This window comes from Streptomyces sp. Ag109_O5-1 (assembly GCF_003814875.1).
Lineage (GTDB): Bacteria > Actinomycetota > Actinomycetes > Streptomycetales > Streptomycetaceae > Streptomyces > Streptomyces sasae.
Genome location: NZ_RKQF01000001.1, coordinates 2624149 through 2738344 on the forward strand (window position 1 = coordinate 2624149; position 114196 = coordinate 2738344).

Here is a 114196-nt window from a genome sequence, read left to right on the forward strand (position 1 = left end):
CGCCTTGCCGCGCCATCCCCGGCCGCGTTCCAGCCGCCAGTGTCTGACCATGCCGACCTGGGCGATGGTGAAGCCGACGAAGACGCCGATCGCGAAGAGCGGCACCAGGGTGTTGGTGTCGCCGCCGGAGAACACCAGGAGCGCGGCCGAGACCGCGGCCAGGGCGAGCACGCCGTGCCGGTGCACCTGACGGTCGGCCTTCAGGGCGAAGACGTGCGGTGCGTAGTTGTCGCGGGCGAGCAGTTTCAGCAGTACGGGCAGACCACCGAAGGAGGTGTTCGCGGACAGCGCGAGCAGGATCATGGTCGCGAACTGGATGACGTAGAAAGCCCAGTTGTGGCCGAGGGAGGCGTCCGCGAGCTGGGCGAGGACGGTGACGCCCTCGACCGGCTGGAGGTGGAATCGGCCGATGAGCACCGACAGGCCGATGAGCATCAGACCGAGTACGGCGCCGAGCGCCACCTCCGCCCGCTGGGCCCGCCTGACTCGGGAGCGGCGGAAGGAGGGCACCGCGTTGGCTATGGCCTCCACGCCCGTGAGCGCGGCACAACCAGAGGCGAAAGCTTTCAGCAGGAGCAGGGCGCCCACGGTGGAGGCGTTGTCCGCGACGACCGAGGCATGCCCGGCCGCGGTCGCCGTGCTCACCGGGTGGGAGCGGAACAGACCGACGACGATGAGCACGAAGATCGATCCGACGAACACGACGGTCGGCACGATGAACGCCTTCGCCGACTCCACGATCCCGCGCAGATTGACGCCCGTGATCAGCGCCAGCACCACCAGACACAGCCACAGCCGGTCGTCGTACAACGCCGGGAAGGCGGACGTCAGCGCGGCCACGCCGGCGGTGACGGCGACGGCCACGTTGAGGACGTAGTCCAGCACCAGCGAGGCCGCCGCGACCAGACTGGTCCGTGCACCCAGGTGCGTCCGCGCGACGGCGTACGAACCGCCGCCGTCCGGGAAGGCCGCGATGACCTGCCGGTACGAGGCGACCAGTACGGCCAGCAGGGCCGCGATGGCCAGGGTGACGGGCAGCGTGAAGCCGAGGCCGTGCGCACCGGCGGCGGCCAGCACCAGCACGATCGCCTCCGGCCCGTACGCCACGGACGCCATCGCGTCCAGCGACAGCGCGGCGAGGCCGGTGACGGCGGTCAGGCGGTGGCGCTCGCCGGTATCGGGCGGCTCCGCATCGGCGGGGACGGCGCCCGGCGCGGTGGTCAGGACGGTCATGGGTGCGCGCTCCTTCGTGGTTCGGCCGCGCACCAGGGCCCAGGGGTGCACGGTTGCCCCCAGGTTCTGTCCCTTTCCCGCGCCGTCCGGCTTTTCCTGGCGGCTTCTTCGCGCCCGAGCGGCCGAATCTGACGGGATCTTGACGGTCCGGGCTGCGGGCGGCCTGACTCGGCCGTCATCCGGGCGACGCACACACAGAACCGCTCGATGGGCGAGCGGACGGGCCGGACGGTGCCGGGGAGGGAGCAGGAGACCGCCCGCGCCCTGTTCAAGGCTTCCGGTCTGGAATGAGCCCCGGGCCGGCTCGCTCAGGTGGCCGGTCCCGACGTGTCCAGGGCGGCGCCCGTCTGGTCGGCCAGGGTGGCCGCGACCAGCCGGGCCTGGAGCGGGGGTACGGGGCCCGGCCCCGGGGTGAGCATGAAGCGGCCGAGGTAGCGGGTGTTGCCGTGGACGCGCAGCTCGATCCGGCCCTCGGGCCAGCCTTCGGCGTCCACGTCCCAGGTGCGCCTGCCGACCGTCACGCTGCCGTCGTCCCGCAGCCGAGGCGGCTGTCCCAGCAGGGTGCCGTACTCGAAGCGGCAGGCGTCCAGGCCGAGCAGTTCGGTGAGTTCGCGGCGGACCTCGTCGACCACGGTGTCCGCGTCGAGGGCCGCGACGCGGTGGATACGCGCGAGGTGTGCGGCGTCCGTGACTGTGATCACCTCCAGGCGGCGGGCCCGGGCGGCCAGTTGGGACACGATCAGGCCGACGGCCAGCAGCAGGACCGCCGTCGCGATGTCCGTCGAGGAGGTGATGCCGAAGGTCTCGTACGGCCGTGTGAGGAAGAAGTCGAACCAGGCTCCCGTCGACAACGCGGCCACCACACCTGCCGTACGACTGCCCAGCGCGGCCACCGCGACGACGACCACCACGAGGACCAGTGCGGCATTGGTGTGCGACACGCTCGCGCGGAAGGGGACCAGCGCGAGGCTCGCCAGGAAGGGGGCGAACAGTCCCGCCGCCAGGGCGAGCCGGTCCCGCAGGGGCCAGGTCCACGGCGTGGCCGGGGTTCCTCCCCCACGGTGCAGTTTCCAGGTACCGGTACCGGTCACTGTGCTCATCACGCACCTCCTGCGCTCTGCTCGGTCGGTACGGCGCTCAGGGCCCGGGGAGCGAACGGCAGCGACACCACCATCGTGAGGCCGCCGCCGGGTGTGTCCTCGGGGCCGAGGGTGCCGTTCATGGCTTCGGTCAGGCCGCGGGCGAGGGCGAGTCCGAGGCCGAGGCCGGTCGTGTTGTCGGTGTCACCGAGTCGCTGGAAGGGCTCGAAGAGACGATCCCGGCCCACTGCCGGCAGGCCGGGCCCCCGGTCCACGATCCGCAGCTCCACCCGGCCGGCCAGGGCGCTGGCGGTCACCAGCACCTTCTTGCCCGCCGGTGTGTGGCGGGCGGCGTTGCCGACCAGGTTGGCGATCACCCGTTCCAGCAGCGGCGGGTCGGCCAGCACCGCCGGGATCGCCTCCAGGTCCGCCACGTGCACGTCGGGGACGTCCGTGAGTGCCATCGGGAGGACCTCTTCCAGTGAGGTGGCCCGGAGGTTCAGGGGCAGGACCCCCGCCTCCAGGCGGCTGAGGTCGAGGAGGTTCTCCACCAGCCGGTTGAGCTTGGCCATGGACTCGTCGGCGGTGGCGAGGAGTTCGTCCCGGTCCTCCGCGGAGAACTCGACGTCACGGCTGCGCAGCGAGGTGACCGCCGCCCAGCCCGCGGCGAGCGGGGTGCGCAGGTCGTGGCCGACGGCCCGCAGCAGTGCCGTACGCAGCCGGTCGGCGGCCTTGACCGGCTCCACCTCGGCGGCGGCCGCGGCGAGCCGGGCCCGTTCGACCGCGGAACCGACGTGCGCGGCGAACGCGGCCAGCACCCGCCGCTCGGACGACGAGAGTGTGCGGCCCCGCAGCGCCAGCCAGGCGCCGGGACCGGCGGGAACGGCCGTCACGCCCGTGTCCTCGGGCGGCTCGTCCACCAGCTCCACCGATTCCATGCCGAACGTCTCGCGGGTGCGCTCCAGCAGGGCGGGGATGGTCGCTTCCCCGCGCACGATGCTGCCGGCCAGGGACGACATGGTCTCCGCCTCGGCCGTCGCGCGGGCGGAGCGGCGTGACAGGCGGAGCGACCGGTCCACCACGGCGGCCACTATGGCGGCCACCACCGCGAACACCGCGAGGGCGAGCAGGGCGTTCGGATCGTCGAGGGTGAAGGCGCCGATGGGCGGGATGAACCAGTAGTTGAGCAGCAGGGACGCCGTCACGGAGGCGATCACCGCCGAGGTGACCCCGCCTATGCAGGCCACGCCCACCACGGCGAGCAGGAACAGCAGGGCCTCGCTGGTCAGGTTCAGGGTCCCCCGCAGCTGGGCGAGGACGACCGTGAGCAGCACGGGCAGCACCAGGCCGGTCACCGGACCGGCGATCAGCCGGGCCGTGGACAGGGTGCGCCGCCGCGAGGGCAGGAGCGTGCCTCGGCCGGCGCGTTCATGGGTGACCCGGTGGACGTCGATGTCGCCGGACAGCTCGGTGACGGTCTCCCCCGTGCCGGGCCCGGTCAGGAACCGGGCCAGCCGACCGCGGCGGCTGGTGCCGAGGACGAGCTGGGTGGCGTTCTCGGCGCGCGCGAACTCCACCAGGGCGGTGGCCACGTCGTCGCCGACCACCGAGTGGTAGCTGCCCCCGAGGTCCTCGACGAGCCGGCGCTGCCGGGCCAGCGAGGCGTGCGAGACGCCCGCCGCGAGCCCGTCGCTCCGGGCCACGTGCACGGCGAGCAGGTCACCGCCCGCCGACCGATCGGCGATGCGCGCGGCCCGTCGTACGAGTGTGCCGCCCTCCGGACCGCCGGTCAGGGCGACCACGACCCGCTCCCGGGTCTCCCACACCCTGCCGATGCCGTGCTGCGAGCGGTACTCCTGCAGTGCCTCGTCGACCCGGTCGGCCGTCCACAGCAGTGCCAACTGCCGCAGAGCGGTGAGGTTTCCGGGCCGGAAGTAGTTGGCCAGGGCCGCGTCGATCTTCTCGGGGGTGTAGATGTTGCCGTGCGCCATCCGGCGGCGCAGCCCGTCGGGGGGCATGTCCACCAGCTCGATCTGCTCGGCGCGCCGGACGACGTCGTCGGGCACCGTCTCGTGCTGCGGTACCCCGGTGATCTTCTCGACCACGTCGTTGAGGGACTCCAGGTGCTGGATGTTCAGCGCGGTGACGACGTCGATGCCGGCGTCGAGGAGCGCCTCGATGTCCTGCCAGCGTTTGGGGTTGCGGCCCTCTCCCGGGACGTTGCTGTGCGCGAACTCGTCGACGATCGCCACCTGGGGGCACCGGGCGAGCAGCGCGGCGAGGTCCATCTCCTCGAACCGTCCGCCGCGGTAGGTGCAGGACGTGCGGGAGACGGTCTCCAGGCCGTCGAGCATCGCCTCCGTGCGCGGCCGCCCGTGGCACTCCGCGAACCCCACCACCACGTCCGCCCCGCGAGCGGCGCGGCGCCGCCCCTCGTCGAGCATGCGGTAGGTCTTGCCGACTCCCGGGGCCGCCCCGAGGTAGACCTTCAGTCGTCCGGGCCGTACGTCACTCATCGCCGCCGACGCGCTCCGCTCACTGGATCAACTCCCCTGACCACAGGGGTCTCTCCCTCCCAAGGAAGCCCCCTAGCGGGCCGGTCGGCGCGGTTGTTAGCGCTTCCTTGGCGGCGTTCCCGGGGACCTTGACACTGTCTTGACGTGAGCCGGCCCGATAGGGTGGGAACAGGTGTGCCGGGAAGTCTGGTCGGCCGGGAGCCATGGTGGCTCCTGTTGGGCCCCAGGGGGACGGCATGCGCAGCGTCGGAACGGTTCTCGCCCTCGTGGTACTGGCCACGGTGGTCGCCACTTTCGCCCGCCGTTGGCGCATCCCGGCCCCCTCCCTGCTGGTCGTCGCCGGTCTCGCGGTGGCCCTGCTGCCGGGCACCCCGCAGATCGAGATCAGCCCCGAGATCATCGGTCTGGTCGTGCTGCCGCCGCTGCTGTACGCGAGCGCGGAGGACATGCCCTGGCGCGAGCTGCGCGCGGTGTGGAAGCCGGTCGGGATCCTCGCCATAGGGCTGGTGCTCGCCTCGGCCGCCGCCGTGAGCGCGGTCGCGGTGTGGGTGACGCCCCTGTCCTGGCGGATGGCGTTCGTGCTGGGGGCGGTCCTGGCCAGCACCGACCCGGTGGCGGTCACCGCGCTGGGGCGGCGGCTCTCGCTGCCGCCGAGGGTGCAGGTGCTCGTCCAGGCGGAGAGCCTGTTCAACGACGCGACCTCCCTGGTGCTGGTCCGGGTGGCGGCCGGGATCGCGGTGGCCTCCGCGGCAGCCGACTGGGGTGCGGCGGGCGGCCAGTTCCTCGTGCTGGCCGGTGGCGGCACCCTGATCGGCGCCGCGGTGGCCGGAGTGATCACCCTGATCCGGCGGCGCACCGAGGACCCGGTGCTGGAGACGGTGATCGCCCTGGTCACCCCGTACGCCGCCTATCTCCTGGCCGAGGCGGCGCACACCTCCGGCGTGACCTCGTGCGTGGTCGCGGGCGTGGTCCTCGGCGGCCGCGGCGACCGCCTCACCAACGCCCGCATAAGACTCCAGCTGCACGCGGTCTACGGCACGGTGGTGTTCCTGCTGGAGAGCGTGGTGTTCTCCCTCATCGGCCTGGCACTGCCCGCGGAGGTGCGGGCCCTGGCCGACGGCGACCGGGCGTGGCCCCTGTACGCCCTCGCGGTGGCCGGCACGCTCATCGCCGTACGGCTGCTGTGGATCGCTCCGCTGTCGGCGGTCGTGCAGCGCAGGGGCGCGCTGGGCCGTATGAACTGGCGGGTGCCGATGGTGCTGACCTGGGCGGGCACCCGGGGCGTGATGCCGCTGGCCGCCGCCCTGTCCATCCCGGAGATCGCGAAGGACGGGACCGCCCTGGCGGACCGGCCGCTCGTCCTCGTGCTGACCACCTCGGTCGTGGTCGTCACCCTGGTCGTGCAGGGCTTCACCCTGGCCCCGGTCGTCCGCCGCTCCGGCATCGCGCTGGAGCCCGCCCACACCGAGCGCGAGGAGGTCGAGGCCCGCTCCCGTCTCGCCCACGCCGGTCTGGGCCGCCTGGAGGAGCTCGCGGAGCTGGAGGCAGTACCCGAGATCGTCCTCGACCGGCTCCGCCGGGGCCTGACCGCCCGCCTCGAAGACGCCCGCGACCGCCTCGCCGACACCGACGGCACCGCCACGCCGACCGAGTCGGCCGACCTGGTCTACCGCCAGCTGCGCCGCGACCTGATAGCCGTGGAGACGACGGAACTGCAGCGCCTGTACGACACCCACCGCATCAGCGACACCACCCGCCGCCGGCTGCAACGCTCCCTGGACCTCGAAGAGACCCGGCTGACGGACGCCTGACGGAACTCGGCCAGCCTGGGCCGCAGGCCGAGGACGGCGAGGGCGGCGGCAACCGCCGGCAGCCCACCCGCCCACGGGAGCAGACCGGTGACCGGTGACCGCCGAGCGGCCCGCGGCGGCCGAGGCCGTGATGCGTATGCGCACGTCAGAAGGGCATCAGAGAACGGCAGCCGCGCTTGCCCCCGCTCTGCGGCAGGCTTCCACGGACGACGTGAACAGCGCCTGGCTCCTTCAGGAGACCGCCCGGCAGCTCGCCGAGCGCGGCGCCACCGTGCTGCTGCACGGCCGTACGGCCGACGAGGCCCGCGCCGCCGCGGACCGCCTCATCGCCACCGCGGGCATCGAGGCGGACCAACTGTGCACATACGCAGCCGACTTCGCGCGCCTCGACGAGGTCGAGGCCCTCGCCGGCAAGGTCGTCACCGAACACCCGCACCAGCGGGAATTCCATAATGCGGCATCAGCGCGGAATATCACTGGTTATCGCGAAGTAAGAGATTTCTTATCAATGGAACCCGGCCTCCGACCGCTCCCTCCTGCAGGGCAGAGAAGGAGGCCGAAATGGGCGACAGCCCGACGAAGACGAGCAACGCGCTCACGCAGCGGTTCACACCGAGACCCGCTTCACCGCCTCAGCGGCGGCCGTGGCGTTTCAAGCTGAGGAAGGCGCTGCCTGCACTGACGTTGTTCGCCTCCGTGCGGCTGACCGGCGTGATCATGGCGACCTTGTGGTCGCTGCACCTCGGCAAGCACCCGCGAACCGTGCTCGGCCTGGAATGGGACGGCCACTGGTACTGGCACGTCTCCCAGTACGGCTACGGCCTGGTCATCCGCCCGAAATGGGGCCACAGCGTCTTCAACGACCTGGCGTTCTTCCCCCTCTTCCCGGGCCTGATCCGCGCGGTGGACACGGTGCTGCCGATCGGCCCGGTCAATGTGGCGCTGCTCATCGCATGGAGTGCCGCCCTGGTGGCGGCCTGGGGCGTGTACGCGGTCGGGGAACTGTTGCACGGACGTCGCGTCGGGTTCCTCCTCGTGGCGCTGTGGGCGCTGATGCCGCACGCGATCATCCTGACGATGGCGTACACCGAGCCCCTCATGACCGCCTTCGCCGCCTGGTCGCTCTACGCCGTGCTGACCCGCCGCTGGCTGGCCGCGGCGACGCTGGCGGTGCTGGCCGGGCTGTGCCGTCCCAACGGCCTCGCCGTGGCGGCCGCCGTCGTCACCGGCGCCCTCGCTCACCTCTGGCAGCTGCGCCGCGCCGGTGCTCCCACCGCTCCGCGCGCCTGGGCGGCCGCCGCCACGGCTCCCCTCGGCTGGCTGGGCTACGTCGGCTGGGTGGGGCTCAGAACGCACAATCCCGTCGGCTACTTCCACGTACAGAGCCTCTGGGGCTCGCGGTTCGACTTCGGCCGCTACACCGCCCACATGTTCAAGCACCTGGTCGTCGGGCACGACACCCTCGTCGTCTATCTGACGGCCGCGATCATCCTCGGCTCCGTGCTGCTGTTCGTCTTCTGCGTCCTGAACAGGATGCCCTTGCCCCTGCTCGCATACTGCGCGGTCCTCATCGTGATCGCCGTCGGCGGCACCCACTTCTTCACCAGCAAGCCGAGGTTCCTGCTGCCGGCCTTCCCTCTGCTGATCCCGCTCGCCCGGCATCTGGCGCGGAGCCGCCTGCGCACCATTGTCGTCCTGCTCACCGCCCTGGCAGTCGTCTCGCTCTTCTACGGCACCTACCTCCTCACCGTCTCCCCTCGGGCCCTGTGACGGGAGGGCCGGCCGTGACGGGTATGACCACGACTGCCGACGCCGACCCTCAACTGCGGGCGGGCTCGGGGCCGTTCACCATGTCCAGCCATGGCCGCCGCCGTTGTTGAACAGGGCCAGGACGCCGGTGGTGATGACGAGGTACCGGGTGAGGGGCCCCTGACGGCCCAGGGCCGCCAGAGCCCAGGCGAGGGCCGTGTACCAGGGCATCGACCACGGCGCGGTGAGAATCCAGGCGAAGACGAGCACGAAGGGCACGGCGACCACGGCGGGGCGCCCGGCCGGGACCCGGCGGTGGAGCAGCCGGGCAAAGGCGAGCATCAGGACGGGCCAGAGGAGTCCGGGGGCGGTGGCGGCCGCTTGGGGGCCCAGGTACCTGGTGCCGAAGTATTCGAGCACCGCCCACGGGGAGGGTGAGGAGACCTGGTGCGAGGCACCTGAAAGCGGGGCGAGGGCATGGACGCCGTAGACGCCGTAGAGGACGGCCAGAATCAGCACGGCGGCACCTGCCTGCCGGGCGGCCGGTCGCCAGGCGCCGGAACGCAGCAGGGGCCAGGCCAGACCGACGCCGAGCAGGGCGGCACTGATCTTGACGGCACACGCCAGGCCCACCAGCCCTCCGACGACCAGATCGTGGTGCCGTCCCACGGCTCTGCGGCCGACATGGACCGCGCACACGGCCAGGCAGGCGACGAGGGTGTCCAGATGCCCGCCCGCGACCAGCACCCCGACCAGCAGCGGGTTGGCGCTCCACAGCAGGGCGGCGCGCACCGGGTCGTCGGCGGTGCGGATCAGCAGGCAGCCGGTGCCCAGGAAGACGGCCGCGTTCGCCAGCATCAGCGCCCAGATCGTCAGCCACGGCAGGTTCCCGCCGACGACCGCGGCGCCGGCCTGCCACCACGTCGCCACCGGCCCGTACACGGATGGCGTGTGCCGCCACGCGTCGCTCACCAGATGTGCATAGGCGCCTCCCAGCCGGGCGGGCGTCGTCACGTACGGGTCGCCGCCGAGCGCGGCGATCCGGCCGTACGCGGCGTAGCTGGCCGTGTCGGAGGAGCCGACGGGGGTGAGGTTGGCGACGACGAGCGCGGCGACCGCGCCGGCTCCGAACAGGACTTGCGGTTTCGGTCTCCAGCCCTGTTCGTGGGCGCGCAGCAGGGCGAGTGCGCCCAGGCAGGACAGCACGATGGCGGCGTAGGTGACGGCCGCGGAGGCAGTGCCCGGCATGGCGGGCAGCCGAAGCCGGCTGATCGGCGCACGCAGGGTGTTGTGATTGGGTGCGCTCGCGCCGACCAGCGCGAACAGCGCGACGCCGGCCACGGATGTCCAGATGGCCGCGGCGGGCCGTCGCCGGGCGGCGGCCCCCGGTGGCGACGGGCGGACCGAGCGGATACGCACCGCGAAGCGCGCAGCCCACTGATTGCTGTCGGTCGTCACACGTCACTCACCGGGTCGCCGTCGAGTCCTGTCCACTGTGTCAGCTCGCTGCGAGGAGCGCGGTGCCGATCTTGTTCGCGACGTTACGGCCTCCGCCGCTGCCGTGCACCTCGGCGGTACCCCTCTTCACCCCCTCTTCACGCCGACGACTCGGGCTGGTGCGTCGTCGGCGTGGCGGGGCGTTGGACGAAGCCGCGAAGGCCGCACCGAACCTAGCGCGGCCGATCTTCAGCTGTCCATGTCACGGAAGGTGAGACGACCGTAGGAACGGCGGGCGGCTCCGTCAGCGCATATCGGTGAGGAGGGTGTTGAGTTCAGCCTCCTGCCGGGCCGGCGCCATCGGCGGGTTCGAGTGGTCGATGCCGAAGGTCTTCAGGACCTGGTCCATCTGGGCGTCGATGAACGTCCAGCCGGTGTTGTCCAACGGCTGCAACGAGGCCTGGTCGGCATCCCAGAGGTCGCGCAGCGACTGGGCAGCCGCATGGGCCCCGGTCGCGTTCCCCGACCGTGCGTCCCTGAGCGAGGTCGTCGCGAGTGCCTTCAGTGCGTCGACCTTCGTGGCCGGGAACTTCTTCACGGCCTGGCCAGGGGCGAGCTGGACGGTGGAGGTGGTGTCCTCCTCCGCCGCCGGGCCGACGTGCGGCTGGCCGTGCGCCCAGACCAGCAGGCCCACGGTGGCGGCGGCGAGGAGGCCGAAGCCCGCCAGCGCGACGCGCTCCCTTTGCGGGTCGGCGGTGGTCTGCGGGGTGTGCGTGGCGTCGTAGGTCTCGGTCACGTCGGAGCGTGTCACCGTCAGGTAGACGACGGTCGCCAGGATCAGGCCGAGGAAGATCAGGCTGGTGGTGAAGGTGCCCAACGCGAGACCGGTCGGCTCGCCCGGCTGGGCGACCTTCGGGGAGGCGAGCCAGTCGCCGATGTTGGCGCCCAGCGGGCGGGTCAGGACGTAGGCGAGCCAGAAGGACAGCACCGGGTTCGCGCCGAACCTCCACAGCAGCGTGATCGCCGCGATGAGGCCGAGCGGCAGCAGGACCGAGACTCCCGGGCTCCAGCCGGTGAGTTCCAGGGTCCAGTCGCCGGTCGCGGTGCCGAGCGCGAAGGTGACGAGAACGGTGAGCCAGTAGAACGACTCACGCGGCAGCGTGTTGACCGAGTGGATCGAGAGGGTGCGCTCGCGCAGCCACCACGTGCCGAAGACCACGGCGAGCAGGACCGAGAACACCGTGGTGCTGATCCACAACGGCACGTTGAGCTGGTCGGTCAGGATGTCGGTGTACAGCGTGCCCGTGACGCTGACAACGACCACGGTCAGCCAGTACGGGAACGGGACGTACCGCTTCAGCCGCAGCTGGGCGCCCAGGACCACCACGAACACCGCGGTGAAGATCCAGGCCGTGTTCACCAGGCCGACGCCCAGCTTCATGTTGATCCAGTCGGCGAAGCTCTCACCGACGGTCGTGCACAGGATCTTGATCACCCAGAACCAGATGGTGACCTCGGGAACCTTGTTCAGCATCAGCCGCCCACTGCGGCGCGTGCGGGCTTCGCTTGTCGTTGTCATGCAATGAGGTTGGTGTGGCCAACCTGCACACAACCTGACTACGCGATCGCCTCTACCGTGGGAAAGGTCACCTCGACGCGGCCGTGACCATCCGCGATCGCACGGACTGCCACTCCCGCGGACACGGCGAGCCGTTTTACCACCGCCAGCCCCAACCCGTGCCCGTCGCCGCTGGTCACGCCCGCTTCGAAGACCCGGTCAACCTCCGCGGGGTCGAATCCGGGGCCGTCGTCGAGGACATCGATCACGACCCCCTGGGGCTGGACGCGCGCCGTGACCCAGACGCGCGTACTCGCATGCCGCAGGCCGTTCTCCAGCAGGGGTGACAACACAGCCACCACGAGTTCGGTCGCCACGGCGACATCGACGTTGGCCGGGATGGCGAGTTCGATGGAGCGACCGGCGATCGCCTGTCGCGCCGCCGCCCTGAGATCGCAGCGGGTACCGCCGGGGATCCGTGTCCGGGCGGCACCAAGAATCGTGGTGATCGCCGTGTTCAGGCGGTCGACCTCGGTCAGAACGGCCTCCGGTGCCACATGCTGACCGGAGAACTGCGCCAACTGTGCCTCGCCCCGCAGGGCCGTCAGGGGGGTCCGCAACTCGTGGGCGATCTCGTCGGTGAGCCGGCGCTCGTCCGCGAGCGCGTTGTCCACGCGGTCGAGCAGGCGATCGAGAGTTCGCCCGAGCTCCCCGAACTCGTCGCGAGGAACGCCGAGGTCGAATCGGCGCCCGGGTTCGTGATCGCCCCATTCGTCGGCGAGAGCCGCCATTTCGTGGACCACCCGCAACGCGCGACCCACCACGAGGTGCGCGACGACGCCTGCGAGCACGATCGAGATGCCTCCCAGAATCAGCGACATCGTCAGGCTGTGCTGCTCCGACGTCTCGTACGGCGTGAGATCCACCTTCACGACCACCATGACGTGGTGGCCTTCCAGCCGGATCGGCTGAGCATAAAGAAGATGACTGCCGACCGTGGTGGTCTGGGACCGCCCGGAGCCGACGAGAGCGTCGACACGTTCAAGGACGCTGCCCGGCACGATGCCGTCAATGAGGTGCCCGTCGGCGTACACCCACGAGACCGTGTCCAGCGCTTCGTTGCCGCCCTCGATCAGCACGACGTGGCCACCGCGTACGGCCACGTTCGCCGCCACCGCCTCCGCACGTGTATGCGCCAGAGCGTTCGCGTCGGCGTCGGTCACCTGGCTCAGCAACACGTGCGAGACCACCACCAGCACGGCGACCACCGCAGTCGCGATCAGAACCGCAAGGGCGACGACCCTCCCGCGGAAGCCTGTCACTCCCATCGATAGCCCACCCCGCGGACCGTCGCCAGGCGATCGGCCACGCCCAGCGCACCGAGCTTGGTCCGTAGCCGGCGAACATAGGAGTCAAGGGTGTTGTCGCTGACGTGCGCGCCATGCGGCCAGCCCGCGGCAACCAGGGCATGGCGGCGTACCGCGTCGCCCTGTGAGGCGATGAGCCTGCCCAGCAACCGGAACTCGGTCGGCGTCAGGCTCTCACTCGTCGAACCGTGGATCACGACATGCTTCGCCGGATCGAGAACGACGCCCGTCGGTGGGGTCGTAGCGGTTGTTCGGCGTAGCAGGGCACGGACCCTCACCAGCAACTCCGGGATGTCGAACGGTTTCGTCATGTAGTCGTCGGCTCCCGCCTCGAAGCCGCCCACCTTGTGATGCATGCCGTCCAGAGCGGTGAGCATCAGCACCGGGGCATCGACGCCACGGGCCCGCAGCGCCAGGCAGACATCGCGGCCATCGGCGTCCGGGAGCCCCAGATCCAGGACGACCAGATGAGGGACCGGCTCAAGGTTCCGCAGCAGGCTGTCCGCCGTAGCGGCGACCGCGATCGTATGGCCGTCGTGCTCAAGTGCGCGCTTGAGCACGTCGCGAACCGCCGCATCGTCTTCGCATACCATAATAAAAGCCACGCACTGACCCTAGGTATTCCGCCGGGAGTTCTCCATTTTCCCTGGCCAGCGCCCTGACAGTCCGAGGATGACCGCCAGGGACAGGGCGCTGATCACGACCGCGCCCATGCCCAGACCGCCGTCGCCGGTGGGCAGGGAGAGGTAGTCACTGATGGAGGCGCCGAGGGGGCGGGTGAGGATGTAAGCGATCCAGAAGCTCCACACCGCGTCCAGATCCAATGCGAAGTGCGCGATGGCCACCGCGGCGATGACCGCCGCGAGCAGCACGGCGGACAGCCAGTACCCGAGGTCCAGGCGCTCGGACACCAGGTCACCGGCCGCGGTGCCCAGGGCAAACGCGAACAGCACCGCGAGCCAGTAGAAGGACTCGCGGCCGGCGGTGTCGATGTGGCGGACGGACAGCGTCCGCTCGCGCCGGTACCAGACCACGAACACGACCGCGAGGACGACCGCGAAGACGGTGGTGGCGGTCTCCAGCGGGACCCCCATGTTGTCGGTGAGGTTGTCGCTGATCAGCGTGGAGACGACGCTGATCAGCGCCACCGCGGGCCAGTACACGCCCGGCCGGTAGGCACTCGTGCGGAACTGGACCACCAGCACGACGGCCAGCAGGACACTCATCAGCACCGAGACACCGGTCGGCCCCAGCCCCGCCTTCTCGTCGAGCAGGTCGGCCGCGGTCTTGCCGACCGTCGTACAAAGGATCTTGATGATCCAGAAGTAGACGGTGAGTTCGGGCACCTTGTTCCGGCGCGGGCGATGACCCAGAGGGGCTGTCCGGGCAGCCTCCGGAACCACCTGGCTCTCGGACGATTCATAGGTCATGCTGCCCGACCATGGCACCGCAATCCTGAACATATCCTGACTGCCGCCGCGCATCGCCCTCCATGCGGGTGCCGCACTAGCAGCATGGCGCCATACATACGCACGCACCCCGTCTGCTCATAGCGGCCTTCCGTCCCGCCCCTGCCCCCGCGACGGAAGAAGACCGCCTTGCACGCCACGACCATCGCCTCCGCGCCGGCTGACCGCGCGACCGTCCGGCTGCGGCGCCGCCTGGGCCGAGCCGTCGTCCTCTCCTACGCCGGCGCCCTGCTCCTGCCGGCCCCCGGCCTGTGGTTGCGCCACACCCACACCCTGCCGCTCGGGCCACTGCTCCGCCTGCCCCTGTCCACCGCGCCGTGCCTGCTGTGGCTGGTGCTGTTCTCGGCCGGGCTCCAGGTGCGCGTCCGTGAGCTGGGCCGCGTGCCGTGCCGCCCGAGCGCACTGCTCGCGGGGCTCGCTCTGCACCTGGCGATCCCGCTGCTGGTCATCCCGCTGGTCGCTTACCTGCTGCACGCCTCGCCCGACTCCGACGACGGCAGGGCGTAGCCGAAAACCTCCAGGTCAGATGTGCCACGCACGGCAGTGACCGGCGAGGAGCCTCGGATCATGTGCCGACGGTGGAAGTCGGGGCCTGGATGCGGGCGGAGGTGATCGTCATCGGCGTGCCGGTGACGGCGATGAGATAGCTCCCCGGACCGCGGCCGCCCGGCATCACGCGGAAGCCTCCCGCGGGTTCCACTCGATAGTCGGCGGAGGCGTGCGGGGGCAGGACGGCGGGACCCGAGGCGATCGTCCACCAGTCGGAGGCGCCCTGCCCGGTACGGCTCGCGAAGTGCGGCTCAAGCGCCGTACCTGTGGTGTTGACGGCCCGGACGTCGATGGTGGTGACACCGATACCTGACCCGTGCTTGGCGAAGTGCGGTGTGAGGCTCATGCGCAGAGGCGGCGGGCTCGCGGCGGCGATGACGACGCACACGAGGGCGGGGGCGAGCAGACCGGCCGCGACGGCTGCCTTGGCGCGGCGGCCGGTGAGGCGGGCCGGCCGGGGCTGCCAGGCGGTGGCGAAAGCGGCGGCCGGGACGGTGGCCGCGGCCGCCAGCCACAGCGGGGTCATCATCAGGAAGTAGCCGTCCTGGGAGCGCGTGGCCAGGTAGAACGCGATCCAGGGCACGACGGTGAGGGTCGGGCCCAGCCGCCGGACGAACAGCAGCGTGGCCACGAGCAGGCCGAACAGGAGCAACTGGCTGCCGTAGGAGTAGTAGTCGAGGCGGCTGCTGCCGTCGGTGAAGTAGTAGGAGATACCCATCACGCCCTGACCGTGCAGAATCGCCTTCTGCTCCATGGGCAGCAGGATTCCGTTCAGCCAGGCCGGGAAGTCCTGTACGGCGAAGTACGCGTTGACCGCGGACCAGGTGAGAGCCGCTGTGGCCGTGTAGCGGGCGGTGACCGCCAGGGCCCGCCGGGGGCCGAGTTCACCGCGCCGGACGGCGTACAGGCCGATCAGCAGGAACGGGGCGAGGAACCAGGCGAGCTGCTGGGCGGCGCAGGCAGCGCCCAGACAGGCCGCCCGCAGTACGCCCCCTGGCCCGAGGTGGCCGCCCTCGCCCGTGCTGGGCCAGCGGACCACCACCGGGATGAGCAGAGCGAGTGCCGTGATGGCCGGATAGCCGGAGTAGGCGTAGTGGGGCAGGAAGCCGAAACCGAGGCAGACGGCCGTGGCCGCGGACCGCCACGGCGCCGGCAGCAGGAACCACAGCAGGAGCGAGGAGGCCAGGAGCGCGACGGTGGGGACCAGGGTGGCGGCTGCCGTCGAGTGGACGACGGCATGCACCGGTGCGGCGAGCAGCGCGGTCAGCGGCGGGTAGCCGTATGTGTAGTCGGCGCCGCCGGACATGGTCTTGGTGACCAGGACGCCGTGCTCGGCGAACAACCAGGGCCACGACTGACCGTAGACCGGGCGCCCGTGCAATATCTCGTTCGCGGCCTGGGCGGTCAGCACGCCTTCGTCGCTGCCGGCGTGGTCGAGGAGATAGCCGCAGATCACCAGGGCGACGGCGGTGACCAGTACGGCCGCGTCGACCCGGATCAGCGCCCTGCGGGTGCGTACGAGAAGGCTGAGAACCGCACAGCCGAGGATCGCGGCGTAGCAGGCGGAGATGACGGCGGCGACCGGGGGGCTCGACGCCATCGCGGTGGTCCAGGCGGCGCGGGTGCCGATGAACAGGCTGATCGTGGCCACCAGGGTCATGCCCCGATGCCACTGCTGGGGCTCGGCGTCCGGGACGCCGAGAGCAGGGGTCGGGGGTGGTGCCGCCGGATGCGTCGCGGTGGGACGACGGTACTGGACGCCCATTCCGGCACGATGGGTGTCAGTCAAGAACTGCCTCCTCTGTCTCACCTCCACCGGGCGGCAACCACCTGTGGGCGGCCGCCCGAGAGTCATCTACTACATCACGTAGAGGCAGATGGGGGCGGCGGGGTTCCGCCGAGCCGGAGGTTCGTCCGACCGCCCCGGCACGGGCGACGTACATCCACCGTTCAGGGCAGGGACGAATCGACGCCCCTTTCAGATCATCTACACTTCACCAGACGTCTACAAGGCTGTAGCCGGTAAGCGGTTTGCATGAAATCGCCGGCCGCACAGGCGCCCGTCGTCCGGTCAGTGCACGGCGCGGTAACGGTGCTCCGGGCGTCCAGTGGCCCCGTAGCGCAGTTCGAGCCGGACCATGCCCTCCTTGACCAGGTAGGAGAGATAGCGCTGGGCCGTGGCACGGGAGACGCCGGTGCGTTCGGCGGTCTCCGCGGCCGACAGGGCGTCCTGTGCGGTGCGCAGAGTCTGGTGCAGCAGGGCGAGCGTGGGCGCGGAGTGGCCCTTGGCGGGGACGCGGGGCACGGCCGGCGGGCGGGCGGCGCTGAACAGGGCGTCCACATCGGCCTGTTCGGTCTCGGGGACCGTGCCCAGGGCGTCCATGCGGTGCTGGAGTTCGCGGTAGGCGGTGAGTCGCTCGGCGAGGTCGGGTGCGCCGAAGGGCTTGACCAGGTAGCCGACGGCGCCGAGTTTCATCGCGATCCGCACCGAGGTGATGTCCCGGTCCGCGGTGATCATGATGGCGTCGGGCCGGTCGCCGCCCTCGTCCCCGCTCAGCCGGCGCAGCACGTCGAGTCCGCTGCCGTCCGGCAGGAAGATGTCGAGCAACAGCAGGTCCGGGTGGAGGGCGCGCACCGCGTCGAGCGCCGCGTCCACGGTCGCCGCCTGGCCGACCACCTCGAAGCCTTTGACGCGGGACGCGTAGTCGCAGTGGATGCGGCTGACCCGGAAGTCGTCGTCCACCACCAGGGTCCGGATCACCAGCGGTCACCTCCTGCGATGCCGTCCGGCGCGCCGACCGGCACCGGCGGAGCCGTCGTGAACAGGGCGCCCTGCGGGGCAGGGACGGTGTCGGGCACGGGCAACGTCAGAGCGAACACCGCACCTGGCCCCTCGCTGACCGTGATCGTGCCACCGTGCCGCTGCACCAGCCGGTGGACGAGAGCGAGTCCGAGGCCGCGCCGTGCGGTGCCCCGGTCCGGACGGGTCGACCAGCCGTCCTCGAAGATCGACTCGGCGGTGCCCGGCGGAATGCCCGGCCCGGTGTCGGCCACCTCCACCCTCACCACGTCGACGGCCTCGATCAACGACAGCCGTACCTCGGGACCGCCCGGCGGCGCCGGCCAGGTCGCGGACGCGGACGCGTCGATCGCGTTGTCCAGCAGGTTGCCGACGATGGTCAGCAGCCGGCGCAGATGAGGCGGGTCCCCGCCGAGCGCGGAGTCGTCGCTGAGGACGATCCGCACCCCGCGTTCGGCGCCCACCGTGATCTTGGCGACGATCAGTCCCACGAGCAGCGGGTTGCCGATCCGCTCCCGTACGGATTCGGTCAGCGCCTGCTCGGCGCCGGCCGTCTCGACGGCGAACTCGTACGCGGCGTCGTGATCGCCGATGTCGAGCAGCCCGGCCATCGTGTGCATACGGTTGGTGAACTCGTGCTGCTGGGCGCGCAACGCGTCGGTGAGCCCGCGCACCGAGTCCAGTTCGCGCAGCAGCCCGATGAGCTCGGTGCGGTCGCGCACGGTGACCACCGCACCCAGTTCACGGCCGTGCAGGGCCACCGGCATCCGGTTGACGACCAGGCAGTGGTCGTCGGTGAGCACGCTGATGTCGCTGCCCGTCAGGGTGCCGTCCAGGGCGCGGCGCAGCCGCCCGTCCGGCAGCACCTCCGCCAGCGTGCGGCCTAGCGCGGTGCCGAGGCCGAGCAGGTCGCGGGCCTCGTCGTTGACCACCGTGATCCTGCCGTCGGGGTCGAAGGCGACGACTCCCTCACGGATGCCGTGCAGCATCGCCTCCCGGTCCTGCAGCAACCCTGCGATCTCCTCCAGTTCCAGCCCGAACGTCGTCCGCTTGAGCCGCCTGGCCAGCAGGAACGCGGCCGTCGAGCCGAGCGCGACGGCGATGGCGCTGTACAGGGCGAAGGTGGGCAGTTCGCGCCACAGTTCGCCCAGCACATCGCGCTCGGGAATGCCCGCGGACACCTCGCCGACCAGCTTGCCGGTGGGCCCGAGCAACGGAGCCTTGCCGTTGGCGGAACGCCCGGTCGCGCCCTGGTCGGTACCGACCTGGGGCCTGCCGTCCAGCACCACGATCGGATCGCCCGTCGGTTCGCCGATCAGCGCGGGGTCGGGGTGGGAGTGGCGGATGCCACGCAGGTCGAGTACGACCACGTACGACGCCCCGGACGCCTTGCGGATCCGTTCGGCCACGGTCTGCACGACGTGGCCGCCGCCCCCGTACTGCATGGCCTGCCGGATCTGCGGGTCGGCGGCCGTGGTCTGCGCGATGTCGAGCGCCCGCTGCTCGTAGGCGCGGTCGATCTCGCCCCGCTGCGCGAAGGCGAACAGCACGAAACCGATCAGCCCGGTCAGCGCCAGGATGACCAGCTGGTTGGCCAGGATCCGCGCGGAGAGCCTCCCCTTCCCGCCACGGCCGGGGATCGGGATGCGGATGGGTTTCACGGGTGTCTCTCGCCTGCCGTACGGGCCGGGCTCGGCCCCTGTGCCGTACCCGTGGTGGCGTGATTGTGCCCCTGCCATCGGCCTTCTGCCCACCCCCGGCTCACTGAGCAGAACGAGCAGAACCCCGGCTAACACGGCTAACGCGGGATACGGATGAAACAGCGACGTAACACCCGGTGGCCTCTAGCGTCTGCCTTCCTCGACCTCCGAGGTCAGGAAGGAGACAGCCTCAGATGGCTTCACGAAACGATGCCGCGGTGAGCCCGGCCGCCGAGAAGGACGGCCAGGACAGCGCGCGAGTCGAGATTTCCGGGCTCACCAAACGATTTCTGACTCCTGCGGGTGAGGTGTTCACGGCGCTGCAGGACGTTTCGTTCACCGTGGAGCCCGGCCAGTTCTGCGCGGTGGTGGGCCCGACCGGCTGCGGCAAGTCGACGACGCTGGGCATGGTGTCCGGGCTCGACCGGCCCAGCGAGGGCTCGGTCCGGGTCGGCGGCCGCGAGGTGGACGGCGTCACCGACGGCGTCAGCTTCATGTTCCAGGCCGACGCGCTGCTGCCCTGGAAGACCGTGCTCGGCAATGTGCTGATGGGCCCCGTCTTCCGCGGAGTGCCCAAACAGCGGGCCCAGGTCTCGGCGCGCGACTGGCTGCGCCGGGTGGGCCTCGCGGGGTTCGAGGACCGCTACCCGCACCAGCTCTCCGGCGGTATGCGCAAACGCGTGGCGATGGCCGCGGCGCTGATCAACGAACCCCGGATCCTGATCATGGATGAGCCGTTCGGCGCCCTCGACGTGCAGACCAAGGCGATCATGTCGACCGAACTGCTGGGTCTGTGGGAGCAGATCCGCCCGTCGGTCATCTTCATCACCCACGACCTCGACGAGGCCGTGGCGCTCGCCGACCGGGTCGTCGTCATGACGTCCAGCCCCGGGTCGGTCAAGGCGGTCTTCGACATCGACCTGCCGCGGCCGCGCGGCTCGGTCCAGGAGATCCGCTTCCAGCCCCGCTTCATCGAACTTCAGCACCAGATCTGGGACTCGCTGCGCGAGGAGGTGGAGCGCGCCTACGCACGCACCGCAGGAGGTACGGCATGAGCACGGCGTCCGCAGTTTCCCCCGCTCCCGTCGAGAGCAGCGCACAGCTTTCGGCCGGGGCCGCCAAACGCGCTCGCCGGCGCCGCGTCGCCCTGGTGTGGGCGGGCCGCATCGGCCTCGCGGTCCTCGTCATCGGCGGCTGGCAGGCCTTCACCACCTGGGGGATAGTCGACCCGTTCTTCTTCGGGCAGCCCTCCGGCATCGCCAAGCGGCTGGTCGACCTCTTCCGGCACGGCACCGAGTTCGGGTCCTTCTACGCGAACATCTGGACGACGATCCAGGAGGCACTGGTCGGCTTCGCCCTCGGGGCCGTCACCGGCGTGGTCTTCGGTGTCGCACTGGGCCAGAGCCGCTTCCTCGCCGACGTCCTCGGCCCCTACATCAAGATGGTCAACGCGATCCCGCGGATCGTCCTCGGCTCGATCTTCATCGTTGCGTTCGGCATCGGCGTGCTGCCGAAGATCCTGCTCGCCGCGGTGCTGGTGTTCTTCATCGTCTTCTTCAACGCCTTCCAGGGCGTGCGCGAGGTCGACCGCAACATCCTCGCCAACGCCAGGGTGCTCGGCGCCTCCCAGCTGCAGATCATCCGGCACGTCACCGTGCCCTCAGCACTCACCTGGATCATCGCCAGCCTGCACAGCGCCTTCGGCTTCGCGATCGTCGGCGCGCTGGTCGGCGAGGTGCTCGGCGCGCAGAGCGGCCTCGGCCTGGTCATCAAGACCGCGCAGAACAACTTCGACCCCAACGGCGTGTTCGCCACGATGCTCGTCATCTCGGTCATCGTGCTCGGCGCCGAGTGGGTGATCGGCAAGCTCGAGCACCGGCTGCTGTCCTGGCGACCGCCGGCCCCCTCCGAGGCGTCCAACGCCCTCTGACCCGGCTCCTCGCCTCCCCCTCCCCCGTTCTTCCCTGTTCGACCTCACCAAAGGAATGTGGCCAGCCATGTCCAGACGACCCGTCACCGTTGCCGCGTCTCTCCTCGCCGTTCTCACCCTCGGCGCGACCGCCGCCTGTTCCGGCAACTCCGGCAGCACCACCGCGAGCAGCGGCTCCGGCTCCACACCGACCGTCAAGCTCATGGTCGGCGGCATCGACAAGCAGATCTACCTGCCCTACCAGCTCGCCCAGAACCTCGGCTTCTACAAGAAGTACGGCGTCGACGTCCAGCTCAGCACCGAGCAGGACGGCGGTGTCGGCGCCGAGGAGGCCATGGCGTCGGGGCAGGTGGACATGGCGGGCGCCTGGTACAACCACACGATCGAGTTCCAGGCGAAGGGCAAGGCGGTCGAGGACGTCGTCCAGCTGTCCGGCGCACCGGGCGAGCGGGAGATGTGCACCAAGAAGTCGGGCGTCACCTCGGGCGCCGACTTCAAGGGCAAGACCCTCGGCGTCACCGACCTCGGCTCGGGCACCGACACGCTCACCCAGTTCCTGGCCGCCAAGAAGGGCGTCAAGACCAGCCAGTTCCACCGCATCGGGGTCGGCGCGGGCTCCACCGCCATCGCCGCCATGCAGAACGGCAAGGTCGACTGCGTGATGACGACGCAGCCGACGGTCGCCGCGATCCAGAAGAAGGGTGTCGGCAGCTCCGCGATCGACCTGGCCACCACGCAGGGCGCCACGGCAGCCATGGGCGGCGCCTACCCCGCGGCCAGTGTGCTCGCCCGCACCGACTGGGTGAACTCGCACAAGGACACGGTGCAGAAGGTGGTCGACGCACTCGTCGCCACCATGCACTGGATCAACACGCACAGCGCGGCCGACATCGCGAACAAGCTGCCGGCGTCGTTCGTGTCGAACCAGCTGGTGACCAAGGCCGACTACATCACCGCCCTGACCGAGGACAAGGGCCAGTTCCTCCCGGACGGCATCATGCCGGCCGGCGGCCCGAAGACCTCCCTGGCCACGGAGCATCTGGTCGGCAACGTGCAGGGCTCGGTGGACCTCAGCAAGACGTTCACCAACGACTTCGCCCTCCAGGCCAACAAGTCCGAAGGCTTCAAGACCACCACGACCCCGGCAGGACCGACCGGCTGAACCCCGCGGGCCCAGGGCCGCTCGGGTGCCAGCCACCCGGGCGGCCCCGCGGCATGCTCACCCACCTGTCCATGCCCCTTGTGTCTCGTCCTGGCCGACAGGAAGGAGCAGGGTGAACGTGGCCGGATGCCCGCTGGTCAGGGAGAGCCTGCCGCCGAGTGAGACGGCGAGGTCGCGGGCGAGGGCCAGGCCGATGCCCGTTCCGTGCACGTCCCCGGTACGGCCGCGGTCGAAGAGCCGGGACGGTTCGCCCGTCACGGCGCCCTCGTCGCTCACGTCGAGGGCGAGGGCGTCCTCCAGGTCGCGCACCGCCACCCGGACCGTGCCGCGCCCGTGCACCCGGGCGTTGTCCAGCAGGATGCCGAGCACCTCCGACACGGACCCGCCCGGAACGAGAACTGGTTCGGCTCCACCAAGACCCTCGACGTGACCTTGGCGGGTCTGCGCCGCAGACTGACCGAGGCAGCACAGACGGACGGGCGGCAGGCCCGGCTGCCCCGGATCACCACGTTGCGGGGGCACGGGTACCGGCTGGAACGGCAGTCGGATCCGCCGCATTGACCGGATCGAGAAGGTGCGCAGGACGCCCCCGGTACGGCGAGCACCTTGCCGGTTCACAATGCCGAACGGCGGGCCAGCAGCGCCAGGACCAACAACCCGGGGGCCATCGGCAGCCACCCGGTCAGCAGGCGGTAGCCGAGGACCGTCGAGACCGCCGCCGGTCCCGGCGCGCCGGCCGCCGTGAGCGCGAGGGCGAGCGCGGCGTCCAGAGACCCGAGCCCGCCCGGCGTCGGCAGCAGCGCTGCCGCGCCGCTGGCGACCAGGTAGGCCATGACCACGCGACTCGCGGGAAGGCCGAGGCCGATCGCATGGACCATGGCGACGACCACACCGGCATGCAGCAGAGCGAACGCGACCGACCCGCCCCACAGCGCGCAGGCCCGCGCCCGGCACCGGTGCACGTCCCGCACGTCGGCGAAGGCTCGGCTCACCTCTCGTCTGAGGCGGCCGCTGATCGCGACCGCCAGGACTACAGCTCCGGCCGCCACCGGTAGCAGGACCAGCACATGCGGGACCCGCGCGGAGAGATGGACCGTGCCGGGCGAGGCGACCAGGAGGGCCACGCCCAGCGCGCACCGGACGATCCCGCCGACGGCCGCCTTCACCGCCAGCGCGGTCGCCGAGCGCCGAGCGGACAGCCCGCAGCGCGCCAGGAACCGCAGGTTGACCACCGTCGCTCCGGCCCCGGCCGGAAGGAGGTGGTTGGCGGCGCCGGCCGCGAACTGCGCCGCCACCAGCCGCCCTCTGGGCAGCCGTTCGATCACCGCGCCCTGCTGCGCCACGGCCGCGCACACCCATGTGGCCACGGCGGCGACGCAGGCGAGCACCAGCCACTCCCCGTCGGCGGCGGCCAGCCGATCGGTGCCGCTGTCGAGCGTGGCCCGGTGCGCGGCGAGCATCCAGCCGGCGGCGGCGAGCACGATCAGGGTGATTCCCAGCTGGAAGTACAGGCGCCTGCCCACGGTGATCGGCAGGGTCTCGGTCGCGGTCACGACGGTCACCTCCCCTGCCGTACATCGAATGCCACGTACGCCCGGAGAACGCCGGCCTGCTCCTCGGTCCAGGCGCGCGCGTACGCGGGCGGACGGCTGCCCGGCGAAACGAGGACGGCGAAGGACGTGCGGTGAGCGGCGCGCGCCAGTTCGGCCACGGTGGTGCTGGCGTCATGCCCCGTCGTCTGGGCGGAGCCGCAGCCGATATGGAAGGCGACGGGGACGGCGTCGTAGCCGCTGAGCAGGCACGGCGTCCGTACCCCGAGTCTGTGCAGGGCGGCGCCGGTGCGGGCCCAGTCGGCGCGGGAGGCGGCGGAGCTGCGCACGGTGTGCTCCAGAACGACGTACTGCACGGCCAGGTGACCCGCCAGACCGACCGCCACCAGGCTGACGGCGACGGTGCGCGCGATCCGGCCGGCCGGGGCCGTGACCAGGTGGACGAGGCCGTGGGCCACGGGGAGGGCGAGCAGGGCGTAGGCGGGCAGCAGGAAGCGGGGGGCCGCGTAGCCGATGAGGAACAGATAGGGAACTGCGGCCGTGGCAGCGCAGGCCAACGGCAGCAGGATGGGCAGCGCGCGCCGGGCTCGGACGGCGACCACAGCGCCCAGGACGGCGAGGAGCGGCAGCGCGAACCACCACAGGGTCACCACCGGGCTGGGGGACGATCCGGTGCAGGGTCGGCACAGGGTACGTCCGCCGAGACTGCGCAACTGGTCGAGTACAGCGAGGTGCCAGCCGAGGCCGCCCTGAATGGCGGAGGCGGCGGACAGGCGCTGCGCGAGGCCGCCGTAACTCGCATACGCCTCGATCACCCACTCGCCGGCACCCGCCACCAGCCCCGCGACCAGCACGGCTAGAAGACGCGGGCGGCGCACGGAGAGCGCGAGCAGGGGCAGCACGACGTAGACCGCGTCCATGGGGCGCATCCAGGCCATCAGCGCCGCGCCCGCGAACACACCCCACCAGGCCGCCCGGTCGCGTGCGTTCGCGCGGGCGCGCAGGAAGCAGCCGACGCAGGCCAGCGCGCCGATGGCGACCCAGTAGTTGGGCATGGCCTGAGGGCCGTAGAACAGCGTCACCCACAGGGAGGCGAACAGGGCGCCGGCCAAGGCCAGGACGTGGGCCCTGAGGTGGCCTCGCCAGACTCGCAGGATGCAGTAGAGGGCCAGGCCGGAGAGGATGGCCAGGTAGATCCGGAGCAGGACGGTGGAGTCGGACCACGAGGCGATCGGGGCGGTGAGGAGTGAGATGCCGCGGGAGCGGGGCGCACTGAAGTAGGCGGCGGGAACGTGACCGCTGACCTGGCTGACGTAGACGGTCTCGTCCCAGCCGAGACCGAGATCGGGCCGTACGAGGACGAGTTGGGCGAGCGTAAAGGCGGCCGCGACCGCCCCGAGCCATGGCTCACCCCGCAGACGCCGAGGCCGGACGGCCTGTGATCGGGGGCCGGTGCGAGGGACACCGGTCGTCGTGGCGTTCGAGCCGTCGGCCATCTTGCACCTCTCGTCGTCGCACGCCACTGAGCCGGATCCTCTACAAGTCGTAGGAGGACACCCCACACTACGTTTTGCAGGGTTAAAGGCGGGTGAGAAGGCGCCTCCACGCTTCTCCGCTCCTCCGTAAAGCGCCGGGCATGGCGGGCAGCGGCCGACGTGCGCCTTCACGGTGGACTCGGTCACGATGAAGCGGGTGACGATCTCGCCATCGGTCCAGCCCTTGCCGACGGCCACGAGGGTCTCGCGCTCGCGTTCGGGGCGCGCATCCTTGAGCAGGAAGCCACCGGCTCCGGCCCGCAGGGCGGCATGCGCATACCCGTCGACGTCGAAGGCGGTCGGCACGAGGATGCGGGAGCGCCCCCGGGCCTCAGCAATCCGGCGGGTCGCCTCGATGCCGTCCATGCCGAGCATCCGCACGTCCATCAGCACGACGTCGGGACGCAGTTCGGCGGCCGACCACTTCCGTCTCCGGTATCGAGTCGAACAGTACCCGGAAGCCGTAGCACTGCAGCCGCTGGCCGTCGACGACGAGTACCGCCGTCATCGGGTGCCTGCCTGAGGTGTCAGGTCGTGGGCGGCCTCCACGGCCCATCCCGCGTCGGCCGCGGGTCCGGCGCTCACGGCCCCTGCGTACAGCGCAGCTCGTTCACGCATGCCCACCGGCCCGCGCCCTTGCGGGAGCAACGCTACGACGTGCCGATCAAGCAGGCTGCGGAGAAGACCCTGCCCCTCTCCTGCCCCCTCGTCCTGCTGGTGCCAGGTGCCTCGGGCCCGCAGCACCCAGGTTGGACCAGAACCAGAATGCACGATTCCGTGACATACATCACAGCGGATCCGGGACCTAGGCGTGCCGGATAGTAGACGCCGCTCTGCCGACATATGGGATTTGTCTGACTTGGGGCAGGGATGTATCGCACACGGATTCCCGGCTTTGCGACCGCAAGCCATTTTCATCCGTTCCGCGCGCACGTAGGGATTCTGACGGGGCGACAGGATTCCGCAGAGACCCCGGAAACCGGACCACCGCACCCCACTTCCATGGCAAGGGCCGCCCGAGCCTACGAAGCGAGCTAGTACCAAGGCCCTTTGCGCTCCGCGTGAAGGCTTCCTAAGAATGACGAGCCGCAGGACGCCGCCGCAGCTCAGGAGCGGGTTACTCATGGGTAAACATCGTAAGAACACGCAGTACCGGCGGATAGTCGTCGCTGCCGTCGCCGTGGGCACCGTGGGCATACCGTCCGCTGCCATGGCCTGTACCAACTGGCCCGACAGCGGCGGACACCGGTCCGACAGCGCCGAGAACAGCGCAGCGAGGGCCTCGTGGAACAAGAAGAACTGGTGGAACGACGCGAGCTGGGGCCGCCCCTGGGTCGCCGACCAGACCGGCGAGCCCACGCGGACGGCATCGGCGGCGCCTAGCGCCACGAAGACTCCGAGCGCCACGAAGACTCCGAGCGCCTCCGCAAGCGCCACGAAGACCGCTCACGCCCCTGCGAGCGCCGGAAAGACCACCGCGTCGCCCAGCACCCGGAACACCGCCGCCGCCACCGCTTCCGCGGCCCCCAAGCCGTCGAGCACCCCTAAGGCCACCGGCACCGCGTCCGGAGTCGTCGCCCGCATCGTGGAACTCGTCAACGCCGAACGCAGCAAGGTCGGCTGTCCGGCCCTGACCCTGAACACGACCCTCACCAAGGTCGCGCAGGCGCACAGTGAGGACATGGCGCTCCACCAGAACATGTCGCACACCGGGTCCGACGGCTCCTCCCCCGGAGACCGGATCACCAGCGCCGGGTACACCTGGAGCGCCTACGGCGAGAACGTGGCCTACGGCTACGCCACTCCCGAGCAGGTCATGGCGGGCTGGATGGCCAGCCCCGGCCACAAGGCCAACATCCTCAACTGCTCGTTCAAGGAGATCGGCGTCGGTCTTGCACAGCCCGACAGCTACTGGACCCAGGACTTCGCCACCGCCCGCTGAGCGGGCGCCGCCTGTCACGTTGAGGTGTGTGGGGGGGGAAGGGCGACTGCAAGGGAAGCGGACGCCGTCACGGGTGGGTGTAGTCGACCGCCGCGGGCTCGGCGTACTCGTCGAGTTCGGGCAGGTTGACGACGATCGGGTCGACGCCGGAGCGCACGACGGCCCAGACCGTCTCGACCTCCGGGGAGGCGTTGATCTCCTGATGGACGACGTGAGCGGGGATGAACACGAAGTCGCCGGGGCCCGCTTCCGCGACGTTCTCCAGTCTTGTCGCCCCAGCGGTAGCGGGCGGTGCCGCTGATGACGTACAGGACGGTCTCCTGGTCGCCGTGGTGGTGGGCGCCGGTGGCCGCGCCGGGCCGTACGGTGCTGCGGAAGGCGGACAGGTGGGCCGCGCCGGGGCTGCGGCCGTCGAGGGCGACCTCGCGGATCAGGCCGGGGGCCTGGGGGGGTGTCGCCGTCGAGCTGGTCGTGGTGCACGACGCGGATCCGGGGGTCGGGGTGGGTGTCGCTACATGCCCCGCTCCCGCCTCCGCGGGGCTTGGTCGGCCGCTCACATCACTTCGCGAGCGCGCCGGTGAAGTGGCACGTCGTCTGCCCGGCCGTCGGCCTGTGTCGCCCCCCCGAGCGCCGGATTGCCGATGAGGCGCTTGTCTTCGGCAGGATGGGCGCATGACCGAGATCCGCACACCCCGTCTCCTCCTCCGCAGCTGGCACGACGACGACCTCGCACCGATGGCGGACATCAACGCGGACCCACGGGTCATGCGCTGGGTCGACGACGGCTCCGTGCACGACCTGGACCGTACGGCCGAGGACATCGAGCGCTGGGAGGAGGAGTGGGACGAGGAGGGCTTCGGGCTCTTCGCCGTCGAACTGCTGGCCTCGGGCGAACTGATCGGCTTCACGGGGCTGTCCGTGCCCGAGTTCCTGCCGGAGGTGATGCCCGCCGTGGCGATCTGCTGGCGGCTCGGCGCACAGTTCTGGGGCCAGGGGTACGGGTCCGAAGCCGCTCACGCCACACTGGAGTTCGCGCTCCAGGATCGTGGCCTGGAGCGCGTCATCAGTATCAACCGGGTGGGGGACGACGCCTCCGAGAACGTCATCCGGAAGCTCGGCATGGCGCCCGAGCGGGAGACGGCACATCCGGTGTACGGCTACCCCCTGCGCGTTCACACCATCGATCTCACCGAGTTCCAGGCGTGAACCGGACGAACGTCTGCCTCACCAGGTGTGGGCCACGTCCACCACGAGATGGTTGGCCGTCTGGAAGACCCGGAACGGCAGCCGGGCGCGGACACCCAGTCCGGCCTGGGTGTATCCCTCGGAGCCACCCGTGACCTTGAACTCCCGGAACGTGCGGTACCCGGTGACGTCGACGGACGGAAGCGGCGGGTAGGGCTGTCCCGTTGCCGGGTCGTAGCGCGGGGAGAACAGCGAGATCTCCAGAATGGCTCCGCCCTTGATCGGGACCACGACGTCGGACGGGTCCTGGTGCAGTACGTCGACGTACCGGACGGTGTAGCCGATCGGGTCGGCCGCCGCGCCCTGGGCGTCGAAGACCAGACGGTCGAAGCACTCGTGCTGTCCGGTCCGCACGTCGGTCAGTCGCCTGGAGGCGACAGAGTCACCGGTCTTGTCCAGGCTCCCCCACGTCACGGCGCAGTCCACGGCCGTCGGCACGGCCGCCACCGCCGGAACCGTGCCGGCCAACAGGCCGCCGCCCGCCAGCATCATCGCGGCCAGTGCAGTACCTATACGTCGCATGACTACCCCCCAGTAGTAGTTCGCGTAGGTGTGTGTCTGTTTAGACCGTCGACCTTCCGGAAGGTTGTACGTGGCGGAGCAGTCCATCGCAGCGCAAAAGGCCCCCAGCACGGAGCCGCTCACCTTGGCGGGAGCCGAGCCGAGGGGCGTGTGCGAAGGGCTCAACGAACTGATCGAGCAACACGAGGCGCTCATCGACGACTCCGCCGACCGGGACGGCCGCGTCCTTGCGGAAGCGTGCACTGTCCCGTGGGAGCCCTTTCAGCCGGGAGTCGTGCACCCCGGACGAGCTGAATGCCGTGATGCGGCCATCGCCCGGCGGAAGCAGGGCAGCTGGACGAGCCGGTCATGCGGCACACTCCAGCACGACGCCTCCTTTCGTCGCGTTTTTTCGACGGGTCTTTTCGGCGTGCTTCGCTGCCGTCGCCCGGACTCTTTCCGCGCCTCGGAATATTCGAAGCAGAAGGGGTACCCGCAAAGACATCGCCTCGTCGGAAAGGAGGTCGATCCGATATCCACCGGCACACTTCCGGCGACGCAGGGCCCTGCGCGAGCGGTTCGGCCCGGAGAAGGGGCTCGAAGACCGCTCGTTCTTCAACCGCCTGCGGGCCACCGTCATCTCACCACCAGCGGCCGACACTGCGGCCGGAGAGAGAGGAGAAGGCAATGATCGCCCTGGGCATCATCCTCCTCATCCTCGGAATCGTCTTCAACATCGGCCTCCTGTGGACGATCGGGGTCATCCTGCTCGTGATCGGGCTCGTCCTGTTCCTGCTCGGCTCGCTCGGCCACGCCGTCGCCGGCCGACGCCACTACTGGTAGCCCGGACCGACCGGCGCCGGACGCCCGGTGGACCGGCTGGTCCACCGGGCACGGCAACGTTTGCGCATGCCGAGCCGGGCAACCCGGTGAACAGGCAACGCGCAGAGAGAAGATGAAGCGCCGTGACCGCGCACGCGAGCGGCCGAGCGGAACGCCGAGCGGAACATCGTCAGGGGCGAGGGCCGAGGTGGCGCCTATGCACGCTCCCGCCCCGAGCACACCGTCTGTCGCGGCGGCCGCCTCATCGGGTCACCGTCGGTGTTCCGGGCCCGGGCGACGGCCATGGTGAGCTGCCGCTGGACCTGACCGGGCAGCGACGCCCCCTGCACCACGGTGGCGACCACGTCCCGGGCCAGACGGTGCAGCTTGGTGTTGGTGTTCTGGGAGGCCGTGACCAGCGCCTCCCATGCCTCGTCGGGGTTCAGGCCGAAGGACGCCATGAGTATGCCGCGGGCGAGGTCTATGTCCGGCCTGGTCCGCATCGCACGCCGCAGCTGTACGAGCTCGACCTGCAGCAGCCCGTCGTCATCGTGTTCAGGCAGGAAGAGGTCGTAGGTGTCCGTGACGGTCAGCAGGCGTTCGACGACCGGGCTTGCGGTGGTGACGGTGACCGTCTTGCCGTCCTGCACCGCCTGGCGGCGAACGGCCAGCAGGACGTTGAGCGCGGAGCAGTCCGCGAACGTCGTGCCCCCCAGGTCCAGGTCGATTCCCTCGGCCGACCTGGTGAGGGCGTGGGTCAAGGAGTGTCGCAGTTTCTGGCTGTCGTCGAGACAGAGCTCCCCGCTCAGCGTGACCGACACCCGGGCGTCGTCCGGTCCCGCCCGCACCAGCAGGACGGTGGCCGGGGGGAGCGACGCAGCGCGTACGACCGCGCCTTCACCCGCACCCGGTGCGTCGTAGGACGGTTCGGTCATCATCGCCTCCTCCACGTCTCCTTCACCAGCCTCTTACGTCCCGCCTAATGCGTCAAGGCATACGTGAATAGAATTTCCTGTTTTTGTCTGCGTGAACAAACAGCCGTAGGATTTGGTCATGCTGGGAGTCGATGGAGTGCCCGAGCCGCATACGGGATGGACGTTCGTCACCAATCACGCGCGCGTCCTGGCGAGCATCGCCGACAACCACAGCGCGCGGATCCGGGACATCGCGGCCCGCTGCCGGCTCACCGAACGCGCCGTCCAGAAGATCATCGCGGACCTCGAACAGGACGGCTATCTCTCCCACACCCGCAGCGGCCGCACCAACCACTACCGGATCGACCCGAGCAAGGTCCTGCGCCATCCGGCCGAGGCCGGGCTCACCGTGGCCTCTCTGCTGTCGATGCTGGTCAGGGACGAGGTCGAACGCCAGGGCATGGTCGAGCAGGCCCGAACCGACTCCTGAGCCCGGGCAGACCCTCTACGTCGTCGACGGCATCGCCCTGATCCAGTCCCGCGGCGGAGAGATCCTCGAAGCGCGTCCGGGTGACGTGGTCTGGACTCCGCCGGGCGAGGAGCACTGGCACGGCGCCGCACCCGACCACTTCATGACCCATATCGCCCTGTGGGAGACGGACGACGTCGACTGGCTGGAGCACGTCACCGACGTCGAGTACGGCGGCGCGCGCCATAGCACGCACTCCTGACACGCTCGATCCGAGTTCCTTCTTCCCCTCCGCGTTTGACATCGTCGCCGGGCTTCCACCATGCTTCCATTAATTCATTAACACAAGCATGGTGGAGCCGAGGAAGGCGACGTGATCGACTACCGGATCGACCGCGGCAGCGGCGTACCGGCCTATGTGCAGATCGTCGAGCAGACCGAACGGGCGCTCCGGATGGGCACCCTGCGGGTCGGGGACAAGCTCCCCACGGCGAGGGAGGTGGTGGCGGCGACCGCCATCAACCCCAACACCGTGCTGCGGGCCTATCGAGACATGGAGCAGACCGGTCTGGTCGAACTGCGCCGTGGCCTCGGGACCTTCGTCACGCGGTCGCTCGCCCGGCCCGGCTCGGAGGACGACTCCCCGTTGCGCCGGGAGATCACCGACTGGGTGGCCCGCGCCCGGGCCGCGGGCCTGGAGCGGGCCGATGTCCTCGCCCTGGTCACCGCGGCCCTGGACGCCCACGGCGACGAGCACGACAGCGGAACCCCGGGCGACCGGGACCGGAAGAAGGAGGATGCATGACCGGGCCTGACGCGTCGGCCGCGCTGTGCGCCACGGGACTGGGCTTCCAGTACCGCAGGCGGGGCGGCCGGGCCCTGCGGGACTGCGGGTTCACCGTGCCCAGCGGTCGTATCACCGCCCTCGTCGGACGCAACGGCGCCGGCAAGAGCACCCTGTTGCACCTGGCCGGCGGCCTGCTGCGGCCCGGCTCCGGGGAACTCCGGGTGCTGGGCACCGTACCCGGCACGCCCGAGGCCCGCGCCCGGGTCGCGCTGCTCACCCAGGACAAGCCGCTCTACCCCCGCTTCACCGTGGCAGACACCCTGCTGATGGGCGAGAAGCTGAACTCCTCCTGGGACAGGACGACCGCCGAGCGGATCGTCCGCGAGGGCGGCATCCCACTCCACGTCCGCGTCGGCGAACTGTCCCCCGGCCGGCGCACCCGCGTCGCGCTCGCCCTGGCGCTGGGCAAGCGGCCCGAACTCCTACTTCTCGACGAGCCGTTGGCCGACCTCGACCCCGTGGCACGAAGCGAGATCATGGCGGAACTGATGGCCGAGGCCGCCGAGCGCGCCATGAACATCGTGCTGTCCTCGCACGTCCTGCCCGAACTCGAGGAGACCTGCGACTGGGTGCTGGTGCTGCGCGACGGCCGCGTCGAACTGAGCGAGGACGCCGAGGTGTTGCGCGAAAGCCATGCCCTGCTGACCGGCCCCGCCGACCAGGCCGACACCCTGGCCGGACAGCACACGGTCGTACGGAGCCGTACCAGCGGCAGACAGCTGACCGCCCTCATACGGCAGCGCGGACCGCTGCGCGGCGACTGGCACGTCGAACGGCCCGGTCTGGAAGACGTCCTGATCGGCTACCTCCAGGCCGGTGAGCCGGGGCAGCCCGCCACCACCCGCGTCGAGCGGACGGAGGCGGCGGCGTGAAGGGCTCCCTCTGGCTCGCATGGCGGCAGCAACGCGCGTCGGCCGGCATCGCCGTGGCCGTCCTCGTCGTCGCCGCGGCGATCGCCGCGTACTACCGCTCGGGCATGCTGGACGCCCTGCACAGCGGACTGTTCGACCACTGCGCCACCGGGCCGCTGTACTGCACACGGCCCTACACCGGCCTGCCCCTGCTGCTTGAGATCGCACCGCTGAAATACCTCGGGGCGCTGAACATCGCCCTGCCCGTCGTCATCGGCGTCTTCTGGGGCGCGCCGCTGCTGGGCCGCGACCGGGAACTGGGCACGCACCGTATGGTTCTCGCCCAGGGCGTGAGCCGCGGTCAGTGGTTCGCGACCCGGTTCGCCCTGGCCGCGGCGGTCACGACCGCCCTCTCCGGCCTGCTGGCGGGGGTGTTCGCCTGGTGGTGGAGACCGGCCGCCGACCGGAGCTACGGCCTGTTCTGGTACGACGACACGGCCCTGAGCGGCTCGGGCCCCCGCGTCGTTGCGGCCGCCCTGTTCGGCCTGGCGGCCGGCACCCTGCTGGGCCTGCTGGCCCGCCGGGTGCTGGCGGCGATGGGCCTGACCCTGCTGGTGACGGGGGTGATGACACTCCTGCTGGAGTGGACGCACCGGGCCCGGCTGCTGGTCCCGCCGCACGTCTACGTCAGCGCCGGCAGCATTCCCAAATCGCCGATGGGCGAGAAGTGGTCGACCGGCACCTACGGTCTGATCACCGCCTCCGGCCGCCACGACTCCGTATTCAACTGCGCCTACCCGTCCGGCACCCAGCTCAAGGAGTGCATGGCGGCGCACGGGTACGTGGCCCGCTTCTACGAGGCCAACCCGGCGAGTGACTACTGGACCTTCCAGTGGACCGACACCGCCGTCCTCGGCGGCCTCGCCGCACTGCTCACGGTCGTCACCGTGCTGCTCCTGCGCCGCCGCGTCTGACCGCGGCAGCCGCAACGGGCCATCGGCCCCCTCCTCGTTGTTTTCCCCTCACCGGGATCCCCCGGCTACCACTGCTGCACGGAGGTCGCTCCGCCATGCCCGCCGACGCCACGTCACCGAAGAAACCACGCACCCACCACGGCATCGACATCCCACCCGGCACCCCCGCCGACCGCGCCGAAGGCCGGGAGAAGGGCCCGCACGGCCGGTCGGGGATACGTGTCCGCCGTTCCCCTCTGCCCACCGCCTGAGACGGGCCACGACATGCCGTCTCGCCGACCGCGGACCGGGCCGGAGCGCCTGGTCGCGATGGACGGGCTCCGCCTGGTGGCAGCGGTCATGGTGGCCGCCTACCACTTCCTCGGGACGCCCACCCCGCACTTCTGGGGCCGGACCGAGCTCCGGGACCTCGCCCCGTTCCTGCACGAGATCAGCCGCTACGGCTGGCTCGGCGTGGAGTTCTTCTTCGCCATCAGCGGCTTCGTCATCTGCATGAGCTGCTGGGGGCGGACTCCCGCACAGTTCACCGTCTCCCGTATCGCACGGCTCTTCCCCGCCTACTGGTGCGCCGTCCTTCTCGTCGTCGCGCTCGTCCTGGTCTCACGGATCGGCCAGTGGCCGGCCGCCACCCGCATCGACCCCCGTACCGTCCTGGGAAACCTCACGATGGCCCCGGGCCCGCTGGGAGTCGAACTGGTCGACCGAGTCGGCTGGACGCTCTGGGTGGAGGCCCGGTTCTACCTGCTGATGGCCGTGCTGCTGGTCTTCGGGCTGTCGTACCGGCGGGTGGTGATCTTCTGCGGAGGCTGGCTGCTGGCCGGCGTCATCGCACTCGAACTGCACTCGCCCCTGCTCGACGAACTCGTACTGCCCCGGTACACCGGCCTGTTCGTCGCCGGAATCGTCCTCTACCTCATGCGCAGATTCGGACAGAGCCTGCTGCTGTGGCTGCTGCTGGGTTTCGCCTGGTGCTACGAACTCACCGCGCTCGGACGCCGGGTGGCCGACCACGCCGCCGTACCCCCCGGCGAGAGCCCGCCCTCCTGGGCCGTGTGCGCGGCCGTACTCACGGTCTGTCTCGGGCTGCTGGCGCTGGCCGGTGCCGGGGGACCGCTGACGAGGCTGCGCTGGCGCTGGCCGGTCATCGCGGGGGAACTCACCTACCCCTTCTACCTCGTCCACCAAAGCATCGGAATTCCCTTGGCCAAGGGCTTGATCCGGGCCTTTCCCGGACCGGGGCCGCTGCCTTGGATGGCGGTGTCCGTCGTCTGCATGCTGGGGCTGTCCCTGGTCATCCACAGAACGGTGGAACGTCGGCTCGGACACCTGCTGAGGCATCGCCTGACGCTCGACATGCGGGTGCGGGACGTGGCGGCGCAGCCGGCTCTCACCCGCACCCGATAGCCCTCGAAACTCCGTCCGGAGAAAGGTCGCACGTGCCCTTCACCATGCGCACAAGACGCTCCCGCATACTCATCGCCGCCGCGACAGCGGTGGCCGCGGCCCTGGCCGTCGCGCTCACGCTGGCCCTGACGGTCACGACCTACGACCACACCTCGCCGCGCGCCGCCCGTGCCGCGGCGTCGGGATCGGTGGCCGGCAGCGTCGACTGCCGCAAGGCGAAGTGCGTCGCCCTCAGCTTCGACGGGGGCCCGAGTCCGACGACCCCCAAGCTGCTGGACATCCTCAAGCAGGACGGTCTGCACGCCACGTTCTTCGTGCAGGGCAGAGGCCATATCTCGAAGTACCCCGACATCCTGCGCCGCATCGCGGCCGAGGGGCAGGAGATCGGCAACCACACCTGGACTCACCCCAGGTTGACGGATCTCGACGAGGCCGACGCCCGTGCGGAACTGACCCGGACGCAGGACGCCATCGAGCGGATCACCGGCACCAGGCCCGTCCTGATGCGTCCCCCGGAGGGCCGCACCAACCGCAAAGTGGCCAAGGTGTGCAAGGAGTTGGGGCTGGCTCAGGTGCTGTGGAGCGTCACGGCCAAGGACTACGAGACGACCGACTCGGCTCTGATCACCCAGCGGGTGCTCGACCAGACCCACCGCGACGGCATCATCCTGCTGCACGACCTGCACAAGGGGACCGTGCCCGCCGTCCCGGGAATCATCACGGCCCTCGAACAGCGCGGCTACACCATCGTCACGGTGTCACAGCTGCTCGCCCCCGCCACACCACAGCCGGGCATGGTCTACCGGCCCTGAGGGGGCAGCGGCGGCTTGGACCGCGCAGGGCGTCCCTGGCCCCGGCCCTCGGCCTCCGGTAGCGGGCGTTGTCATCGGTGGGCGGAAGGCCGGGGTGACACCATGCGCCGCGTGCCGGGCGAACGGGTCTCCCCCCGCCAGACCCTGAACCCGTTCAACGCGCTCAAGGGCAAGGGCGTCGACGCCAGGCGCGTGGTGGTCACCGGCGCCGGCCACGGTGATCTGAGCGTCTCAGCCCTTTCCGACGCCTCCGCGGGCGCCGGCGGCTCCGCTGCCGGTGCCGCGGAGCCCTGGTCCACCGGGGAGACGACGAGCTGCTTCACGGACTTCCTGGCCGGCCAGACCGATCAGCCCCCACGGACCCGTGTCTCAGAGCGACGTCATGACGTGCTTGATCCGGGTGTAGTCCTCGAAGCCGTACGCGGAGAGGTCCTTGCCGTAGCCGGACTGCTTGAACCCGCCGTGCGGCATCTCGGCGACGAGTGCCATGTGGGTGTTGATCCACACACAGCCGAAGTCGAGGTTCTTCGACATCCGCATCGCCCGCGCGTGGTCCCTGGTCCACACCGAGGAGGCCAGCGCGTAGTCGACGCCGTTGGCGTACCGCACGGCCTCGGCCTCGTCCGTGAAGGACTGGACGGTGACGACCGGACCGAAGACCTCGTTCTGGACGATCTCGTCGTCCTGGCGGAGGCCGGAGATGACGGTCGGGGCGTAGAAGTAGCCCTTCTCGCCGACCCGGTGGCCGCCCGCCCGGACCGTGGCGTGCTCGGGGAGGCGCTCGACGAAGCCGCTGACCTGGGCGAGCTGGCCCGCGTTGTTCAGGGGGCCGTACAGCACGTCCTCGTCGTCCGGCTGCCCGGTCCTGGTGTCGGCCGCGGCCTTGGCGAAGGCGGCGACGAACTCGTCGTGGACCGACTCGTGGACCAGGACGCGGGTCGCGGCCGTGCAGTCCTGGCCGGCGTTGAAGAAGCCGCCGACGATCAGGTCCTGGACCGCCTTCTCCAGGTCGGCGTCCTCGAAGATCACCGCCGGGGCCTTGCCGCCGAGCTCCAGGTGGACCCGCTTGACGTCCTTGGCCGCGCTCTGGGCGACCTGGATGCCGGCGCGCACCGAGCCGGTGATGGAGGCCATCGCGGGGGTCGGGTGCTCCACCATCAGCCGGCCGGTGTCACGGTCGCCGCAGACCACGTTGAAGATGCCGGCGGGCAGTGCCAGCTCCGCCAGGACACCGCCGATGATCTCGGCCAGCAGCACCGTGGAGGCCGGGGTGGTGTCCGAGGGCTTGAGGACGACCGCGTTGCCCGCCGCCAGCGCCGGGGCGAACTTCCACACCGCCATCAGCAGGGGGTAGTTCCACGGCGCGACCTGCGCGCAGACACCGACCGGCTCACGGCGGACGATCGAGGTCATCCCCTCCATGTACTCGCCGGCCGAGCGGCCCTCCAGCATCCGGGCCGCGCCCGCGAAGAAGCGGACCTGGTCGATGGCGGGGGCGACTTCCTCGCTGCGGGTGAGATGGAGCGGCTTGCCGGTGTCCCGGCTCTCCGTGGCGACCAGTTCGTCGGCCCGTGCCTCCATCGCGTCGGCGATCTTCAGCAGCGCGAGCTGGCGTACGGACGGCGTGGTGTCGCGCCAGACGGGGAACGCCTCGGCCGCGGCCGCCATCGCCGCGTCGACGTCCGCCGCCCCGGAGAGCGGGGAGGTCGCGTAGACGTCACCGGTGGTGGGGTCCACCACATCGAGCGTGCGGCCGTCCGAGGCATCGACGAACACCCCGTCGATGTAGTTGCGGAACGTGGTGCTCATGGAACGTCTCTCCTGGTCAGGCGGTGGGACGGGCGGACAGGTGCTCATGGACGGCCGTCCAGCCGCCGCCGTCGGTGCGGGTGAAGACGATGGTCTCCCGCTCCTGGAGCGTCTCCTCGCCGGCGTGGGTGGCGATCGTCGTCTCCACGTCGTGGCTGAAGACGGCGGTGTCGCCGAAGGGCTGGATCAACTGTGCGGACGAGGTACAGCCGAGGATGCGGAAGCCGTCCTGCTCCGCCCACTGCTGCCAGAGCGCGCGGTACTCGGCCGTGGAGCCGAGCCGCTGCGGGGTGGTGTGGAAGACGAAGGTCGCGTCGGCGGCGAAGGCGCCGAAGTAGTCGTCGAGGCGGCCCTCCGCGAAGGCGGCGACGAGTTCGGCCGCGGCGGCCCTGACTTCCTGGACGGTGGTGGTGCTCATGCGCAGCTCCTGGTCACGGGCGTTCACCGGAGGAACGCCCGGCTTTCTCTTACGAGGGGGCGGGGAGAGGTCAGTGGGCCGCGGCGGGCTCGGTGACGGTCTCCTGCGGTGTGCCGCCGGTGATCGGCGGCACCGGGGCGTCCGACGCCCGGACGAAGCGGGGGCCGGCCGGTCCGTACACCGCGCGCGGCTCGGGGAACACGGTGAGCAGGGCCAGGTAGAGCACGACCGCGAGGCCGAGGCCGACCGGCAGCGAGATGTCCGTGCCGCCCGCGAGGTTGCCCAGCGGGCCGACGAACTGGCCGGGCAGGTTGGTGAAGAGGAGCGCCACGACGGCGGAGACGAGCCAGGTGGACATGCCGCGCCAGTTCCAGCCGTGCGTGAACCAGTAGCGGCCACCGCGCTGGCGGCGATTGAAGACCTGCAGCGCATCCGCGTCGTACCAGCCGCGCCGGGTGACGTAGCCGAGCGTCATGACGATCATCCACGGTGCCGTGCAGGTGATGATCAGCGTGGCGAAGGTGGAGATGGACTGCGCGAGGTTGAGAGCGAAACGGCCGACGAAGATGAAGGCGATGGACAGGGCGCCGATGAAGAAGGTGGCCTGGACGCGGCTGAAGCGCGTGAAGACGCTGGAGAAGTCGAGACCGGTGCCGTACAGGGACGTCGTGCCGGTGGAGAGGCCGCCGATCAGGGCGATCAGGCAGAGCGGCAGGAAGTACCAGCCGGGCGAGATCGCGAGCAGCCCGCCGACGTAGTTGGGGGCGGCCGGGTCGACGTACTTCGCGGCCTTCTCCGCGATGATCGACGCGGTGCCCAGGCCGAAGAGGAACGGCAGCAGGGTGGCGATCTGGGCAAGGAACGCGGCGCCCATCACCCGGCGGCGCGGGGCTCCGGCCGGGATGTAGCGGGACCAGTCGCCGAGGAAGGCGCCGAAGGAGACCGGGTTGGACAGCACGATCAGCGCGGAGCCGATGAACGACGGCCAGAACAGGGGCGCGGAGGTGGAGGAGAAGGTGCCCGCGTAGCCGGGGTCGAAGGCGCCCGCGAACGCGAAGGCGCCGAGCACGAAGAGGGCCGACGCCGCGAGCACCGCGATCTTGTTGACCAGCAGCATGAACCGGAAGCCGTAGATGCAGACGGCCAGGACGAGCACGGCGAAGATCGCGTAGGCGATGCCGTAGCTGACGTTCGACTCGGGCACGTGGGCGAGCCGGTGCGCGCCGCCGACGAGCGCGTCGCCCGAGGACCAGACCGAGATCGAGAAGAACGCGACGGCGGTGAGCAGGGAGAGGAAGGAGCCGACGACCCTGCCGTGCACGCCCAGGTGCGCGGAGGAGGAGACGGCGTTGTTCGTGCCGTTGGTGGGGCCGAACAGCGCCATCGGGGCCAGCAGCAGCGCGCCCGCGACCAGGCCGAGGACGGTGGCCGCGAGCCCCTGCCAGAAGGAGAGGCCGAAGAGGATCGGGAAGGCGCCCAGCACACAGGTCGCGAACGTGTTGGCACCGCCGAAGGCGAGCCGGAACAGATCGATCGGTCGGGCCGTGCGGTCCTCGTCCGGGATCCGCTCGACACCGTAGGTCTCGATTTCGGTGATCGAGGTCGTCACGGGCGCTCCACCTTCCGTTCGTCCAGAGCGTCGGTTTCCACAGTGTGTGGTCCGCGGCCGATCATCGACAATTGTGTCCATCACAGACATGTACGCTGTTTTATGTGGTCAGCAACAAACTCACTGTCGGGGATCTGCTCTCCTACCCGGCACTCCAGCTCTCCGTGAAGGCCGGTCGCGGCGGTCTGGGGCGGTCGGTGTCCTGGGCGCACGCCAGCGAACTCGCCGATCCGACGCCGTGGCTCCTGGGAGCCGAGGTGATCATGACGGCGGGCCTGGCGATCCCCCGTACCGCGGCCGGACAGCGCGCCTATCTGGAGCGGCTGGACGACGCCGGGGTGTCCGCCCTCGCGCTCTCCGCGCAGCTGCACATGCCCCCGTTGCACGACGCGTTCTTCCGGGCGGCGGAGGAGCGGGGCTTCCCGGTCCTCGAAGTGCCCCTTGCCGTTCCGTTCATCGCGGTCGCCCAGGAGATCGCGGCCTCGGTCCAGGCGGACGCCGGGCACCGGCTGGGAGCGCAGCTCCAGGTCTTCGGCGCGCTGCGCTGGCTGGTCGCCGAGGACCTCGACACGGCGGCACTCATGCGCCGCCTCGAAGACCTGTCGGGTTACGACGTCTACCTCTGCACACCTCAGGGCCGCCCGCTGCTGCCCGGAGTGCCGGTGCCGGATCCCGCCGTGCTGCCCGCTTCCGTCGACGCGCCGCCGACGATCCCCGGTGGCTTCGTCCTTCCGGTGCCCGCGCCCGGCGGCCCGGCGGGGTTTCTCGTCGCGTACGAGCGGCAGGGCGCCCAGCCCGCGGGACTCGCCGTCGCCCAGCACATCGCCACCGTGGCGGCGCTGCGCCTGGCGATGGTGCGCAACGAACGCGAGACGCTGCGCCGCGAGGGGGCGGAGACGCTGGCCGAACTCCTGCAGGAGGTGCTCGACCCGGAGGCGGCCCGCCGCCGGCTCGCCCGCCATGCGATCGAGGGCGACACCGTGCTCCTCGTGGTGCGCAACACCACCGACGAGGCGCTCCTGCCCTGTCTGGAGGACCACCCCCGGCTGCTGCTCACCCGGGGTGAGGACCGCTATGTCCTGGGGGCGCCGGAGCTGGCGACGGCCGTCGGTGAGCTGCCGGGGGTGGCGGCCGGGATGAGCCGCCCGTTCCTGCCGGGCGCCGCGCTGAAGGTCGCCCAGCGCGAGGCGCTCTGGGCGGTCTCCAAGGCCGCGGAGTCGGGCCGTCCCGTCGTCCGGTACGGCGACGACTCGACGGGCCGGTGGCTTCCCGACGACCCCGCCGTCCTGACCGCGCTGGTCGAGCATGTGCTCGGCGACGTGCTGCGCTACGACGAGGCGCACGACTCACAGCTGCTGGTCTCCGCACGCACCTGGATGGAGCGCGACCGCCGCAACGATGCGGCCGCGGCCGCGCTGCACATCCATCCGAACACCCTCGCCTACCGGCTGCGCCGCTTCGGCGCTCTCGCCCAGCGCGACCTGACGTCGACCGGGGCGCTGGCCGAGGTCTGGCTGGCGATCCAGGCGGCGGGGACGCTCGGCCTCACCGACTGAGCACGGCTCGCGGCAGGCCGGCCGGGGCGGGGCGGAGGGCGTCAGAATCCGGTGAGCGTGGTCTTGCCGACGGCGGTGCCGCTCTCCTGGAGGCGGTGGGCCTCGCGCAGGTTGGCGGCGTCGATCCGGCCGAGGTCCCGGGTGGCCGTGGTGGTGAGGACTCCGGCGTCCACCAGGCGGGCCACCTGGGTCAGGATGTGGTGCTGCATCTGCTGGTCGGCGGTGCGGAACATCGAGCGCGTGTACATGAACTCCCAGTGGAAGGAGATGCTCTTCGGCTTGAGCACCCCCAGGGGCAGGGCCTCGAAGTCGTCGATGGCGACGATGTGGCCGAACGGGTTGAGCGCCTCCGCGTACGCGGCCAGGTTGTGATCGGTCCCCGTGGTGCTGAAGACGAAGTCGATGCCGTTCGGCGCCACCTCCGCCAGCTGCGGAGCCAGCGGCTTGTGGTGGTCGACCACGTGCTGCACGCCCATCCGGCGCGCGAAGTCGGCGGACTCGGGCCGCGACGCCGTGCCGATGACGGTGAGACTGGTCAGGGCGCGGGCCAGTTGCGCGGCGATGGAGCCCACGCCGCCCGCGGCCGCGGTGATCAGCAGGGCGCCGGTCTGCTCCAGCGCTCCGGTCCGCAGGCCGAGCCGCTCGAACAGGCCCTCCCAGGCGGCGAGCGCGGTCAGCGGCAGCGCGGCCGCCTCGGTGAAGGAGAGCGTCGCCGGCTTGCGGCCGACGATGCGCTCGTCGACGGCGTGGTAGCGGGAGTTGGCTCCGGGGCGGTCGATCGCACCGGCGTAGTACACCTCGTCGCCGTACGGCCCGTGGGCGTCGGCCGTGTCGATGTGGTCGACCCCCAGCTCGACGGCGGTCCGCAGCACCTCGATCGCCGCGGCGCCGGGATCCTGACAAGCAGTGTCGGCACCCGCGCGGACCACGCCCAGGGCGCGGCCGCGTGCCCCGGCCTCGCGAAAGGCGCACGGTGCGAGAGGTGAACGGTGCGAAGCGCGCACCGCGCGGGCGGCGACCGCCGGGCCGGCCGAGCCGCAAGCCGCCTTCGCCTCCGGGGCGTGACGGCCGGCGCCGGCCTCCTCGGTCGTTACGGCGGGACCGCTCAGCCCTGGTGGCGCGGCCGTTCCCGTGATGTGCTGGAGGTGGCGGGAAGGACCCGACACAGACGCGGAGAAGCGGCAGGCCACGGTCGCGCACCGCGCAATCCGGATCCGCGAGAAGCGGGTGGAGCCCTTCCCGCCCTGTCGTGCGGAAGGTGTCGGCGGCCTCGGTCCCGGGTGTCTCCGGCGTGCGGGGACGGGATCGCCGTACCCCGGGCCGAAGAGCCCCCTCGGGAGGGTCCGGGCAGCCCTTGGTGCCCGCGGCCGGTCGGGCACACGCTGGGATCAGGGAACCGAGGAGGCAATCATGCACGGCAGCCCGCACACCGTCGGCGATGTGATGACCCGCGCCGCCGTCGCCGTCGGCCGTGACGCGCCGTTCAAGGACGTCGTCACGCTGATGGACCAGTGGAGCGTCAGTGCCCTTCCCGTGCTGGAGGGCGAGGGCAGGGTGGTCGGCGTCGTGTCCGAGGCCGACCTGCTGCCCAAGGAGGAGTTCCGGGACAGTGCCGCGGACCGGTTCACCGAGCGGGACCGGCCGGCCGACCTCGCCAAGGCCGCCGGGGTGACCGCCGGGGAGCTGATGAGCGCGCCCGCGGTGACCGTGCACGCCGACGCCACCCTGGCCGAGGCCGCCCGCATCATGGCCCGGCGCAGGGTCAAGCGGCTGCCCGTCGTCGACGGCGTGGGCATGCTCGAAGGCATCGTCAGCCGTGCGGACCTGCTCAAGGTGTTCCTCCGCGAGGACGAGGAACTGGCCGAGGAGGTACGCCAGGAGGTGATCGAACAGCTGTTCCCGATCTCCGCGGACCACATCCGGGTCGAGGTCGCCGAGGGGGTCGTCACCCTCACCGGCTGGATCGACGGCCCGGCTCTGGCACCGGTGGCCGAACGCCTGGCCCGGGCCGTGGAAGGGGTGGTCGACGTCCGCTGCCACCTCGCCCCGGTGTCCGTGCGCTGCGATCCGCTGTGACGCGTCCGCGAGTCCGTACGGTGGCGTGCGCGGCCGGTGACGACCACCGGCCGCGCACATGTACGGACCGCCTGAGCCCTGCCCCAGGCGGCCCGTACCGGAACGGTCCGCGCTCCCGTCTTCTCCTCCGGGACCGGGACCTGGATGGTCAGGTCGTGGTCCGCCCTTCTCTAATCTCCAGTTTCGCGCGCGGGAGCCGGTGATGCATCGGGCCGACCGTCCCGGCCGGGGGCCGGTCGGGCAGTACGCCGGGGCAGCGCCGGGTCAGCCCTTCCCGCCGCTGAGGTTGCGCCATTGGGGGCCGACCCGCTGCCACTCCGCCTCCCAGTCGGCGAGGCGCTGCTGGAACAGCCGGTGGCGAAGCAGCCATCCGGCGCCCCAGACCGCGGTCGCGGTCAGCTGTGCCACCAGGACGCCCGCCATGACCGCGCTGAACGTCGACTCCGCGGTGCTCGGCGGGGCGGGGACCAACCGCTCGCTCCGGTCCGCCCAGACCTGGAGCCCGCTGCCCGCCGTGGCCGTGGGCAGGACCTTAGCCCTGCCGGTGTGCATGGAGCCGTCCGCGGCCGTCCAGCGCACGGTGACCCACGACTTCCCGACGTCGTAGCCGCTGCCGACCAACGGGCCTTCCGTCGCGTTCTCCGTCAGCTCGGCGGACACCGCGTGGACCCCGGCACGCCGGCCGGCGAACGTCTGGTCCACGGCGCCGGCCGCGGCCCAGCCGACGAGCGCTCCGCCGACGAGGGCGAGGGCCCAGACGGCGAGCACGATCCAGGCCTCCACGACGTCGCCGTGCCGCCGCAACTGGTTGCGCCGCCAGCGCCACAGCCACGAGCGGCTCGCCGTCCCAGGGATCTTGTCGGACATGGACGCGCACCTCCCTCCGCGAGGTCAGGACCGCGGCACTCCTTCGGCGCCCGCAGCGGGCTGACGGCGGGCGCCGGTCAGCGCGCAGTCGACGTCGACGACCCCGTCCACGCTCCGCACCCACCCGGCGGCCACCTGCACCAGTGCGGGGTCCCGGACCCGGCCGGTGAGGGTCACGACGCCGTCGCTGACCCGCACCTCGACCGGTTCGGAGGTGTCGGCGAAGACATTCGGGAGGACCTCGCGGCGGATCTCCTCGGCGATGTCCTCGTCGTCCCGCAGGTACACCTTGAGCAGGTCGACGCGGCTGACGACCCCGGTGAGCACGCCGTCGGCGTCGACCACCGGAAGCCGCTTGACGCCGTGCCGGGCCATCCGGCGCGCGGCCTGCGGCAGCGTGGCGTCGGCCCGGACGGTCACCGCCGGGGCGGTCATCAGCTCGCCGGCGGTCGTCGCGGCGGCCCTGGTGAGGTCGTCCGGCCGCCGCGGCCGGGCGGGACCCTCCGGTGCGCCGTCGCGGACCTCCTCCTTGTGCAGCAGGTCCGCCTCCGACACGACGCCCATGACGCGGCCCTGGTCGTCGAGGACGGGAACCGCGCTGACCCGCCAGCCCCGCATGGTCTTCACGATGTCCTTGAACGCAGCTCCACGGCGGACGGCGACGACGGTGCGGGTCATCACGTCGCTCACGGCGTAGGGAGTACCGGTCATGGCGACCTCCAGGGGTCGGGTGCGCTCGTACCGCACACTTCCAGAGTCGTTCATCTCGCCGTGACCGGCATGGGCCGGGCGGCCCCGCCGCGGAGGTCCGGGTTTCCCCGCGGCCGGCCGCGATCGCCGGGCGTCACCGGCCGGATGCACACGGTCGCCCCGACCGCGAGCGGCGCGGTGCGGCCGCAGGCCCGTCGGGGCGGGTCAGGGGTGCGTCGGGGCGGGTCAGGGGTGCGTCAGGGGTGCGCGGTATCTGCTCGGACAGTACGGTGACGTCCTGGTGTTCGACCTTGGACATGAGACGGCCCCGTGAGCGGGCCGTCCGGCGGTGGAGGCGGCATGGCCGGCAAGAAGGCGGCGGAGCTGCCGCGCAAGGTGTACGAGACGGAACTGCTGCGCCTGCAGACCGAGTTGGTGAAGCTGCAGGAGTGGGTGCGGGCGACCGGCGCCCGGCTGGTGGTGGTCTTCGAGGGGCGGGACGCGGCTGGCAAGGGCGGCACGATCAAGCGGGTGACCGAGCATCTCAACCCGCGCATCGCCCGGATCGCGGCGCTGCCGAAACCGACCGAGCGCGAGCGGACGCAGTGGTACTTCCAGCGGTACGTGGAGCATCTCCCGGCCGCCGGGGAGATCGTGCTGTTCGACCGGTCCTGGTACAACCGGGCCGGGGTCGAGCGTGTGATGGGCTTCTGCACGGCGGAGGAGCACCAGCTCTTCCTGCGCCAGTGCCCGATCTTCGAGCGGATGCTGGTCGAGGCCGGGGTCCTGTTGCGCAAGTACTGGTTCTCGGTGAGCGACACCGAACAGCAGGAGCGGTTCGGCAAGCGGCTGGAGGACCCGCTACGGCGCTGGAAGCTCTCGCCGATGGACCTGGAGTCGATCACCCACTGGGAGGCCTACTCCCGGGCCAAGGACGAGATGCTGGTGCACACCGACATCTCCGAGGCGCCCTGGTACATCGTGGAGAGCGACGACAAGCGCCGGGCGCGGCTGAACATGATCGCGCACCTGCTGTCCTCGGTGCCGTACCACGACGTTCCACCGCCGGTGCTGGAACTGCCCGACCGGCCGCCGTCGACCGGCTACCAGCGCCCGCCGCGAGATCTGCAGACCTACGTCCCCGATCACACGGCGAGCCTCTGACCGACCGGCCGACCGGCCGTCGCACCCGCAGACGGCGTGGCACGGCGCAGGTTCGTCCGTGGTCCGACACCCCCACCTCGGCCGCTTGCGGGTGGAGTCCGGGTGGATCATGGGATCACCGGACGGAAGGCGGCACATGGCCCACGGCAGACTCCAACACCCTGTGTGGCACCGGCTCGTGCCCGGACTCGCCTCGCTGCTCGGTTACCGGCGGGCCTGGCTCAGGGGCGACCTGCTGGCCGGGGTGACCGTCGCCGCGTATCTGGTGCCGCAGGTCATGGCGTACGCGGGGGTCGCCGGTGTGCCTCCGGTCGCCGGCCTCTGGGCGATCCTGCCCGCCCTGGCCCTGTACGCCCTGTTCGGCTCGTCACCACTGCTGTCGGTCGGCCCGGAGTCGACGACCGCCCTGATGACCGCCACGGTGGTGGCGCCACTGGCGGCCGGTGACCCGGACCGGTACGCCGTCCTGGCGGCCTGCCTCGCCGCCACGGTCGGCCTGCTCTGCCTGGTCGCGCGGGCGGCGCGGCTGGGCTTCCTGGCGGACCTCCTCTCCCGCCCGGTCCTGATCGGTTACCTGGCAGGCGTGGCCTTGATCATGGTCGTGGACCAGCTGCCCAAGCTCACCGGGGCGCCTGTGTCGGGAACCGAGTTCTTCCCTCAACTCTGGTCGTTCTTCGAGCACTTGAGTGAAGTCCACGTGGCGACGCTGGTCTTCTCGGCAGCGATCCTGCTCTTTCTCCTCCTCGTGACGCGGTACTTCCGTGCGCTCCCCGGCCCGCTCCTGGCGGTGGTCCTGGGCACCGCGGCCGTGATGGTGTTCGACCTCGACGACCGCTACGGCATCAAGGTCATCGGTACCGTCCCCTCCGGACTGCCCGCCCTCGCGGTACCGGACCCGACCGAGGTGCCCGGCCTGGTCCTCCCGGCGCTCGGCGTCCTCCTGGTGGCGTACACGGACTTCATCCTCACCGCGCGCGCCTTCACGCCCCGGGGTGCGACGGACGGCCCGGGTCTCGACGCCAACCAGGAGTTCCTGGCCCTGGGAACGGCCAACCTCGGGGCGAGCCTGCTGCACGGCTTCCCGGTCAGCAGCAGCGCCAGCCGCACCGCCCTGGCCACCTCGGCCGGCGCCCGCAGCCAGGCGTACTCCCTGATGGCCGGAGCGCTGGTGCTGGCCGTACTGCTCTTCCTCAGCCCCCTGCTGGCCCGCACGCCCGCCGCCGTGCTCGGCGCGCTGGTGGTCTACGCGGCGATGCGCATGATCGACCTCGCCGGCTTCCGCCGCCTGGCCTCCTTCCGCCGCCGCGAACTGCTCCTCGCCCTCGGCTGCCTCGTCGGGGTCCTCGCCCTGGACATCCTCTACGGTGTGGTGGTCGCCGTCGGCCTGTCGCTGGCCGAGCTGCTCACCCGGGTGGCGCGCCCGCACGACGCGGTCGAGGGCCTGGTGCCCGGGGTGGCGGGGATGCACGACGTCGACGACTACCCGACGGCCCGTACGATCCCGGGACTCCTGGTCTACCGCTACGACTCGCCCCTGTTCTTCGCCAACGCCGAGAACTTCCACCGCCGGGCGCTGGCCGCCGTCGACGAACAGACCGAGCCCGTCCGCTGGTTCGTCCTCAACACCGAGGCCAACGTGGAGGTCGACATCACGGCTCTCGACGCGGTCGACGAACTCCGTCGCGAACTCATCGCCCGTGGCGTCGTGTTCGCGCTCGCCCGGGTGAAACAGGACCTGCTGGAGAGCCTGGAGGCGTACGGCCTCGCGGAGGCGGTCGGTCCGGACCTCATCTTCCCGACCCTGCCGACGGCGGTGTCGGCGTACCGCCAGTGGCTGACGGAACACCCCGAGAGCCCGTGAAGGGAGGGCCGTCCGGACCTGACCGGTGACCAACGGCCCACTGACGGCGTTCGCCCGCACGGGAAACCGTAGGAGGCGCGGTTCCCGATCGACGGACGCGGACGACGAGGAGTGTTGTGATGGCGAAGGCATACCTGGTGGGCAGCGGCATAGCGGCGCTCGCCGCGGCGGCGTTCCTCATCCGCGAGGGCGGGTTCGACGGCACGGACATCCATCTCTTCGAGGAACAGATGGGCATCGGCGGCAGCCTGGACGCGGGCGGCACCGCGGAGGCCGGCTACACCATGCGCGGCGGGCGGATGTTCGAGGCGGAGTTCCGCTGCACCTACGACCTGTTGTCCGGCATTCCCTCGCTGGACGATCCCTCGGTGTCGGTGACCGAGGAGATCCTGGCCGGGCACGAGGAGTTCGCGTGGGACGACATCGCCCGGCTGGTCGACGGGGACGGAAAGATCGTCGACATCGGCTCCATGGGGTTCTCCGAGCGTGACCGGCTGGACCTGGTGCGCTGTCTGGCGACACCCGAGGGCCGTCTGGACGGGAAGCGGATCACGGACTGTTTCGGCGAGCACTTCTTCACCACGAACTTCTGGTTCATGTGGTGCACCACGTTCGCCTTCCAGCCCTGGCACAGCGCGATCGAGTTCCGCCGCTACCTCAGGCGCTTCGTCCACCTGTTCCCCGAGTTCGGCTCCATGTCCGGCATCCATCGCACCCGGTACAACCAGTACGACTCGATCGTGCGGCCCCTGGCCGCCTGGCTGCGCGAGCGCGGGGTGACCATCCACCCCGGCTGCCGGGTCACCGACCTGGGCTTCGCTCCCGGAGTCGGCAGCGGCACGGTGGCGTCCATCGACGTGACCCGGGCCGGCCGCGAGGAGCGGATCGCCGTCGCTCCGCAGGATCTGGTGCTGGTGACCAACGGCTCGATGACCGACGCCTCCAGCCGCGGCACCCACACCTCTCCCCCGCCGCCGGCTCCGGACCGCTCGGACGCCTGGCTGCTCTGGCACCGGCTGGCCCGCGGGCGCGAGAACTTCGGGAACCCGGACGCCTTCGACAAGCATGTGAAGGAGTCCCGCTGGGAGTCGTTCACGGTCACGGCCAAGGACCCCGTCTTCCTCGACGCGCTGGCCGGGTTCAGCGGCCGGGAGACCGGCAGGGGCGGGCTGATGACGTTCACCGACTCCAACTGGCTGCTCACCATCGTCGCCAACCGCCAGCCCGTCTACCGGGACCAGCCCGAGGGCGTCTCGGTCTGGTGGGGCTACGGCCTCTTCCCCGGCCGGGCCGGCAACCACACGCCCAAGCCCATGACCATGTGCTCCGGCCAGGAGATCCTCGAAGAGGTCCTGCACCACCTGCACTTCGACGACCGCACCAGCGCCCGCGTCCTGGAGACCTCCACCGTCATCCCCTGCGTGATGCCGTACATCACCAGCCAGTTCCTGGCCCGCCGCCGCGACGACCGCCCCCAGGTCGTCCCCGAGGGCTCGGTCAACCTCGCCTTCATCGGACAGTTCGCCGAGGTGCCCGACGACGTCGTCTTCACCGTCGAGTACTCGGTACGCACCGCCTGGACGGCCGTGTCCCGGCTGCTCCGTCTCGACAAGGAACCGCCCGTGGTCCACAAGGGCCACCACGATCCCCATGTCCTGGCGGCCGCCCTGGAGACCATGCACCGCCGGTAGCCCGGTCTCCGGACGGCCCCGGGCCCCGACCGCGGGGCCCGGGCCGGGACGGCGTCAGGACGCGCTCGGTGCGGCGCTCGGGCCCGTGTCGCCGGTCAGGTGGACGATGGTGCCGCCGAGCCTGGGCCGGAACTCCTTGAGCATCTTCGGCTGGGCGCTGACCACCCAGCGCGTGCCGACCAGATAGGTGCCCTGGTACATGCTGATGGTGTCCAGCCAGATCTCCTTGTACTTCTCCTCGGGGAACGTGGTGATCAGGTAGTCGCCGTCCTCGGTGTGGCAGCTGCCTTCGCGCAGTTCCTCGGCCTGGACGCGGATCTTGACCTTGCAGTCGGTCAGGTTGGCGATGACCTCCACCTTGGCGGGCGCCACGACCTGCGCTTGCTGGGCGGAGACCGTCGGGGTCCTGGACGACCTGTCCTCCGTCGACGCGTCGTCCTCGCCCCCGCCGCAGGCCGCGGTCAGGGGCAGGAGGGCCAGGCTGCCCGCGAGGGCGGCACCACGGACCAGACGGGCCGTGACGGGGGCGGGGGTGGTGGTACGGGTACGGCGGGTAAGCCGTCGCTGCTGGGGCACGGGGTGTCTCCGTATCGGTTCAGTGCGTATCGATTCAGCACTTGTCGGTTCGGTGCGCGGCAGGGGAACGCCCGGGCGGCAGGCACGAGAAGGCCGTGTGCCTGTGGTCCGGACGCGGCTGTGGGCCGGTGGCGCTCAGCAGCGGAATGTCTGCAGGACCGCGGCGTCGCCGGGGCTGCGGACGTCTCTCACCGTGCGCGGACGGGCCGTCCCCGGCAGGGTGTCGTCGAGTGCCACGGCCGCCTCGACGGCCGATGCGAAGGCGGCCGGCAACGGTGGTTCGACGAGGTGATCCGCGCGCTGCGGCCGGGCGGGGGAATCGGCGGCCGTTCCCGCGTGGACAGCGCCGCTGCCGCTCTGCGGCACCGCGGACGCGACGTCGTACGACGCCTGCGGCCCCGTCTGGGCCGCGGACGCCACGGCGGACGGGGTGTACGCCGGGACGCCGGTCCCATGGGGCGTCGTGACGTGCAGCAGTACGACGGCGGCCAGTAGCAGCACCGCTGCCGCCATGCGTCGTATCACCACTGGACTCCCGAACTCCGGCCCGAGCCGACGCCTGAACGTTACCGGCACGCGCGGGTCGCCCAGGTCGAACTCCCCCACAGGGAAGGTGACATGGGCAACACCCGACCCCGGCGGCGCCGGCGGGACCGGCTCCCGCGGTCACGACTCGCGGAGGTCACGGTAGGTGCGGGATCATTGGGCGTGTATCGCGCCTGAAGGAGTGGGCATGAGACGGAACCGACTGCTCGCCTCGGCCGCGGCGCTGTGCGCGGCCGCCGCATTCGGCCTGGCCGTACCCCACACGGCCGCGGCCGCCCCGGATCACTACTGTTCCTATGTGTCATCGGACGTCCGGCCCACGCTCACCCACGGTGACACCGGTGCGGCGGTCAGGCAGGCGCAGTGCCTGAGCAACAAATGGGGAGGCGTGCCGCCCAGACTGGAGGTCGACGGGGTGTACGACTCCGTCATGCTGAAGAAGATCGAGTGGATCCAGGTCTGCCACGGTCTGCCGCCCAGCGGAGTCGTCGGGAGCCGCACCTGGCAGGTGCTGTACCACCCGGCCCTCGACTGTTACGTCCCCTATCCGCAGTGACCCCACGACGCCCCGTCGCCCCTGCGGCGGCGTGGGAGCATCCTGGTTCCTGGTAGTCGTCCGGGCGGTCGGGAGGTGACGGGATGCGCTGGTGGGTCACGGGGTGGGCGGTCGTCGGGGTGGTCGCCCTGACGGGCTGCGGTGCGTCGTCCGGGGGCGGTGCCGCGGGCACGGGGCCGCCGTCGGGGCGCACGGCGGGGCCGTCGGGCGGCACACCGGCACACACGTCTGCGGCTCCGGTTCCGGCGCCGTCGTCGGCCGCACCTGGCGGCCCCGCTCCGTCCGCGTCCGTGTCCGTGTCCGCGGGGAACTGCGCGGCCGGTCGTACGCGGGTCACCGTCTCCCCCGGTGACGCACCCGTGCGACGGCTGTGCGTACGCCCCGGGGCCGAGGTGTCGCTCGTTCTCCGGCCGCGGGTCGACGACCGGCGGTGGACGGCCGCGCGGAGTTCCGCGCCGGTGTTCGTCCTGTTGTCGGGCTGGCGGGTGGATGCCGACGGCACCGCGCATGCCTCGCTGCGGTGCGCGGGCACCCGGGGCGGCACGGCCGAGGTCGGCGTGCTGGCGAAGGCGCCGGACGTGGCGGGTGCGGCGGGCGTCGCCTTCACGCTGGGAGTGACCGTGGTGCCGTACGGACGGGAGGGGTGACCCCGGAGCCCAGCCCCGGAGGCCGGAGCGGACCGGGGTCCCCCCTCCCGGTGTGCGTCAACGGCAGTCGCGCACCTTGATGGTGTAGATGCCGCGGCCGTGGGTGGCCGCGTACAGCGTGCTGCCGTCGGGGCCCAGCTTCAGCTGGAGCACGGCGACCGCCGGGAGCGAGCCAACACGCTCCCACCGGGTGCGGCCCGGCGCGCGGTAGACGACGCCGAGGTCGGTGGCGACGGCGAGGCCGCCGTTCGGGGTGACGACCGCGGAGTTGGTCGGCACGTCAGGGAGGTTGGCGGAGATGTCCTTCCAGGTGGTGCCGCCGTCGGTGGACTCGAAGACATGGCCGACACCGGCACCGGGGCCCTCGGTCCAGTGCCGGGAGAAGCCGTTGACGGCGAGGAAGACGTGGTCGGCGTTCTTCGGGTCGACGGCGAAGCCGCTGAGGTAGCGGTTGGGTACGGTCCCGTCCGCCGGCAGGGTGATGTCGTGCCAGCCGGTACCGTCCGCATTGCCCACCGAAATGCCGCGCGCGAAGCCCTGGTTGTTGCAGGGGCCGCACCAGGCCGCGTAGACCTTGCCGCCCGAGGCCGCGACGGCGGTCGCGGTGCGGCCGGCGCCGAGGTCGTAGACGCTCTTCCACTCGCTGCCGGAGCGGATGGCGTAGCCGTGGGTCTGCACCCAGATGTGCCGGCCGCCCGCGATCCACGTCGAGCTGTCCTTCAGGTCCGCCGCGAGCGGGGCGATGAAGCGGGCCTCGCTGGTGGCGTTGTCGGCCGGGGCGACGTTGTACGACGTGGCCTTGCTGGCGTCGGTGACCCAACTGCCATCGTTGACACCGCAGTTCTGGGTCACCTGGATGGCGAGATAGACGTATTCCTCCGCCAGGTTGCAGCCGTTGGCGGGGTCGGTGAGCGTGTCGCCGCCGTCGCCGCCGAAGTCGGAGCCCATGACGGTGTCGTTGCTGCGGAGGATCGACTGGCCGTTGTCCTGGAGGCCGCCGGTGACGGAGACGCCGCCGTAGGCCAGGTCCTTGCCGATGCCCACCGAGTAGTACTGGAGGGTGTCGATGGTGCCGTCGTTGAGGGAGGTCCAGTCGGTGGCGTGGCCGGAGGTGTCCTGGGCGCCGTTGACGGGGCGCTTGTAGACGCCGCCGTCGTTGCCGACGTAGACGAAGCTCTTGCCGTGGTAGCGGCCGATGGCGACGCCGTGCTGGTCGGAGTGGGTGGTCTGGCTGCAGTCGCCGGTCTGCTTGGCCGGGTCGATGCTCCAGCAGGGGAAGGTGAAGTTCCAGTACGGGCCGACGGTGGACCAGGTGCTGCCGCCGTCCTTGGTCTCGTAGACCTCCTCCAGGCCCGCGTACACGTGGTTCGGGTCGCTCGGGTCGACGGTCAGGAACTGGTTGTACCAGGCCTGCACGCCGGGCATGTAGCCGCTGGTGGTCAACGCCGAGCCGTCGCCGGCCAGTTGCTTGTAGTCGGCGATCTTCGTCCAGGGGCCGGACGGCGAGGCCGCGCTGTAGATGCCCTCCAGCCCGCTGTCCGGGTTGGTGTTCAGCTGCTCCGGCGACTGGTCGATGGCGTAGTAGCGGGAGCCGTCGGCGGAGCGGGCGAAGGTGACGTTGCCGACGTTGTCCGCGTCGGTCGGCAGGTCGCCGAAGCCGCTGCTGATCCGGGTCCAGGTGCCGTCGGCGCCCTTGGTGTAGAAACCGTTGTAGTCGTCACCGCTGCGCCAGCCGACCGCCAGGATCACCTTGCCGGGGTCCTTGGGGTCGATCGCGATGTCGTTGGCGATGTTCTTGTACGCGGCCGAGGGGTCGCTCGCCAGTGATCCGCCCGGCAGATAGTCGGGGTTGGGGGCGAACTCCAGTTTCCAGGCGCCCTTGAGCGTCCTGGTGGAGTGGCTCCACACGCCTTCGCTGGTGGCCGCCCACACCTTGCCGCCGCCGAAGCGGAGTTCGTGGATGGTGGTCGACTCCAGTTCGTCGCCGCCGACCCGGCCACGGGCGGAGAAGGTGCCGTGGTGCGGGTCGGACAGGACGTAGACGCCGCTGCCGAGATAGGCGTCCGCGTTGGTGGTGGCCTCGCCCGTGCCCAGCCACAGCCGGCCGGTGCCGTCGAGCGCGAGCGCGCCGGTGGACTGCGAGGAGAGCCGGTCGCTGATCGGCTGCCAGTGCCCGCCGCCGCTCCTGGACCGCCAGACGCCGCCGCCCGCGCTGCCGGCGTAGACGTATCCGTCGTTGTCGGCGGCCAGCGCGGCCATCCGGCCGGTGACGTTGCCCGAGCCACCGCTGGAGTTGGAGTCGATGTCGCGGTAGCGGGAGTCGTCGGAGTTGTACGGCAGGTCGGTGATGTTGCGCCAACTGCCGCCGGTGCTGGGGAGATCGGTCAGACTGGTCCAGGCGGCGCCGTACGCGCCGGGGGCGACGATGCCGGGCGAGGTGCGGGCCTCGGCGTACTGGTCCGCGCCCTCGGCGATCTCGTCCGCCTCGTTGCCGCCGTCGTCATCGTCGGCCGTCAGCTTCGGGCTCATGGACCCGGTCGAGTGCGCGCGCTCGGCGGCGAGTCGCGCGAGGGCGCGCGCTCCGAAGGGGCTCGTCCCGCCGGACGCGGCGCCTGCGGGTGTCGCGACGAGTGCGGCGGACGCGGCGAGGGCACAGATCGTGAGCCATCGTCTCTTACGGGTTGGTGCTGACATCGGACCTCCCAAACGGGCTTTGACACAGCCGTCTTGGGAGACCCGACCACGGCCGGCCGGAAACGTCCGGCCTTTGGCCAACCTTTGACCGGAACCTGTCACCACGACCTGGAGTCGCCCCCCCTCTGCTATGCGGTGTCCGGCGGCGCGTCTTACGGAGTCGTGACGTGCGGGCGTGGGGGCGTGGGCCGGTGGCGGGGCGGGCCTAGCGTGGGCTCATGCGTGTACTGGTCACCGGCGGTGCCGGGTTCATCGGGTCCCATGTCGTCGACGCGCTGGCGGCGCGCGGGCACGAGGCGGTGGTGTTCGACGTGCGCGCCGATCCGGGCGCCGACGTGCGCAGTCCGGTGGCGGTGGGGCGGGCGCTGGCGGGCGTCGACGCCGTCTGCCATCAGGCCGCGATGGTCGGCCTCGGGGTCGGATTCGGGGATGCCGCGGAGTACGTCTCCCGCAATGATCTCGGTACGGCCGTGCTGCTCGCCGCGATGGCCGAGGCGGGGGTACGGCACCTGGTGCTGGCGGGGTCGATGGTGGTGTACGGGGAGGGGCGGTACGAGTGCCCGCGCCACGGCGTCGTACGGCCGGGGCCGCGTGCGGTCGCCGATCTGGAGGCCGGCCGGTTCGAGCCGAACTGCCCGGTGTGCGGGGACGAGTTGACGGCCGGGCTGGTCAGCGAGGACGCGCCCGTCGATCCACGCAACGTGTACGCGACGACCAAGCTGGCCCAGGAGCATCTGGCCGCCGCCTGGGCCCGGTCCACGGGCGGGTCGGCGGTGTCGCTGCGCTACCACAACGTGTACGGGCCCCGGATGCCCCGCGACACCCCCTACGCCGGGGTCGCCTCCTTCTTCCGTTCGGCGCTCGCCCGGGGTGAGGCGCCCCGGGTGTTCGAGGACGGGCGGCAGCGCCGGGACTTCGTGCATGTGCGGGACGTGGCCGCCGCCGACGCGATGGCGCTGGAGGCGGGCTCCGCGCCGGGTGCGCTGACCGTGTACAACACCGGCAGCGGTGAGCCGCACACCGTCGGGGAGATGGCCCGCGCGCTGGCCGAGGCCCACGGCGGGCCGATGCCGGTGGTCACCGGGGAGTTCCGGCTGGGGGACGTACGGCACATCACGGCCGACTCCGCGCGGCTGCGGGCCGAACTGGGCTGGAAGCCGGAGGTCGGGTTCGCGGAGGGGATGCGGGAGTTCGCGCGCGCGGAGTGAGACGCGGCGGCTCAGCGGCTCACGGCGCCGTGGGCAGCGTGACCTCGAACCGGCAGCCGCCCGGGATGTTGTGCACGGAGGCCCGCCCCTGGTGGGCCTCCACGATCCCGCGCACGATGGCGAGGCCGAGTCCGGCTCCGGCGGGCGGGGTGCGCGCGTGGCTGCCGCGCCAGCCGGTGTCGAAGACGCGGGGCAGGTCCTCCTCGGGAATGCCGCCGCAGCCGTCCGTGACGGACAGGACGACGCCCTCGGGGCCGCGTTCGGCGGCGACTGCGACCGTGCCGTCCGGGGGCGTCCGGCGGATGGCGTTCACCAGCAGATTGCCCAGCACCCGGCTCATCTCCCTGCCGTCCACCTCGACCGGCACCGGCTCCACCCGGTCGCCGACCAGCCGTACGCCGTGCTCGCGCGCGAGCGGGTCCGCGCCCGCGAGGGCGTCGCCGACCAGGTCGTACAGCGACATCCGGCTGGTGCTCAGCGCGAGCGTCCCGGCGTGGATGCGGGAGAGTTCGAAGAGGTCTCCGACCATGTCGTTGAGCCGCTCGACCTCGGTGCGGATCTGTTTCAGATAGCGGTCGGGGTCGGTGGCGACGCCGTCCTCCAGCGCCTCCGACATGGCGCGCAGCCCGGCCAGCGGGGTGCGCAGGTCGTGCGAGATCCAGGCGACCAGTTCCCGCCGCGAGGTCTCCAACGCGCGTTCCCGCTCCCGGGACTCGGCGAGCTTCGCGCTGGTGGCCGCCAGCTCGCGGCTCACCTCGGCCAGTTCGGCGGTGGCCGGTACGGCGGGCGCCGCGAAGTCACCCTGTTCGCCGAACGAGCGTGCCGCGAGGGCGAGTTCACGGCTGCGGGCGGCGACCCAGCGGCCCAGTATCAGCGCGGTCACCAGCGAGACCACGGCCGCCATGGCGACGACCGTCGTCACCACCGACAGGTCGTGCGACGACAGGAACATCGCCCAGGCGACCGCCAGGGTGCCGGCGAGCATCGCGACCACACCGACGGCGGCGACCACCGCGATGGACGCGGTCAGCGGCCGGCGCCGCAGCAGACGCAGCGCGGCCGCGCCGGCGAGTCCGGTGGCGGCGGCGCCGGCCAGGGCGTACAGGGCGATCAGCAGGGTGTCGCGCATGTCAGTCCACCTCCTCGCGGCCCTCGGGGTCGAAGCGGTAGCCGACGCCCCACACCGTCTGGATCAGGCGCGGCCGGGCCGGATCGGCCTCGACCTTGGCGCGCAGCCGGCGGACATGGACGGTGACGGTGGACACGTCACCGAAGTCCCAGCCCCACACCTCGCGCATCAGGTCCTCCCTGCTGCAGGCCCGCCCCGGGTGTCGCAGGAAGAAGGCGAGAAGGTCGAACTCGCGCAGGGTGAGGGCGAGTTCGGTGCCGTTCCGGGTGGCACGGCGGGCGCCCGGGTCGAGGGTGAGCCCGGCGGTGGACAGGGAGTTGGCGGCGGGCGCGGGGCGGCTGCGGCGCAGCACCGACTCCACCCGCAGGACCAGTTCCCGTGGGCTGAAGGGCTTGGTGACGTAGTCGTCGGCGCCGACCTCCAGGCCCAGGATGCGGTCGTCCTCGTCGCCGCGCGCGGTGAGCATGATGACCGGGACGGGGGCGCGGCCGCGCAGTCGCCGGCAGACCTCCAGGCCGTCCATGCCGGGCAGCATCAGGTCGAGCACGACCAGGTCCGGCCAGTGGGCGGCGGCGCGGATCAGGGCGGTGGGGCCGTCGCCGGCGTGGTCGACCGTGTATCCGGCGCGGTCGAGATACCCGGCGACGACCTCGGAGACGGTCGGATCGTCGTCGACGACCAGGACCCGGGCGGCACCGGCGGTGGCCTGGTCCTCGGTGAGCTCGTACGGCTGCTGCATGCCTCCACCCTCGCACCGGGCGGTCGGGGGTGTCGCGCGTGGGGGCGGGCACCGGGTGCGACGTCCGTGTTTCGTAAGAAACGGGGGCGGCGGGGCCCCGGCGTCGACGTCCGCGTTTCGTAAGGAGCCGACACCCGATATGCCCGGTTCGCGTTCGTAGGGTGAAACCGTGACCACCTCACCATCCTCATCCTCACCGGCGACGGACGTGGACGTCGTACTCCCCTGTCTGAACGAGGCCGAGGCCCTGCCCTGGGTGCTCGCCCGGATCCCGGCGGGCTGGCGGGCCCTCGTGGTCGACAACGGCTCCACCGACGGCTCGGCGGACATCGCCCGGGCGCTCGGTGCGACCGTCGTCCACGAGGCGCGGCGCGGCTTCGGCGCGGCGTGCCATGCGGGGCTGACCGCGGCGAGCGCCGACATCGTCTGCTTCTGCGACTGCGACGCCTCTCTGGATCCGGGGCTCCTCGTGCCCTTCGTGCGGGAAGTCTCCGACGGGGAGGCGGACTTGGTGCTGGGCCGACGGCGGCCGCAGGGGCGGGGCGCCTGGCCCGCGCACGCCCGCGCCGGGAATCTCGCGCTGGCGCGGATGCTGCGGCGCCGGACCGGGCTGCGGCTGCACGACCTGGGGCCGCTGCGGGCGGCGCGCCGGGAGCGGTTGCTCTCGCTGGACCTCGACGACCGGCGCAGCGGCTATCCGTTGCAGATGGTGGTGCGGGCCGCCGACGCGGGTTGGCGCATCGCCGAGCACGACGTGGCGTATCTGCCGCGTACGGGTGCGTCGAAGGTGACGGGCACGTGGCGCGGCACGTGGCAGGCGGTGCGGGACATGAGCCGGGTGCTGAACGAGCGACCTCGGGTGCGGGTGGGTGGGGGCTGAGCGCGCAGTTCCTCCCCCAGGCGGTACGGGTGGGCGCGACGGCACCTTGCCAGCGCCGGTAAGCGTCCCCACCCCCGCCCAGCCCCCACCCACCCACACCAGCCAAGGAACCCCCATGACCACCCTCCTCGTCATCGCCAAAGAACCGAGGCCCGGCAGGGTCAAGACGCGGCTCACCCCGCCGTTCTCCCCGGAGCAGGCCGCCGCCCTCGCAGAGGCGTCGCTCGGCGACACGCTCCGCGCCGTCGCCGCGACACCGGCCACCCGCCGGGTGCTCGTGCTCGACGGCCGGCCCGGCCCCTGGCTGCCGCCCGGCTTCGACGTCGTGCCGCAGTGCGCGGGCGGGCTGGACGAACGTCTTGCCGACGCCTTCGCCCGCTGTACCGGCCCCGCCCTCCTCATCGGCATGGACACCCCTCAGGTCACCCCGGCGCTGCTCACCGTGGACTTCGCGGGCTGCGACGCCTGGTTCGGTCCCGCCGAGGACGGTGGCTTCTGGGCCCTGGGCCTCGCCGACCCGGACCCCACGCTGCTGCGCGGCGTGCCGATGTCCGTGCCGGAGACCGGTGCCGTCCAGCGGCGGCGGCTGGTCGCGGCCGGGCTGCGCGTGTGCGATCTGCCGCGGCTGCGGGACGTCGACACCGCGGCGGACGCCGCCGCCGTCGCCGCCCTCGTCCCGGACGGCCGGTTCGCCGCCCGGCTGGCCCAGTGCACGGCACGGACGGCACAGAGCGGAACGGGCCGCCGATGACCACCTCGCCGGCCGTGGCCTGGACCGGTGCCGACCCCTACGCCGCCGCCCTGCACGCCGGGCACGGCCCGCTGTTCCTGCGCCGCACCGACGGCTGGCTGTTGCCCCTGGACGTGGAGCGCTGGTGCGCACGGGCGGACCCGGTCGACCGGCAGGTCCTGGACCGCTGCGAGGGCGCCGTCCTCGACGTCGGCTGCGGCCCCGGGCGGCTGGTCGCGGAGCTCGCCGCCCGGGGCCGTACCGTCCTCGGTATCGACGTCAGCGCGGCCGCCGTCGACCACACCGTGCGGCTCGGCGGGCAGGCCCTGCGCCGCTCGGTGTTCGAGCCGCTGCCCGGTCAGGGCCGCTGGGGCACCGTGCTGCTCATGGACGGCAACGTCGGCATCGGCGGCGACCCGGGCGCACTGCTCCACCGAGTAGCGCAACTCCTCACACCCGGCGGCCTGTTGATCGCCGAAGCCGCTCCGGTGGACGTCGACGAACGCGCCGACGTCCACCTCACCGACGCCCATGACGCGGTCGGCGCGCCCTTTCTCTGGGCGCGGCTCGGCACCCCGGCGCTGCTGCGGTACGCGCGGGGCTGGGAGCAGGAGGGTCAGTGGACGGCCGGCGGGCGCCGCTTCGTCGCCCTGCGCAGCCGCCGTGCCAGCAGCAGCGCCGAACCGCCGAAGAGTACGGCGGTGATCAGCAGCCAGCGGGCCAGGAAGCCGTCCGTGGACAGGCCGGTGGCCGACCGGTAGCGCTCGTCCACCATCCCGCTGATCAACGGGAACCACACAAGGAGGAGCAGGGCGGAGAGTGCGGCCGGGACCCGGACGTATATCGCCCACTGCCGGCGCCCGGCGGCGCCCAGCCCTCGCACCATCGCCCGGTCGGCCAGCGCGTACAGCGGCAGCAGCACGAGGTCGTGCAGCAGGGCCGCCCCCACCACCCACAGCGCCACGCCGAGCCAGTCCCCGGCCAGCAGCCGTACGCCGGCGTAGGCGGCGAGCGCGAACGAGCAGGCCAGGAGCAGGATCTGGAAGGGGCTGCCGACGACGAGGCGGGGTCGCATCACAGGTCTCCGAAGGTCATCCGGGCCACCCACTTGGTGTTGAGCACACCGGGCGCGGCGGGCACGATCACACGGGCGGGGTAGCCGTGGTCGGGGGACAGGTCCTCGCCGTTGACCTGCAGGGCGAGCAGGGAGCGCGGGTCGGCGACCTGGTTGGCGCGCAGCGCCGCACGGCGGAAGGCCCCGTGCCGCTGGAGGGACTCGACGAACACGTCCGGCGGATCGCCGTCGTAGCCGACGAGCGCGGCCAGGTCCCGCAGCCGCACCCCACGCCACCACTGGTCGGCGGTCGACCAGCCCTCGACGCAGGCGATGGGCAACGCGGCGCTGTACTGGGGCAGTCGGAGGAGTTCGGTGCGGGTGAGGCGGACCGTCCGGCCGTCACGTCCCGTGACGACGAGCCGCCATGCCTCCTCCCGGGTCTCCTTCGCGTCGATCCCGGCGTAACCGGCCGTCTTGTTGATCTGGAAGCCGTTCGGCCCACTGCCCGGGTCGGCTCCGCCGTGCGGTGCGAGCAGCGCGGTGCGGCGCAGCGCGCCCCCGATGCTCTGCCCGGCGGTCGTCACGAGCAGCAGCAGGGAGGCGCCGCCGACGAACCACAGCGCCCCGCGCCGGGACACGGTCGGCGCTTCCGGCCGCGGTGACTCCAACTGGCCTTCGTCTCCGTGTCGTTGACGGACGGCCCGGACGGCCGCCGGTGTCTTCAGCGCCGCATGTGCCAGGAACGCGGCGAAGAACACCCAGGCGCCGTAGAAGTGCAGCGGGTAGAAGGAGCCGGGGAAGAGGTAGTCGAGCTGGACGTTGAGCACGCCGGTGGTGAACTCGAAGAGGCCGCCGCCGACCAGCAACAGCAGCGAGATCCGCTCCAGCGCGTGCGCCAGCGAGCGGGCCGGAGGCAGCGTGAACAGCTTCGGCACCACCGACCACAGCTTGGCGAGCAGCACCGGGATCAGGGCGATGCCGAGGGTGACGTGCAGCCCCTGGGTGACCCGGTAGAGCCAGTAGGGGTTCGTCGGCCAGGAGAAGAGGTAGAAGCCGAGAACTCCCTTGTCCGGGGTCTGGTCGTTCACCGGCGCGAGGTCCGGGTTGTAGGCGGCGTACGACAGCAGTCCCGTCACGAACAGCACGGTGATGCCGACGAGCAGCACGAGGCCGAGCACCGAGGTGAACCAGGTGCCGCGCAGCGGGCTGCGCCAGAAGCCGGGTGAGGTGGGAAGCCGTGGGTCGTCGTCTCGCATGCTTCGACCGTAGGCCGGGGGAACCCCGGGAAAGGGTGCGCGACCCATGACGAAAGTCTGACGTCAGCCCGTTGATCCACTCTCTCGCCCGGTCGCCGACCTAGCGTTACGGTGTGATCCGCACTCCCCTTCGTGACCGCTCCGCCGATCTGCTCGCCGTCCTCGCCGCCGCCCTGCTGGTGCTCGTCGCGGTGCTGGTCGGCCGGCACATCCAGGACACCTACCGCACCCTGTTCGTGCACTGGCCGCCAGTCTTCGCCGACTGGGACCCGCATGTGGGCCCGGGCACTCCGGCCGCGCTGCTGGTCGCGGTCGCCGTGGTGGCGTACGGGCCGGGTCTCGCCGTACGGCTGCCCTGGCGCGGGCTGCTCGCCGCGGCCTGGGGCACCTGTCTGGCCTGGACGTGGTCGCTGGCGCTGGTCGACGGCTGGCAGCGGGGCGTGGCCGGCCGGCTCACCAGCCCCAACGAGTACCTCACGGTCATCGGCCGCTTCCACGACATCCCCGCGACCCTGCGCGACTTCACCCACCACATCGTCAGCGGCACCCCCGCCCCCTGGCCCGCCCACATCGCCGGACACCCTCCGGCCGCCACGCTCACCTTCGTCCTGCTGGACCGGATCGGACTGCGCGGCGGGGGCTGGGCGGGCGCCTGGTGCATCACCATCGGGTCCACGGCCTGTGTCGCCGTGCTGGTCGCGGTGCGGGCGCTGGCCGACGAACGGCTCGCCCGGCGGGCCGCGCCCTTCCTGGTGCTCGCCCCGGCCGCGGTGTGGGTGGGTGCCTCGGCCGACGGGTACTTCGCGGCGGTCGCCGCCTGGGCGGTGGCGCTGCTGGCGCTCGCGGTGACCGGACGGGGCGTGGGGTGGGCGGCGGGCGCCGGACTGCTGTACGGGCTGACCTGCTATCTGTCCTACGGCCTGACACTCTTCGCGCTGATCGGGGCGGCGGTGCTGGTGCTCGGCCGGCGCCGGGTCCGCGAGCGGCCGGTCGTCCTCGCGCTGCTGCTGGTGGGCGGGGCCGCGGTCGTCCCCGTCGCCTTCACGCTCGCCGGGTTCGACTGGTGGGAGGGGTACCGGCTGCTGGTCACCCGCTACTACCAGGGCGTCGGCGGCACCCGCCCGTACGGCTACTGGGTGTGGGCCAACCTGGCCTGCACGGTGCTGATCACCGGCCCGGCGACGGTGGCGGGGCTGCGGCGGGCGGGCGCGACACTGATCCACCGCCGTAAGGCTCCTTCGGCCTCCACCGCCCCTTCCGCCTCCTCCGCCTCCTCCGCTCGGACGCGTCTCGCGTTCCTCGTGGCGGTCACCCTGCTCGCGCTGCTGATCGCCGACCTGTCCGGGATGAGCAAGGCGGAGACGGAACGCATCTGGCTGCCGTTCGCGATGTGGCTGCTCCCGGCCTGTGCGTTCCTGCCCCGGCCGCGCGCCTGGCTCACGGGACAGGCGCTGCTGGCGCTGCTGATGAACCATCTGCTGTTCACCGGCTGGTGACCCGTCGAGCGCCCCGTGCGGGCGCTCGACGGTCGTACAGCCGACCGGCTACGCGGTGGCGGCCACCCGGAAGCCGACGGTCGGATAGCCTCCGGACGGGTCGCGGCCCTCCCCCCGGTAGGTGGCCGTGCAGCTGTTCAGGTTGGCGTACCAGGAGCCGCCGCGGATGGCGTTGACCTGGGTGTTCATCTCGCCGCCGTGGGCGGCCGTGATGACGGAGGTGGTCCACTCCCAGCAGTTGCCGCAGAGGTCGAGCACGCCGTCGGCGCTGGCCCCGCCGGAGTAGGTGGTGACGGGGGTGGTGTAGCCGCCGGTGGCGGTGAGGGCGAGGAAGGCGAGAAGGGTTCTTCTGTAGACACTTCTGCGGGTACCTGGGGCAGTCGCGTTCATGACGACTCCTGAGGGTGATGACAGCGCGCGTCCCTGCGCACGGCTGATGGTCCATCAACTCCCATAACCTGTCGACACTTTGCGCGTAACGGATACCTTGGGGCAGCCCGTGAGCGGCGTCGGGTCGACAGTATCGCCGTCAGGGCTCACGATGCCGGGCACCACCGACAACACGGAGGTCACCTGCCGTGACCGGCAGCGGGAAGCTCAGCCGCGGGTGCCGCTCGGCACGGAGCCGCTCGGGGCACCGGCCGCGACCGTGAGCCGGGACAGCAGCCGCGCCAGCGCCCCGTCGTCGTCGACCGCGTCGAGCAGTCGGGCCTGGTCGGCGGCCACGCGGTGGGCGGCGCGCCGGTGGAGGTCGTCGCCGCGTGCGGTGAGGTAGAGCAGGACACGGCGGCGGTCGTGGGGGTCGGGGCGGCGGTGGACCAGGTTGTCGGCGACCATCCGGTCGACCAGCTTGGTCAGGCTGGGGGCAGGCATCAGCGCATGGTCGGCGATCTCGGACATCGGGCGCCCCTGGCTGTCCCCGACGATCGACAGGACACGCCATTCCTCGACCGTGCAGTCCTCCTCGGCCAGCACCGTGGACAGCCGCTGCACGATGCGCCGCTCGGCATGGCTGAGGAGGTGGGCGAGGTCCGGCGAGGAGGGTACGGACGGCATTGCCGGTGTCCTTCCGGTAGGTCTACTGTGCGCGCAGAATACGAGCCTCCGCGAGGGTGCCGGGGCCCGGGACCGGAATCCGCGTTCCCCATGCCCGCACGGAGGTGGCCCGATGCGTCCGGCGCCGCCGCGCGACAGCGCGCACACACCACTGCTCCTCGCCCTGGTCGTGCCGTTGCAGGGGCCCGCGGGTGTCTTCGGGCCGTCGTGCGAGTCGGCCGCGCGGCTGGCCATGGAGGAACTGAACGCCGCCGGCGGGGTGTTGGGCCGGGAGGTGCGGCTGGTCACGGTGGACGGCGGGGCGCCGCCGGCGCGGGTGGCCGCCGAGATCGAGGCCCTGGTCGCGCCGGGCGCCGTGGACGGGGTGGTGGGCTGGCACACCTCGGCGGTGCGGCAGGCGCTGCTGCCGGGGATCGCGGGCCGGGTGCCGTATGTCTACACGGCGCAGTACGAGGGCGGTGAGCGGACTCCCGGCGTGTTCCTGACGGGTGAGACCGACGCCGCCCAACTGCTGCCCGCGATGCGGCTGCTGGCGGAGTCGGCCGGGGTGCGGCGCTGGTGCACGGTGGGCAACGACTACGTCTGGCCGCGGGTGACCGCCCGCGCGGCCCGCGGGTATGCCCGGGACTGCGGCGGCCGGGTGCGGGACCAGGTGTTCGTGCCGCTGGGGACGGAGGAGTTCGGGCCGGTGCTGCGCCGGATCGAGCGGTGCGAGGCGGACGCCGTGCTGATGCTGCTGGTCGGGGCGGACGCGGCCCGTTTCAACCGGGCGTTCGCCGCGCACGGGCTGCACCAGCGGTGCCTCAGGCTGAGCACCCACATGGACGAGAACATCCTGCTGGCCACCGGCGCCGAGGCCACCGACGGACTCTGGGCGACGGCCGGCTTCTTCGAGACCCTCGCGACCCCCGAGAGCCTCGACTTCGGCGCCCGCTACGCGGCCCGGTTCGGTGTGCACGCGCCCGTCGTGGGAAGCCTGGGCGAGTCGTGCTTCGAGGGGGTACGGCTGCTGGCGGCCCTGGCCGAGCGGGCGCGCTCGCTGGACGTGCGGGCGATGTGCGCGGTGCGGGACCCGGTGTCGTACGAGGGCCCGCGAGGCGTCGTACGACTCGACGGCAACCATCTCGCCCAACGGTTGTACCTGGCGCGGGCGGACGCGTTCGACTTCCACATCGTCGCCCAGCTGTGAGCCCGTTACTTCCTGCGGGAAGTATCAAGGTTTGTCTTTTAAAGCGAGTGAAACGTCCGGGAAACAGCGTGCCGCGACTCTTCCCTGCAAACGCCCGGGGACGAGAGAGGTATCAGCCGTGACGGAGATCGTCGGCAAAGAGGCACCACAGGCGGCCGCGGACGAACTGACGGACAGCAAACGGACGTACAACGACTGGGCGAAGAACGACACGCTGGAGGACTACTCGCTGCGCTACGCGCCTAAGTCCTTCCGCCGCTGGACCCCGTACGTGGTGGCCACGACCGCGCTGGGCGGCATCGCCTATCTCGCGGACTTCGCGATCGGCGGCTCGATCGCCATCTCCAACGGCTTCTCCAGCGCGATGGTGGCGATCCTGACGGCCGCGGTGGTCATCTTCCTCACCGGCATCCCGATCTCGTACTACTCGGCCAAGTACTCCATCGACATGGACCTGTTGACCCGGGGTGCGGGATTCGGCTACCTCGGCTCGACGCTCACCTCGGTCATCTACGCCAGCTTCACCTTCATCTTCTTCGCCCTCGAAGGCTCGATCATGGCGCAGGCCCTGGAGCTCGGCCTGCACATCCCGCTCGCCGTCGGGTACCTGATCTGCTCCCTCATCATCCTGCCGCTGGTCATCTACGGCATGACCGCGCTGTCGAAGATGCAGGTGTGGACACAGCCGGTCTGGCTGGTGCTGATGGTCGCGCCGTTCGTGTCCATCGCGATCCAGGAGCCGGGCAAGTTCTCGGAGTTCACGCACTTCGCGGGCAACTCCCCCACCGGGTCGAGCATCAGCATGCTCGGGGTCGGTGCGGGCGCGGGCGTCGCGCTGTCGCTGATCGCGCAGATCGGTGAGCAGGTCGACTATCTGCGGTTCATGCCGGACAAGACGCCGGAGAACGGCAGGAAGTGGTGGGGTGCGGTGCTCAGCGCCGGCCCGGGCTGGGTGGTGCTCGGTGCCGCCAAGCAGATCGGCGGCGCCTTCCTCGCCTTCTACATCGCCGGGAGTGTGGGCCTGGCCAAGGCCAACGAGCCGATCCAGCAGTACGTGTCGGGCTTCAAGACGTTCGCCGCGCCCATCGCGCTGGGTCTCGCCACGTTCTTCGTGATCCTCTCCCAGATAAAGATCAACTCGACCAACGCGTACTCCGGTTCGCTGTCCTGGTCGAACTTCTTCTCCCGGCTGACCCACCGTCACCCCGGCCGGGTCGTCTACATCTTCCTCAACGTCGGCATCGCACTGGCCCTGATGGAGGGCGGCGTCTTCGGCTTCCTGAACACCGTGCTCGGTTTCTACTCCAACGTGGCGATCGCCTGGATCGGCGCGGTCGTCGCCGACCTGGTCATCAACAAGCCGCTGAAGCTGAGCCCTTCGTACATCGAGTTCAAGCGCGCCCATCTGCACAACTTCAACCCGGTCGGGTTCGGCTCGATGCTGATCGCGTCGGCGGTCTCGATCGCCGCGTACTTCAACGCGTTCGGGGAGTACGGCAAGGCGTACTCGCCCTTCATCGCACTGTTCCTGGCGATGGTGCTCTCGCCACTGTTCGCGGTACTGACCAAGGGGAAGTACTACATCGCCCGCGTCGACGATCTCGCGGAGCCGCTGCTGGGCGCGGACGGGCTGCCGTCGGCGGCCGTGCTGACGTGCACCGTGTGCGCGACCGACTTCGAGCGGCCGGACGTGGCGGGCTGCCCGTTCCACTCGGGGGCGATCTGCTCGCTCTGCTGCAGCCTGGAGAAGGACTGCCACGACTCCTGCAAGAGCGGGCCGGTCGCGCTCGCCATGCCGACGGTACGGTCCGCGGACTGACCGCTCCCGGCCCTACCGCTCCGGCTCGTGCCCTTCGGCGCGGGCCGGAGCTCCTGTCTGCGGGCCGTCCATCAGAAGCCTGATCTGACGGTCGGCCTGTCCGAGGTGAACGGCGAACTGCTTCGGCGCGCGTACGCCGTGTATCCGATCGCGGCGGTGCAGAGCGAGTACTCGGTCTGGTCCCGCGACCTGGAGGCGTCGGCCGGGGACGCCCTGCGCGAGCTCGGCGTGGCACTGGTGGCGTACTCGCCGCTCGGCCGGGGCTTCCTGACCGGCACGGTCGATGTCACCGCCCCGCAGCCTCCTCGGCCGTCGCCCGGAGCGCCTCGGGCGGCAGGGTGTGCGAGGCCGGGCGGCGCTCCGGCCGAGGTGGCCAACTGAAGTACCGGCGTGGGTTGCCGACCAGCATGGTGGTCAACTGCTGCTCGGTGACGCCCGCTTGGCGCAGCGCCGGGAGGACCTGGTCGTGCGGGTGGGTGTGGTGCCAGTTCGGCGCGATCTGCTCCCGTACGCCAGGCGGGAACCAGTCGACGTGGCAGGACGCGTCGTGCGACAGCACCATCCGCTCGGCCAGCCCCTCGCGGGCGAGGGCCGCGACGGTCGCCACCCGCTGGTCGCCGGGGAGCAGGATGTCGAGGCCGAAGCGGTCCATGCCGACGTACGAGCCGTTGTCGATGAGTTCGTGCAGATAACCGAGGTCGGCGGTGTCGCCGCTGTGCCCGATGACCACCGCGCCGAGGTCCGCGCCCTCGCTGCGCAGGATCTCCTGGGCGGCCAGTCCGGTACGGGCGACGGCGTTGGTGTGCACGGTGATCGGGGCGCCGGTGCGCAGATGGGCCTGGGCCACCGCGCGCAGCACCCGCTCCACGCCCGGGGTGAGCCGGTCCTCGATCGCGCACTTCAGGAACGCGGCCCGGATCCCGGTGTCCGCGATGCCCTCGCTGAGTTCGCGGACGAACAGCTCGGTCATGCCCTCGGCGCCGTCGAGCAGGGTGCCCGGGCCGTGGTAGCGGAAGTAGTCGGGGACGTCGGCGACGGTGTAGATGCCGGTGGCCGCGATGATGTTGAGGTCGACCTGTTCGTTGACCTCGGCGACGCGGGCGACGTTGCGGCCGAGGCCGATACAGGTGGCGTCGACGAGGGTGGTGACGCCGGCCGCGGCCAGGGCCTTGAGCCGGGTCACGGCGTCGTCGCCGCGCTGCCGTTCGTCCCAGGTCTCCGGGAGGTTCTGCCGGAACTCCTCGCTGAGCACGAAGACGTGCTCGTGCATCAGTACGGTGCCGAGGTCGTCGGCCGGTACCGGGCGCGGACGGTCTGGACCTGGGGGCCGGTGGTCATGGATGTTCGCCTTCCTGCGCATGACGTGGGAAGACCGACTCTTCCAGCGCGGGCGCGACGCCGTCTTTCCCGTCGGCGCACGCTTCTTCCGCCTGGGCGCGCTGGGCGGCGAGCAGCGGGAAGGAGAGGTGGGCGAGATCGCCGGGCGGGGGCGCTGTCAGCGACCACAGGGGCGCGGGGGTGCCGTCGGCGACCGCGGCCGGGGCGTCGGTCAGGTTCATGCGCTCGCGCAGACGGCCGTAGAAGTCCATCGCCGCCAGCCGGACCACCTTCAGCCGGCTCGGGGCGGCGTACACCCCGATCCAGTCCCCGGGCTCCACGACACCCCGCAGCTGGCCGTCGACGCTGACCGCGGCCTGCCCCGAGCGCTCCAGGACGCGCAGGCCGACGGCCTCGTCCGGGGCCGTGACGACCGAGCGGTTGAACGTCATGTGCGGGGCGACCGGCGTGAAGACGAGCGCCTCCGCGCAGGGCGAGACGACCGGTCCGCCGGCGGCGAAGCTGTAGGCGGTGGAGCCGGTGGGCGTCGCCACCAGCAGGGCGTCGGCGGAGTAGGAGGCGAGCAGCCGGCCGGCGACGTACACGCCGACGGACACCTGACGGTCCCGGGACAGCTTCTCCAGGACGACGTCGTTGACCGCGGTGATGTGCAGGGGGATGCCCCAGTCGGGGTCCCGCTCGCAGTCGGTGCGCACCTGGGGCGGCGGCAGCAGCGGCCCGCGGCCGTACTGCATCAGCCGCTCCATGTCGGCCGGCACCTCCAGACGGCGTGAGGAGCGCATGGTGAGCAGCAGGCGGCTGTCGACGCTGAACCGGTCCTCGTGCACCGCGTCCAGCGCCTCGCGCACCGAGCAGGCGGGCACCTCGGTCAGGAAGCCGACCCGGCCCAGGTCGACTCCGAGGACCAGGGCATTGCTGCGGGCGGCGAGCCGGGCACCGCGCAGGAAGGTGCCGTCGCCGCCGAGGGTGACGATCAGGTCGGGATCGCCGGCGGCCGCGACCTCCTCCCCGGAGTGGTGCCGCCCGCCGTCGTGCCATACGTCGATGTCCGTGCACCGCACCCCGTGCTCGGCGGCCCACTCCCGTACCGCACGGGCCGCGTCCACCGCCTCCGCCCTGCCGCCGTGCACCACCAGTCCGAGCCCGTTCACCGTCATCTCTGCCTCCAGGCACCGTGGCCGACCGCTGTACCCACGCTGTCACGGCGCGGCGGATCTGTCGGGCGGAGCGGGATCACGGCCCCGGGCGGCAGGCGGGACAGCGCACGGCAGGATGGGGCAGGATCGGACAGAGCAGGACAAGCGGATTGGTGCTCGGTCCCGGCCGGGATCATCCTGGGGAGAGTGCCGGCCGTGCAGGCTCCGCGAAGGATGAGCGGCGATGGAACGATGTCCCACCTCTCCCAGCAAGCGGGCACAGACCCACGTCGTACCGCAGGGAGCCCACACCGCCGCGGTGACCGTGGACGAGCGGGGCGTGGTGACCGGCTGGAGCGACGGGGCCAGGGTGCTGCTGGGCTATCCGCCCGCCGAGATCCTGGGGCAGCAGGCCGCCCGGCTGCTCGCCGAGCCGGCGGGCGGCGCGTGGCGGGAGGCGGCCGAGGTGCCCCGCTGGAGCGGGACCGCGGCGCTGCGGCACCGGGACGGGCACCGGCTGGACCGCGATGTGCTGGTCCACCGCCGGCCCTCCGGTGACCGGCCCGGCGGCAGGGAGTGGCAGGTGGTGTCCGCCGTGACCGGTCTGCCGCCGACCGCAGCCGGCCGGCCTCTGGGGGAATGGGCCTTCGACCAGTCCCCCTGGGTCGCCGCCGTCTTCGACGAGGGGCTGCGGCTCGTGCGGGCCACCGCCGGAATGCAGCGCACGCTGTCTCTCGCCGAGGGGACGATGCGCGGGCTGCGGCTGACCGACATCGCGCCGTACGAGGGCAGCGCCGAGGCCGAGTCCGGGATGCGGCGGGCCCTGGACGGCGGCGGGACGCAGGAGCTCCGGCTCCGGCTGGACCCGGCCGAACCCGAGCACGAATGGCATGTACGGATCGTTCCGCTGGCGGACTCGGCCGGGCGGTTGCGGGCGGTGGCCCTGACGGCCCGCTCCGAACCGTCCGAGCAGCTGGTACGGCAGCGGATGCTGCTGCTCAGCGAGGCCGGGGTGCACATCGGCACCACCTCGGACGTGCAGCGCACCGCACGGGAGCTGACCGACGTCGCCGTCCCCGCCTTCGCCGACATCTGCACCGTGGACCTGCTGGACACGCCCCGGCCGGGCGGCTTCGTCTTCCGCCGGGCCGCCCTGCGGTCGGCCCCGGGCACACCGCCGCTCCCCCACCCCTCCGGCGATGTGCTGCACTGCCCGCCCTGGTCGCCTTCGGGCCGCAGTCTGGCCGAGGGGCGCGGCGCGGTGTACTCGGCCGGTGACGCGGCCGTGACCCGGTGGGCGCGGGAGGATCCGCGGGCGATCGCCTGGGTCCGGGAGAGCGGGGTGCACTCGGTGATGGCGGTGCCGCTCCGGGCGGCCGGCGTCACGTTCGGGGTGGCCCTCTTCGGGCGGACCCGGCGGGCCGAGCCGTTCGACGCCGACGATCTGTGGCTGGCCGAGCAGCTGGCGGCGCGGGCGGCCACCGGCATCCACGGCACCGAGCAGGCCGTACGGCAGCACACCACCACGATGACGCTCCAGCGCGGCCTGGTCCCCCGGAGGCTGCCCGAGCAGGCGGCCCTGGACATCGCCACCCGCTGTGTGCCGTCCGCCGGCCGGAACGGGACGGGCGGCGACTGGTTCGACGTGATCCCGCTGTCCGGTACCCGGGTCGCACTCGTCGTCGGCGATGTCCGCGGCCACGGCACCAGGGCCGCCGCCACCATGGGCCGGGTCCGTACGGCGATCCGCACCCTGGCCGACGTCGACCTGCCGCCCGACGAACTCCTCAGCCACCTCGACGACCTCTCCGACCACCTCGCCGCCGAGGACGCCGGTACCGCGGACGACGCCGACGACGAGGCCGCCGACGGCGTCGGCACGACCTGCCTGTACGCCGTGTACGACCCCGTCACCCGGCGGCTCGCCGCGGCCCGGGCCGGCCACCCACCGCCGGCCGTGGTCACCGCGGGCGCCGTCCGCTTCCTCGACGTCCCGGCCGGACCCCCGCTGGGCCTGGGCGGGATGCCCTTCGAGTCGTACGAGACGGAACTCCCCGAGGGCAGCCTGATCGCCCTCTACACCAACGGCCTGCTCGCACCCGGCGACCAGGGCATGGACGACGCCCTCGGCAAGATGTTCGCCGCGCTCGCCCGCCCCGCCCAGAGCCTGGACAGCGTCTGCGACCGGGTCCTGACGTCCATGCTCACCCATCGCCCCCACGACGACATCGCCCTGCTCGTCGCCCGCACCCGGGCCCTGCACGCCGACCGGGTGGCCACCTGGGAGCTGCCCTTCGACCTCGCCGCCGTCGCCGAGGCACGCAGGCTGGCCACCGAGCAGCTGGCCGCCTGGAAGCTGGAGGAGGCCGCGTTCGTCACCGAGCTGGTCGTCAGTGAGCTGGTCACCAACGCGTTCCGCTACGGCCGCCCGCCCGTCCGGCTCCGGCTCATCCACGACGACCACACCCTCACGAGCGAGGTCTTCGACTCCAGCAACACCGCCCCGCACATGCGGCGGGCCCACACCTTCGACGAGGGCGGACGCGGACTGCTGCTCGTCGGCCGGCTCGCACGGCGCTGGGGCACCCGGCACGCCGGCACCGGCAAGACGGTGTGGGCCGAGCAGCTCCTCAGCGAGGACTGAGCAGGCCAGGCGCAGACTAGGGGCCGAACACCGGGCGGGCCCAGGCGGGCGGGCGCGAGGTGACCGGGGTGTCCCGGCCGACGGTGCGGGTCCCGTCGGCGGACGGGTCCTGGTGCACCGGGGTCCGCTCCCCCGGCCCGGCACCGTACGCGGCGGTCCGCAGCGCGCCCACGAACTCCAGACAGGTGCCGTAACGGTCCTCGGGGGCCTTGGCCAGCGCCCTGGCGAACACGTCGTCGAACTCGGGCGGCAGCCCCGAGCGCACCTCGCTCAGCGCCGGCGGCCGGTCGTACTGGTGCGCCCACAGCAACGCGATGTCCTCGTCCCGGACGAACGGCGGACCGCCGGCCAGCATCTCGAACACCACACAGGCGAGGCTGTAGAGATCGCACCGGCCGTCCACCGGGCGCCCCGAGATCTGCTCCGGCGCCACGTAGTCCAGGGTGCCGACGAACGAGCCGACCGTCGTGAACCCCGTCAGCGACAACGACTTCTTGGTGAGCCCGAAGTCCGTGAGATAGACGTGCTCGGGGTGCTCGCTGTCCGTGCCCCGCGCCAGCAGGACGTTGCCGGGCTTCACGTCCCGGTGCACCAGGTCGTGCTCATGGGCCGCGTCCAGCGCGGAGGCCACCTGGGCGGCGATCCGCAGCGCCGTGTCCACCGGCAGTACGCCCTCCCGGTCCAGCAGCGCGCGCAGATCCGGGCCCGGGACGTAGCGCATCGCGATGTACAGCACGCCGTCCGTCTCGCCGGCCTCGAAGATCGGCACGATGTGGGGGTGGTCGATGGCGGCGGCCACGCGCGACTCATGGGTGAAACGGCGGCGGAAGGTGTCGTTGCGGGCCGTCTCCGGGGCGAGCAGCTTCAGCGCGACGGTGCGGTCCAGCCGCAGATCCGTGGCACGGTAGACGACGGCCATTCCGCCACGGCCGATCTCGCCCTGGACCTCGTAACCCGCGATGCGCGTCGCCATCACATGTCCGCCCCGTAGCAGCCGAAACCTGATCAAATCGTATCCAGCGGCACAGTGCCTCCGCGAAACGGCGGACGGACACCTCACCCGTCCGGGGCCGCCTGCCAGCCGGTCCAGCGGGACACCGTGACGAGAATGACCGCACCGCCTGGGGGCCGCTCCCGGTACTGCGGGTACTTCTCGCACAGCGGCCCGACGACGATCACGTCGGCGGGGACCACCCTCGCCTCGCCGTCCGCCCGGACCCACCACAGGCGGTCCCAGTTCTCGTCGTACGCGTCCACGAGCAGGCACACGGACGGCTGTGCGGCGATGTTGCGCAGCCGCTTGAGGCGGGGCGTGGTCTTGGGTTTGTGGTCCACGGCGGTGACGATGCCGTCGGCGCCGTACCGCGCGAAGACGACCGGCACCAGATGCGGGCGGCCGGTCCCGTCGACGGTCGCGAGCCGGGCCACCCTGGCCGCGGCGAACCGCCGCCGCGCCTCCGCCTCGGCCAGCTCCGGCACCGCACCGCCTCCCCGTCAGACCCCGCGCAGCGCGTCGAGCACATCGGCGTCCGTCAGCTGCCCGAAGTCGTCGTACCACTGGCCGACCGAGCTGAAGAAGGCCGGCCGGTACGGGCAGACGACGAGGTCGGCCTCGGCCGCGAGCGCGTCGAGGGAGTCGGGCGCGCCGACGGGGACGGCGAGCACGGTCCGGGCGGGGTCCCGGTGCCGTACGTGGCGCAGCGCGGCGCGGGCGGTGGAGCCGGTGGCGAGACCGTCGTCGACGACGATCACGGTACGGCCGCGCAGCTCGGGCGGCGGGCGGCCCTCCCGGTAGCGGTGCTCACGGCGGCGCAGTTCCAGCCGCTCCCGCTCCACCACGGGAGCCAGGGACTCCTCGGTCATGCCCAGGTGGGCCAGGGTCGCACGGTCGAGGAGCGGCGGATCGTCCCCGGCGATGGCGCCGACGCCGAACTCCTCCTGGTCCGGGGCTCCGATCTTGCGTACGACGAGCACATCGAGCGGGGCCCGGAGCTCCCGGGCGACCTCCACGGCCACCGCCGCGCCGCCCCGGGGCAGCGCCAGCACGACGGGGTCCGGCAGCTCGCCCTCGTCATGCAACTTCACCAGCGCGGCGGCGAGTTCGCGGCCGGCCTGGGTGCGGTCCCGGTAGCGCATGGGACGTCCTCTCCGCCGGGGTCGGTCCCCCTCATCCCATGGTCACACCCGACACCGAACACGGCCAGAAAATTCGCACACATTTTCTATAAGTCGTGCCGGGGCCGGGTGTACCGCCCCTGAGCCGCACCCCTAATCCGCCGGCCAGGTGAGGCGCAGCTCCTCCGGCGAGCGATGGATCATCGTCGGCCGCATGGTGCCCGGATGGCCGTCCGCGAGTCGCAGCCCCGGCAGTCGCCGGGTGAACTCCTCGACCGTGATGCGGAGTTGTTCGCGCGCCAGCTGGGCGCCGACGCAGGCGTGCGCGCCGAAGCCGAAGCCGAGGTGGCGGGCGGGCGCGGACCGGGTGATGTCGAACGTGTCGGGGCGGGGGTGCCGCGAGGCATCACGGTTGGCCGCGCCGAAGGCCACGAACAGCTCGGCTCCGGCCGGGAGTTCGGTGCCGGCGAGGGTGACCGGCCGGGTGGTGACCCGGCGGAAGCCCTGCAGCGGGCCGTCGTGGCGCACCGCCTCCTCCACCGCCGCCGGGATCAGCTCGGGCTGCTCGCGGAGCAGTTCCCACTGCTCCCGGTGGCCGAGCAGGTGCAGGAGGGTGGTGCCGATCAGCGCGGTCGTGGTCAGGTGCCCGGCGATCAGCAGGTTCTGCAGATGCGCCACGGCCTCGTGCCGCTGCTCCAGGGGGAGTTCGGCGTGGCCGGGTTCGGCCACGGAGGCGACGATCTCCGTGCACAGGTCCGCACGGGGGCGCGTGTAGCGGTCGCGGGCGCAGCGGTCGAGGACGTGCTGCATGGCGACGACGTCCTGCGCGGCGGCGATCTGCTCGGCCTCCGGCAGCGGCCGGAACAGCAGCTCCTCGGCGCGGTGCCCGCCGTGCACGACGAGGGGCACGTCGGCGGGGTCGAGGCCGACGATCCGCCCGATGACATCACCTGGCAGCCGCCTGGCGTAGGCCGCCATCAGCTCCACCCCGCCGTCCTTGGCGAACCCGTCGACGAGCGCGGCGGCGCGCTCACGGGCGTACGGTACGGTCGCCGCGACCCGGGCGGGGGACAGCGCGCGCACCAGCGGGGCGCGCAGCCGCTGGTGCAGCTCGCCGTCCGAGGTGACCACCACCGGCCCCGCGCCGAAGCCGCCGGCAAGGACCGCGAGCGCGGCGGGCGAGGGCATGACGTCGGGCCGTAACGCGTTCGCCGACGAGAACTCCTCGGTACGGCGCAGGACTTCTCGTACGTCCGCGTCCCGGGCGACCAGCCAGGCGGCCAGCTCGGGCACGTGGACGAGCCCCTCCGCCGCCCGCGCCCGTGCGTAGAGCGGATAGGGCTCACGCATCAAGTCGTCGAGCCTGTCGTGCAGTTCGCGTTCCATGAGACGCCCCCCGGGACGACGACGGCGGTACGGACCGCGCTCATGGTGCCGTACCGCCGCGCCGCCACGACAGGGGCTGTGCGCAGTCCCGTCAGAAGACGACCCACCAGCCTTCGCGGGCCGCCTGCTGGGCCGTGTAGGACACCCCGTGCGCCTTGAGGCCGGCCGCGTCGAGGAGGGTGACCTCACCGCCGTGGTTGCCCAGCTGGGCACCGTTGGTCAGCGGTACGGCGAGGGTGGCGCCGGGGGCGAGCGGACCGGCCGGCAGCGGGGATGCCTGGCCGATGCGGTCCAGGAGGCGCCAGCCGGTGACGTCGACCGGGGCGGGAGAGGCGTTGAGGAGGGTGACCGTCTCGTGCTCGGGGACCGGGCCGGCCGGGTTGACCAGCGCGGCGACGATCCGCACCGGCTGGTCGCCGGGGGCGGGACGGGAGATGTCGACGCCGGGCAGGGTGTGGCCGGTGACGTCGTCGGTGTGCCAGCCCTGGCTCTGGAAGGCGAGGAAGATCCCGACCCAGCGCTCCTGGCCCTGGCCGTCGCCGGGGAAGCGGATGAGCAGTCCGCCGTCCTGCCAGACCCCGTCGTCGCTGGTGAAGCGGCCGCTGTTGCCCTGGTTCATATGGATGTCGTGGACGCCGTTGCCGGGCAGGAAGCCGAACACCTTGTCCTTGACAGTGGGTTCGGGGCCGAAGCGCTCACCGAAGACGTACAGCCGGGCGTCCGGGTCGTCGACCGCCCGCCGTACGTAGTGGTCCAGGAGGTCGGCCAGGTCGTTGTCGGGGCCGCTCGCGTCCGCGGGCAGGGTGCGCATATGGGACGGGTCGAACAGGTTGCCGCGCACGAAGTCGAGGTTCGGTCCGCCGGGCCCGGGCGGCAGGGTGTTCCAGCCGCTCGTCAGCCCGTCCAGGCGGGCCGTGATCGGGTGCTTCAGGTCGTCGTCGACGAGGTAGAGCAGATCGGCGGGCTTCTGCTGCGAGAGGACGTTGACCGCGGCCCGGTAGTGGACGCCGTGGTCGTCCGTGAGGTGGATCTGGTAGTGCGGGGTGTCGGCGGCGCCTTCGCGCCGGGTGCCGACAGCCCGCGTGATCAGTACGCCATAGGTCTTCAACGGCATGATGACCAACTCCCCGTGAAAGCGGGCGGTTTGCCCGCCATGACGGAAATCGTAGGGTGCCCCGGCCGGTACCGGCCGGCGTTGGACGAATCTGTGGGTGCTGTCTGTCGGTCCTGACTGACGGTCCTGTGAACACGCCGGAGCACGCCCCGTTTCCGGTGGCCGGTTCCCTACGATCGTGCCGTGGTCAACTTCCTCCTCCAACGCACGGCCCCGCTGCCGATCGACGAGGCGTGGCGTCGGCTCACGGAGTGGTCCCGGCACGCCGACGTGGTCCCGCTGACCCGGATCACCGTGCTCACCGATCCCCCGACCCACGAGGGCACGGTCTTCGTGGCGCGTTCCGGTCTCGGACCCCTCTCCTTCGAGGATCCCATGGAGGTGACCGTCTGGCATCCGCCGCAGGACGGCGGCTCCGGCCGGTGCCGCCTCGTCAAGCACGGCCGGGTCGTGCTCGGCTGGGCGGAACTGCAGGTGCACCCGGGACCCGGCGGCCGTACCCGGGTGGTCTGGCGCGAGGAACTGCGGATCCGGGGGCTGCCGTCGGCGCTGGACCCGCTGGTGTACCGGACCTCCCGGGCGGTGTTCGGGCGGGCCGTCAACGCACTGCTCCGGCAGCCCTGAGCGCGGCACCGTACGGCCGCCGGCCCCTTGGCAGAGCCCGGCCGCACGATGGACAGTGGCCCTCCGGTGCCGAACGGTCACCGTGGGTCGACGTGGCCGGGGAGGCTCGGGGGTGGCGCTCTACTCGCCCGGGGAAGTGAAGCTGTTGCGGGAGGCCGGGCACCCGCGCGGGTGGGCTCGCGGGGAGGTGCTGATGCGGGAGGGCGAGGAGGCCGACTTCGTCGTCCTGCTCACCGGCGGGCTGGTGAAGGCGACGGTCGACTCGGCCAACGGCTACACCAGCCTGCTCGCCCTGCGCGGCCCCGGTGAACTCCTCGGCGAACTCGCCTGCATAGACGGCGGACCCCGGGGCGCGACGGTCACCGCGATGCGCCGCACGGAGGGCGTGGTGGTGACCTCGGACGCCTTCGTACGGCTCCTGGAGCGCGACTCCGGCCTCTGTCTGTCGGTACTGCGCAGTGTCGTGGGCCGGTTACGGGACTCCGACGGGCTGCGCGCCGAACAGGGCGCCCGCACCACCCGGGCTCGGGTCGCCGGCCTCCTTGTGAAGCTCGCCGTCCAGTACGGCTCGGCCGCGCCGGAGACGCTCCCCGGCGCCGTCTCCGTCCAGGTCAACCAGCGTGAACTGGCCGCCGCCACCGGGGCGTCCAGGGAGTCGGTGGTGCGCTGTCTGCGGGCCATGCAGCAGGAGGGCCTGGTGGCGACGCGCCGCGGCCGCACCGTCGTACTCGACCTGGCCGGATTACGGCGCTGGGCCGAGGAGTGACCCGCCCCGCTTGCACCTCTGATGCATGAGAACGGAACTCCCGGCGCCGAATGCGTCATTTGACGCTGTAAGACGGCCGACGAGACGCTTCCATCGTCCCCTGGCGCCCGGACCGGTACGGCAATCGGGGGAACGGACCGGGCGCTCCGCACAATGCCGGCTTGGCCACCGGGGGGAGGCTAGGCCACCGACCCGATCCGCCCCGTCGGGGCCGGTGTCACGTCGTGGTGGATCGGGGTGTGTGCGCCTGTCAGGGAGAGACCGGTGCCGCCGCGGCGGTTGGCGACGATCTCGGCGGCGATCGACAGGGCCGTCTCCTCGGGGGTGCGGGCACCGAGGTCGAGACCGATCGGCGACCTCAGGCGGGCCAGCTCCAATTCCGTGACGCCGACGTCCCGGAGTCGCTCGTTGCGGTCCAGGTGGGTGCGGCGGGAGCCCATCGCGCCGACGTACGCCACCGGAAGGCGGAGGGCGAGCCGGAGCAACGGGACGTCGAACTTGGCGTCGTGGGTGAGGACGCACAGGACCGTGCGGGCGTCGACCTGCGTCCGCTCCAGGTACTTGTGCGGCCACTCCACGACGATCTCGTCCGCCTCGGGAAAGCGGGCCTTCGTGGCGAACACGGGGCGCGCGTCGCACACCGTCACGTGGTAGTTCAGGAACTTGCCGACGCGGACCAGCGCCGACGCGAAGTCGATCGCGCCGAAGACGATCATCCGGGGCGGCGGGACGGACGACTCGACCAGTACCGTGAGCGGTGCTCCGCAGCGCGATCCCTGCTCTCCGATCTCCAGGGTCCCGGTGCGGCCCGCGTCCAGGAAGGCGATCGCCTCGGCGGCGACCGTGCGGTCCAGTTCGGGGTGGGCTCCGAAGCCGCCCGCGCAGGAGCCGTCGGCGTCCACGAGGAGGGCACGGCCCAGCAGTTCCTGCGGCCCGGTGACGATCCGCGCGACCGCAGCCGCCTCCCCACGCGCCGCGGCGGCCAGCGCGGCCGCGACCACCGGCCGGGCGGGAGCGTCCGCCCGGACCGGGGTGACGAGGATGTCGATGACTCCGCCACAGGTCAGGCCGACGGCGAAGGCGTCCTCGTCGCTGTACCCGAAGCGCTCCAGGACGGTCTCGCCGTCCTCCAGCGCCTGCCGGCACAGCTCGTAGACGGCGCCCTCCACGCAACCGCCGGAGACCGAGCCGACGGCGATGCCGTCGGCGTCGACCGCGAGGGCCGCGCCGGGCTGGCGCGGGGCGCTGCCGCCGACGGCCACCACCGTGGCCACGGCGAAGTCACGGCCCTCGGCGACCCACCGGTTCAGCTCCTCGGCGATGTCCAGCATCTCTCGGTCTCCTCGAACGGCGGTTGCTCGGATGGTCTTGCTCGGCTCGGCTAACGCGCGCCCAGCCAGCTCTCAATGGGATGGAGGGCGAAATAGACCAGGAAGATCCCTGTCAGGCCCCACATGAAGGCCCCGATTTCCCTGGCCCTGCCCTGAGCTGCCTTGATGGCGGTGTACGAGATCACGCCGGCGGCCACTCCGGTGGTGATGGTGTAGGTGAACGGCATCAGAACGACCGTCAGGAACACCGGAACGGCGGTGGCCCGGTCGGCCCAGTCCACGTGCCGGGCGTTCGCCAGCATCATCGCGCCGATGACCACCAGGGCGGCGGAGGCGACCTCCTGCGGGACGATCGCGGTGAGCGGGGTGAAGAAGAGACAGGCCGCGAAGAACAGGCCGGTGATGACGGAGGCGAGACCGGTACGGGCCCCTTCGCCGACGCCGGTGGCCGACTCGATGAAGACGGTCTGGCCGGAGCCGCCGGCCACCCCGCCGATCGCACCGCCCGCGCCGTCGATCAGCAGCGCCTTGGACAGCCCCGGCATCCGGCCCCTGTCGTCGGCCAGCCCGGCCTCCGTGCCGACGCCGATGATGGTGGCCATCGCGTCGAAGAACCCGGCGAGCACCAGGGTGAAGACGATCATCGCGACCGTCATCGCGCCGACCTTGCCCCAGCCGCCGAACTCGACGTGCCCGAAGAGCGAGAAGTCGGGCATGGAGACGGCGGAGCCGTGCAGTGCGGGGGCGGCCCCACTGGCCCACTGCTTGGGATCGATGACTCCGAGGCCGTTCAGTACGGCCGCCACGACCGTGCCGCCGATGATGCCGATCAGGATGGCGCCCGGGACGTTCCGCGCCTGCAGCATGAAGATCAGCAGCAGGGTACCGGCGAAGAGCAGCACGGGCCAGCCGGCGAGTTCGCCCGCGGGACCGAGGGTGACCGGGGTGGCCTTGCCCTGGTGCACGAAGCCGGACTTGTAGAAGCCGATGAGGGCGATGAACAGGCCGATGCCCATGGTGATGCCGTGCTTGAGCGCGAGCGGAATCGCGTTCATGATCATCTCGCGTAGGCCGGTGACGACGAGCAGCATGATGACGACGCCGTACATCACGCACATGCCCATCGCCTGCGGCCAGGTCATCTGCGGGGCGACCTGGGAGGACAGGACTCCGGAGACGGAGAGGCCGGCGGCGAGCGCGAGCGGCACCTTGCCGACGAAGCCCATCAGCAGCGTGGTGAAGGCCGCGGCGAACGCGGTCGCCGTGATGAGCGCCTTCTGGCCGAGCGTGTCGCCGGCCGCGTCCTTGCCGGACAGGATCAGGGGGTTGAGCAGGAGGATGTACGCCATCGCCATGAAGGTGGTGACGCCGCCGCGCACTTCACGCACGACGCTCGATCCCCGCTGGGATATGTGGAAGTACCGGTCGAGCCAGGACCGTCCGGCCGGGACGCGGGTGCCTGCTCCCGCGTCCTCGGGTGTGGTCCTGGGCTCCAGTGACTGCTGGGCCATGGTGCCGTCTCCCAAGGTTCAAAGGGGGTTGGGATGTGCACGACCCGGGGGACGGCCCGAGACGAACGGGGGTACTCACTTGCCGGCCGGCGCCGGGGTGGCCGTGGATCGATCAGTTGCCCGGCGCCGGGGGTGCGGCGTTACGACATCGCCGCTCAGGCGTTGCCCGTCAGGTGCTCCGGGCGTACCGGAGTCCTGTTCAGCTCCAGGCCCGTCGCGTCGCGGATCGCCGCGAGGACGGCCGGAGTCGAGGACAACGTCGGTGCTTCGCCGATGCCGCGCAGCCCGTACGGCGCGTGGTCGTCGGCGAGTTCGAGGACGTCGACCGGGATGGTCGGCGTGTCGAGGATGGTCGGGATCAGGTAGTCGGTGAAGGAGGGGTTCCTGACCTTGGCCGTCTTCGGGTCGACGATGATCTCCTCCATCACCGCGATGCCCAGGCCCTGGGTGGTGCCGCCCTGGATCTGGCCGACGACGGAGAGCGGGTTGAGCGCCTTGCCGACGTCCTGGGCGCAGGCCAGCTCGATCACCTTGACCAGGCCCAGCTCGGTGTCCACCTCGACGACCGCGCGGTGCGCGGCGAAGCTGTACTGGACATGGCCGTTGCCCTGCCCGGTGTGCAGGTCGAAGGGGACGGTCGGCCGGTGCCGCCACTCCGCCTCGATCTCCACGGCCTCGTCGCCGAGGACGTCGACGAGATCGGCGAGCACCTCGCCGGCGTCGGTGACGACCTTGCCGCCCTCCAGGAGCAGTTCGGCGGTCGCCCAGGCCGGGTGGTACGTACCGAACTTGCGCCGGCCCAGCTCCAGGACCTTCTCCCGGACCAGTTCGCAGGAGTTGCGCACGGCGCCGCCGGTGACGTACGTCTGCCGGGAGGCCGAGGTCGAACCCGCCGAGCCCACCTCTGTGTTGGCCGGGTGGATGGTCACCTGGGCGACGCCCAGCTCGGTGCGGGCGATCTGCGCATGGACGGTGACCCCGCCCTGGCCGACCTCCGCCATGGCCGTGTGCACGGTGGCGACGGGCTCACCGCCGACCACCTCCATCCGCACACGCGCGGTCGAGTAGTCGTCGAAGCCCTCGGAGAAGCCGACGTTCTTGATGCCGACCGCGTAGCCGATGCCGCGTACGACGCCCTCGCCGTGGGTGGTGTTGGACAGGCCGCCGGGCAGCTGCCGTACGTCGGCGCCCTCGCTGCTCTCCCACTGCCGCTCGGGCGGCAGGGGCATCGCCTTGACGCGGCGCAGGAGTTCGGCGACCGGGGCGGGCGAGTCCACCGGCTGGCCGGTCGGCATGACGGTGCCCTGCTCCATGGCGTTCAGCTTCCTGAACTCCACCGGGTCCATGCCGAGTTGCGCGGCCACCTTGTCCATCTGCGCCTCGTAGGCGAAGCACGCCTGGACCGCGCCGAAGCCGCGCATCGCGCCGCAGGGCGGGTTGTTGGTGTAGAGGGCGATGGCCTCGATCTCGACGTCGTCGACGACGTAGGGGCCGATGCCGAGCGAGGAGGCGTTGCCGACAACGGCCGGGGAGGCGGAGGCGTACGCGCCGCCGTCGAGGACGATCCGGCACTTGACGTGCGTCAACTTGCCTTCGCGGGTGGCCCCGTGTTCGTAGTAGAGGCGGGCGGGGTGGCGGTGGACATGCCCGAAGAAGGACTCGAAGCGGTTGTAGACGATCTTCACGGGCTTGCCGGTGCGCAGCGCCAGCAGGCAGGCGTGGATCTGCATCGACAGGTCCTCGCGGCCGCCGAACGCGCCGCCGACGCCGGCCAGCGTCATCCGTACCTTCTCCGGCGGCAGGCCGAGCACGGGCGCGATCTGGCGAAGGTCGCTGTGCAGCCACTGGGTGGCGATGTAGAGGTGGACGCCGCCGTCCTCCTCGGGCACCGCGAGGCCGGACTCGGGGCCGAGGAAGGCCTGGTCCTGCATGCCGAAGTAGTACTCGCCCTTGACGATGACATCGGCCTTCTTGGCGGCCTCGTCGGCGTCGCCGCGGATGATCGGCTGGCGGTGGACGATGTTCGGGTGCGAGACGTGGCCGATGTGGTGGTCGTCGCGGTTCTCGTGGACGAGGACCGCGTCCGGCGCGGTGGCGGAGGCCTCGTCGGTGATCACCGGGAGCTCCCGGTACTCGACCTTGATCTTCGCGGCCGCGCGGCGGGCGGTCTCCGGGTGGTCGGCAGCGACGATGGCGACCGGCTCGCCGTGGTGGCGCACCTTGCCGTGCGCGAGGACCGGGGTGTCCTGGATCTCCAGGCCGTAGTTCTTCACCTCGGTGGGGAGGTCGTCGTACGTCATGACGGCGTAGACACCGGGCTGGGCGAGGGCCTCGCTGGTGTCGATCGACACGATCTCGGCGTGCGCGACTGTCGAGCGCAGGATCTGGCCCCAGAGCATGTCCTCGTGCCACATGTCCGACGAGTACGCGAACTCGCCGGTGACCTTGAGGATGCCGTCCGGGCGGAGCATGGACTCGCCGATGCCGCCCCGGGTCTGCGAACCCTGGGTGATCTTCGTGGGAGCGCCGTTGGTGGGCATCCGGCTCAGACCGCCTCTCCCTGCCGGGCGGCCGCGAGGCGGACCGCGTCCATGATCTTCTCGTAGCCGGTGCAGCGGCACAGGTTGCCCGACAGCGCCTCGCGGATGTCCGCGTCGGTCGGGTTGGGGTTGTGCTCCAGCATCTCGTCGGCGGCGACCAGCAGACCCGGGGTGCAGAAGCCGCACTGGACGGCACCCGCGTCGATGAACGCCTGCTGGACCGGGGAGAGTTCGGTGCCCTCGCCGGTCTGGGAGTCATGCCCCTTGGCCGCCCACCGTTTGGCCTCGTCGAGCGAGGTCCCGCAGGAGGTGCCGCACGCGCGCTCCTTGGCGTACTCCGCGAGCCCCTCCACGGTGACGACCTCACGGCCCTCCACCTGGCCCGCAGCGACCAGGCACGAACACACGGGGACGCCGTCCAGCCGGACGGTGCAGGACCCGCACTCCCCTTGCTCGCAGGCGTTCTTGGAGCCGGGCAGGCCGAGGCGCTCCCGCAACACATACAGCAGGGACTCGCCCTCCCAGACGTCGTCGGCTTCCTGCGGGCGTCCGTTGACGGTGAAGTTGACGCGCATCAGGCGACACTCCCCTTCTGCTGAGTGGTGCCGCGGTACGACTCCCAGGTCCAGGTGAGCGTCCGGCGGGCCATCACGCCGACCGCGTGGCGGCGGTAGCTCGCGGTGCCCCGGACGTCGTCGATCGGGTTGCAGGCGGCGGCGCACAGGTCCGCGAACTGCTTGGCGACCGACGGGGTGATGATCTTGCCGTTGTCCCAGAAGCCGCCCTCGTCGAGCGCAGCGTTCAGGAAGTCCTCGGCGATCCTGGCGCGCACCGGCGTGGGGGCGGCCGAGCCGATCCCCGTACGCACGGTCCGCGTCTGCGGGTGCAGGGCGAGCCCGAAGGCGCACACGGCGATGACCATGGCGTTGCGGGTGCCGACCTTGGAGTACTGCTGCGGGCCGTCGGCCTTCTTCACATGGACCGCGCGGATCAGCTCGTCGGGGGCGAGCGCGTTGCGCTTCACGCCGGTGTAGAAGTCGTCGATGGGGATGAGCCGGGTGCCGCGCACCGACTCGGCCTCGACCTCGGCGCCCGCCGCGAGCAGCGCAGGGTGGGCGTCGCCGGCCGGGGAGGCGGTGCCGAGGTTGCCGCCGACGCCGCCGCGGTTGCGGATCTGCGGGGAGGCGACCGTGTGCGAGGCGAGGGCCAGGCCCGGCAGCTCGGCGCGCAGGTTCTCCATGATCCGGGTGTACGGCACGGAGGCGCCCAGCCGTACGCTCTCCTCGCCGACCTCCCATTCGTAGAGATCTCCGACGCGGTTGAGGTCGAGGAGGTACTCGGGCCGGCGGTGGTCGAAGTTGATCTCGACCATCACATCGGTGCCGCCCGCGATCGGCACTGCGGTGGGGTGCTCGGCCTTGGCGGCGAGCGCCTCCTCCCAGCTGGCGGGGCGAAGGAAGTCCATGACCGGCTCTCTTCTCCGTCTCGTTGAGTCACGTGAGTCGTGCGGATTGAGCCAATCCGTGTGCGGCGGGCGCGGCTCGTTCATGTCCTGTTTACGCGGGACGAGGTCAGTACACCGCCCCGTACTCCAGCGGGGTCAGTCACCGAAACCATGAAGGAGTTGGCTGGCCAGCACGGCCATCTTGTAGATTCGTATGAACGGAGGTCATCAGTAACCTCCTGGTTTTCCAGTGGAAACGCTGGAAACGCCCTGGCGACCGCCGGTCGCGGTCCGGCAGCCCCCGGTCACGGCCTGCGGATCCGCGCACCGGAGCGCCTCTTCCGAGACCCTTCAAGATTCATCGTAGATTTCGAGACACAGAACGGCGGCGACGAGATGCGGCTGCGCGCACTGCTGGACACCGATGCGCTGGGCCTGCGGCTGCTCGGCGGCGAGGACGAGCTGGACCGTACCGTGCGCGGGGTCATGACCACCGATCTGCGCGACCCCAGCCGCTACCTCTCGGGCGGCGAGCTGGTGCTGACGGGCCTGGCCTGGCGCCGGGACGCGGCGGACTCCGAACCGTTCGTACGACTGCTCGTGCAGGCCGGGGTGGCGGCGCTGGCGGCCGGCGAGGCCGAGCTGGGCGACGTCCCGGAGGACCTGGTCGTGGCCTGCGCCCGGCACCGTCTGCCCCTCTTCGCGGTACACGAGTCGGTGGCGTTCGCGACGATCACCGAGCATGTCGTACGGCAGGTCAGCGGCGAGCGCGCCGGGGACCTGGCGGCCGTCGTCGACCGGCACCGCCGGATGATGACCTCGGGTCCGGCGGGCGGCGGCCCGGACGTGGTCCTGGACCTGCTCGGCTCCGACCTGGACCTGCGCGCCTGGGTGCTGTCCCCGACGGGCCGCCTGATCGCGGGCTCCAAGGTGTCGGGGCCCGCGCTGCCCGCCGACGTCTGCGCCGGGCTGGCCGCCGAGCACCTCGCCGCCACCCGCACCGGCCGCCGCGGCCCGCACCGCGTCCTGGTCGGCGCCACGGCCTACTCCCTCTTCCCGATCCGCTGGGGGCACCGCCCGGCGGTAGCTGGGGGAGGCCGCTCCTCGCAGGGCGCGCGGGACGTGCGCGAGACGGTCCTGTCGGACTGGCTGCTCGCGGTCGAGGCCGACGCCGGCGACTGGCCCGAGGAGCGGCTCGACCTGCTCCAGGGGGTCACCCAGCTGATCGCGGTGGAGCGCGACCGCCGCGACGCGGCCCGCACGGTACGGCGCCGGCTGGCCCAGGAGGTCCTCGAACTGGTGCAGACGGGCGCGGCGCCCGCCGAGATCGCCGCCCGGCTGCGGGTCGCCGCACCCGTGCTGCTGCCGGGCCTGGGCGCCGCCCCGCACTGGCAGGTGGTCGTGGCCCGCGTCGAATGGGACGGCGGGGAGGTCGAGGGCGGCCCGGTCGCCCAGTCCCTCCTGGAGGAGATCCTGGTCGACCCGCTGGCCACCGGCCCGGAGCCCTCCGACCGCATAGCGGTCGCCCACACCGGCGACGAGGCGATCGCCCTCGTCCCGCTGCCCGCCGTCTCCACCGAGCACGACGGCTCCGACTCCGGTATCCACGCCGATGTGCTCCTGGAGTCCGTACGGGACCCGCTGTCGGCGGGCCTCGACGGCGACGGCCGGGTCACTCTCGGTGTCAGCGCGGCCGTGCACTCGGCGGAGGGGCTGCGCGGCGCCCTGGAGGAGGCCCGGCACGCCCGCCGGGTGGCCGCCGCCCGTCCCGGCCGGGTCTGCGCGGCCGGCCACCAGGAACTGGCCTCACACGTCCTCCTGCTCCCCTTCGTCCCCGACGACGTCCGCCGCGCCTTCACCGCCCGCCTGCTGGACCCCCTGCGCGACTACGACCGCCGCCACCGTGCCGAACTGATCCCCACTCTGGAGGCGTTCCTGGAGTCCGACGGCTCCTGGACCCGCTGCGCCACCCGCCTCCACCTGCACGTCAACACGCTGCGCTATCGCGTGGGGAGGATCGAGCAGTTGACGGGCCGGGACCTGTCCCGGCTGGAGGACAAGCTCGATTTCTTCTTGGCGTTGCGGATGAGCTGAGGTCACGCGGGCCTGCGACCGGTCCGCGCCAAGTGCCGTCGCCGTCCCACGACTTTGTGAAATTATTCACCCACCCTCTTGGCCCCGCGCGGCGATCAATGCTGGAATGCCGCCACCACTTCACTGCTCGACGGCGCGCTAGGGGAGGGCAACGTGGCGTATTCCGCCATGTCTGGGAACGGAACGAACACCGGTGACGATCCGCTCCAGACCGCGGTGTGGCGGCTGCGCTCGCGGGCCTGCTGGGCCGACGCGGCGGCCCTGCTGCCGTCGGACACAGCGACGTACTCCCTGCAGCGGGCCGGGCTGATGGTCGAGCGGTGTCTGTACACCGAGCGGGGCTGGGAAGAGGCCGAGGACGCGCTGCGGACGGCTGAGGCGCAGGCCCGCACCGACGAGGAGCGGGGGGCGGCCGCCTGCGAGCGCGGCCAACTCGCCTACGCGGCAACGCTGCACGGGGTACGGGACCGGGCCGACGAGGCGCGCGCCGCGCTCGGGAGGGCGGCGGCGCTGATCCCGCCGGGGGCACCGGACAGGGCGCTGCTCGACTTCCGCCGGGGCCTGCTGGCGGAGAACCTGACCCGCTCCCCACAGGCGGCCCGCGCCGCCTACCGCCGCGCACACGCCGCCGCCACGGCCCACGCCGATCCGCTGCTGCTGTCCTTCACCTGGCGCCACCTGGCCGGACTGGCCCTACGGGAAGGCGAGTTGAGCGAGGCACGGCACGGCTTCGCCGAGTCGCTGCGGATCCGGGAGGAGCTGGGCTATCTGGTGGGTACGGCACCGGCGCTGGCGTCCCTGGCCGACGCGGAGTCGGAGCCGGAGGCCTCGCGGCTGCGGGAGGAGGCGGGGCGGCTGTTCCGGCTGCTGGGGGGTGTCCCGACCTGGCTGGCACGGCAGCTGACGCCGCCCACCCCGGGAGCGGCGACCGCCTGAGACCCGCCTCAGAGGAAACTGAGAGTTGGCTGTGCCAGTGTGACGCGCCTCGACCACCCTTTCAGGAGCGCTTTCGCCATGAGCACTGTCAACGGACTGCCGGCCCATGTCCTGCTGGTCCACATCGTCGTCGTCCTGGTCCCGCTGACCGCCCTCGCCCTGGTGGCGGCCGCGCTGTGGCCGCGCGTCGCCCGGCGGCTCGGCGTACTGCTGCCCGCACTGGCCCTGGTCGCCCTGGTCAGCGTGCCGCTGACGACCCAGGCCGGCGAGTGGCTGGAACGGCATGTGACCGAGGACTCCCTGGTCCGCCGGCACACCGAGCTGGGCGACGGACTGCTGCCGTGGGCGCTGGGTCTGTTCGTACTGGCCACGGTCGTGTGGTGGGCGACCCGGCGCGGCGGGCAGGAGCAGGACCGCAACGGGGGCGGACGCCTGTCGTCCCTTCCGGTGCGGATCGTGGTGGGCGTGCTGTCGGTGGCCGTGGCGGCCGGTGCGGTCGTCGACGTCTACCGCATAGGCGACTCCGGCGCGAAGGCCGCGTGGCACGACGCGTACGACAAGACGGCGGCGCAGGGGAACTGAGCCGCCTTGGCCGGGTGCGGGCGGGTGGGGGCTGGGGTGCGGGCGGGGACGCTTACCGGCGCTTGCAGGGTGCCGTCGCGCCCACCCGTGCCGCCCTGGGCTCCCCCCTCTGAGGGAGGCACGACTGCCCGCAGCTGGAACTAAGAGATACGGCTGTGAAGCGCCCCTTCAGGGGCGCGGGGAACTGCGCGACCAGCCACGACGGACCCGCACCCGGCACCCGATCCGCACCCCTCCGGCGATGCCCTGTCGGCCCTTCTCACCTCGCGTCGGCGAAATGCCCGGTCACCAACGCCCGCACCGCATCCAACTCCCCCGCGATCAACGCCTCCAGCAACGCCGAGTGCTCCGCCGCGTCCGACATCAGATCCGCCCGGACTCCACGCAACGGCAGCGCCCGCCTGTGCAGGTCCTCCGCGATCTGCACCAGCTGCTCGTTGCCCGCAAGGGCCAGCACCGCCCGGTGGAACGCCCTGTCGGCCTCCGCATAGGTCGCCCGGGACCCGGTCGCCGCCACCCGCACCGACTCCTCGGCCAGCGGCCGCAACGCGGCCCACCGCTCGGCCGGCACATTGCGCGCGAGCCGCATCATCACCGGCACCTCGATCAGCGCCCGCACCTCGGCCAGCTCGGCGAGCTCCCGCGCCCCCCGCTCCACGACCCGGAACCCGCGGTTGGGCACGACCTCGACCGCGCCCTCCAGGGCCAGCTGCTGCATGGCCTCGCGCACGGGCGTCGCGGAGACCCCGAACCGCTCCCCCAGCGCCGGCGCCGAGTACACCTCGCCCGGTGCCAGCTCACCGCTCACCAGTGCCGTACGCAGCGCGTCGAGTATCTGTCCCCGCACGGACGCCCGCTGCACGGCCGGCCTCGGCTGCGGGATCGGCCGCTCACTGTGCGTATGCTCGCCCCGGGCCGACGGCGCACCGGCGGCGTATCCGGACCCCCTGGCCGCCGTCTCCTCGGACCGCGTCTGCGCCGGCACCCTGGCCGTCTCGGCGGGAGCCGCGTGCGCGTCGTGCTTCACGGGTCCTCCTCCGGGTCGTCGGCACTTGGGTCATTAACGGCGGGTTGTTACTTGTCCGTCAAGCACCTTAGGCGCACAAGGCGATAGTTCAAATTTCCGAACAGATGGGTAAGGTAAGGCTTACTTATCTCGCAGCCGGCCCGGCAGTCCGATCGGTGGTAGCCCATGACGTCCCCCGTCTCCGCCGCCTACGCCCGCCTCACCGAGGCCTGCTCCGGGCTGGCGGTCACGGAACTGGGGCCGGACGGGACGGCACCCCGGGGCGACGGGTGGATCGGCGCCGCCGAGCTCGCGGCGGGCGGTCCCGCCCTGGACGCCTTCCTCGCCTGGGACGAGGACCAGGTGCTGCGGGACTACGGACAGCGGGCACGCCCGGACGTGGTGGCGAGCCTCGGCCTGCACCGGTACGCCTGGCCCGCCTGTCTCCTGATCACCGTCCCGTGGTTCCTGCACCGCCGGGTTCCGCGGCTGCCCGTGACCCATGTCTCCTACGACCGCACGGCCGGCCGGATGGCCGTACGCGTCGCGTCGTTCGCCTGCCTCCCGGGCGACCCGGCGGCGGCGCTGCCCGGCGCCGTCGTCGTCGCCGACGAGGAGGCGCTGCGGGCCAAGGTGCGGTCAGCCGTCGCCGAGCACCTGGAACCGGTCCTGGGCGGCTTCGGCCCGCGGATGCGGCGGCGCGGGCGCGCACTGTGGGGCATGGCGACGGACGAGATCGTCGAGGGGCTCTGGTACGTCGCCCATCTGCTCGACGACGAGGACCGGGCCGTACGCGAACTCGAACGGCTCCTCCCCGGCGCCACCCAGCCGTACGTCGGCTCGGCGGCCTTCCGCACGCTGACCGGTCCGGCCGGGGAACCGCTGCCCACCCGGGACCGGGTGAGCTGTTGCATGTTCTACACCGTGCGCCCCTCGGACACCTGCCCAACCTGCCCGCGGACCTGCGACGACGACCGGATCGTCAAACTCGCGGCAGCCGCGGCGGCCTGAGACGCCCTCAGGACGGCCCCGGGACGTGCCCCGAGGCCGGAGCACCGTACGGCATCCACTAAGATCACCGTTGGCGAGGTCACTCCTGCGTCGACAGTGAATTCACAACTTCCTCACTTGTCGCAGGAACTTTCCGAGGAACCACCCGTATGGGTAGTCTTACTCGAACTCAACTCCGCCCCCTCATGCGGCAGTTCGAGCAGAATGCCGCCCTGGGGCATCCCCTTGCACTTCCTTGGCGGCCTCTTGCCCCGAAACCCCCTGAGGGCCGCTGGGATTGGGCCACTATGGCGGGCGATACGCCCTATCCCAATGCAAGGGACCCCTAGATGAGACTGACCGACATATCGCTGAACTGGCTGCTTCCCGGCGCCGTACTGCTCCTGGGCATGCTGGTCGCGGTGGCGGTGCTGACGCGCTCCAAGCGGTCCGGCGGGGAGCACGCGAAGGACGACTCGTGGGAGCGCAGCGAGGAGCGGCGTCGACGCAAGGAGGCCATCTACGCCACCGCCTCCTACGTGCTCCTGTTCTGCTGTGCGGCGGTGTCCGCCGCACTCTCCTTCCATGGACTGGTCGGCTTCGGCCAGCAGAACCTCAACCTGAGCGGCGGCTGGGAGTACCTCGTGCCGTTCGGCCTGGACGGCGCGGCGATGTTCTGCTCCGTCCTCGCGGTGCGCGAGGCCAGCCACGGCGACGCGGCGCTCGGCTCCCGGATCCTCGTTTGGACGTTCGCGGGCGCGTCCGCCTGGTTCAACTGGGTGCACGCGCCCCGGGGCGGCGGCCACGCCGGTGCTCCGCAGTTCTTCTCCGGCATGTCGCTCTCGGCCGCCGTCCTCTTCGACCGCGCGCTGAAGCAGACCCGCAAGGCCGCCCTGCGTGAGCAGGGTCTGGTGCCGCGTCCGCTGCCGCAGATCCGTATCGTGCGCTGGCTGCGTGCCCCTCGCGAGACCTACAAGGCCTGGTCGCTGATGCTGCTGGAGGGCGTGCGCTCCCTGGACGAGGCGGTCGACGAGGTACGCGAGGACAAGCGGCAGAGCGAGCAGAACCGCCTGCGCCGCCGCGAGCAGGAACGTCTGGAGCGGGCCCAGCTCAAGGCCATAAGCCGCGGCCACCGTGGCTTCGCCGGGCGCCTCGGCCGTCAGGACGAAGTGCACCAGGTCGAGCGCGCGCCCTCCCAGGCCGCTGCGGAGCCTGCCATATCGGCGCCGGAACTGCCCGTACGCTCTCGGCCCTCCCTTCAGCCGGTCCGCAAAGGGTCTGACCCGATCACGGTCGACCTGACCGCGGAGGACGACACAATGGCGCTGCCGCGGCTCGACTCGCTGGAGCGCAAGCTCAAGGACCTTGAGCAGCAGTTCGGTTAAGCACCGGCTGCCGTACGACACCTCGGGACGGGGGCGTGACCTTGAAGGTCACGCCCCCGTCCCGTCGTATACGGAAAATACGGGGAGGCGGCTACGCGGCCTCCGCGTCCAGTTCGAACCACACCGACTTGCCGACCTCGTGCGCCTGTACGCCCCACGCGTCCGCGAGGGAGTCGACCAGCACCATGCCCCGGCCGTGCGTGCCGTCGCCGCTGCCCGGTACACACACGCGCGGCCGACGGGCCACGAAGTCCCTTACTTCCACCCGTAGCTGGCTCGGACCGACGACGGCCGTCAGCACGGCCTCGCGGTCGGTGTGGACGAGTGCGTTGGTGACGAGTTCGCTGGTGAGCAGTTCCGCTATCTCGGAGCGGCCGGGTTTCCCCCAGTGCCGCAGCAGTTCCCGCAGTTCCCTGCGGGCCTCGGGCACCGCCCGCAGATCCGCCCGCCCCAGCCGGCGACTCAGCTGCGACGGGTGTCCCCGTTCCGTCGTGTCGGTCTCTTCCCCCGCCGTCTTCGCCGAGGAGGCCCCGATGGCCACGGGACCGCCCCCTCGTGCCTGACTCTTCATGACCCCCGCCCGCACGCTGTTGCCGGATCCCCTCCTGATCGAACACGTTCACGGGGATCCATGCCCGCTCGGGCACGGGCCAGTCATGTCACGGAGATGACGCCGGGGTGTTCGGCCATGTCCCGCGCGCGCCCCGGCTCGTACGTCGTCTCCCGGACCGTCCCGTACGCGCCAACGGTGCCGCGGACCAGGCGTGAAACAGCCCCTCGCGCACCCCCCGGAGCTGTTTCACGCGGTCAGCGGCACCGTCGAAGCTGGCCGAAAACCCGCCCTGCCGGCTACTTGCCCCCGAGACCCGTGGTGCCGATGTGAATGATCTTGTGGGTGCGGCGGTTCATGTCGACGACCACCTTCGTGGAGCTGTTGCTGCCCCAGGTGAAGGTGATGACGGCCTCGGTGTAGTTCGCCGTGCCGTTGTCCGTGACCTTCCACTTGAGCGGGGTGTTCTGGGCGCGCAGCACCCCGTCCGCGTGCTCGCGGTTCTCCCAGGCCGTCAGCTTCTTCAGATAGGTCGGGTCGATGTAGTACGCGCGCAGGGCGGTGGCCAGGTGGCTGCCGGTGTCCGGGTCGCTCTCGGCGTCGATGTAGGCGCCGTAGAAGTCGGCGATGCGGGTGATGTTGTCGGCGGGGGAGCCGCTGACGGTGCGCGGTGAGCCGGCCGAGGCCTGGGCGGTGGCGCCGAGCCCGAGGGCGACGGCGAGGACGCCGGCGGCGAGGGCGGCGCGGGTCTTGCTGCTCATGTCTGTTCCCCGTGTTCTGTGTGTGCTGTGCGAGTGGGTTGCCGCGACTCGGCCGACTGGTCGGTCCGGCCCTGGTCGGTGCGACACCAGAAGCATCGGCGGTCGCCTGCGCCGATCGCAACGGACAGCGCCCGTTCCGCCGCCCTGGAACCATCCCAGCCCCGTTGACGTGCAGGTATATGAGTGCCTGGGATGGGGACGACCGGGGGAAGGTGCCCGTGCGCGACGATGTCGAGGAGTTCGCGGCGCTGCTGCGGCAGTTGAAGGACCGCACGGACCGGAGCTACGGCTCGCTGGCCCGCCGGCTCCACATGAACACCTCCACCCTGCACCGCTACTGCGCGGGCGACGCGGTGCCGCAGGACTTCGCTCCGGTGGAACGCCTGGCGGCGTTCTCCGGGGCGGCACCGGAGGAACGGCTCGAACTCCACGAGCGCTGGCTGCGCGCGGTGGCGGCACGTCAGCGACCGCGCACGGCGGCATCCGGACCGGACGGCCCGACAGCCCCGGAGAGGACCGGATCCGAAGAGGGGACCGGAGAGGAAACCGTAGAGACGGCAGAAGGGAAGGCGGAAGAGAAGGTCCGATCGAAACCGGACCCGGCGCCCGTCCCGCTCCCCTGGTACCGCCGTCGCCGCACCCTGGTCGCCGCCGCCGCGGGCGCCGTTCTCCTGGCGACGCTGGGCACCCTGGCCGCCCTCCCGGGCGACCGGCACACCGCCGACGCGGCATCCCGGTTGCCGGGGTCCGCCCCGACCACCGCCGCCGGCGGCCCCGAGCGCCACGGCACCTCGTCCACCGGCCCGTCGTCCAGCCCCACCTCACCCACACCGTCGTCGGGCGGCACGAAGCCCTCCTCCCCCGCCGATCCCGGCACCCCCACCTCGACCGCCGCCCCCCTCACCTGGACCGCCGACTCCCAGCTCTGGGAGCTGGGCTGCGACCACGACTACGTCATCGACAAGCAGCCGGCCCAGGTCCCGCCGCCGCCCGCCCCGCAGGACGCCGGCCCCTGGGCGGCCACCCAGAACGCGGTGCACGGCGGCAACACGATCGTGGACGTCTCCGTGCAGGGCCGTTCGTCCACGGCCGTGGTCCTGGAGGACCTGCGGGTGCGGGTCGTCGGCCGTACCACGCCCGCGCCCGGCATCGCCTACTCCATGGCCGACGGCTGCGGCGGCGGGCTCACCCCCCGCTACTTCGACGCGGACCTGGACAAGGACCGCCCCATCGCCCGCCCGGTCGCCGGTGAGGGCCCGGACGGGAAGACCGTCTCGACCATGCACCTGCCCTACCGGGTCTCCGCCACGGACCCGGAGGTGCTCCGCGTCACGGCGAACACGGCCGGCTGCGACTGCCGTTGGTACCTCGAACTCGACTGGTCGTCACAAGGCCGCTCCGGCACGGTCCGGATCGACGACCACGGCAGGCCGTTCCGCACCAGCTCCATCAAGGGCCTGAAGCACTACTGGTACGGCTCCGTGGACGGCGTCCGCCAGTGGGTGCCCGTCGACTGACCTACGGCCGTGGCACGTTGCGCAGATTGGAGCGGGCCATCTGGAGCATCCGGCCCACACCGCCGTCGAGCACCATCTTGGAGGCGGAGAGCGCGAAGCCGGTGACCATCTCGGCCTTGATCTTCGGCGGGATGGACAGCGCGTTGGGGTCGGTGACGACGTCCACCAGGGCCGGGCCCGGGTACTTGAAGGCGTCCCTGAGCGCGCCGGCCAGCTGCTTGGGCTTCTCGACCCGCACTCCCCAGGCACCGCAGGCACGCGCGACCCCGGCGAAGTCGGGGTTGGTGTTGGCGGTGCCGTACGCGGGCAGGCCCGCGACCAGCATCTCCAACTCGACCATGCTGAGTGCGGAGTTGTTGAAGAGGACCACCTTGACCGGCAGGTCGTACTGGACCAGGGTCAGGAAGTCGCCCATCAGCATGGCGAATCCGCCGTCCCCGGACATCGACACGACCTGCCGCCGCCGGTCGGTGAACTGGGCGCCGATGGCCATCGGCAGCGCGTTGGCCATCGAGCCGTGCGAGAAGGAACCGATCACGCGACGGCGGCCGTTGGGCGAGATGTAGCGGGCGGCCCAGACATTGCACATACCGGTATCGACCGTGAACACCGCGTCGTCGGCGGCGAGTTCGTCGAGGACCGAGGCCACATACTCCGGATGGATCGGGACGTGCTTCTCGACCTTCCTGGTGTAGGCCTTCACCACCCCCTCCAGCGCGTCCGCGTGTTTCCTGAGCATCCGGTCCAGGAACCGCCGGTTCTCCTTCGCCCGCACACGCGGCACCAGACAGCGCAGCGTCTCGCGCACATCGCCCCACACCGCCAGGTCGAGCCGGGAGCGGCGGCCGAGCACCTCGGGGCGGACGTCGACCTGGACGATCTGCACATCGTCGGGGAGGAAGGCGTTGTACGGGAAGTCGGTGCCGAGCAGGATCAGCAGGTCGCACTCGTGGGTGGCCTCGTAGGCGGCGCCGTAGCCGAGCAGCCCGCTCATGCCGACGTCGAACTCGTTGTCGTACTGGATCCACTCCTTGCCCCGCAGGGCATGGCCGACCGGTGACTTGATCCGCTCCGCCAGCTCCATGACCTCCGCGTGCGCCCCCGCCGTGCCGCTGCCGCAGAACAGCGTCACCTTGTCGGCCGCGTCGATCATCGCGACGAGCCTGTCCAGCTCGTCGTCGCCGGGGCGGACGGTGGGCCGTGAGGTGACGACGGCGGCCGAGGCGGTCTGTTCCGGGGCGGGCTGGTCGGCGATGTCACCCGGCAGGGACACCACGCTCACACCGCTGCGGCCGACCGCGTGCTGGATGGCGGTCTGGAGCAGCCGGGGCATCTGCTGGGGGCTGGAGATCAGTTCGCTGTAGTGACTGCACTCCTGGAAGAGCCGGTCCGGGTGGGTCTCCTGGAAGTAGCCGAGGCCGATCTCGCTGGAGGGGATGTGGGAGGCGAGGGCGAGGACCGGGGCCATGGAACGGTGGGCGTCGTAGAGACCGTTGATGAGATGCAGGTTGCCCGGGCCGCAGGAGCCGGCACAGGCCGCCAGCTTGCCGGTGATCTGCGCCTCGGCGCCGGCCGCGAAGGCGGCGGTCTCCTCGTGGCGGACGTGGATCCAGTCGATGGCGGAGTTGCGGCGGACGGCGTCGACGACGGGGTTGAGGCTGTCGCCGACGACCCCGTAGAGACGGCGTACTCCAGCGCGGACGAGGATGTCGACGAACTGCTCGGCGACGTTCTGCTTGGCCATGGCGGACGGGTGCCCCTTCTCTCCGGGCGGATACCTCCCATCCACGCACAGCGGCCGCCGTCACGCCTCCCAGACGGCCGCCGCCGTACGGTCGTCGGCGTAGCCCTTGACCCGGACCTGGGCGTCCGCGAGGAACGCGGCGAGGCCGGGCGGGGTACGGCCGGACCAGCGCCGGGCCAGGTAGGCGCAGAGCGCGGGCTCGCCGCGCAGCGGGTCGGCGAGGCCCGCGGTGCACATCACGAGGGCATCACCCGGGCGGGCTACCGAGGCCCGGAAGAGGAAGGGTTCACGGGGCGGCTCGGGGGCCGGTTCGAAGGGGCTCGGCGGGGTCGGGATGCCGAGGTCCATGGTGAGCCGGTCGCCCTCCGGGGTCTCGGCGGGCAGCGAGCCGAAGCCGACCACGGCCTCACCGGGGGTGTCGGTGTCGACGCGCGGTTCGATGTCCTGCCACTCGCCGTCCCGCAGCCGGAACAGTCCGCCCGTGCCGACGCCGAAGAAGACGCGGGTACGGCACTGGGGGTGGGCGGGGATGAGGAGGCAGCGCAGGCTGGCCGCGTACTCGTCGGGGGCGATGCCCTGTTCGGCGGCGCTGGCGCGGAGCTTGCCGAGGCTGCGGTCGGTGAGCCGGTGCAGCCCGGACTTGAGGTCGCCGCGCCGGGCGGCCTGGATGTCCGCGGTGAGCCGCTGGTGGCTGCGGCCCACGGCGCGGGCGATCCACTCGCACACCTCGGCGGCGGCCCGGTGCGCGCCAGGGGTGGCCCGGGCACCGGTGGCCATCGCGACGAGGACCAGGGCCTGGTCGCCGGACCCGAACCGGGCGGTGAGCAACGCGTCCCGGCGCGGTTCGCCCCGGTACCGGGCGGAGTCGCCGCGCTGCGAGACGGCCCGCAGGGTACAGGCCCCGTACCGGGCACCGTCCAGCACGGTGTCGGCGACCAGATCCTCCAGTTCGTCCGGGTCGGCGACGGGCAGAGCGGTGGGCTCCGCGTCGTAGGTGGGCGGCCCCGAGCCGACATACTCCACGGCGGAGAACGAGCCCCCAAGCGCGGAGAACGAGGCAACCGGGGCCGAGGACGGCACAGCCGGGGTGGCGGGCCAGGCGGCCGGGTCGGACGGCGAATCGACCGGGTCCGAGGACGAGATGGCCGGAGTGGAGGGCGAATCGACCGGGTCCGAGGACAGCGCGGCCGGGGTGGCGGGCCAGGCGGCCGGGTCGGACGGCGAATCGACCGGGTCCGAGGACGAGATGGCCGGAGTGGAGGGCCAGGCGGCAGGGGCCGAGGACGGCGCAGCCGGGGCCAAGGACGGCGTGGCCGGGGCCGAGGTCGGGGCGGATGGTGGGGCGACCGGGGGTGAGGGCGGCGGGAGGGTGGGTACGTCGGGGCGGGTTGTGGGGTGGGGGGGCGTCGTGGCCTCGTCCGTCGGCGGCAGGGCCTGGTCCTCCTCGTCCCACGGCCAGGACTGCGGGTCCGCCTCGGCGTCCTCGCCGGGCGCGCGCTGCGCGGGCACGGTCGGTGGTGACTGCCGGTCATGGTCGACCGGATCCTCGGCAACGCCCCGCCGTCCCGCCACCGTGTGCTTCGCCGACGCGAAACGGTCGTCCAGCGAATCGGGTGCGGCCGTGGGGCCGGTGTCCTCGGTGGAGTCGTCGTACAACTGCCCCCACCAGTCGTCCTCATGACGGGCGGGCCTACCCCCTGGCTGGCTCATGCCCCTAATTGTCCACCGCACGGGCCGGATGAAAACGGGGCATCCGGAAAATCCCGCACCCGACCTCGTATCGAACGGCGCATCGAGTGACAGTCTGAACACCCGTACGAGGAAAGGGAATCGATGACACGCGTGGGACGGACGGCGCAGCTGACACGTGTGAGTCGCCGAGTGGTCCCACCCCCCACGGGAGAACCACCCGGCGACACCGGAGTGACCCGGCCCCAGATCCCCTACGCACGCGTCATGGGCCCGGGTCACCGTTCGCACGGCCGGACGCGGTGGCGTCGGCCGGAGGGCCAGATTGTGACGGGTGTTCCTGGCGAACAGCTGTGAATCACCCGTCGGATTCCCATCGACACGCGTATACGTGACGGGGGCCGGGTGGCCCGGGGCCGACCCGCACGGCACTCTGGGCAGATGGGAGCAGGGGAACTCCTGCTGGTCGGCCTGGTGCTGGTGCTCGGCCTGTGCGGAGTGATGGTGCCCGGCGTGCCGGGTTCGTGGCTGGTGTGGGCCGCGGTGCTGTGGTGGGCCCTGTACGACCCGCGCCCGCTGGCCTGGGCGGTCCTGGTCGGCTCCACCGTGGTGCTGCTGCTGTCGCTGGTGGTGCGCTGGGCGCTGCCGCCCCGCCGGCTGCGGGCGAGCGGCGCGACCCCCCGGATGCGCGTGTACGCCGGGCTCGGCGCCCTGCTCGGCTTCGTCCTCGTCCCCGTCGTCGGCGCGATCCCCGGCTTCACAGCCGGCGTCTACCTCCATGAACGCCTCCGGCTCGGCCGGCGCGCCGAGGCGACGGCCGCGCTGCGCACCACGATGAACGCGGGCGGCTCCAGCGTGCTGGCCGAGCTGTTCGCCTGTCTGCTGATCACGGCGGGCTGGCTGGTGGCGGTGGTCTGGGGCGGCTGACCGGCACCGGCCGTTCAGAACAGGTCGGCGAGCGGGACGGCGGCGGCCAGGGCGCTCATGCCGGCGTCATTGAAGTGCAGGTGGTCGCCGGGGTCGTAGGCGGGCCGGATGCGCTCCGGAAGCTCCGGATCGCGGACCACCGCGTCGAAGTCCACGTACGCGTCGAAGACCTGCCCGGAGCGGATCAGCGCGTTCACCTGTTGCCGTACGGCCTCCCGGGCCTCGGTGTAACCGCTGTAGCCGCCGTCCGGTGTGAGCGTCGCGCCGACGACCCGGATCCCGCGCGCATGGGCGCGGGCCACGATGGTCCGGTAGGCGCGCACGAAGTCACCGGGATCCGTCGCGTCCGGGGTGCCCTTGATGTCGTTGATGCCTTCGAGGACAACCAGGGTCCGGACGTCGGAACGGGCGACGGCGTCCGCGTCCAGCCGGTTGAGGGCGCCCGGTCCGCCGGTGCTGTCGGCCAGCAGGCGGTTGCCGGAGATCCCGGCGTTGAGGACGCCGAACCGGAGGGAGCGCAGCCGTTCGGCGAGCCGGTCGGGCCAGCGGTGGTTGGTGTCGGTCGAGGAGCCGTTGCCGTCGGTGAGGGAGTCGCCGAAGGCGACCACGCTGCCGTGGGCGTCGCCCCGTACGTCGACACCGGTGACGTAGTACCAGTGGTCGGTGGTCCGGGTGTACGCGGCTCCGGCCTCGTCGGCCGCCCGGCCCCCGCCGGCCGGGGCCAGGTAGCTGGTCTGGAGCGCGACACGGTGGAAGGTGGCCGGCCCGGAGTCGTCCGGGGTCTCCACGGTGACCAGCAGATCGGCGGCGGCCGGAACCACGAGCGGCACCGGATCACTGACCAGGTCCTGCCCTTCGGGTACGACGGCGGTGCCGGCCCCCCGGAAGGTGGCGATGCGCATCGAGCCCGGTACGGCGTCCGGGCCGTGGCCGTGTCGCAGGGCGACGGTGACCGCGCCGAGCCGGAGCGGGACGCTGCCGAACCGGTTGCTGATCTGCACGCGCACCGCGCTGCCGCCGAGGCTGAGGTGCACGACGTTGCGGAACGCGGCGCCGGGAACGGCGGGGCTGGTACCGGAGGGTGCGGCCTCCCAACTCCCGGTCCAGGGCGAGGGGTTGTCGTCGGCGCCGGCCCGCCCCGTCGTACCCACCAGCAACAGCAGCGTCACCGCGAGAACCCGCCCGACCTTGCCCATCCACACCCGCTTCCGTAGGCCCACTGGAGGGGAAGGTGACATACGGGGTCTGAGCCGGGCGGCAACTCGTCCGGGGTTCCACTCGGGTGGCGGAGCGCGGAGCCGTACATCGATACGGCCCCGCACCTGTGAAGGGACCTTCCCCCCAGCCCTAGTCGGTCTCCACCGCTCCCTCCAGCCCCAGCAGCCGGACCTTCCGCTCAAGTCCCCCCGCGTACCCGGTCATCGAGCCGTCCGCGCCGATGACCCGGTGACAGGGCCGCACGATCAGCAGCGGGTTGGCGCCGATGGCTCCGCCCACCGCCCGGACCGCCATCCTGGAGGCCCCGATCCGCGCGGCGATCTCCCCGTACGTCGTCGTCGCTCCGTACGGGACATCGTCGAGCGCACCCCACACCCGTTCCCGGAACTCGGTCCCGTGGGTACTCAACCGCAGCCGGAACTCCTTGCGTTCGCCGGCGAAGTACGCGGCGAGCTGCTCTTCGGCCGCCCGGAAGGGGCCGGAGTCCTGCTGCCACCCCGCCTCGACGCTCCGGCCGCCCTTCTGTCCGGGGACGGACAGCGAGGTCAGCGCGCCGTCGGCGTCGGCGGTGAGGAGCAGCTCCCCGACCGGCGAGGCGATCCGCGTCCAGTAAGTGACACCCATCAGTTCCTCAACTCTCCTTGCAGCAGCAGATGTCGGACGGCGTACGACCGCCACGGCCGCCAGTGGTCGGGTACGTCGAGGCCGGGCGGGGCGACGTCGGGGTCGCCGAGCGCGCGGACGCGGATCGTGGCGACGACCGCCGGTCCCATGCCGGGCAGCGCCCGCAGCGCGGCTTCCGCGTCGTCCCGGTCGGCGCCCGGGTCCAGCCGTACCGTGCCGTCCGCGAGCGCCGTGGCGAGTGCGCCCAGACTCCCGTCGGGCTCGGCCCCGGCGAGCACGGCGGGCTCCGGGAAGAGGTGGGTGAGGCTCCCGGACGGGGCGTCCAGCGTCTTGCCGTACCGCTGGACCAGCCGCTCCGCGTCGGCGCTCCCGGTCAGCGCCCGTACGGCGGCCTCCGCCGGATCCGCGGCGCCGGGCGAGCGCAGCCCGGGCCGGGCGACGACCAGCGGAGCGAGCCGCGGGTCGGCGGCGAGCCGCTCGTCCACGGCGTACGGGTCGGCGTCGAGGTCGAACAGCCGGCGCAGGCGCTGTACGGCGGTGGTCAGGTCACGCGGGTCGGTGAGGCGGAGCCGGGTTTCCAGCCAGCCGCCGGGATGGGCACCGCTGCTCGCGGTGGTGGTACCGCCGCGCTCCTCGACGGCGACGACGGCATGGCCGTACGGCAGCCGCAGGGTACGGCGGTAGGTGCGGGCGCCGGCGCTGCCGGTGACCTCCTCCACGCCGGGCACGGCCTCGCGTTCCAGCAGGTCGAAGACGGGGCGGGCCTGGTACGGGCCACGGTGGGCGAGCCGCAGCGGGATCCCGGCGGCCGGGGAGCCGCGCCGGGCGCCCCGCCCGCCCGGCGCGGCCTCGCGCAGTCCGCTGGGGGTCGTGGCGTACACGGCGCGGATCGTGTCGTTGAACTGCCGCACACTGGCGAACCCGCTCGCGAACGCGATCTCCGTGACCGGCAGCTCGGTGGTCTGCAGCAGCGTGCGTGCGGTGTGGGCCCGCTGGGCGCGGGCGAGGGCGACCGGGCCGGCGCCGAGTTCGGCGGTGAGCTGCCGCTGCACCTGGCGTGCGCTGTAGCCGAGCCGGTCGGCGAGGCCGCCGACGCCCTCCCGGTCGACGACACCGTCGCCGATCAGCCGCACGGCCCGGCCGACGACGTCGGCGCGGACGTTCCACTCGGCGGAGCCGGGGACGGCGTCGGGCCGGCAGCGGCGGCAGGCCCGGAAGCCGGAGCCCTGTGCCGCGGCGGCGGTTCGGAAGAAGCGGACGTTGCGCCGCTTCGGGGTGACCGCCGGACAGCTGGGGCGGCAGTAGATCCCGGTCGTCTCGACGGCGAAGAAGAACGCGCCGTCGAAGCGGGCGTCGCGGCTGCGGACCGCCTCGTACCTGGTGTCCTCGTCCATCACATGTTCCAGTGTGAGCGATACGGAGCCCCACGACCGGCGGAAAACGGACACGACGCTGGTCCCGGCACTGGTGAAGAAGCGCCGGCTGCGGCGCACCTTCAGGGGCGCTGGGGGTACCCCCGGCCTTCGGCTGGGGCCCCAGCCGAAGGCCGGGGGAGGAACTGCACGCTCAGCCCCCACGCGCCCCTGTCCGGACGGCTACCGCCACCGCCCCCGCTTCGCCTCCATCGCGGCCTTCCCCTCAGCGCCCTTGCGCTTCCAGTCCTTCTTGATCTCGGCCCGCACCCGAGCGTCCGTCTTGGCGACGATCCACTGGTTCTCCCGCATCAGCTTGCGGTAGCTCTCCAGCCGGCGCTCGGGCAGCTCCCCGGTCTCCACCGCGAGGCGGACCGCGCACCCCGGCTCGCTCTCGTGCCCGCAGTCGGAGAACCGGCACCCCTCGGCCAGTTCCTCGATCTCGGCGAACACCTGCCCGACCCCGGTCTCGGCGTCGAACAGCCCGACACCGCGCAGTCCCGGTGTGTCGATCAGTACTCCTCCGCCCGGCAGCGCGAGGAGGTTGCGGGTGGTCGTGGTGTGCCGGCCCTTGCCGTCCACGTCACGCGCGGCCCGGACGTCCATCACGTCCTCGCCGAGGAGCGTGTTGGCGAGGGTGGACTTGCCGGCGCCGGACTGGCCGAGCAGCACCGACGTACCGGAGCCGACCAGGGCGACCAGCGCGTCCAGGCCGTCGCCCTGGTGCGCGCTGACCGTCAGGACCGGCGCGCCGGGTGCCGTCGTCCCGACGTCCTCGACGAGATGCGCGAGCGTCACCGGGTCCGGGACGAGGTCGGCCTTGGTGAGGACCACGACCGGCTGCGCCCCGGACTCCCAGGAGAGTGCCGACTTGTGCAGCAGGGCCTCACCACTCGAACAGGACATGGCCAGCGCCAGGAACCGCTCGATCCGCCCGAGGTCGAATTCCACCGCGAGCGACACACAGATGACGACGTGATCGATGTTAGTGGCCAGCACCTGGCCCTCGGAACGCTTCGACGACGTCGACCGTACGAAGGCGGTCCGGCGGGGCAGGAGCGTCCGCACGTACAGGGGGTCGCTGCCCTCGGGATCGACAGCGACCCAGTCCCCCGTGCACACGACCTTCATCGGGTCGCGGGGGACGACGAACTCGGTGTCGGCACGGACCGTGCCGGCCGGGGTGATGACGTCGCACAGGCCACGGTCGACCCGGGCCACGCGGCCGGGCAGGAGACCCTGCGCGGCATAGGGGGCGAACTCGGCTTCCCAGCCCTCGTCCCAGCCATAGGCGGCGAGAGGGTGCGACGAAACCGAAGAAGAAGAGAAAGACAAGGGGTGACCCTTCACAAGGTGGCCCCGGCGCCGCGCCCACTGGGGCGGGAGAAGAGTGAGGTCAGCCGGAGACCACAGAGGTGGACTGAACGAACTTCCGGATGCGGGCAGCGCCCATCGCAACGACAGCCATCGGTCACACCTCCCCAACCAAGCCGGTCACCTGCGGGAACCTTCGGTCACCGCTCGAACAGCACTGACACTAGAGACAGTCAGGCCACGACGCCACCGAATTACGGCAGCCCGTAGTGCATGGGTCATTCCATGCCGTACAGCGTCTCCAGGTCGACCAGTCCTCGGTCAGCCCTCCGCCACCAGGTCGGGGTCTTCACGAGTCGTCGTCCGGGGCACCTCGGGGACCGGCCACCGGGTGTCGGGCACGTATCCGACACCGCGCCACCACGGGTGGGTGGGCAGCACTCCAGCAGGCTCGAACGGCCGACCGGGGAGAGGGAGAGCGACTGCCTGTCCGAACTCGCGCCAACGGCGAAGGCACCATCTACCAGCGCAAAGATGGCCGCCAGCAACAGCGGCCACCCGGTCGCCACCACTAGCGGCACACTGCTACCGGCGAGGGCGGCAGACCCTGATCCGCACCGACTCCGCGGGCGGCACCCACGACTTCATGTCCTGGCTCGCCAGGCGAGGCCGATGGCTGTCCTACTCGGTGGGCATGGTGATCACCGAAGCAATCCACGAACACGTGCTGAAGATACCCGTCTCAGCCTGGACCCCCGTCGTCGAGACCGACGGCGGGGCCCGGGACGGGGCCTTAGTCGCCGAGCTCACCGGCGACGTACTGGACGGCTGGCCCATGGGCACGCGGCTGATTGCCAGGAAGGAACGGCCGCACCCCGGAGCTCAGTTGAGGCTCAGAGACGGGGACGGCATGCGGCTGACCTGTTTCGCCACCAACACCTCGGGCCGGCCGATCGCCGAGCTCGAACTCCGTCACCGGCTGCGGGCCCGGGCCGAGGACCGGATCCGGGCCGCCCGGGCCACCGGCCTGCGCAACCTGCCACTGCACACCACCGCCCAGAACAAGGTCTGGCTGGAGATCGCCCTCGACCTGCTGGCCTGGATGCCCATGCTCGCCCTCACCGGCAAGGCCCGCCTCAGGGAACCCCGTCGACTGCGATTCCGCCTGTTCTCCGCGGCCGCTCAGCTCGTCACCACCGGCCGACGCAGGATTCTCCGCCTCTCTGCGCACTGGCCCTGGACCAGCGAGCGAGATCACCGCCGCCCTCGAACGGCTCACGCTCCTGCCCGCCCCCGGCTGACCAGCAACCTCAACCGTCCCGACGACAGCACCACCCGACCCCGGGCAGTGGAACCCGGCGCCCACCCGACACGACAACCGGGACACCGGCCTGCCCACCACCAGCTCCGGCAAGCAAAAGGGCCCACCGACTCCGTCGACGGACCCTCGCGCAAGATCGAGGCGAAGGCAGCCGATCCGATCTCACCAGCCAAGCAGCCTCGGCAATTCATCGATGTACGGTGCGTAGTCTGGCTCTTCGTCGGCAATGCGGCTGAGTACTCGCCTGAACTCCTGACGCTCGGATTCGTTCATCGAGTTCAAGTCCGAGGCGATGTTCTCAAGCCCTTGAGAAGCAACATCGCGATCAATCTCATCGGCCGATGAATGATCGAGCAACATAATGGCAGAGAGTACTGCCCTTGCAAGGTGGTTTTCAATCACTAATTTGCCTGCCTTGTTACGATGGACGTAATACCCCAACTATCCAGTAGTTTGCGAGCATCGTCCGCAGCCGCCTGCGTGGGAAATTCGTACACTGGTGTCAGTCCATGATAGGCCGCCGTCCCAGCCTGCCGCTGAGCGTGGTCCATCTTGTCAGCGAAACTCGGAAGCGAGAGCTTTCTGTCGATCATCTCATCACCGAAGGCGCCGTCGAACTTCGCCGTCACATCGACGCCATCGGCTCCAGGCATTCGAAGCATCGGGGCAAGGCTCCTGCCGGTCTGAAGATCACTCCTCGCGCCTGCCGCACCGGATTGGTAACGATACGCACTCGGAGACATTCCTCTACGCGGCGGCGTCAACCGCAGATCACCGGCCTCCGGCACCCATTCTGCTGTTGCACCGGCCCTATCTGAAACGCCGCAGTTGTGGACCAGCACCGGGGTCCTGCCGGCCTCCACGTAGTACGTGTGGAGGTCACCGATCGTCAGGTCGTACGTCGTCGTGTGTGCGTGGTAAAGGCGGACCGCGGTGACCGTTGCCGTGCCGGTCGGGGTCCGGAGGGTGTTTCCGGGGTGGAGGTCCTTGGCGTCGACGAAGGCGGACTGGGTCTGGTCGTAGAAGGGGTGGTGGTAGGTGGTGGTGAGGGTGCCCCCGCCGGAAGAGGTGGCGGACGGGGCCTCGGCCACGGTGGCGGCGGTCAGTTGCCGGCGGTCGGCGGGGGTGTGCGGGTGGGGGATGCCGACGGCGGTGGTGATGACGGCCGCGGAGGCGGCGAGGCCGAGGGCCGCCCTGGTCAGGATTCGCCGGCCGAGGCCGGGCGCGGGCTTCGGGGTCGGCTTCGGCTTCCCGGGCACGATGGTGACGTCCACGAAGTCGTGGTCGGTGTGGGTGACGATGACCCGTGTGACGGTGTGGGACTGCGTGCCCTTCGCACCGGGGACGGAGTCCTTGATCTTGTCGCCGACCTTGACCTTCTCGATGGGCCGCGTGGAGCCGTCGGCCATCACGACCTCTGTGGTGCCGGTGAAGCTGTGGGTGGCGCCGCAGCCGCCGCCGAACAGCTTCCCGCCCGCGGTGGCGAGGACACCGCCCGCGGCACCGCCGACGGCACCGGACGCCGCGCCGTCGGCCGTGGCGGCCGCCGCGCCGGACCAGGAACAGCCGGCGTGGGTCTCGGAGCAGGTGAGGCCGTAGTCGGCCGCGCCGGTGGCACCGCCGGATATGCCGCCGGTGGTGGCGCCTTCCAGGGTGTTGGTGACGAGTTTGGGCAGCGCGTCGCCGAGCGCGGACTCCGCGAGTCTGCCGCCGAGCGCTCCGCCGATGCCGCCGCCGACGGCACCGCCCACGGCGCCCAGCACGGTGGAGGTGGCGAAGGCGCTGACCGAGCAGGCCCCCTTCTGTCCGCCCATGCACTTGCTGCCCTGGTCGACGAGACCGGCGGCCGCTCCGGCGAGCGCACCACAGGCGACGGCGCCGGGGATGGCCAGGCTTCCTCCGCTGCCCGCGGTGACGGCGGCCTCGCAGCCGGCGAAGACCACCGTGGACACGGCGAACGACGCGATGGCGGCGGCGTGGTTCTTGAAGTAGGTCGTGGCGGTGTTCACGCGTTTGGCCACCGCCTGGTAGGTACTGTGCGCGGCGTGACTCACGGCGTTCGACGCGGCCCGTATGAAGCCGGAGGCCTTGCGTTTGGCCACGGCCTTCGCGTCGGCGATCTCCCTGTTGAGCTCTGCGATCTGCCGGTTGAGGCTGGCGATCTCGCGGTCCAGTGAGGCCATTTCCCGGTCGAACGCGCGCGATGCCGCATCATAGGCGTCGCCGGCCCAGCCGCTCACGGTGTGCCAGGCGCTGGAGAGCTCGTCCGAGACCCAGTCATATGCCTCGCTGGCGTAGTGGGCGGCGGCGTGCCAGCCCGAGCTCACCGCGCTGGTGAATCCGTTCCAGGCGCTGCTCGCAGCGTGGCTGACGCTGTTCCAGGCGTCGCCGAGCCAGCTCTGGCCCGTGGGGTCGGTGCGGGTGAGGGGGTTGTCGTCGACGTAGGCGAAGGGGTTGGCGGCGGCCGAGTTCGGCACGGGGTTCAGGGACGCCGTGTCCTTGTTCATGAACTGGCCCGTGGCAGGGTTGTACCAGCGGGAGGCCATGTTGACCTTGCCGGTGGCGTTGTCGGTCCAGCCCGACTGGTAGCCGAGGTTGCCGCTGGGGGTGCCGGTGGTGCCGGTGACGTTGCCCAGGGGGTCATACCCGGTGGAGGCGCTCAGGGCCGAGCCGGTGCCGGTGAAGTCGCCGACCACGTCGTCGTGCTGGTCGGTGTAGGCCAGAGTGGCGGTCGCGGGGGTGCCGCCCGCTGTGCCGATGCCCACCAGGGCGTCGCCGGGTGTCCAGGTGTAGGTGCTCGTACCGTCGGACGCAAGGTTGTTGCCGACGCCGGAGTAGGTGAAGGTCCTGGTCGCCCCGCCGTTGGCGGTGCTGGTGATGACCCGGCCGAGGGCGTCGGTGAGGTAGGTCTGGCTGCCCTGGGTCAGTTGCTGGTTGAAGGCGTCGGAGGCGAAGTCGGTCGCGCCGGAGGTGCCGGACTGGTGGGTGAGGGTGCCGCGAGCGCTGTAGGTGTAGGTGTTCTGTCCGTCGCTGGTGAGCTGGTCGCGGGCGTCGTAGGTGTAGACGTCGGAGCCGACGCGGATGCGGTTGCCGGAGTCGTCGTACGCGTACGCGGTGGTGGTGCTGCCGTTGTTCCAGGAGGTCAGACGGTCCGCGTAGTCGTAGATGTAGGTGTTGTTCGCGGCGCCGGCGAGTCCGGTGGTGGTCTTGCTGGTCTCGTTGCCGTTGGGGTCGTAGCCGTAGGCGATGGAGGCGACGGTGTTGCCGCCGGGGGTCTTGAGCGTGTCGGTGGTCAGCCGGTGCAGGTGGTCGTAGCCGTAGGAGCGGGTGTCTCCGCCGGTTCCGTACTGGATGCCGGCCAGCTGGTTGAGAGTGTTGTAGCCGTAGGTGAGGAGGGTGCCGGTGGCCGGGTCGGTCAGGTTGGCGAGCCGGTCGTTGCTGTCGTAGCCGTAGGACGTGGTGCCGGCGGCGTCGGTGCGCGCCGTGAGGAGTCCGTCGCCGTTGTAGGCGAAGGAGCCGGTTCCGGCCGATCCGCTGGTGGTCAGCAGGTCGCCGCGGTCGTCGTAGGTGAAGCTCTCGTCGGTGGCGGCGGTGGTCGTGCCGATCGCGGCGGTGACCGCGCTGCGCATCCGGTTGTCGTGGTCGTAGGTGAAGGTGCGGTCGGCGGTGGCCGCCTCGGCTCCGGTGCCGGACTCGGAAGTGACGTTGCCGACGTTGTCGTAGCCGGTGGTGACGCTCACTCCGCCGGGGGCGGTCCGGGTGACCGGGCGCCCGTCGGCGTCGTAGGCGGTGGTGAAGGTCGAGTCGGCCGCACCGGTGTAGCTGTAGGTGGAGGTGGTCACGGCCGGTTCGACGGTCGACTCCGGCAGGTTCCACACGTTGTAGGTGTAGTAGGTGCTGTTGCCGCGGCCGTCGGTGAAGCGTGTGCCGTTGCCGGCGGCGTCGTAGCCGAACGAGGTCGTGATGGAGTGTGTGTCGTCCACCGGCTGGGTCTCGCCGGTCACGTGTCCGAGGGCGTCGTGGGTGTAGGTGCTGGTGTGCAGACGGGCGTCGGTGGTCGACAGCAGCAGACCGGCCGGGTCGTAGGTCGCCGACTGCGAGGACAGGACCGTGCTGTGGTCGGTGTCGAGCGAAGCGACCCGCACGGGGTTGCCGAGCTGGTCGTAGGTGACGGTGTTCTGGGTGTTGTCGGGGAGGGTGACGGTGGTCTTGCGTCCCTGGCCGTCGTACGCCGTATGGGTGGTGTTGCCGGCGCCGTCGGTGACCTGGGTGCTTTCGCCGACCGCGTCGTAGCCGTAGCCGGTGGTGTCGCCGTCCGGGGTGGTGGTGGAGGCGAGGAACGCACCGCCGGGGTTCAGGGAGGAGGCCGTGTAGAAGTTGTTGGTGGTCAGGGCGGTCGCCGTCGGGTACCGCTCCAGGGAGGTGGCGGTCAGGGGCCGGCCCAGGTAGTCGTAGGTGGCCTGCGTCTGGCCGCCTTCGGGGTCGGTCCGGGACTGCACCTCGCCGTTGGTGTCGTAGACCGTGTGGGTGACGCCGTTGTTGGCGTCGGTGGTCTGGGCCAGGTCGCCGAGCTGGTCGTAAAGGTGTGTGGTGGTGTGCTGGAACGGATCGGTGACGCTCTTGACGTTGCCTGCATCGTCGTACTGGTAGGACGTGGTCGCGTCCCTGATGACGGTGGAGCTGCCCGGCGGGGTGTAGTCAGGGAGTATCCGGGAGTTCACACGGCCGACGGCGTCGTAGGTGGTGGTGACGGTGGTGTCGATCCCGTCCGGGCCCTCGGCCTCGGTGGGCTCACCGAAGGTGTCGTAGCCCGTGTAGCTCGTGGGGTGGACCAGGCCAGGCGCGCCGCCGTCGGACTCGGCCTGGACCGCGGGGGCGGTGGTGACGGCGAGGTTGCCCGCTTCGTCGTAGCTGAAGTAGGTGGTGTTGGTGTCGGGATCGGTCACCGACAGCGGCAGGCCGCGCTGGTCGAGCTGCCAGCGCGTAGTGGCCTGGTCCGAGGAGGACGTGGTGCCGCCGTTGCGGCCCTTGGAGTACAGGGCCGAGATCTCGTCGGCGGACAGGGCCCGCTGGTAGACCTGCACGTTGTCGACCGAGCCGGCGACCGCGTCGGTGACGGTGCCGCCCGCGGTCTCGGTGCCCCCGATGGAGAGCGGGCCGGTCCCGCTCCACGGCGAGGGGTCGCTCGTGGTCGCGGCGAGAACGCCGTTGACGTACAGCTTCAGCGTTCCGGTGCTCGAGTCGAACTGACCGACCAGGTGTGTCCAGGTGTTCAGCGCCGCGTGTGCCGGCGCGACGGCGTCGTAGAACGCCGAGGGTGACGCGAGGTCCTGGCTGGCCGCATGGAGACGGAAGCTGTTGTCGGGCAGCGAGTACTGGAGGTAGAACGACGCCCGGTTGGTGCCGCCCTGGGCCACGAACGTCCGGTACGTGGAGGCGTCGGCGAGGTTCACCCAGGCGGAGACGGTGTAGGAGGAGGCGGTGTTCAGCGCGGGCCCGTTGGTCGCGATGACGCTGCCCGAGCCGCCGGTCGATCCGTTGAAGTGGGCCGCTCCGTCCGACCAGGTGATCCCGGAGCCGGCGGTGGCGGTGTTGCCGTTGCCGGAGTTGTCGGAGACCAAGCTGCCCGACGTCTGGTCCAGCCTCCACCAGGCGTTGGGGTGGCTCACGCCGTCCTCGTGCACCGACTGGCTGGTGAGGTTGCCCATCGGGTCGTAGGTGGAGCTGGTGGTGTGAGTGGTGCCGGTGCCGTCGGTGAGGGTGGTGGTGGCCACCTTGTCGTCGGGCGTGTAGGACACGGTCGTGGTCCGGTTCACGCCGGTCGGATCCACTGTCGTCGCGGTGACCCGGTCGGCGGCGTCCACCGTCGAGTTGGTGGTGGTGGCACCGTTGTTGGTGACCTGCGAGGTCAGGTTTCCTGCCGCGTCATAGGTGTTGGACTGCTCGACGAAGTGCTGGTGCCCGGTCGGGTCGCTGCGGGTGACGGTGGCCGTCAGGCCGTTGTCGGTGTAGGTGTAGGACGTGACGTTGCCCATGGCGTCCGTCAGGGACTGCAGCCGTCCCGACGGGTCGTAGGCGCGGGAGGACTCGACGAGGTCGCGCGCGGCGGACGGGTTGACCGGGTCGCCGATGTAGTTCTTCAGGGTCTGGGTGAGCAGCTTGCCGTTCGGGTCGTACCCGTAGGACAGCACGTTGCCGGCCGGGTCCTGCACCGTCGCCTGGTTGCCGTACCCGTCGTAGGTGTACGTCGTCGTGCCGCCGGCCGCATCCGTGGTGGTCTTCACCTGGTCGTACGGGGTGTACGTGTACGACTGGGTTCGTGAGGCGTCCCCGCCGCCGAGGTCGGCGACCGTCTGGGAGGAGACCATGCCGTCGGCGTCGAAGACGGTGCTGGTCGACTTCTGGTGGGTGGCACTGGTGACCCGGTTGGTGACCGCCGGGTCCACCTCGCCGGTGATCTGCGAATCGCCGTCGTAGGCGTAGGTGGTGGTCAGGCCCGCCGGATAGCTGTCCGAGACGGCCTTCTTCGTCAGCATCCGGCCGATGCTGTCGTAGGTGAACGACGTGACCTGCCCGTCGGGGTCGGTGACGGAGGCGATGTCGCCGTTCTTGAAGTACGAGATCGTGGTGGTCGCGCCGCCCGGGGAAACCGTCCTGTACGGAAGGCCCTTGGGGGCGAACCCGCCGTCCGCGGCCGCGACAGTGGTGCCGTCGGTGTACGCGATCGAGGTGGTACGGCCGTGCGGGAATCCGGGCACCGCCGGCGTGGTGACCCCCGTGGTGTTGCCCGCTGCGTCGTAACTGTACGACGTCAGATAGGTGTTGTCGGAGCCGGACGAGGAGCGCGCGTCGCGCACCGTGCTCGGCAGATCGTTCTGCGGGTTGGGCGTCAGCTGCGCACTGGTGTCGTCCGGGAGGTAACTCGTGTACGTCGTTGAGCACTTCAGGGAGGCGAAGTTCTGACAGGTCACCCTGGACACTTCGTTGCCGCGCACATCGTGGCCTATCGCCGTGATGTTGCCGTCCGGGTCGATGACCGTGTGCTCGAAGCCGCCGGTGTCATAACCGTACGTCGTCCTGTTGCCCAGGCCGTCGATCTGCGCGACGGCCCGGTAGCCGTTCAGCGGGTCGTACTGGTAGGTGACCGTCTTGCTGCCGGGGTCGGTCACCCGCACCGTCTCCAGCGGGGCCATCCCCGAGGAATTGCGGCCGGCCGCCCAGTGGGAGGCCACGTCATCGCCTGAGAGGGCGTGCTGGTAGAGCGCCACTTCGGCGATCGAGCCGGCGAAGTAGCTGACGTCGCCGGGCGAGTCGATCCACGACTTCGCGAAGCCGGCCCCGATGTAGAGGTGGTTGTTGCCCTGGTCGTTCGGGGCGCCGGAGTAGGTGCCCTGCTGATTGCCGTCCAGGTAGAGCGTCTGGGTGCTGCCGGACACGGTGAGGACCACATGGTGCCACTTGTTGTCGGTGACGGTGCTCGTGGAACCGAAGGCGGTCCCGCCGCTGCCGCTGCCGCTCCAGAAGTGACCGTGGATTTTGTTGTCACTGCCGACGTAGAGGACCGGGCTCCAGCTGCCGGAGGCGACGGTCGCTCCCGCGACGGCGACCGACTGGTCGCCGACGAGGACGCCGGGCGTGCTGGTCCTGAACCACAGCTCGACGCTGCGCTCCGTGTAGGTGTGCAGCAACTGTACGGGCAACTGCACATACGAGGACGTGCCGTTGAAGGACGCCGCCGTCTGGTCGGAGAAGGGGCCGCTCACCCCGAGCGTCGTGCCCGCGTACGTCCCTGATCCGGAGTTCTCCTCGTCGACCGCCTCGGAGGCACCCGCCGACTCACCGAGCCGGTAGTAGCCGACGGACCCTGAGCCCAGAATCGCGCCGCGGTAGACCTGGCTGGACCCCGTCACGGCCGGCGCCGCCATGGACCAGGAGCCGCCGTTCTCGTCGACCAGGTGCGTGACGGCCGTCGTCGTGGGGTCGTACGTCACCGACGCGTAGATCTTGCCCGAGGGGCGCGTGACCGTGCTGAGCAGGCTGGCCGGCGTGGTACCCGCCTTGTGGAGGGCGGTGACGTCCGCCTGGACCAGGGGGCGCCCGAAGAAGGAGGCGTCGGCGATCGACCCGTTGAAGTAAGTACCGTAGAGGGTCGACGAGTTGGTGTGCGGCTGGTCCGGCCAGGTGGATCCGAGGTAGCCGGTGCCCAGGTAGGCATGGGTGAACAGCCAGGGCATGTTGCCGGTGAACCCGAAGGAACCGTAGCCCGCCGAGGTTCCCACCTGGCTGCCGTCCAGCCACATCGTCTGCTTGGTCCAGGAACCGGAGAGGACCACGTGGTGCCACTTGTTGTCGGCCACGGAGGCCGACGTGGTGATGGGCGTGGTCGTCGTGCCGTACCAGAACAGGCCGTTGAGCTTGCCGTCGGTGCCGACGTACAGCGACGGTGTGAAGTCGCCTTTGGTCGCCGTGGCCTGTACGGGCATGTCCGAGTAGGAGAACAGCACGCCCGCCGTCGCCTTGGCGGTCTTGAACCACAGGGAGATCGTCTGGGAGCTGGAGGTGCCGAGGCCGAGGTCCGGGAGCTGGACGTACGAGGACGTCCCGTTGAAGCCGGCGGCGGTCGAGGTGCTGC

The 114196-nt window shown here is 71.5% G+C and carries 96 protein-coding genes and 4 pseudogenes (2 of these 100 running past the window's edge); 44 read left to right on the forward strand and 56 right to left on the reverse strand.

What is annotated here, in order from left to right; translation table 11 throughout:
- From EDD90_RS11745 to EDD90_RS11755, 3 genes are all read right to left on the reverse strand, one after another.
- Positions 1-1233, reverse strand: the 5' portion of a protein-coding gene (locus EDD90_RS11745; RefSeq protein WP_123972958.1) for an APC family permease. The gene continues 609 nt to the left of window position 1, outside the view; only the first 1233 of its 1842 coding nucleotides appear in the window; the start codon lies at positions 1231-1233; the stop codon falls past the left edge of the window.
- 308 nt (positions 1234-1541) lie between these two features.
- On the reverse strand, positions 1542-2333 hold the full coding sequence (locus tag EDD90_RS11750; protein ID WP_123972959.1) for a DUF4118 domain-containing protein: 792 nt from the start codon (positions 2331-2333) through the stop codon (positions 1542-1544).
- Positions 2333-4828: an ATP-binding protein gene (locus tag EDD90_RS11755; RefSeq protein WP_123972960.1), complete on the reverse strand. Its 2496-nt coding sequence runs from the start codon at positions 4826-4828 to the stop codon at positions 2333-2335. The genes EDD90_RS11750 and EDD90_RS11755 overlap by 1 nt, the downstream gene beginning before the upstream one ends.
- A gap of 236 nt (positions 4829-5064) precedes the next feature.
- On the opposite strand from EDD90_RS11755, the gene EDD90_RS11760 reads away from it, so the two are divergent.
- The gene (locus EDD90_RS11760) at positions 5065-6639 is read left to right on the forward strand and encodes a Na+/H+ antiporter (RefSeq protein WP_123972961.1); all 1575 of its coding nucleotides are present in this window, start codon (positions 5065-5067) and stop codon (positions 6637-6639) included.
- A 145-nt stretch (positions 6640-6784) separates the two neighbouring features.
- Here EDD90_RS11760 and EDD90_RS59010 read toward each other — a convergent pair whose 3' ends face one another.
- A complete protein-coding gene (locus EDD90_RS59010) occupies positions 6785-7090 on the reverse strand; it encodes a hypothetical protein (RefSeq protein WP_185149047.1) in 306 nt (101 codons plus the stop codon).
- Between the two features lie 110 nt (positions 7091-7200).
- On the opposite strand from EDD90_RS59010, the gene EDD90_RS11770 reads away from it, so the two are divergent.
- Positions 7201-8409 carry a hypothetical protein gene (locus EDD90_RS11770; RefSeq protein WP_260327815.1) on the forward strand — a complete coding sequence of 403 codons (1209 nt, stop codon included), beginning with the start codon at positions 7201-7203 and terminating at the stop codon, positions 8407-8409.
- A 75-nt stretch (positions 8410-8484) separates the two neighbouring features.
- Here the strand turns inward: EDD90_RS11770 and EDD90_RS11775 are convergent, their stop codons facing one another.
- From EDD90_RS11775 to EDD90_RS11795, 5 genes are all read right to left on the reverse strand, one after another.
- Positions 8485-9846, reverse strand: coding sequence for a hypothetical protein (locus EDD90_RS11775; RefSeq protein ID WP_123972962.1), 1362 nt, complete (start codon positions 9844-9846; stop codon positions 8485-8487).
- A gap of 283 nt (positions 9847-10129) precedes the next feature.
- Positions 10130-11404 (reverse strand): hypothetical protein, encoded by a 1275-nt coding sequence (locus EDD90_RS11780; protein ID WP_221305097.1) that lies wholly within the window; start codon positions 11402-11404, stop codon positions 10130-10132.
- 38 nt (positions 11405-11442) lie between these two features.
- On the reverse strand, positions 11443-12711 hold the full coding sequence (locus tag EDD90_RS11785) for a sensor histidine kinase KdpD (protein ID WP_123972963.1): 1269 nt from the start codon (positions 12709-12711) through the stop codon (positions 11443-11445).
- On the reverse strand, positions 12702-13355 hold the full coding sequence (locus EDD90_RS11790) for a response regulator transcription factor (RefSeq protein ID WP_123972964.1): 654 nt from the start codon (positions 13353-13355) through the stop codon (positions 12702-12704). The genes EDD90_RS11785 and EDD90_RS11790 overlap by 10 nt, the downstream gene beginning before the upstream one ends.
- A gap of 9 nt (positions 13356-13364) precedes the next feature.
- Positions 13365-14180: a hypothetical protein gene (locus EDD90_RS11795; RefSeq protein ID WP_123972965.1), complete on the reverse strand. Its 816-nt coding sequence runs from the start codon at positions 14178-14180 to the stop codon at positions 13365-13367.
- Between the two features lie 168 nt (positions 14181-14348).
- On the opposite strand from EDD90_RS11795, the gene EDD90_RS11800 reads away from it, so the two are divergent.
- Positions 14349-14726 carry a hypothetical protein gene (locus EDD90_RS11800; RefSeq protein WP_123972966.1) on the forward strand — a complete coding sequence of 126 codons (378 nt, stop codon included), beginning with the start codon at positions 14349-14351 and terminating at the stop codon, positions 14724-14726.
- Positions 14727-14784: 58 nt separating this feature from the next.
- Here the strand turns inward: EDD90_RS11800 and EDD90_RS11805 are convergent, their stop codons facing one another.
- The 3 genes from EDD90_RS11805 to EDD90_RS11815 form a co-directional block, all read right to left on the reverse strand.
- Complete coding sequence (locus EDD90_RS11805) at positions 14785-16533, reverse strand: hypothetical protein (protein ID WP_398928513.1); 1749 nt, start codon at positions 16531-16533, stop codon at positions 14785-14787.
- A gap of 306 nt (positions 16534-16839) precedes the next feature.
- Positions 16840-17529 (reverse strand): response regulator, encoded by a 690-nt coding sequence (locus tag EDD90_RS11810; protein WP_123972967.1) that lies wholly within the window; start codon positions 17527-17529, stop codon positions 16840-16842.
- A complete protein-coding gene (locus EDD90_RS11815) occupies positions 17526-19229 on the reverse strand; it encodes a sensor histidine kinase (protein WP_260327817.1) in 1704 nt (567 codons plus the stop codon). The genes EDD90_RS11810 and EDD90_RS11815 overlap by 4 nt, the downstream gene beginning before the upstream one ends.
- A gap of 233 nt (positions 19230-19462) precedes the next feature.
- On the opposite strand from EDD90_RS11815, the gene EDD90_RS11820 reads away from it, so the two are divergent.
- The 3 genes from EDD90_RS11820 (at position 19463) to EDD90_RS11830 (ending at position 22360) form a co-directional block, all read left to right on the forward strand.
- On the forward strand, positions 19463-20323 hold the full coding sequence (locus EDD90_RS11820; protein ID WP_123972969.1) for an ABC transporter ATP-binding protein: 861 nt from the start codon (positions 19463-19465) through the stop codon (positions 20321-20323).
- Entirely contained in the window at positions 20320-21198 is an 879-nt protein-coding gene (locus EDD90_RS11825; RefSeq protein WP_123972970.1) for an ABC transporter permease, read from the forward strand. The genes EDD90_RS11820 and EDD90_RS11825 overlap by 4 nt, the downstream gene beginning before the upstream one ends.
- A 67-nt stretch (positions 21199-21265) precedes the next feature.
- The gene (locus EDD90_RS11830; protein WP_123972971.1) at positions 21266-22360 is read left to right on the forward strand and encodes an ABC transporter substrate-binding protein; all 1095 of its coding nucleotides are present in this window, start codon (positions 21266-21268) and stop codon (positions 22358-22360) included.
- A 57-nt stretch (positions 22361-22417) separates the two neighbouring features.
- Here the strand turns inward: EDD90_RS11830 and EDD90_RS11835 are convergent, their stop codons facing one another.
- A complete protein-coding gene (locus EDD90_RS11835; RefSeq protein ID WP_260328827.1) occupies positions 22418-22738 on the reverse strand; it encodes a sensor histidine kinase KdpD in 321 nt (106 codons plus the stop codon).
- Between the two features lie 48 nt (positions 22739-22786).
- On the opposite strand from EDD90_RS11835, the gene EDD90_RS11840 reads away from it, so the two are divergent.
- Entirely contained in the window at positions 22787-22921 is a 135-nt protein-coding gene (locus EDD90_RS11840; RefSeq protein ID WP_398924363.1) for a hypothetical protein, read from the forward strand.
- Between the two features lie 53 nt (positions 22922-22974).
- Here EDD90_RS11840 and EDD90_RS11845 read toward each other — a convergent pair whose 3' ends face one another.
- The 3 genes and pseudogenes from EDD90_RS11845 to EDD90_RS11855 all read right to left on the reverse strand — a co-directional run.
- Entirely contained in the window at positions 22975-23913 is a 939-nt protein-coding gene (locus EDD90_RS11845; protein ID WP_123972972.1) for a lysylphosphatidylglycerol synthase domain-containing protein, read from the reverse strand.
- A gap of 5 nt (positions 23914-23918) precedes the next feature.
- Positions 23919-25406 (reverse strand): hypothetical protein, encoded by a 1488-nt coding sequence (locus EDD90_RS11850; protein ID WP_123981164.1) that lies wholly within the window; start codon positions 25404-25406, stop codon positions 23919-23921.
- A gap of 150 nt (positions 25407-25556) precedes the next feature.
- A pseudogene (locus EDD90_RS11855) lies at positions 25557-25953 on the reverse strand (response regulator); the annotation flags it as partial.
- A gap of 615 nt (positions 25954-26568) precedes the next feature.
- Here EDD90_RS11855 and EDD90_RS11865 point away from each other — a divergent pair.
- On the forward strand, positions 26569-27387 hold the full coding sequence (locus tag EDD90_RS11865) for a CAP domain-containing protein (protein WP_123972973.1): 819 nt from the start codon (positions 26569-26571) through the stop codon (positions 27385-27387).
- Between the two features lie 67 nt (positions 27388-27454).
- On the opposite strand, the gene EDD90_RS56335 is transcribed toward EDD90_RS11865, so the two are convergent.
- Entirely contained in the window at positions 27455-27616 is a 162-nt protein-coding gene (locus EDD90_RS56335; protein ID WP_221305098.1) for a hypothetical protein, read from the reverse strand.
- A gap of 443 nt (positions 27617-28059) precedes the next feature.
- Between EDD90_RS56335 and EDD90_RS11875 the strand changes: the two genes are divergently transcribed.
- Positions 28060-28593: a GNAT family N-acetyltransferase gene (locus EDD90_RS11875; protein WP_123972974.1), complete on the forward strand. Its 534-nt coding sequence runs from the start codon at positions 28060-28062 to the stop codon at positions 28591-28593.
- Positions 28594-28611: 18 nt separating this feature from the next.
- On the opposite strand, the gene EDD90_RS11880 is transcribed toward EDD90_RS11875, so the two are convergent.
- Entirely contained in the window at positions 28612-29154 is a 543-nt protein-coding gene (locus EDD90_RS11880) for a hypothetical protein (RefSeq protein ID WP_260327818.1), read from the reverse strand.
- A 666-nt stretch (positions 29155-29820) separates the two neighbouring features.
- On the opposite strand from EDD90_RS11880, the gene EDD90_RS55330 reads away from it, so the two are divergent.
- Positions 29821-29976 (forward strand): DUF6131 family protein, encoded by a 156-nt coding sequence (locus tag EDD90_RS55330; RefSeq protein ID WP_185149048.1) that lies wholly within the window; start codon positions 29821-29823, stop codon positions 29974-29976.
- Between the two features lie 194 nt (positions 29977-30170).
- Here the strand turns inward: EDD90_RS55330 and EDD90_RS11885 are convergent, their stop codons facing one another.
- Positions 30171-30890, reverse strand: a complete 720-nt coding sequence (locus tag EDD90_RS11885) for an ANTAR domain-containing protein (protein ID WP_123972975.1) — start codon at positions 30888-30890, stop codon at positions 30171-30173.
- 118 nt (positions 30891-31008) lie between these two features.
- Between EDD90_RS11885 and EDD90_RS11890 the strand changes: the two genes are divergently transcribed.
- The 8 genes from EDD90_RS11890 (at position 31009) to EDD90_RS11920 (ending at position 36226) form a co-directional block, all read left to right on the forward strand.
- Positions 31009-31359 carry a helix-turn-helix domain-containing protein gene (locus EDD90_RS11890; RefSeq protein ID WP_123972976.1) on the forward strand — a complete coding sequence of 117 codons (351 nt, stop codon included), beginning with the start codon at positions 31009-31011 and terminating at the stop codon, positions 31357-31359.
- 85 nt (positions 31360-31444) lie between these two features.
- Positions 31445-31600: a hypothetical protein gene (locus EDD90_RS11895; protein WP_398928837.1), complete on the forward strand. Its 156-nt coding sequence runs from the start codon at positions 31445-31447 to the stop codon at positions 31598-31600.
- Between the two features lie 111 nt (positions 31601-31711).
- The gene (locus EDD90_RS11900; RefSeq protein ID WP_185149049.1) at positions 31712-32143 is read left to right on the forward strand and encodes a GntR family transcriptional regulator; all 432 of its coding nucleotides are present in this window, start codon (positions 31712-31714) and stop codon (positions 32141-32143) included.
- Positions 32140-33057: an ATP-binding cassette domain-containing protein gene (locus tag EDD90_RS11905; protein WP_123972977.1), complete on the forward strand. Its 918-nt coding sequence runs from the start codon at positions 32140-32142 to the stop codon at positions 33055-33057. Before EDD90_RS11900 ends, EDD90_RS11905 begins: the two co-directional genes overlap by 4 nt.
- Positions 33054-34010, forward strand: coding sequence for a transporter (locus EDD90_RS11910; RefSeq protein ID WP_123972978.1), 957 nt, complete (start codon positions 33054-33056; stop codon positions 34008-34010). The genes EDD90_RS11905 and EDD90_RS11910 overlap by 4 nt, the downstream gene beginning before the upstream one ends.
- Positions 34011-34105: 95 nt before the next feature.
- Complete coding sequence (locus EDD90_RS55335; RefSeq protein ID WP_185149050.1) at positions 34106-34261, forward strand: hypothetical protein; 156 nt, start codon at positions 34106-34108, stop codon at positions 34259-34261.
- A 13-nt stretch (positions 34262-34274) separates the two neighbouring features.
- Positions 34275-35414: an acyltransferase gene (locus tag EDD90_RS11915; RefSeq protein WP_123972979.1), complete on the forward strand. Its 1140-nt coding sequence runs from the start codon at positions 34275-34277 to the stop codon at positions 35412-35414.
- A 44-nt stretch (positions 35415-35458) separates the two neighbouring features.
- Positions 35459-36226, forward strand: a complete 768-nt coding sequence (locus tag EDD90_RS11920) for a polysaccharide deacetylase family protein (RefSeq protein WP_123972980.1) — start codon at positions 35459-35461, stop codon at positions 36224-36226.
- Between the two features lie 369 nt (positions 36227-36595).
- On the opposite strand, the gene EDD90_RS11925 is transcribed toward EDD90_RS11920, so the two are convergent.
- From EDD90_RS11925 to EDD90_RS11935, 3 genes are all read right to left on the reverse strand, one after another.
- Positions 36596-38035 carry a gamma-aminobutyraldehyde dehydrogenase gene (locus EDD90_RS11925; protein WP_123972981.1) on the reverse strand — a complete coding sequence of 480 codons (1440 nt, stop codon included), beginning with the start codon at positions 38033-38035 and terminating at the stop codon, positions 36596-36598.
- Positions 38036-38051: 16 nt separating this feature from the next.
- On the reverse strand, positions 38052-38453 hold the full coding sequence (locus tag EDD90_RS11930) for a nuclear transport factor 2 family protein (RefSeq protein ID WP_123972982.1): 402 nt from the start codon (positions 38451-38453) through the stop codon (positions 38052-38054).
- Positions 38454-38523: 70 nt separating this feature from the next.
- The gene (locus tag EDD90_RS11935; RefSeq protein ID WP_123972983.1) at positions 38524-40062 is read right to left on the reverse strand and encodes a cytosine permease; all 1539 of its coding nucleotides are present in this window, start codon (positions 40060-40062) and stop codon (positions 38524-38526) included.
- A gap of 104 nt (positions 40063-40166) precedes the next feature.
- Here EDD90_RS11935 and EDD90_RS11940 point away from each other — a divergent pair, with 104 nt between their 5' ends.
- A complete protein-coding gene (locus EDD90_RS11940; protein WP_123972984.1) occupies positions 40167-41618 on the forward strand; it encodes a PucR family transcriptional regulator in 1452 nt (483 codons plus the stop codon).
- 41 nt (positions 41619-41659) lie between these two features.
- Here the strand turns inward: EDD90_RS11940 and EDD90_RS11945 are convergent, their stop codons facing one another.
- On the reverse strand, positions 41660-42784 hold the full coding sequence (locus EDD90_RS11945) for a zinc-binding alcohol dehydrogenase family protein (protein ID WP_260327819.1): 1125 nt from the start codon (positions 42782-42784) through the stop codon (positions 41660-41662).
- A 244-nt stretch (positions 42785-43028) separates the two neighbouring features.
- On the opposite strand from EDD90_RS11945, the gene EDD90_RS11950 reads away from it, so the two are divergent.
- On the forward strand, positions 43029-43694 hold the full coding sequence (locus tag EDD90_RS11950) for a CBS domain-containing protein (RefSeq protein WP_123972985.1): 666 nt from the start codon (positions 43029-43031) through the stop codon (positions 43692-43694).
- Between the two features lie 264 nt (positions 43695-43958).
- Here the strand turns inward: EDD90_RS11950 and EDD90_RS11955 are convergent, their stop codons facing one another.
- Both EDD90_RS11955 and EDD90_RS11960 read right to left on the reverse strand, forming a co-directional pair.
- A complete protein-coding gene (locus tag EDD90_RS11955; protein ID WP_123972986.1) occupies positions 43959-44561 on the reverse strand; it encodes a hypothetical protein in 603 nt (200 codons plus the stop codon).
- Positions 44562-44585: 24 nt separating this feature from the next.
- Complete coding sequence (locus EDD90_RS11960; RefSeq protein WP_123972987.1) at positions 44586-45272, reverse strand: CBS domain-containing protein; 687 nt, start codon at positions 45270-45272, stop codon at positions 44586-44588.
- 339 nt (positions 45273-45611) lie between these two features.
- On the opposite strand from EDD90_RS11960, the gene ppk2 reads away from it, so the two are divergent.
- From ppk2 to EDD90_RS11975, 3 genes and pseudogenes are all read left to right on the forward strand, one after another.
- Complete coding sequence (ppk2, locus tag EDD90_RS11965) at positions 45612-46415, forward strand: polyphosphate kinase 2 (protein WP_123972988.1); 804 nt, start codon at positions 45612-45614, stop codon at positions 46413-46415.
- Between the two features lie 136 nt (positions 46416-46551).
- Positions 46552-48276, forward strand: a complete 1725-nt coding sequence (locus EDD90_RS11970) for a SulP family inorganic anion transporter (protein WP_123972989.1) — start codon at positions 46552-46554, stop codon at positions 48274-48276.
- 101 nt (positions 48277-48377) lie between these two features.
- Positions 48378-49967: pseudogene (locus tag EDD90_RS11975) on the forward strand (oleate hydratase); the annotation flags it as partial.
- A 54-nt stretch (positions 49968-50021) separates the two neighbouring features.
- On the opposite strand, the gene EDD90_RS11980 reads toward EDD90_RS11975, so the two are convergent.
- Positions 50022-50543 (reverse strand): hypothetical protein, encoded by a 522-nt coding sequence (locus tag EDD90_RS11980; RefSeq protein WP_260327821.1) that lies wholly within the window; start codon positions 50541-50543, stop codon positions 50022-50024.
- Between the two features lie 135 nt (positions 50544-50678).
- The gene (locus EDD90_RS11985; protein WP_123972991.1) at positions 50679-51068 is read right to left on the reverse strand and encodes a hypothetical protein; all 390 of its coding nucleotides are present in this window, start codon (positions 51066-51068) and stop codon (positions 50679-50681) included.
- Between the two features lie 208 nt (positions 51069-51276).
- Between EDD90_RS11985 and EDD90_RS11990 the strand changes: the two genes are divergently transcribed.
- Both EDD90_RS11990 and EDD90_RS11995 read left to right on the forward strand, forming a co-directional pair.
- Positions 51277-51645, forward strand: a complete 369-nt coding sequence (locus EDD90_RS11990; protein ID WP_123972992.1) for a peptidoglycan-binding protein — start codon at positions 51277-51279, stop codon at positions 51643-51645.
- Positions 51646-51935: 290 nt separating this feature from the next.
- The gene (locus EDD90_RS11995; protein ID WP_260327822.1) at positions 51936-52292 is read left to right on the forward strand and encodes an acetyl-CoA synthetase; all 357 of its coding nucleotides are present in this window, start codon (positions 51936-51938) and stop codon (positions 52290-52292) included.
- A gap of 57 nt (positions 52293-52349) precedes the next feature.
- On the opposite strand, the gene EDD90_RS12000 is transcribed toward EDD90_RS11995, so the two are convergent.
- The gene (locus EDD90_RS12000) at positions 52350-54986 is read right to left on the reverse strand and encodes a glycosyl hydrolase (protein WP_123972993.1); all 2637 of its coding nucleotides are present in this window, start codon (positions 54984-54986) and stop codon (positions 52350-52352) included.
- Positions 54987-55204: 218 nt separating this feature from the next.
- Between EDD90_RS12000 and EDD90_RS12005 the strand changes: the two genes are divergently transcribed.
- On the forward strand, positions 55205-56194 hold the full coding sequence (locus EDD90_RS12005) for an NAD(P)-dependent oxidoreductase (RefSeq protein ID WP_123972994.1): 990 nt from the start codon (positions 55205-55207) through the stop codon (positions 56192-56194).
- 19 nt (positions 56195-56213) lie between these two features.
- Here the strand turns inward: EDD90_RS12005 and EDD90_RS12010 are convergent, their stop codons facing one another.
- Together EDD90_RS12010 and EDD90_RS12015 are read right to left on the reverse strand one after the other, a co-directional pair.
- Complete coding sequence (locus EDD90_RS12010) at positions 56214-57323, reverse strand: sensor histidine kinase KdpD (protein ID WP_123972995.1); 1110 nt, start codon at positions 57321-57323, stop codon at positions 56214-56216.
- Between the two features lies 1 nt (position 57324).
- Positions 57325-58062 (reverse strand): response regulator, encoded by a 738-nt coding sequence (locus EDD90_RS12015; protein ID WP_123972996.1) that lies wholly within the window; start codon positions 58060-58062, stop codon positions 57325-57327.
- 169 nt (positions 58063-58231) lie between these two features.
- On the opposite strand from EDD90_RS12015, the gene EDD90_RS12020 reads away from it, so the two are divergent.
- The 3 genes from EDD90_RS12020 (at position 58232) to EDD90_RS12030 (ending at position 60433) form a co-directional block, all read left to right on the forward strand.
- Positions 58232-58942, forward strand: a complete 711-nt coding sequence (locus EDD90_RS12020; RefSeq protein ID WP_123972997.1) for a glycosyltransferase family 2 protein — start codon at positions 58232-58234, stop codon at positions 58940-58942.
- 115 nt (positions 58943-59057) lie between these two features.
- Complete coding sequence (locus EDD90_RS12025; RefSeq protein ID WP_123972998.1) at positions 59058-59693, forward strand: DUF2064 domain-containing protein; 636 nt, start codon at positions 59058-59060, stop codon at positions 59691-59693.
- Positions 59690-60433 (forward strand): bifunctional 2-polyprenyl-6-hydroxyphenol methylase/3-demethylubiquinol 3-O-methyltransferase UbiG, encoded by a 744-nt coding sequence (locus EDD90_RS12030; protein ID WP_123972999.1) that lies wholly within the window; start codon positions 59690-59692, stop codon positions 60431-60433. The genes EDD90_RS12025 and EDD90_RS12030 overlap by 4 nt, the downstream gene beginning before the upstream one ends.
- 313 nt (positions 60434-60746) lie before the next feature.
- Here the strand turns inward: EDD90_RS12030 and EDD90_RS12040 are convergent, their stop codons facing one another.
- On the reverse strand, positions 60747-61985 hold the full coding sequence (locus tag EDD90_RS12040) for a molybdopterin-dependent oxidoreductase (protein ID WP_123973000.1): 1239 nt from the start codon (positions 61983-61985) through the stop codon (positions 60747-60749).
- A gap of 113 nt (positions 61986-62098) precedes the next feature.
- Between EDD90_RS12040 and EDD90_RS12045 the strand changes: the two genes are divergently transcribed.
- A complete protein-coding gene (locus EDD90_RS12045) occupies positions 62099-63481 on the forward strand; it encodes a hypothetical protein (RefSeq protein ID WP_123973001.1) in 1383 nt (460 codons plus the stop codon).
- Between the two features lie 48 nt (positions 63482-63529).
- Here EDD90_RS12045 and EDD90_RS12050 read toward each other — a convergent pair whose 3' ends face one another.
- Together EDD90_RS12050 and EDD90_RS12055 are read right to left on the reverse strand one after the other, a co-directional pair.
- Entirely contained in the window at positions 63530-63871 is a 342-nt protein-coding gene (locus EDD90_RS12050; protein ID WP_123973002.1) for an SUMF1/EgtB/PvdO family nonheme iron enzyme, read from the reverse strand.
- A gap of 207 nt (positions 63872-64078) precedes the next feature.
- A complete protein-coding gene (locus EDD90_RS12055) occupies positions 64079-64537 on the reverse strand; it encodes a MarR family winged helix-turn-helix transcriptional regulator (protein ID WP_123973003.1) in 459 nt (152 codons plus the stop codon).
- Between the two features lie 112 nt (positions 64538-64649).
- Here EDD90_RS12055 and EDD90_RS12060 point away from each other — a divergent pair, with 112 nt between their 5' ends.
- From EDD90_RS12060 to EDD90_RS57185, 3 genes and pseudogenes are all read left to right on the forward strand, one after another.
- A complete protein-coding gene (locus EDD90_RS12060; protein WP_123973004.1) occupies positions 64650-65726 on the forward strand; it encodes a substrate-binding domain-containing protein in 1077 nt (358 codons plus the stop codon).
- Positions 65727-65844: 118 nt separating this feature from the next.
- Positions 65845-67545: a hypothetical protein gene (locus EDD90_RS12065; protein WP_123973005.1), complete on the forward strand. Its 1701-nt coding sequence runs from the start codon at positions 65845-65847 to the stop codon at positions 67543-67545.
- A gap of 90 nt (positions 67546-67635) precedes the next feature.
- Positions 67636-67830, forward strand: a pseudogene (locus EDD90_RS57185) (aldo/keto reductase); the annotation flags it as partial.
- A 1-nt stretch (position 67831) separates the two neighbouring features.
- Here the strand turns inward: EDD90_RS57185 and EDD90_RS12075 are convergent.
- The gene (locus tag EDD90_RS12075; RefSeq protein ID WP_260327823.1) at positions 67832-68815 is read right to left on the reverse strand and encodes a phosphotriesterase; all 984 of its coding nucleotides are present in this window, start codon (positions 68813-68815) and stop codon (positions 67832-67834) included.
- A gap of 64 nt (positions 68816-68879) precedes the next feature.
- A complete protein-coding gene (locus EDD90_RS12080; protein WP_123973007.1) occupies positions 68880-70040 on the reverse strand; it encodes an NAD(+)/NADH kinase in 1161 nt (386 codons plus the stop codon).
- Between the two features lie 223 nt (positions 70041-70263).
- Between EDD90_RS12080 and EDD90_RS12085 the strand changes: the two genes are divergently transcribed.
- Positions 70264-72663 (forward strand): SpoIIE family protein phosphatase, encoded by a 2400-nt coding sequence (locus EDD90_RS12085; protein WP_123973008.1) that lies wholly within the window; start codon positions 70264-70266, stop codon positions 72661-72663.
- 16 nt (positions 72664-72679) lie between these two features.
- Here the strand turns inward: EDD90_RS12085 and EDD90_RS12090 are convergent, their stop codons facing one another.
- The 5 genes from EDD90_RS12090 to EDD90_RS12110 form a co-directional block, all read right to left on the reverse strand.
- A complete protein-coding gene (locus tag EDD90_RS12090; RefSeq protein ID WP_123973009.1) occupies positions 72680-73636 on the reverse strand; it encodes a serine/threonine-protein kinase in 957 nt (318 codons plus the stop codon).
- 83 nt (positions 73637-73719) lie between these two features.
- Positions 73720-74142 (reverse strand): TIGR03668 family PPOX class F420-dependent oxidoreductase, encoded by a 423-nt coding sequence (locus EDD90_RS12095; protein ID WP_123973010.1) that lies wholly within the window; start codon positions 74140-74142, stop codon positions 73720-73722.
- A gap of 15 nt (positions 74143-74157) precedes the next feature.
- Positions 74158-74799, reverse strand: coding sequence for a phosphoribosyltransferase (locus tag EDD90_RS12100; protein WP_123973011.1), 642 nt, complete (start codon positions 74797-74799; stop codon positions 74158-74160).
- 132 nt (positions 74800-74931) lie between these two features.
- Positions 74932-76164, reverse strand: coding sequence for a cytochrome P450 (locus tag EDD90_RS12105; RefSeq protein ID WP_123973012.1), 1233 nt, complete (start codon positions 76162-76164; stop codon positions 74932-74934).
- A 91-nt stretch (positions 76165-76255) separates the two neighbouring features.
- Positions 76256-77278, reverse strand: a complete 1023-nt coding sequence (locus EDD90_RS12110; RefSeq protein WP_123973013.1) for a DUF2278 family protein — start codon at positions 77276-77278, stop codon at positions 76256-76258.
- A 183-nt stretch (positions 77279-77461) separates the two neighbouring features.
- Between EDD90_RS12110 and EDD90_RS12115 the strand changes: the two genes are divergently transcribed.
- Both EDD90_RS12115 and EDD90_RS12120 read left to right on the forward strand, forming a co-directional pair.
- Positions 77462-77902 (forward strand): SRPBCC family protein, encoded by a 441-nt coding sequence (locus tag EDD90_RS12115; protein WP_123973014.1) that lies wholly within the window; start codon positions 77462-77464, stop codon positions 77900-77902.
- Positions 77903-78014: 112 nt separating this feature from the next.
- Positions 78015-78668, forward strand: a complete 654-nt coding sequence (locus EDD90_RS12120) for a Crp/Fnr family transcriptional regulator (protein ID WP_260327824.1) — start codon at positions 78015-78017, stop codon at positions 78666-78668.
- Between the two features lie 179 nt (positions 78669-78847).
- Here EDD90_RS12120 and EDD90_RS12125 read toward each other — a convergent pair whose 3' ends face one another.
- The 5 genes from EDD90_RS12125 to EDD90_RS12145 form a co-directional block, all read right to left on the reverse strand.
- The gene (locus EDD90_RS12125; RefSeq protein ID WP_123973015.1) at positions 78848-79999 is read right to left on the reverse strand and encodes an XdhC/CoxI family protein; all 1152 of its coding nucleotides are present in this window, start codon (positions 79997-79999) and stop codon (positions 78848-78850) included.
- Positions 80000-80049: 50 nt separating this feature from the next.
- Positions 80050-81510, reverse strand: a complete 1461-nt coding sequence (locus EDD90_RS12130; RefSeq protein ID WP_123973016.1) for an NCS2 family permease — start codon at positions 81508-81510, stop codon at positions 80050-80052.
- 155 nt (positions 81511-81665) lie between these two features.
- Positions 81666-84050, reverse strand: coding sequence for a xanthine dehydrogenase family protein molybdopterin-binding subunit (locus EDD90_RS12135; RefSeq protein ID WP_123973017.1), 2385 nt, complete (start codon positions 84048-84050; stop codon positions 81666-81668).
- A 5-nt stretch (positions 84051-84055) separates the two neighbouring features.
- On the reverse strand, positions 84056-84625 hold the full coding sequence (locus EDD90_RS12140) for a (2Fe-2S)-binding protein (RefSeq protein WP_123973018.1): 570 nt from the start codon (positions 84623-84625) through the stop codon (positions 84056-84058).
- The gene (locus EDD90_RS12145; RefSeq protein WP_123973019.1) at positions 84625-85515 is read right to left on the reverse strand and encodes a xanthine dehydrogenase family protein subunit M; all 891 of its coding nucleotides are present in this window, start codon (positions 85513-85515) and stop codon (positions 84625-84627) included. Before EDD90_RS12145 ends, EDD90_RS12140 begins: the two co-directional genes overlap by 1 nt.
- A gap of 375 nt (positions 85516-85890) precedes the next feature.
- On the opposite strand from EDD90_RS12145, the gene EDD90_RS12150 reads away from it, so the two are divergent.
- The 3 genes from EDD90_RS12150 to EDD90_RS12160 all read left to right on the forward strand — a co-directional run bounded on the left by EDD90_RS12150 (position 85891) and on the right by EDD90_RS12160 (position 89106).
- Complete coding sequence (locus EDD90_RS12150; RefSeq protein ID WP_123973020.1) at positions 85891-87588, forward strand: PucR family transcriptional regulator ligand-binding domain-containing protein; 1698 nt, start codon at positions 85891-85893, stop codon at positions 87586-87588.
- Between the two features lie 168 nt (positions 87589-87756).
- A complete protein-coding gene (locus EDD90_RS12155; protein WP_185149051.1) occupies positions 87757-88524 on the forward strand; it encodes a hypothetical protein in 768 nt (255 codons plus the stop codon).
- Positions 88525-88602: 78 nt separating this feature from the next.
- Entirely contained in the window at positions 88603-89106 is a 504-nt protein-coding gene (locus EDD90_RS12160) for a DUF2231 domain-containing protein (RefSeq protein WP_123973022.1), read from the forward strand.
- Positions 89107-89365: 259 nt separating this feature from the next.
- Here the strand turns inward: EDD90_RS12160 and EDD90_RS12165 are convergent, their stop codons facing one another.
- A complete protein-coding gene (locus tag EDD90_RS12165) occupies positions 89366-90133 on the reverse strand; it encodes a GntR family transcriptional regulator (protein ID WP_123973023.1) in 768 nt (255 codons plus the stop codon).
- Positions 90134-90298: 165 nt separating this feature from the next.
- Here EDD90_RS12165 and EDD90_RS12170 point away from each other — a divergent pair, with 165 nt between their 5' ends.
- On the forward strand, positions 90299-91123 hold the full coding sequence (locus tag EDD90_RS12170) for a (2Fe-2S)-binding protein (protein ID WP_123973024.1): 825 nt from the start codon (positions 90299-90301) through the stop codon (positions 91121-91123).
- Between the two features lie 329 nt (positions 91124-91452).
- Positions 91453-92487, forward strand: a complete 1035-nt coding sequence (locus EDD90_RS12175) for a DUF2637 domain-containing protein (protein WP_123973025.1) — start codon at positions 91453-91455, stop codon at positions 92485-92487.
- Positions 92488-92578: 91 nt separating this feature from the next.
- On the opposite strand, the gene EDD90_RS12180 is transcribed toward EDD90_RS12175, so the two are convergent.
- A complete protein-coding gene (locus EDD90_RS12180) occupies positions 92579-93028 on the reverse strand; it encodes an ATP-binding protein (protein ID WP_123973026.1) in 450 nt (149 codons plus the stop codon).
- Positions 93029-93336: 308 nt separating this feature from the next.
- Positions 93337-93798, reverse strand: a complete 462-nt coding sequence (locus EDD90_RS12185) for a hypothetical protein (protein ID WP_123973027.1) — start codon at positions 93796-93798, stop codon at positions 93337-93339.
- Positions 93799-93977: 179 nt separating this feature from the next.
- On the opposite strand from EDD90_RS12185, the gene EDD90_RS12190 reads away from it, so the two are divergent.
- On the forward strand, positions 93978-95315 hold the full coding sequence (locus tag EDD90_RS12190; RefSeq protein WP_123973028.1) for a helix-turn-helix transcriptional regulator: 1338 nt from the start codon (positions 93978-93980) through the stop codon (positions 95313-95315).
- 1 nt (position 95316) lies between these two features.
- On the opposite strand, the gene EDD90_RS12195 is transcribed toward EDD90_RS12190, so the two are convergent.
- Both EDD90_RS12195 and EDD90_RS12200 read right to left on the reverse strand, forming a co-directional pair.
- Positions 95317-97059 (reverse strand): pyruvate dehydrogenase, encoded by a 1743-nt coding sequence (locus EDD90_RS12195; protein ID WP_123973029.1) that lies wholly within the window; start codon positions 97057-97059, stop codon positions 95317-95319.
- A gap of 60 nt (positions 97060-97119) precedes the next feature.
- On the reverse strand, positions 97120-98769 hold the full coding sequence (locus tag EDD90_RS12200) for a protein phosphatase 2C domain-containing protein (protein ID WP_123973030.1): 1650 nt from the start codon (positions 98767-98769) through the stop codon (positions 97120-97122).
- Positions 98770-99189: 420 nt separating this feature from the next.
- Between EDD90_RS12200 and EDD90_RS12205 the strand changes: the two genes are divergently transcribed.
- Positions 99190-99675 carry a DUF456 domain-containing protein gene (locus tag EDD90_RS12205; protein ID WP_123973031.1) on the forward strand — a complete coding sequence of 162 codons (486 nt, stop codon included), beginning with the start codon at positions 99190-99192 and terminating at the stop codon, positions 99673-99675.
- Between the two features lie 14 nt (positions 99676-99689).
- Here EDD90_RS12205 and EDD90_RS12210 read toward each other — a convergent pair whose 3' ends face one another.
- The 4 genes from EDD90_RS12210 to rsgA all read right to left on the reverse strand — a co-directional run bounded on the left by EDD90_RS12210 (position 99690) and on the right by rsgA (position 104264).
- On the reverse strand, positions 99690-100871 hold the full coding sequence (locus EDD90_RS12210; protein WP_123981182.1) for an SGNH/GDSL hydrolase family protein: 1182 nt from the start codon (positions 100869-100871) through the stop codon (positions 99690-99692).
- 151 nt (positions 100872-101022) lie between these two features.
- Positions 101023-101517: a methylated-DNA--[protein]-cysteine S-methyltransferase gene (locus EDD90_RS12215; RefSeq protein ID WP_123973032.1), complete on the reverse strand. Its 495-nt coding sequence runs from the start codon at positions 101515-101517 to the stop codon at positions 101023-101025.
- Positions 101517-102911, reverse strand: coding sequence for a DNA-3-methyladenine glycosylase 2 family protein (locus EDD90_RS12220; protein WP_185149053.1), 1395 nt, complete (start codon positions 102909-102911; stop codon positions 101517-101519). The genes EDD90_RS12215 and EDD90_RS12220 overlap by 1 nt, the downstream gene beginning before the upstream one ends.
- A 201-nt stretch (positions 102912-103112) precedes the next feature.
- On the reverse strand, positions 103113-104264 hold the full coding sequence (rsgA, locus tag EDD90_RS12225) for a ribosome small subunit-dependent GTPase A (protein ID WP_260327825.1): 1152 nt from the start codon (positions 104262-104264) through the stop codon (positions 103113-103115).
- Between the two features lie 565 nt (positions 104265-104829).
- Here rsgA and EDD90_RS12235 point away from each other — a divergent pair.
- Positions 104830-105544 (forward strand): annotated as a pseudogene (locus EDD90_RS12235) (transposase); the annotation flags it as partial.
- Between the two features lie 182 nt (positions 105545-105726).
- Here EDD90_RS12235 and EDD90_RS12240 read toward each other — a convergent pair.
- The gene (locus EDD90_RS12240; RefSeq protein ID WP_123973036.1) at positions 105727-105924 is read right to left on the reverse strand and encodes a hypothetical protein; all 198 of its coding nucleotides are present in this window, start codon (positions 105922-105924) and stop codon (positions 105727-105729) included.
- A 41-nt stretch (positions 105925-105965) separates the two neighbouring features.
- Positions 105966-114196, reverse strand: the 3' portion of a protein-coding gene (locus EDD90_RS12245; protein WP_123973037.1) for a LamG-like jellyroll fold domain-containing protein. 31 nt of this gene lie beyond the right edge of the window; only the last 8231 of its 8262 coding nucleotides appear in the window; the start codon falls outside the window, past its right edge; the stop codon is at positions 105966-105968.

Bases quoted from the DNA above. Each gene is read 5' to 3' on its own strand.
- EDD90_RS12030 (WP_123972999.1), top strand. From the start codon at position 59,690: ATGACCACCTCGCCGGCCGTGGCCTGGACCGGTGCCGACCCCTACGCC.
- EDD90_RS12000 (WP_123972993.1), bottom strand. From the start codon at position 54,986: ATGTCAGCACCAACCCGTAAGAGACGATGGCTCACGATCTGTGCCCTC.
- EDD90_RS11890 (WP_123972976.1), top strand. From the start codon at position 31,009: ATGCTGGGAGTCGATGGAGTGCCCGAGCCGCATACGGGATGGACGTTC.
- EDD90_RS12155 (WP_185149051.1), top strand. From the start codon at position 87,757: ATGTCTGGGAACGGAACGAACACCGGTGACGATCCGCTCCAGACCGCG.
- EDD90_RS12220 (WP_185149053.1), bottom strand. From the start codon at position 102,911: ATGGACGAGGACACCAGGTACGAGGCGGTCCGCAGCCGCGACGCCCGC.
- EDD90_RS11795 (WP_123972965.1), bottom strand. From the start codon at position 14,180: ATGACCTATGAATCGTCCGAGAGCCAGGTGGTTCCGGAGGCTGCCCGG.
- EDD90_RS11825 (WP_123972970.1), top strand. From the start codon at position 20,320: ATGAGCACGGCGTCCGCAGTTTCCCCCGCTCCCGTCGAGAGCAGCGCA.
- EDD90_RS55335 (WP_185149050.1), top strand. From the start codon at position 34,106: ATGCCCGCCGACGCCACGTCACCGAAGAAACCACGCACCCACCACGGC.
- EDD90_RS12025 (WP_123972998.1), top strand. From the start codon at position 59,058: ATGACCACCCTCCTCGTCATCGCCAAAGAACCGAGGCCCGGCAGGGTC.
- EDD90_RS11770 (WP_260327815.1), top strand. From the start codon at position 7,201: ATGGGCGACAGCCCGACGAAGACGAGCAACGCGCTCACGCAGCGGTTC.
- EDD90_RS11805 (WP_398928513.1), bottom strand. From the start codon at position 16,533: ATGGGCGTCCAGTACCGTCGTCCCACCGCGACGCATCCGGCGGCACCA.
- EDD90_RS11905 (WP_123972977.1), top strand. From the start codon at position 32,140: ATGACCGGGCCTGACGCGTCGGCCGCGCTGTGCGCCACGGGACTGGGC.
- EDD90_RS12010 (WP_123972995.1), bottom strand. From the start codon at position 57,323: ATGCGCGACACCCTGCTGATCGCCCTGTACGCCCTGGCCGGCGCCGCC.
- EDD90_RS12210 (WP_123981182.1), bottom strand. From the start codon at position 100,871: ATGGGCAAGGTCGGGCGGGTTCTCGCGGTGACGCTGCTGTTGCTGGTG.
- EDD90_RS12050 (WP_123973002.1), bottom strand. From the start codon at position 63,871: ATGAACGCGACTGCCCCAGGTACCCGCAGAAGTGTCTACAGAAGAACC.
- EDD90_RS12215 (WP_123973032.1), bottom strand. From the start codon at position 101,517: ATGGGTGTCACTTACTGGACGCGGATCGCCTCGCCGGTCGGGGAGCTG.
- EDD90_RS12135 (WP_123973017.1), bottom strand. From the start codon at position 84,050: ATGCCCACCAACGGCGCTCCCACGAAGATCACCCAGGGTTCGCAGACC.
- EDD90_RS12190 (WP_123973028.1), top strand. From the start codon at position 93,978: ATGAGTGCCTGGGATGGGGACGACCGGGGGAAGGTGCCCGTGCGCGAC.
- EDD90_RS11780 (WP_221305097.1), bottom strand. From the start codon at position 11,404: ATGACAACGACAAGCGAAGCCCGCACGCGCCGCAGTGGGCGGCTGATG.
- EDD90_RS11990 (WP_123972992.1), top strand. From the start codon at position 51,277: ATGAGACGGAACCGACTGCTCGCCTCGGCCGCGGCGCTGTGCGCGGCC.
- EDD90_RS12110 (WP_123973013.1), bottom strand. From the start codon at position 77,278: ATGCCGTTGAAGACCTATGGCGTACTGATCACGCGGGCTGTCGGCACC.
- EDD90_RS12075 (WP_260327823.1), bottom strand. From the start codon at position 68,815: ATGCACGAGCACGTCTTCGTGCTCAGCGAGGAGTTCCGGCAGAACCTC.
- EDD90_RS11755 (WP_123972960.1), bottom strand. From the start codon at position 4,828: ATGAGTGACGTACGGCCCGGACGACTGAAGGTCTACCTCGGGGCGGCC.
- EDD90_RS12090 (WP_123973009.1), bottom strand. From the start codon at position 73,636: ATGGCGACGCGCATCGCGGGTTACGAGGTCCAGGGCGAGATCGGCCGT.
- EDD90_RS11785 (WP_123972963.1), bottom strand. From the start codon at position 12,711: ATGGGAGTGACAGGCTTCCGCGGGAGGGTCGTCGCCCTTGCGGTTCTG.
- EDD90_RS11970 (WP_123972989.1), top strand. From the start codon at position 46,552: ATGGCCCACGGCAGACTCCAACACCCTGTGTGGCACCGGCTCGTGCCC.
- EDD90_RS12100 (WP_123973011.1), bottom strand. From the start codon at position 74,799: ATGCGCTACCGGGACCGCACCCAGGCCGGCCGCGAACTCGCCGCCGCG.
- EDD90_RS11760 (WP_123972961.1), top strand. From the start codon at position 5,065: ATGCGCAGCGTCGGAACGGTTCTCGCCCTCGTGGTACTGGCCACGGTG.
- EDD90_RS12200 (WP_123973030.1), bottom strand. From the start codon at position 98,769: ATGAGCCAGCCAGGGGGTAGGCCCGCCCGTCATGAGGACGACTGGTGG.
- EDD90_RS12125 (WP_123973015.1), bottom strand. From the start codon at position 79,999: ATGCTGGACATCGCCGAGGAGCTGAACCGGTGGGTCGCCGAGGGCCGT.
- EDD90_RS12195 (WP_123973029.1), bottom strand. From the start codon at position 97,059: ATGGCCAAGCAGAACGTCGCCGAGCAGTTCGTCGACATCCTCGTCCGC.
- EDD90_RS12105 (WP_123973012.1), bottom strand. From the start codon at position 76,164: ATGGAACGCGAACTGCACGACAGGCTCGACGACTTGATGCGTGAGCCC.
- EDD90_RS12175 (WP_123973025.1), top strand. From the start codon at position 91,453: ATGAGACTGACCGACATATCGCTGAACTGGCTGCTTCCCGGCGCCGTA.
- EDD90_RS11955 (WP_123972986.1), bottom strand. From the start codon at position 44,561: ATGTCCGACAAGATCCCTGGGACGGCGAGCCGCTCGTGGCTGTGGCGC.
- EDD90_RS12130 (WP_123973016.1), bottom strand. From the start codon at position 81,510: ATGGCCCAGCAGTCACTGGAGCCCAGGACCACACCCGAGGACGCGGGA.
- EDD90_RS12160 (WP_123973022.1), top strand. From the start codon at position 88,603: ATGAGCACTGTCAACGGACTGCCGGCCCATGTCCTGCTGGTCCACATC.
- EDD90_RS11885 (WP_123972975.1), bottom strand. From the start codon at position 30,890: ATGACCGAACCGTCCTACGACGCACCGGGTGCGGGTGAAGGCGCGGTC.
- EDD90_RS11750 (WP_123972959.1), bottom strand. From the start codon at position 2,333: ATGAGCACAGTGACCGGTACCGGTACCTGGAAACTGCACCGTGGGGGA.
- EDD90_RS11850 (WP_123981164.1), bottom strand. From the start codon at position 25,406: ATGGCCGACGGCTCGAACGCCACGACGACCGGTGTCCCTCGCACCGGC.
- EDD90_RS12015 (WP_123972996.1), bottom strand. From the start codon at position 58,062: ATGCAGCAGCCGTACGAGCTCACCGAGGACCAGGCCACCGCCGGTGCC.
- EDD90_RS59010 (WP_185149047.1), bottom strand. From the start codon at position 7,090: ATGGAATTCCCGCTGGTGCGGGTGTTCGGTGACGACCTTGCCGGCGAG.
- EDD90_RS11925 (WP_123972981.1), bottom strand. From the start codon at position 38,035: ATGAGCACCACGTTCCGCAACTACATCGACGGGGTGTTCGTCGATGCC.
- EDD90_RS11875 (WP_123972974.1), top strand. From the start codon at position 28,060: ATGACCGAGATCCGCACACCCCGTCTCCTCCTCCGCAGCTGGCACGAC.
- EDD90_RS11830 (WP_123972971.1), top strand. From the start codon at position 21,266: ATGTCCAGACGACCCGTCACCGTTGCCGCGTCTCTCCTCGCCGTTCTC.
- EDD90_RS12170 (WP_123973024.1), top strand. From the start codon at position 90,299: ATGACGTCCCCCGTCTCCGCCGCCTACGCCCGCCTCACCGAGGCCTGC.
- ppk2 (WP_123972988.1), top strand. From the start codon at position 45,612: ATGGCCGGCAAGAAGGCGGCGGAGCTGCCGCGCAAGGTGTACGAGACG.
- EDD90_RS12055 (WP_123973003.1), bottom strand. From the start codon at position 64,537: ATGCCGTCCGTACCCTCCTCGCCGGACCTCGCCCACCTCCTCAGCCAT.
- EDD90_RS11820 (WP_123972969.1), top strand. From the start codon at position 19,463: ATGGCTTCACGAAACGATGCCGCGGTGAGCCCGGCCGCCGAGAAGGAC.
- EDD90_RS12185 (WP_123973027.1), bottom strand. From the start codon at position 93,798: ATGAGCAGCAAGACCCGCGCCGCCCTCGCCGCCGGCGTCCTCGCCGTC.
- EDD90_RS12205 (WP_123973031.1), top strand. From the start codon at position 99,190: ATGGGAGCAGGGGAACTCCTGCTGGTCGGCCTGGTGCTGGTGCTCGGC.
- EDD90_RS12240 (WP_123973036.1), bottom strand. From the start codon at position 105,924: ATGTTGCTCGATCATTCATCGGCCGATGAGATTGATCGCGATGTTGCT.
- EDD90_RS11865 (WP_123972973.1), top strand. From the start codon at position 26,569: ATGGGTAAACATCGTAAGAACACGCAGTACCGGCGGATAGTCGTCGCT.
- EDD90_RS11915 (WP_123972979.1), top strand. From the start codon at position 34,275: ATGCCGTCTCGCCGACCGCGGACCGGGCCGGAGCGCCTGGTCGCGATG.
- EDD90_RS11960 (WP_123972987.1), bottom strand. From the start codon at position 45,272: ATGACCGGTACTCCCTACGCCGTGAGCGACGTGATGACCCGCACCGTC.
- EDD90_RS12140 (WP_123973018.1), bottom strand. From the start codon at position 84,625: ATGCGCGTCAACTTCACCGTCAACGGACGCCCGCAGGAAGCCGACGAC.
- EDD90_RS11920 (WP_123972980.1), top strand. From the start codon at position 35,459: ATGCGCACAAGACGCTCCCGCATACTCATCGCCGCCGCGACAGCGGTG.
- EDD90_RS11880 (WP_260327818.1), bottom strand. From the start codon at position 29,154: ATGCGACGTATAGGTACTGCACTGGCCGCGATGATGCTGGCGGGCGGC.
- EDD90_RS11930 (WP_123972982.1), bottom strand. From the start codon at position 38,453: ATGAGCACCACCACCGTCCAGGAAGTCAGGGCCGCCGCGGCCGAACTC.
- EDD90_RS11950 (WP_123972985.1), top strand. From the start codon at position 43,029: ATGCACGGCAGCCCGCACACCGTCGGCGATGTGATGACCCGCGCCGCC.
- EDD90_RS12060 (WP_123973004.1), top strand. From the start codon at position 64,650: ATGCGTCCGGCGCCGCCGCGCGACAGCGCGCACACACCACTGCTCCTC.
- EDD90_RS12145 (WP_123973019.1), bottom strand. From the start codon at position 85,515: ATGGACTTCCTTCGCCCCGCCAGCTGGGAGGAGGCGCTCGCCGCCAAG.
- EDD90_RS12040 (WP_123973000.1), bottom strand. From the start codon at position 61,985: ATGCGAGACGACGACCCACGGCTTCCCACCTCACCCGGCTTCTGGCGC.
- EDD90_RS12080 (WP_123973007.1), bottom strand. From the start codon at position 70,040: ATGACGGTGAACGGGCTCGGACTGGTGGTGCACGGCGGCAGGGCGGAG.
- EDD90_RS55330 (WP_185149048.1), top strand. From the start codon at position 29,821: ATGATCGCCCTGGGCATCATCCTCCTCATCCTCGGAATCGTCTTCAAC.
- EDD90_RS12150 (WP_123973020.1), top strand. From the start codon at position 85,891: ATGCGGCTGCGCGCACTGCTGGACACCGATGCGCTGGGCCTGCGGCTG.
- EDD90_RS12005 (WP_123972994.1), top strand. From the start codon at position 55,205: ATGCGTGTACTGGTCACCGGCGGTGCCGGGTTCATCGGGTCCCATGTC.
- EDD90_RS12085 (WP_123973008.1), top strand. From the start codon at position 70,264: ATGGAACGATGTCCCACCTCTCCCAGCAAGCGGGCACAGACCCACGTC.